Below are 113,793 nucleotides of genomic sequence, written 5' to 3'. Positions count from 1 at the left end.
AAGACGCCGCACAGAAATATCGTATTCCGGTCATCGAACAGATGGTGGAAGTCTTCGCGCTATTGGAACGCACCCCGGAAGGCGCGACGATCCGTGATGTCGTCAAGGCCGTGAAGCTGTCGCGCACGACGGTCTACCGTATGTTGAACACGCTGAGCGCCCATGACTTCGTCCATCGCTCGCCTGCCGGCAGCTATACACTCGGCCGGCGGCTGCTGACGCTTGCCGCCCATGTCGCGCCGAATGTCGCGAGCTACGATCTCCTGGCGATTGCACAGCCGCATCTCAACAGGATTTCGGAGTTGACTGGCGAAGGTAGTAAGCTCACGGCACCCTCAGGCGACAGTGTTCTCGTCGTTGCGGCTGCGCAAGGGCATGGCCAATACGCACTGACCGCAGTGGCGGGCCAGCGGCTCCCTTTTCATGCTGGTGCTGCTGGCAAGGTCCTTCTCGCCTTCGCCGCACAGGAGGATGTCAATCGCCGGCTGACAAAACTCGAGCGTTTCACCAGTCATACGATTTCCGATCCGGACCGCATGCTGGAAGAACTGGAGCACATCCGCACCACTGGCTGGGCGCGGGATATAGGCGAGCAGATGTCCGGTGTTCATGCCATTGCTGCCCCTATACGCGACCATGAAAATACGGTCATCGCGGCGGTCAGCGTTCCATTCGTCGCTGGTGTCGATGAGAAAAGGATCGAGGAAATCAAGCGCGCGGTGCTGTCGACGGCGGAGGCGATCACCAGAGAGATCGCGCAGGCAAAACCTTCAGCCCTGTGAGCCGAAATCATTGTCTCGGCACAATTCCAAAAGGAACAATAAGGTCTATCGGTTTTGAAAGAACGTGAACTTGCGGCCCTCTTCGTCGATCAGCGGATATGTCGCAATAACCGAACAATGTATCACGGAACTGACGCGATCGTTCCAAGGAGCAGTTAAGTTTTGTTTGCGCTCAGATTCGATCTGCACGAATGCAGGCTGTGGCCACGCGCTTGCAAGGAAACTTCTAATACCTCTGCGCATCACATGTAATCTTGCTCACAAGAGTGACTGCGTTCGGTCGAAGGCCTTCAGCGCTATAAGCCGAGTCTGACCGTTCACGCTGTACCACCTATACTGACCGGATCAGCAACGCAAGCGTGGGTGTCGGTTCCGCTGGTGTGGCTAACGCCGAGTAGTTTTCAAGCTCTTGATGGGAGCAGAACCTTTGACCCCGTCATTCTTCGTCCGCAGCAGCTGAAGAGATCAGAACAAATATCGCAATCCGCATTCGCCCAATCGACACCAAGACATGCGGTGACCGCTAAACCGAGCTTACGACGCCATAACGAAATAGACTACGGGCCGTATCGATGATGGTTTCCTCCTCGGGGCGAGGACGCCATCCCAGCACTCGCATAGCCTTATCGCTGGTGCTCTTGGGAACGGGGGCGCTCGCTACCTTTTCCATCTCCGGTGTTTGCACCATTGGAGTGAGCTCGCCCAACTTCTCCCTGAGGGTCTTCCCGATATCGAAGAGCGTGACGACGTCGCCGCTCACACCGATGAACCGCTGTCCCCTAGCCGCCTCCGCCGTCATCGCGAGGATGTGGAGGTCCGCCAGGTCACGGACGTCGACCATGCCGAAGCTCAAGCCAGGCAGGGGCGGAGCGCCTTCGAGTAACCGTTTGAAGGCGATCGAAGCAGAAATGTCCGGCCCTAGAACACGCCCTAAAATGTCCACCGGGTTGACGTCCGAAATTTCCAGAGAGCCGCCTTCCCTGTCGATGAAGTCCCAGGCGGCTCGCTCGGCAAGGACCTTGGATTTGATATAGGGCTGCACATCTGGTCCGTCCAGTCGTCCTCGTCAAAGACCCTGTCGTAGCTGGCATGGCCGTAGCCGATGGCTGCAAATGAAGAGGTCAACACGACACGCTTCACGCCGGCGTCTCTGGCGGCGCGCAAAACGCGCAACGTACCGTCACGCGCCGGAACGATCAGTTCATCCTCGTTATCGGGAACTTGCTGTGGAAACGGCGAAGCCACATGTAGCACATAGTCGCATCCGGTAATCGCAGCGGCCCAGCCACGATCATCGGTTAGATCGGTCTGGCTGAAAGAAAGCTCCTGGTCGGATTCGACACCGCCATCGCGCACCATCGACCGAACTTCGGCTTCGCGGCGGGCGCTCCGTATTGTCGTGCGAACCTGATGACCTTCCTTCAAAAGCTTTGCAACGACGTGGCTTCCTACTCTGGTTGTTTGCTTTACCGCAACATCGAGCTGTTATATGAACTTATCAAGTAGGATGGATTTTCGGACCCAGTATGAAAAATCAGACCATCGAACCGCGTGTCTACGACGAAGACGAATGCGCCGGATGCACGGGCCCGGAACCGATCGATATCCTGCGCTTCCAGCGAGCCATTCGCGCCATTACCGGCAAGTGGAAGATCGAAATCGTCTGCATCCTGGTCGAAGGGCCGCTCCGGTTCGGCGAATTGCGCCGACGGCTACCGGGGGTGACCCAGCATATGCTGACCGAACAGCTGCGAGATCTCGCCAACAACGGCATCGTGATCCGCAACGCCTTCGCGGAGATTCCGCCGCGCGTGGAATATGAGCTATCGCAGGCCGGGATCGACCTGATGCCGATGCTGCGCGAGATGCGCGACTGGATGCTCAAATATGAGCATCAATTGACGGCCCCCTGACCGGCTACCGGGGAAAGGCTGGAAGTCGCAGTGTCGCAGCGGACCCTCAATCGTCGAAGGGCGCGTTCAGGACGAGATCTACCACCGAGGAAGCCTTGTAGCCCCGGACGAACCGCTCCCCGAAATCGCGAGCGAAGTTGTCATAAGTCGCCTCCGGGTTCTTCTCTGCTATACAGCAAAAGCACTTCGTCATCTTCTGCTTCACTCCGAGCCGCGGGAATTCCGCCAGAATGCTTGCCATCTCCTCGGCGGGAAGGACGTCATAGCGCCAACCGATGACATCCAGGCCTATAGCGGCGGTGCAGAGCAGCGACCTCGGGCTCCTTGTAAAGGCCGATCGAAGGTGTCGAGTTGAGAGCGACGCTGTCCCAGATCAATTGCACGCGGCGACCATCGACACCGCTCTCAGTCGCGAAGGTCCGCGCGAGGTCCGCCCCTTCCACGTCGAAGCGGCAAGGGCGGCGAAGCGCTCGTTCAATGTGATGTCGTGCAGAAGCGTCCCGACCGCGACGACTTCGGCATCGTGCTCAATACCTTCGATCTGCCCCAGCCGCGTCGCAAAAAGCCAGGAGCGGACCACGTGGTTGAACAGATAAGGCTCGCATTTGTCTCGCGCGTACCCGATCGCGCTGGTCACGAGCGTCGTGTCGGGGATAGACACCCCTGCAAGCATCCGGCTGGACATTTCGGTTATGATAGCTCCGGTTCTTGGTGAGGCGGCGCCCGCTGGCACGAAAAACAGGGTGGCGCGTCACTTCCGATCCGGGATCGTCAGCACCTTTTCGTCGGTATTGACGACAAACACCGCCAGCAGTTTCGACGGCTCCGTATCGCTGGCATTTGCACTGACGCCGTGATGGTCGCCCGGCGATTCCGTGAAGCTTTCGCCGGCCTTGAAGGTTCGAACCGGCCCGCCGTTGATTTGGCTCTTCACCGCGCCTTCCAGCACAGTCGCGTAGATGATTGCCGATTTCGCGTGTGTATGGGCCGGTGAGTAGCCACCCGGGCCATATTCGACGAGGACGCCACGAATACTCTTACCGGGCACGTCAGGAAGCGCATGCTCATAGACAAGCGTGATCTTTGCGTTCTTTGCTCCCGGTACATCGTCGGCAAAAGCCGGGCCAGCTTGGGCGGCAGCCACGAGCAAGGGGAAAAGATAGTGTTTCATGGATGTCTCCTCGGAGGTTGGAACATCAGGCGGGGTGGTGGGCGCGCAGCCAGTCGTCGAGCGAGATGCCACCGAGTCTAGCCTCGCCAAGAGGCACCAGCGACGTCTCCACGACCGTGCCGCCGAAATATCTGGCCTGCGGATCGCTTACGACGCTTCGGCTGTCCCCGATCGCCTCGAGATAGCGCGCGATGATCCGGTCGAACGGCGCCCGATCGGGACCCGCAACGTCGAAATGCTCGCCTCGCGGAGCGCCGGTTGCAGTTTCCGCCACGATCGCGGCCACGTCATCCGCTGCGATCGGCTGGAACAGACCGCGCGGCAGGCGCACGGTCCCGTTGACAACGCTGGTATCTGCGATGGCGCCGAGGAACTCCATGAATTGAGTGGCGCGCACGATGCTGTAAGGGACGCCCGAGCCTTCGATCAGCTTCTCCTGCGCGACCTTGGCCTGGAAATAGCCATTGTCGGGCATGCGGTCGGTGCCGACGATCGACAGAGCCACGTGGTGGCGCACACCAGCCGAGCGTTCGGCGGCGAGTAGATTGCGGCCGGAGGTCTCGAAGAAGGCAAGCACCGCTTGTGGCTCGAACGAAGGCGAGTTGGCCACATCGATCACCACCTCCGCGCCGGCGAGGGCTTCTGCAAGTCCCTCGCCGGTGAGGGTGTTGACGCCTGTGCTGGGCGAGGCGGCGAACACTCCATGACCCGCTTCGCGCAGGAGAGTGACGGTACGCGACCCGATCAGTCCGCTACCGCCGATAACGACGATCTTCATGCAAATTGTCTCCATTGAAACGCGGGCAAGAAGCCGACGCGCAGGGCGCCTGCTTTGGGATCTTAGGCCTTCACAAAGGCGAGGAGGTCCGGGTTCACCACATCGGCATGGGTGGTGCACATCCCGTGCGGGAATTTCTCGTAGACCTTGAGCGTGCTGTTCTTCAGGAGCTTTGCCGATAGAAGCGCAGAATCCGCGATCGGTACGATCTGATCGTCGTAGCCATGCATGACCAGGGTCGGCACGGTGATGATCTTCAGGTCTTCCGTAAAATCGGTCTCGGAGAAGGCCTTGATGCCGTCATAATGCGCCTTGGCGCCGCCCATCATGCCCTGTCGCCACCAATTGTTGATGACGGCCTGGATCGGCTGCCCGCCGGGGCGGTTGAAGCTGTAGAAGGGTCCGGACGGCAGATCGACGTAGAATTTCGAACGGTTGTCGGCCAGCGCCTTGCGCAGCCCATCGAACACCTCGATCGGCAGACCGCCCGGATTGGCTGCCGTCTTCACCATGATCGGAGGAACCGCGCCGATGATGATCAACTTGGCGACCCTGCCTTGCGGTTGCCCGTGCTGGGCCACGTAATGCGTTGCCTCGCCACCGCCGGTGGAGTGGCCGATATGCACGACATTCCTGAGGTCGAGATGCTCGACGACCGCTGCTGCGTCGGCGGCATAATGGTCCATGTCGTGGCCCTCGCTCACCTGTGCCGAGCGCCCGTGCCCGCGTCGGTCGTGCGCCACCACGCGATAACCGTTCTGCAGGAAGAACAGCATCTGCGTGTCCCAGTCATCGGACGACAGCGGCCAGCCATGGTGGAACATGATGGGCGGGGCGGTCTTCGGACCCCAGTCCTTGTAGAAGATCTCGACGCCATCGCGTGTGGTGACGGTGGCCATGTTTTGGTTCCTTTCAAAGATTGAGTTTTGGGCTGGGGTTGGTTGGGCTGCGGTCGGCGAGCTCGGCAATAGGGCTAATGTCGTCGCTCCGAGCCCAAGGGCAAGTAGCTCGCGACGGCCGGGATCGGCCAGTTCATGTGATTTCGTTTCTGTCATCGATTATCCCCGTATCCGTTCATGGCGGACGATTGTTCTCCGGCTTGCGCCGATGGAAGGGTCATCATTTTGCTTTGGCGGCTAGAACGCCAGTGAATCTACAATCAATTTCCAGGAATGCCCTCAAATCTCGCCACTAAAATCTGTTCTTAATTGAATCATATCTACATAAGTCTCCATTAATCGGCAAAACTGAGAATTTGTATTATATGTATACTCAGTACACCCGGGGCGACGATCCGCATCCTTGAGTATTTTTTACAAAGCAGCAAGTAGGACGGATATTGTGACTTGGTCTGGAGAACCAAACCATTGGCGGGTAGACCAGTGGTCACGCCATGCGATTTCTCGAAAACAGCTCCTCGTACTCACGGCCTCGCCGCTCCTTTTCGCTCACGGCAGAGCCATCCCGGTCATCTGCTCTAAGATCCGCCAGAGGCGCTCGGCAAGCTCGGTATCTGCCGCCCAAGGCTTCACGCCCGGCTGGCCGGGATCATCGGTGCGCAAGGCCGCCATGTCGCAATCCTCCCAATAGACTCCGCCCATGGCGTTCAGCATCGGGCTTGTAGCGCACCAGACGCTGATCGAAGCGCCCTGATGGACGGTCTTCATGCCGCGGGCGGGGTCGATCCGCGGACGCCCATCGCTGTCGATCGCATCGAAGCCGGCGATCTCCTCCGCGCTCAGATAGCGCGCGAGATCGGTCAGAATCTGCCCGGGATGAAGAAAATGGGCGCGGACGCCGTCCCGTTGACCGCGTTCCTGCTACATCCGACAGGCTCGGGGAAGACGCGACGCCAACGGAGCGCACGGCACGAGAGCCAGCGGTCGTTTAGCCTGCTCAAGCTGCGAGCCGCGCATCTACTTGACCCCCTTTACGCTTCGAACCGATTTGAACCGATCGCATCACCGGCGACATAAAAATGGCGTCGTCGCATCGACGGGTGCAAGACGATAGGCTTTGCAATGACTCATCTCTCGGATAATTTGAATCCATGAAAAGACCTTACTTTATGGAAGCGTTGAGGCGGATAAATCTTCTGGAAACCTTGGCTCCATTCGACCCCCATGTCGCGGGTACGCCGCCACTCGGCCTCGATCTGCCCACCAGCGATATAGACGTCCTCTGCTATGCTCCAGATCCACAAGTATTCACCCAAACCGTTTGGGACGCCTATTCCACGTGCGATGGATTTTCTGTCCGGCAGTGGACCGGTAGAGAAAGGCCGATCATCGCCGTGTTTGCAGCCGCTGATTGGACGTTCGAACTGTTTGGTCAAGCTCTGCCGGTGCCCGAGCAGCATGGGTGGAAGCATTTTCAGGTCGAGCATAGGCTCCTTGGTATCGGCGGAAGCCGCTTCCGCGCGGCCGTCATGCAGCTTCGCGACGGCGGCATGAAAACCGAGCCCGCATTTGCAGCTACGCTCAGCCTCGAGACGTGCGATCCTTATGAGGCGCTGTTCGAGATGGCGGGTTGGCCTGACGAGGCTTTGGCCGCTTTGCTGCAGGAGCGTGGATTCTAGACGGCGCGGAAGTCCCTGCACGGTTCCGCAGGCATATAGTCGACGGCCGCCGTGGCGTCCGGGTCGACACCAGCCGAGATAGCGATTTAGGTTTCTTAGGCTCCCGGATCTAGAGATGATTCCGTGTCCTGGATTCGTGGAACTGCAGGAGAGCTCGGGTTGGTGCAGTTGAGGGATACGAACTCCGGAATAGTCACAGGAAACTTTCTGTCAGGGGACAATATCGTTTTGACCTTACACTCGAAGCTGGTGACGAGGCGCCGACCGGCAAGGGTGAGTTGCGAACAACCCCGCGGCTGTCATAGCTCGTCCCCGCTTGACCACACCGGTGCAAGCGGAAGTCGGCTGCCAATATTATTTGCTGCCCTCGACGGAAGCCGTAAAGGCGGCAAGATCCTTGTTAAAACGCGCCGCTTCTTCGAGGAAAGGCGCATGGCCGGAATTTTCGTAGATCTTCGACTCGATCTGGCCATTCAGAGACTTTGCACGTGCGATGCTCGCCTCGGGCCGCACCAAGTCGTCTTTGCCGCCATAGATCAATAGAACAGGCACTTTTGCCTTGGGGAGGCCTTTTTCTGCCTTCACCGTCATCGAGGGGACCGTGCGGGTCATCACCCACGACGCCATCGCGGCGTTTGAAAGCAGGCGTTCAAATGTTGCTCGGTCCGGCTGCGTCTGAAAGCAGAGGGCAAGAAAGGTGCGCACGGTGTCGAGATGTGTTCGCAGATCCTCAGACCTCAGCCCTGCATAGACCTCCGGGTGCGGTGTGATGAGGTCCGGCTTGAGCTCAATAACACCGTCGACATAAACGACACCACCAATCCCGGCGTCGCCATGAGCGGCGAGATAGTTTGAGAGAACTACGCCACCTAGAGACCAGCCGACGAGGACGGGTTTCTTGGCTTTACTTCGCTTCAGCACCGCAGCGAGATCGTCTGCCCAGCGACCGCCATCCTTGTAAGCGTCCGCGCTATCCGGCTTCCCCGAACGGCCATGACCCCTGAGATCGTATGTGATGATCCGAAATTTCTGCAGGTCGGGACTGGACGTTTGCTTATCCCAGTTGATGCGACTGCCGAGCAGACCATGGATGAACACGATTGGCCAACCCTGCGGATTTCCGGTTTCCTCGACAGCGATCACCACGCCATCGGATGATTTGACGGTGTATTCCTTGCCGGCAGCCGCAGCTGCGGACGCCGTCGCCACGAGTAAGACGACGGCGAACATGCTTTTCATCGCCCTCGTAAGAGAATTTCCGGTCATCGATTTTACCTTTGTTTGTTGGATCGTGTAATATTTAGCGATCACTACAAACTAGCGACTTGACCTCCCCGGTCAAGCAATATTTAGTGATCACTATGGATAAGGAAATCAGAAAGCGGCGTGGCGGACCGCGCACATTCAACCGTGAACAGGCGGTCGACATCGCTATGCGGCTGTTCTGGCAGCACGGTTATGAAGGTGTTTCGCTCAATGACTTGACGGCCGCGATCGGCGTCGCGCCGCCGAGTCTCTATGCTGCGTTCGGCAGCAAGGCCCAGCTCTATCGTGAGGCCTTGGATCATTATTCCGCAGTGTCGAGCACGATGAACCTTGATTCGGCGTCAACGCTTGATGAAACGGTGGCAACGATATTGCGTCAAGCCGCCGACGCCGTAACCGATCCCGCCGGAGAAAGAGGATGCATGGTCTCGAGCGGCATGCTGCAGTGTGCCGAAGAACACGCCTCTCTCGCGCGGGTTTTGTCCGACCGCCGAGACGCTATGCGGGAAGCTATTGCTGACGCATTGGGACGCTGGCTCGATCCGGCCCGATCCCGCTCCCTCGCTCGCTTTCTGGTGGCCGTGCTTCAGGGCATGTCCGTCCAGGCTCGAGACGGGGCGACGCGTGCGGAACTCGAAGAGGTCATTAAAGAAGCTTTGCAGGTCTCTCAAGCACGCTAGGCCATGTTGACAAAGTGGGGCACGATACATGGAAACGGCTGGTCCGTTGCCGCGCGGATTTTTGCTGCAAGGGTGATGAAGCGTGAATGCTCTCCGGCAGAATGAGCAAGCAGCTAATGGTTGCTTGAACTCTGAGCATCCCGCTCTTGAAGGGGTACGGATCGGCGATTCTTTGATTGCAGAGTGCTTTCTCCAAAACTCGCTTATTTAAGGCCGCTTACCTTAGTCTGGCACTTATTTAAGTGAGGTGGCGCTTGCTTAAAGAGCGATCAAAAATCATACTCTGGCCATGTCATTGTGATGGAATGCATCACTTCACAGTCCGCCGGCCACGATGCCGCCAGAAGCAAACACGATCAAATTGGGGGTGGCGTTCGTCATAAAGTAAGATCATGGACAAAAAGCAAAACAATGCCTATCTTATCGCTAGGTAATACCTGGTAATACGAGGCTGCCATGGCTACTTCTCTCAAGATTGATGACGAGCTAAAGAACCGAGTTCAGAACCTCGCCAGCCAAAGACGGCGCTCGGCACACTGGATCATCCTCGAAGCCATTCAGCAGTATGTCGAACGTGAGGAAGCGCGCGAAAACTTCAAACAGGAGGCTTTGGCATCCTGGGCGGCCTATCAGGAGACCGGCCGACATCTTACCGGACAGGAGGTACGCACTTGGCTGGACACCTGGGGCACCGATGCGGAAGAGACGGTACCTGAGTGCCACGAGTGATCGTTACCGAAGGTGCGGCACAGGGTTTGGAGCGCTGCAGGCGATTTCTGGCGGCTAAGGCGCCGACTGCCGCAAGTCGGGCGGGCCGGGCTATCGAACGCCAGTTCCTGTTACTGGAATCAACGCCTCTTATTGGCCGCCCGCTTCCGGACGACGCGCAATTGCGTGAACTGGTGATTCCCTTTGGGGACTCCGGCTACGTCGCGCTTTACCGACATGAGCCTGATGGCGATATCGTGTTTGTCCTCGCTTTCCGACATCAGAAAGAGGCTGGCTACTGACACCACTACCCGTATAGCTCTGCGTGTCGAAATAGATTTCAGAACACGGCACTACCAGGCATCTTCTCCGAGCGTGACGGTCCTTTTGTCACCGCCCAGGATTTGAAGACACCATCGAGTTCCGGTGCGCCGTAATCTGACGATCCAGAACTATCCCTCCGGACATATGATCTATCTCGACAGTGCTTCACGAACGGCCATGAAAGCCGATCTCGCTGCCATGTATGACCGTGCCGCACGCGCCGTGCGCGTCTGCGCGCCAGGGCAGAGCTGTCGCATTTAGTGCCCAATATCATCCGGCCCTATTTCAAGCTACCTGGCATGGGCACCGGCGCCTTCCGTCCGGCCGCGGCAGGCGCGGAGCCCTGGGAAGTGTCGGATCTGTGCCGGGCCTATTCCTGGCCGAGCGACCTCGCCGGCGGCGGCGTGATTGCGATCATCGAGTTCAGCGGCGGTTGGGTCCAGAAGGATATCGACACTTATTTCCGCTCGACGGGCCTGCCGGTGCCGAACATCGTCGACGTGCCGATCGGACCCGGCCACAATGATCCGAACAAGCACTCGGGTGACCCTGCCGCCGATCCCGACCGCGAGGTTGCACTCGACATCGAAGTCGCAGCCGCCGCATATTCCGTCGCCACCGGCGAAGCCGCAAGCATCCGGATCTACTGGGCGGACGCCAACGACTGGGGCTCGATGGCGACCGCCATCACCGCGGCTGCGGCCGACGGCTGTGACGTCTGCTCGATCTCCTGGGGTTCAGACGAGGCCAACTGGAAGGCGGCGGCCGCGGCAGCGGGCATCGACTATCCCGACAGACTTAGCACGTCGGCGGAGGCAGCCGCGAAGACCGGCATAATCATCTTCGCGGCTTCGGGCGACAATGATTCGTCTGACGGCGGGGCGGACTCGGCCAATGTCGATCTCCCATCCTCCTGTCCGTTCGTGGTTGGCTGCGGCGGTACCATGAAGCCTCACGCCAATGCGGAAGAGACCGTATGGAACGACGACCCCGGTAATCCAAATGGCTCGGGGACAGGCGGCGGCTTTTCCAAGCTGTTCCAGCCAATGCCGACATGGCAGGCGGGGGCGCCGCACGGACCGGGGCGCATGATACCTAACGTCTCGGCTAATGCCGCGCCATCTACGGGATACAATATCTTCGTCCACGGCCCACAAGAAGTAATCGGCGGCACCAGCGCCGTGGCACCGCTTTATGCCGGGCTGTTTGCCGCCTTCGGCCGCAAGCTCGGCTTCGTGACGCCGCAGCTTTGGCTCAACCACACATGCTTCAACGACATCACTCAAGGCGACAACGGTTATTTTCGCGCTCGCATCGGCCCTGACCCGTGCAGCGGCATCGGAACCCCCATTGCGGGCAAACTAGCCACGCTGTTCAAAGCGCCGAACAAACTGCCAGCGCGCGCACCGCGCGGCCAACGCCGAGATCCTGCGAGGAGTGAATTGCGCTCTTGATGGGATCTGAACCGACTACACCTTGTTCAAAATTCTAATGACTGACAATTCTGACCTCGGCACATAACTTCGGATTATGGTGCTTCGTCACGGCCGGCGCGATCACTAATGCCGGACGACCATCGCGGGCACTCTCATTCCACATAACCTAGGTTTCGCGACAGTGATGTTCGTAGGATCGAAAGCCATCTAAAAACGGTGTATCCGCAAACCAAAAAGCTTTTCAGAGACGACGACCACGACCACCGTCATAGCGATAGACAACGTCGATACTGCCGCCGCCTCCGGGGTAAAGTTTGTTCTGAGATAATCGTAGATCTGGATCGGAAGCGTGGCCGTTCCGACATTCTTCAACATGAACGATATAGTGAAGAGGTCAAACGAGATGATGAACGCGAACAGGCAGCCGCCGATGACGCCGGGCTTGATCAACGGCAGCATGATGCGTCTGAAGCGCGTGAATGGCCCGGCACCGAGGCTGCGGGCGGCAAGGCTCCACGACGGTTCATAGGCTTCCATCGCCGCAGACACGTTGATGAAGACGAAGGGTAGCGTCATGAGCACATGCCCGATCAGCATGCCGGCCATTGTCGTCGTGCCGATGCCGATCGCGTAGACAAAGAACAGAAGCGAGATCGCCGTCAGAACCTCCGGCAAGAGCAGTGGCAACAGCATCGCAAGCCGGACACTCTCCTTCCATCGCCCGGCATGCTGCACGTAGAACATTGCAGCCATCGTGCCGATGACACCTGAAATCAGGGTCGACACGGCCGCGATCCAAAGCGAGGTTCGGATGGCACGCCAGAAGACATCGTTGTGGAAGAAGACGACATACCACCGAAATGAGAGACCCTGCGGCGGAAAGGTCAGAAATGCCCCCGCGTTGAAGGAGGCACCGACGACCACGAGAATGGGCAGCAGTAGAAAGCCGTAGATGATGAGGCAATAGCCATTCAACATATGTTTGGACATCAACTCATCTTCCATTTCATGCGGGTAAGCCGCGCGAAGATCACGACGATCACCGCTCCGGCAAGGGAAAGCGTCAGCGCCATGGCGGAGCCGAACGGCCACTGGAACGTGTCGATCAGCGCGTCGACGACGCTGACTGCCATTGTCTTCACCCTCAGGCCACCGATCAGGGCGGGAGTCACATAGGCACTCATTGAAAGCACGAACACCAGAATGCAGCCCGCCTGGATACCCGGCACGGCCAGCGGCAGGATTACGCGCCTGAAGACCGTCAGCTTTCCGGCGCCAAGAGACCGTGCGGCCGACTTCAACGACGGGTCGATCCCCTGCAGCGCGCTCATCAACGGCAGGATCATGAAGGGCAGGAAGACGTGGACGAGCGCAATGACGATGCCGAGTGCGTTGTACATCAGCCCGATCGGACGCTCGATCAGGCCCAAATTCATCAGCGTCTTGTTGATGATGCCGTTATTCCCAAGAAGGATCGTCCACCCGTAACTGCGGATAACAATGCCGACGAGAAGCGGCGACAGCACGAGCCCATAGGCAAGGCCGCGAAACCGCATCTTCTCGCGCGACAGCTGCCAGGCAACCGGAAAACCGAGAATGAGGCAAGCAAGGGTCGTGACCAGACCGATCAAGAGCGTGTTCGCCACCTGCCGCATGTAGAACGCATCGGTCGCCAGCCTCAGGTAATTGCCGATCGTGAATCCAGGCGCATAGGGCGAGCCGTTGGCCGGGTTGCGCAGGCTCATCACCACAATATTGAGATAAGGCAGAACAAGAAACAGCCCGAGGAGCAATGCCGAGGGCGCGATCAGGAGAAGCGGATAGGAGGATCTGGTACGGCGTATCATGCGATCGTTCCCGGCACCCAGAAACGCTCACTGTCAACCTTCACCGTCACGCGATCACCCGGCTGGAAGCGGCTTCGCGGGAAGGTCTGGACGCTCAACGTTTCGCCGCCTTCGAGCACCAGCCGATAGTCGATCAGACTGCCAGAATAATAGCTCTGCGAAACCGTTGCGATGATGCCCGAGCCATCGCCCCCCGCGGCCGCAAGTTCGATGGCCTCCGGCCGCAGCAATACGGGGATGAAACCGTCGTTTAACGGCAGGGTACCCTTGACATTCGCCGTTCCAAGTGCGGTTTCGACGACCGACGTACCGTCATCGGTCCTGCCCTTCAGGCGGCCGGGCAATGTATTCACCTGTCCGACGAACTGCGCGACTTCCAGGCTTGCCGGTCGATCATAAACATCAGACGGGGCGCCATACTGCGCAATCTGCCCGCCGAACATCACGACGATCCTGTCCGACATCGTCATTGCTTCGGCCTGATCATGGGTTACATAGACGGTGGTGATGCCCACGCGCTGCTGCAGGTCGCGTATGAAGACCCGCATCTCGTCGCGAAGCTTGGCATCGAGATTGGCAAGCGGCTCATCAAGCAACAGGATACGCGGTTCGATGACCAGCGCGCGGGCAAGCGCCACGCGCTGCTGCTGTCCGCCGGACAATTGGCGCGGATAGCGGTCGGCATATCCGGATAGCTGCACCATATCCAGAACCCTGGCCGTGCGGATCGCGATTTCTGGCCGCGAAATCCTGCGCATTTCCAGCCCGAAGGCGAGGTTTTGCGCCACGGTCATATGCGGGAAGAGCGCATAGTTCTGGAACACCATGCCGATATCGCGCTTTTCAGCCGGCACATGGGAGACATCCTGTCCATCGAAGCGAATGGCGCCGGATGTGACATCCTCGAAACCGGCAATCATCTTCAGCGTCGTCGTCTTGCCGCATCCCGAAGGCCCGAGCAGCGAGATGAATTCCCCCTGCCCTATCTTGACGGAAATGCCGTTGACGGCGCGCGAGGCTCCGTAATGCTTGGTCAGCCCTTCGATGCTCACCTCGGTCATGATCGATCTTCCAGATTGTCTGTGCGGCGTACCGCAAATCTCGCTGCGTCAGGGAAGAATGCTGGACCGCCCCAACAAGGCGATCCTTTGTGGCCTGATGAAGAAGACAAAGATCATTTCATGATCTTGGCCCAGGTCTCGGCAAAGCCTGCCTGCTTCTCGTTCATGAAGTCCCAGTCCCAGGTGAGAATCTTGTCCATCACTTCACCGGAAATCGGCACGTCCTTTTTCAGATCGTCAGGGACGACAACCTTCGCATTGGTTGGCGAGACGAAGAACTGCTTCATCAGCGGCAGCTGGCCGTCAGGTGACAGAAGGAAGTTGGCGTACTGGTAGGCCAGATCCTTCTCGGGGCCGTTTGCGAGAATGTTGAGGGTCTGATCGAACATCAAAAGCCCCTCTTCCGGCACGATGACGTCAATTGGAAGACCCTGGCCGCGCAGACGCGCCACTTCGCCGAAATCAAAGGGAGCGACGACGAATTCTCCGGACGCGATGCCGGTGGAAAGGTTGAAATCGGCCTGGATGACCGGGCCAAGCTTTTCCAGCGCCTTGAAGCCGGCATCTGCATCATATTGATCCTTGCCGAAGATCTTGGAAGCCAGCATCAGTTCCATCTTGCCGGCCGTATTGGCAAAATTGTAGAGTCCGATGCGCCCCTTGAACTCCGGGTTGTCCCAGAGATCCTTCCAGGCTTTCGGTGGCGTCTGGACCATGTCCGTGCGATAGGCGAGGCCGATCGGCGATACCATGGCCACGGCACCCCAGCCGTCGGTCTTCTTGGCAAGCGGATAGAGGTCGGCATAGTTTGGCAACTTCGCCAGATCGAGCTTTTCGAAGAAGCCTTCCTTGCGCAGGCTCGATGCGAATGCCTCATTGGTCATCAGGATCGAATATGGCGGCTTCTGCGGCCCTGCCGCCCGCAGGTTGGCGCTCCAGACACGCCCGTTGCCCGCATCCAGCGTCACCTGCGCGCCGCTTTTTTGAGTGAAGGCCGGTGCCAGCGTCTGGCGCCAAAACTGCTCCCATGCGCCGCCGAGCGTCGGCACGACAAGTGTCTTGGATTGCGCCCATGCCGGCAGGCCAACCATGGCCGCCGCTGTCACTCCACCCATTCCGGCAAGAACCTGCCGCCTGTTCATGTTCATCATCGACGTTCCCTCAAACTGGTTCTGACTTGGTCATGCATTGCGGGGCAGGCGGCATTCCGCTTCTTGCCATCAGATCTTGCTGAAGGCCTGGCTGGTCTTCAGTGAAATGTAGTCGCCGTAGGTAATCGGCTCGTATTTGGCGGCGCCCTTTGCTGCAAAAGGCGGGAGGCATTCAATCACGGTGTCCCTGGACGGATTGAGGAAGAACGGGATGGACTGGCGACGCGTCGTTCCCTTGAAAGCACTGGGCGGATTGGCGACCCTATGCGGCGTGGACAGCCATTCATCGTTGGACCAGCGCATGAAGGCATCGCCGATATTGATGACATAGGCGCCTTCGACATTCGGTGCATCCAGCCAGTCACCCTCCCGGTTTTTCACCTGCAGTCCGCCCGGAGAGGCTTCCGAACGCAGGATGGTCATGAAGCCGTAATCGGTGTGAACGCCGGCACGGAGTTGCCCTGGAAGCGGGCTCTCCTTCTGCTCAGGATAATTGATCACCCGTAGCGCCGAGAGGTGGTTTTCAAACGCCGGCTCGAAATAATCCGGGGCGAGGCCTATCGCCTCGCAGAATGCCCGACGCAAATGGCCCGCAAGCTTTTCCATCTCTGTGAAATAGTCGGCGAAGGCCTGTTCCAGCCCTTCCGGCCTTGTTGGCCATAGATCGCCAGGCAGGCGCGGGCCAAAGTTCAGACTTTCCTTGTAATCGCCCGGCGTCTTGATGCCGAGCGTCGCCGCAAGCGCCTCGTCGGCGATCGGCGAGAAGGCAACTCCACCCTCTATCGATGTTCCCCTTCCCCGCCCGATCTTCCACTCCGGCGGCTCATCGAAGAAATCGCGAGCGAGGTTATAAAGACGGGTTGTCACGTCAGCCCTGACGCCGTGCCCCGTAACGAGAAAGAAGCCGGTTCGACGGCAGGCATCCTCGATGGCAGCGACGACCTTCCGGCCGGCTTCCGCGCCTGCGATGAATGGTGCAATATCGATGACGGGGATTGCGTCCTGCACCTCATCCGGCGCTATGATCGTCTGCATCCTGGAGCCTCCTTCCTTGATCGGCGGTGGCGGTAGCACTGGATGGGTGCCGCCGGGCGATATCGTAAAACGGGGTCAGTCGAGCCCCTTGAACGGGGCATCGCGGAACTCGAGATATTCCTTCAGCGACATCTTCTGCAGATTGCGCATCCACTCCTGCCCATCGCGACTAACATGCAGGGCGGCGATAGCGTGGACGTTGAAATCGAAGGATGTCATCAGGCCAGCGGCCATCTGCTGGTTGTTGATGGAGGACTTGGCGAACTTGATGGCGGGCACAGGCATACGAGCCAGCTTGCGGGCCAGGTTCTCGGTCTTTTCCCTCAATTGATCGGCGGGCACGATCTTGTTGATGAGGTGCATGCGCAAGGCCTCCTCGGCATCGACCAAATCGCCTGTATACATCAGCCAACGCACGTCACGGGTGGCCAGCAGCCAGGGCATGAACAGTGCCGGCGGGCCGGAATTGTGCCGCACCTCCGGCTCGCCGAACTTCGCATTATCGCTGGCGATGGCCAGATCGCAGGCCATCATCAGCTCAAGCGCACCCGCAAGCGCATAACCGTTCACGGACGCGATGACCGGGATCGGTGCCTTCCAGATGTTGAGGAGCGCCTGGGCGTTCTCCAACATGTCCGCATGCCAGTCCTCGATATCGACATCGTAATCGGCGCCTTGAAGATCATAGCCGGACGAGAATGCGCGACCCGCCCCCGTGATGATGAGCGCGTTGACCTCCTTGTCGGCGACAGCCATGGCGACGGCGCGGTCGATTTCGCGCACCGTCGTCTTGTTCATCGCATTGAGCTTTTCAGGACGATTGATGGTGATCGTCGCGAATTTATCGTGGCCGTCCTTCTCGTAAAGGATCGTCTCGAAGGTATCGGAAGTGCTCATATGCTTTTCCTCTTAGCCGTGTCCTGATCCGGCATCCCTGTTCGTTTCTCGTCATTGGCCGACGTTGCAAGCAAGGCCGCCATTTTCTTTTCAAAACGCCCGATCGACGCCATCTTAACGGGGCCGAATCCCTTGATCTCTTCCGGCAGCCGGGCAAGTGCGACGGCATGGCCGTGCGTTTCGACGGAAAGCTGTCTCGTGAGATCCTCGATCATCGCCTGATAGTCAGTGATCAGTCGCCGCTCCATCCGGCGCTCTTCGGTATAGCCGAAGGGATCCAGCGCCGTGCCGCGGAGGAAGCGCAGCTTTTCCAGAAGCGCAAAGGCCGGGCCGATCATTTTCCGCGGGATGGCGATCTTCGCCGGATTTCCGGTGCGTTTGTCGATCCGCCGTGACAGGATTGGTGGCGCCAAATGATGCTTGATGCTGAAGTCGCCTTCGAACTGCGCTTCGATCGCAGCCTTGAAGCTCCGGTCTCGGTGCAGGCGCGCCACCTCGTATTCGTCCTTGTAGGCCATCAGCCTGAAAGCGTTTTGGGCAACGGCGGTTGCAAACTCCTCGCCGGCCCTCAGCCCGTTTTCAACCTGCCGCGCAGCATCGACCAGTGCCCGGTACCGGCGTGCATAGGCGGCGCTCTGATACGCGGCAAGAAAAGCCTCACGGCGCTCGATGATCGAGTCGAGTGCCTCGGCGGGCCTGACCTCGATTAGATCAGCTCCCGCAGCGCCGGCGACGATATCGGGGGAGACCATCGAGCGACGACCCCAGCCGAAGGCGGCACGGTTCATCGCAACGCCGGTCCCATTGAGTGCAATCGCTTGATCGATGGAGGCAAGGCTGATCGGCACCAGACCGCGCTGCCATGCATGACCAAGCAGGAACATGTTGGCTGCAATCGCATCGCCCATCAGCGCCGCGCCAAGCTTGGTCGCCGAGACGAGGTGAACGGCATCTTCGCCGGCTGCGCGACGCAACGTTTTGAGCGTCGCTTCCTGCTGGAAATCGATCGCTGTGTTCTGAACGAAAGACGCCGTCGGCGCGAAATGATTGTCGAGGACGGCGTGCGTGCGGCCAGCGCCAAAGGTCGATAGCGCATTGCGACCGGCCGACACTACGATGTCGAAGCCGAGCACCAGATCGCTTTCGCCTACGCCGATACGGACCGACGACAAAGCACCAGCCATCCGCGCCACGCGAAGATGCGAAATGACGGCCCCGTTCTTCTGCGCGAGCCCCGTCTGATCCAGCGTCTGCACAAAAAGGCCATCGAGATGCGCCGCCATTGAGAGGACAGCGCTGACGGTAATCACCCCCGTCCCACCGATACCGGCCAACAGCATGTTATATGGCTGCGCTCCGATCTCCGTCAGAGCAGGTAACGGCATGTCATCGAATGTCGCTTGCTGGGCTTTAGCAGCCAGCTTTCTGATCTTTCCGCCCTCCACCGTGACGAAGCTCGGACAGAAGCCCTTGATGCAGGAAAGGTCGGTATTGCAACTCGACTGGTTGATCTTGCGCTTACGGCCAAACTCCGTTTCCTGCGGCTCGATCGAGATGCAGTTGGAAACGGCCGAGCAATCGCCGCATCCTTCGCAGACCAGTTCGTTGATGAAGGCTCGCTTGTCCGAGACCGCCAGCGCCCCGCGCTTGCGACGCCGGCGCTTCTCTGCCGCACAGACCTGATCGTAGACCAGCACCGTCACCCCCTCGATCTCGCGCAGTTCACGCTGCACCTGATCGAGTTCGTCGCGATGATTGACCGTGACATTGCGTGGCAAGCGGCCGCGCCAGAGCTCCGGCCGCTCGGCGACGACAGCCACTCTAGCAGCCCCTTCGGCCAGCATCTGGCCGACGATACCGGGAACAGAGACCTCACCATCGTGCTTTTGACCGCCGGTCATGGCGACGGCATCGTTATAGAGGATCTTGTAAGTGGCGTTGACCTTCGCGGCGATCGCAGCCCGGATCGCAAGCAGGCCCGAATGAAAATAGGTGCCGTCGCCCATGTTGACGAAGATATGCTTTTCATCGGTGAATTGAGAAAGCCCAATCCATGCACCGCCCTCACCCCCCATCTGGGTAAAGGTCGAGGTGTTCCGGTCTTCAAGCCCGATGACCATCATGTGGCATCCGATACCCGTCGAGGCACGGCTTCCCTCGGGCAGTCTGGTCGAGACGCTGTGCGGGCAGCCGGAGCAGAAATACGGATCGCGCCTGAGTGCCGGACTTTCCGTCACGCTGGCTGCAACAATTGCCTCCATCTCCCGCGACCGGTTATCGAGATCGTCGGCCTGCGGCTCGAGCACGGAAAGGATGGCGCGCCCGACGGCCACCGTATCGATCTCACCGACGGCTGGCAGGAGCGGCCTGCCCGCCGGCCCGAGCTTGCCAAACACTCTCGGCCTCTCATCGGACGGCATGTTGAAGAGCAGAGCTTTGATCTGGTCTTCCATGATCGGACGCTTTTCTTCGATGACCAGCAGCGTCTCGACGTCGGCGGCAAACCGTGCGACCCCCTCCGGCTCGATTGGCCAGACAAGGCCAACCTTGTAGAGCCGGATGCCGAGCTCGCCTGCGCGCCGCTCGTCTATGCCGAGGCGCGAAAGCGCGCCCATCAGATCGAGCCAGGATTTACCGGTCGAGACGATGCCGAGACGCGCCTTGGTGCGCTGCCCCTGCCAGATGGTGCGGTCAAGCCTGTTGTGACGCGCAAATCTATGGACGGCAGAAAGCTTGTCTTCCAGCCGGCGCTCCATCGCATGCGGCCCGTCAGGCCAGCGAAGCGACAGATTGCCTTGCGCATCCGGATAGACGATCGCCGGATGAGCCGGATCGAGATCGACGGTTGCCGTGCATTCGACAATCTCCGTCTGGCACTTGAAGCCGATCCATGCACCCGAATAGCGGCTAAGCGCAAATCCCAGCAAACCGTAGTCGATATATTCGGCGACGCCGGCGGGCGACAGCAAGGGCACCATGGCCGATATCAAGTTGTGCTCGCTCTGATGTGGCAAGGTCGATGAGACGGCCCCATGATCGTCGCCAACGAGCAGCAGCACGCCACCATTCGGATTGGTGCCCACGGCATTGGCGTGCCGGATCACATCCATGGTGCGATCGACGCCCGGCCCCTTGCCATACCACATCGAAAAGACACCGTCGTAGCGGACGCCGGAGAACATCGCCGTCTGCTGCGTTCCCCATACAGCCGTCGCCGCCATGTCCTCATTGAGGCCGGGCTGAAAGCGGATATGGTTCTGGTCTAGATAGGTCTTGGCGCGCGCCATCTCGCGGTCGAAGCTTGCGAGCGGCGAACCGCGATAGCCGGAGACGTATCCGGCAGTGTTGAGGCCCTTTGCCAGATCGCGCTGTCGCTGGATCATCGGAAGACGCACCAGCGCCTGTGTGCCGGACACCAGGATTTTTCCATGATTGACCGTATACCGGTCATCAAGGCTCGGGCCTTTTTCACTGGGCAATGCGCGGGCCGTCTCGGACAGGTTCTGCATCTACGCGCGCTCCGGCACGCCCGGCAACGGCATATCGAAAACCCGGCCGGGATTGAGAATATTGTTGGGATCGAAGGCGGCCTTCAGGCGGCGCATTGCATTCATCTCGGTAGCACTTCGGCCGAGAGGCAGCCACTTCTTCTTCTCAAGGCCAATTCCGTGCTCGGCGGAAATCGCGCCATCGGCCCGGATCACGGCAGGAAGCGTTATGTCGGCGATCCGCTCATGATGGTGAGTGCGGACAAGAAAATGCAAATTGCCGTCGCCGAGATGGCCGAAAATATAGATCTCGGCATTTGGATCGGCCGCCGCGATCTCACGGCTGGCAGCATCAAGGAAGGCCTGCATGCGGGACAAGGGCAGGCTGACATCGAAGCCGGAGACGTGGTCCATCGAGAAAATGAATTCACTGGCAGCCTCGCGAAGTTTCCAGATTGCGTGATATTCGCGCAGCGACCCCGAAACAGCCACGTCCGTCACGACGCCGCTTTCGTAGCACGCCATAAGCGCTTCGGAAAAACGCGCGTGATCACCGGCCTCGTCCTGCCCCTGCATTTCCACAAGAACGTACATCCCCGCACCTGCTGCAACAGGTGGCTGAGCACCGGTCAGCGACAGAACCCCGTTATAAACATTCGGAAAAATCACCTCGAAGGCCGACAGCGACGGGCCGAGCGTAGAGCGTAAATGTTTTAGAAGGGCAATAGCGGCACTTAACGACGGCAATCCGCAAAAGGCATTTGCTTGCGACCGCGGCTCAGGATGCAGCCGCAAACAGGCCCGCGTGACCACGCCAAGCACACCTTCGCTTCCAACGAAGAGCTGATTGAGATCGAAGCCCGAATTGTCCTTGGGTAATCCCTTCAAGCTGGTCAGCACGGAGCCATCCGCCAGCACAACCTCAAGCCCCAGAACCTGCGACCGATACATGCCATAGCGCAGGACACGAATACCGCCCGCATTGGTGGCAACATTCCCGCCAACCGTGGACGTGCCGCGCGCGCCGATATCAACACCGAAAAGCAGCCCACAGCCTGCCGCAGCCTCCTGTACCGACTGAAGCGTAACGCCGGCCTGTGCGATGATGGTGGCGGCATTCTCATCCACCGGCGACAGGTTCACCATTCGCTCAAGCGAAAGCGACACTTCGTCGACTTGAGGCCTCGCCCCGCCGGCAAGGCCCGTCCTGCCGCCTTGCACCACGACGGGCTGCCCCAGACGATTGCATTCTTCAAGGATAGCGGACACTTCCGCCGTATCCGCGGGCCGGAAAACGATTATCGGGCGCTCGCCGGCCTCGTCCGTTGCGTCACCACGATAGCCATCGCCGACGTCGTCGCCAGCGAGAATGGCCTTACTATCGATCCTTCCGTCGAGCCGGCGCAGCAATTCTGCATGCCGGCCAACAGGCGCACGGGCACCTTGGGCGCTCTCCGCCCGACCAGTCGATCCGCCCAATTTCGTTCCCCTTGGTTATCTGGATCGAGGGCAGGTTATCGTCTATCCGATATTTGTCAAACCTATATTCAATTTTCAGTGGCGTTTTCGAAGCGGCCGTGGCATCTATGAAATCGAGGTAAGGGTGACAATCAATGACGCTGAAATTTGATGAGGTCGTGAGGGCTGGCATCGCCAAGCAGGTCGCGGAGAACATAAAATCCGCGATCATGGATGGCCGCCTGAAAATCGACGAGCGGCTTCCCACGGAAGAGGATCTCGCGAGAAGCTTCGGCATATCGCGGCCGACCGTGCGTGAAGCGCTAAAACGTCTGGCAGCGCAAAATCTCATCCATTCAAGGCGCGGCCCGCTCGGCGGAAACTTCGTCAAACGGCCGGATCCGGAAGGGCTTTCCAAGGCGATCACCGCAGCAGCAACCCTGCTAGTCGGCATCGGCGCCTTCGATATCCACGAGATTATTACGGCCCGCCTTGAGACGGAGACGATCTGTTGCAGGCTCGCCTGCGAAAATCACGGCGCTGCCGATCTGGAACGAATGGCGGCGGAGATCGAGATCCAACGCGATGAGACGATCAGTGACGAGGACTTCTGCGCATCCGACGTGCGCTTTCATCGCGCGCTGGTGGATTCCACCTGCAATGGCCCGCTGAAGCTGATGATGTATACGGTGATCGAGTCCTTCATCCCCATAACCAACATGATCGTGTTCCGGGTTCGCGAGCGCCGCAAGGTCGCTGGCTTTCACCGGCAGATCATGGAGGCGGTCGCCAAGCGCGACACGGAGACGGCGACAAGGGCATTGGCGGACCTGCTGGCCTACATTCGCAACAGCTACGCAGCCGCGATGGACGCACGCGACAGGATGAAGGCGGCGCCTCAGACCTGAGAAGGCGAACGGCCGATTTCAAGTGTGAAAAGGGGGACGCATGTCCGATACATTCCAGGCAATGGTCATCGACATGGCCGATGGCAAGCCGCAGACCGGGTTCCGCCAGCTTTCACTCTCCGATCTGCCGGATCATGATGTTCTCGTCGAGGTTCATTATTCGACCGTCAATTACAAGGACGGCCTGGCCCTGACCGGCAAAGGGCGGATCGCCCGGCGTACTCCCATGGTCGGAGGCATCGACCTTGCCGGAATCGTAGTTGAATCCCGATCTGACAAATGGGCGCGTGGCGACAAGGTCATCGTCAACGGATGGGGGCTGTCTGAAACCGAATGGGGCGGATATTCGCGATTTCAGCGCCTGAAAGCGGAATGGCTGATCGCACTTCCCGAAACCTTCAGCCTTTCGCAGGCAATGGCAATTGGAACGGCCGGCTACACGGCGGCGCTTTGTGTCAATGCGCTTGAGGATTGGGGCACGATCCTCAACGACGATCGCGAAATTCTCGTGACCGGTGCGGCGGGCGGTGTCGGCTCGGTGGCGATCAGCCTGCTTGCGGACAAGGGTTACAAAGTAACCGCATCGACCGGTCGCCCTGAAACGCGGGACTATCTCGGATCGCTCGGCGCGAGCGCTTTCGTTGACCGGGCATCGCTTTCAGAAAAGGGCGGTCCTCTACAAAAGGAGCGCTGGGCCGGCGTGGTTGATTCTGTGGGCTCGACGACGCTGGCAAACACACTTTCACAGACCGTATACGGTGGGGCGGTTGCTGCCTGTGGCCTTGCAGCCGGCGCAGACCTGCCGGCAACGGTACTCCCGCATATCCTGCGCGGCGTGGCACTGCTTGGCATTGATTCCGTTATGGCACCAATGTCCAAACGGATCCGCGCATGGCAGACCCTCGCCGAACACCTGAAAGCAGAAAGGATCGAGACATTGGCAAGGATCGAGCCCTTCTCCGAGCTTCCGAGCCTCGCTCAGGATATCGTCGAGGGCAAAATTAGGGGGCGTGTCGTGGTGGAAATCGCAGAATAAAGCTGCCCCAGCGGGCAAGCTATTTGAATATTCGAGAGAGCCGCACCCGAGAGAAAGTGTCCTCACCATCACTCAGAACCAAGCGAAGATACTACATGAGTTTGTCGGCCATTTGGGGCCGGGATGCCTTTGACACCTTCAGGGACGACCTGCCCAGCTTCCGCGGCAAGTCGCGAGATGCCGGAAGACGTTACGGACCACCCAACCTTGGACGAGGAACTTTGCTGGGACGAGCCAAAGCCGCCATCGACCGACGAGGTCCATGGCTCGCTGTTGATGGAGATCGGCAATCGGCCTGGCATCCGTAATCTTCAGATTGCCGTTTACTGGAATGATGAACATCGGCACTTCGGTACGTTTGAGCTTGCGGTCGACGACGAGACCGATGAAACCTGCGGCCTGTCCAGGTCGAGGATCTTGCCGGCAAGCAGATTGATTGCGGGCCGGCCTGGTCCCAATCCGGCGCCAATTTCGATGAGACAATTCGCATCTTCATCAACGCCTTTCCGCTGCAGCAATTGGAAGCACTGAACGAAGACTGGATCAATGAAATGCTCGCGGCAAAAGTCGCGTGATTGCATTGCTCCAACGCAGCGTACCTGCATCGACGCGTTTCAATGAGCGAAGACTAATCTGCTGTTGTTTGTAATGCAGCTTTCGAGAGCTCGCCTTCAGAGGCGGCGAGCTCCAAAAGCCAGCAGACTATAAGGATAGCGCGCCGGCCGGTCGCATAGGCTGCGTTTTCGGCGCTATCTTCGACGGCGCCAGGACCACAGGCATTCCCGCTTCGAGACAGGCGGTCAGGAACGCCTCTCTTGCTATGACAGCAGGCACAACCCGATTGAGCGCGCCGCGGCAGATCTTCACCGCACGTTCGTGGCGCTCGCCATGCCGCAGCGGCCATTCATTTTCCAGAAAGTCCAGAGCGTCATAGACGCCTGTAAAGGTGCGCTCCAGCCCGCATTGGAGCCTGATCGTCACCGGACGGGTCCACGGAATATCGTTGAGTGGCATCTTCTTCCTCCTTTCCATGCCAAGGACCTCTCCCAGGATCATATTGTAAGAGAGGATTGTCACTTCAAGAGTTTGCCTCAGGCCACGAGGCCCTTGGTCAACTCCAGCGCCTGACGCTCGAACAGCCGGCGGTAAATGCCGTTATTGAGGCGAATGAGCGCCTGATGGTCACCCTCTTCCACGATCTTTCCCTTGTCGAAGACCAAAAGTCGATCCAAAGCTCGTACCGTCGAAAGTCGGTGCGCGATCACCAGCGTCGTGCGACCTTCCATAAGGCGTTCCATTGCCTGCTGGATCTGCACCTCGCTCTCGCTGTCGAGGCTCGAGGTCGCCTCGTCCAGGATCAGCACCGGCGCATCAGCCAGAAATGCCCTGGCGATGGCGACACGTTGACGCTCGCCGCCCGACAATTTGACGCCGCGCTCGCCCACCAATGTCTCATAGCCCTTTGGCAGGTCCATGATAAACCTATGGGCACTGGCCTGCTTCGCTGCATTCTCGATCTCGCGCCGTGACGCGTTCGGTCGGCCGTAGGCGATATTTTCGGCAAGCGTGCGATGAAACAGGATCGGCTCCTGTTGCACGATGGCAATCTGGCTGCGCAGGCTGGACTGAGTGACATGGGCGATATCCTGGCCGTCAATGCGGATCGACCCTGCCTTAACGTCATGGAGGCGCTGGATGAGCTTGACAAAGGTCGTCTTGCCCGAGCCGGAATGGCCGACCAATCCGACACGCTCGCCCGGTTTGATCGTCACCGAGAAATCCTCATAGAGCGGTGCAGGATGCGCCCCGTACTGGAAGGTGACGCGATCGAACAGGACTTCGCCCCTATCGATCTTGATCGCCTTCGCGTTTGGCTTATCCTCAATGCCCAGCGGCGTTTTGTCGAGCAGGACAAGTTCTTCCATATCGTTGACGGCGCGCTGCAGGTTTCGAATGTCCTGTCCGACCGAGCGCAGGTAACCCTGCAGGAGGAAAAACATCGCTAGCACGAATGTGATGTCCCCCGGCGTCGCCAGTCCCTGCCGCCACATGACAAGGCCAGTGCCAAGAATGCCGGCCTGCATGGAGACCATCATGAAACCCTGGATCGTGCCGTTCAGTGTCCCGCGCTTCCATGTCCGCCGCGTTCGACTGTCCCATTTGAGCAGCACCTGGCGCAAGCGTTCCTCTTCGCGGTTTTCGGCGCCAAAAGCCTTCACGACCGAGTTGCAGCTGATGGCATCCGCCAGTGCGCCGCCCAGCGTGGTATCCCATGCGTTAGCAAGCTTCGCCGCTGGCGACACGTATCCGGTCGAAAGCAAGATGGTCACGCCGATATAGATCAGCGATCCCGCAGCCACGATCAGCCCCATGACCGGCCAATAACTACCGAGCACGACGCTGGCGCCCACGAGCATGACGATCGAGGGTAGTAAGGCTATCAGCAACAGGTCATTGAGCGAGTCGAGCGCCCACATGCCACGAGTGATCTTGCGCACCGTCGAACCGGCGAAACTATTGGCGTGCCAATCGGTCGAGAAGCGCTGCACCTTGTGGAAGCCGTTATTGACCACATCGGCCATGATGCGCAGCGTCAGACGGATGATCCCGTCGAAGATAAACCAGCGCAGCGTAACGCTGGTCAAGCCAAGGGTGACAACGACAACGAAGGCGCGGATGGCATCGGCCGCCGCACTGCCGCTGGCAATCGCATCGACGATCTGGCCTGAAAACACCGGCACCAGAACTTCGGCTAGCGTACTGACAATTACCAGCAGGATGATGGTGCCCACCAAAGCGGGACGATGGGTCCACTGACGAAAAACAAAGCCGAGCACATTGCGATAAGCATCGGCGCGGAAGTCGAGCTTCTTGCGAGTCATCTTAACCAGTCCGACCGCACACTTCGGCGGTCGGCCCCAAAAATCGAGAGTTAACGGACATTGCCGGAACGGAAACGAGCCGACCTCGGCAAATCAATCGAACTGTGAAGGAAACAAAAACCGCTTCATGCGTGCCCACTGCGGGCCACAAATGGGAATGATCTAATTTCGGTTCATTCCGGACGGAAGCGTTTCGATGGATGCTGGTGTCATGCAACGCCTCCTCTGTTTAATGTGCAGCGATGGAGAGTTTGTATCGGACTAATTCGACTTTGCCAAGCCGGTTTTTCTACTTTGTGGGGAAACATGCGCGAATGCCACACCATTTCGGACAGGGACCGATGCGCGAACTCGTCGCCGCGGCCGGCCGGCACCCTGAAGATCTCATCATGATCACTTGCCGGTCAGCCATGGTGGCGGGCCCGATCGGCACGAGATCGCCGAGACGATCATGTGTGAGCACGAAACCGCCGGGATGCTGGCCGAGATGGCGTGGAGCGCCCATCAGCTGCTGGGCCAGCTTCAAGGTCAAGGCAAGCCTGCGATCCTCTGGATTGAGATTGAGCTCGCGTAAGCTACACTCGGTCACTAGTTCCTTCGGCCACGACCACATGCCCGCCGATAGCGTCTCGATCACGTGCTCCGACCAGCCGAGCGCCTTGCCAACATCTCGAATTGCGCCCTTGGCGCGTGACGGTCGCTCACAGGGCGGCCTTGTCATGCCGTAGGTCCTGTAGATCCATTGGATCACCTCCTCGCACCGCTCGTGCTCGAAATCGACATCGATGTCGGGTGGCTCGTCGCGCTCCTGGGAAACGAAGCGTTCGAAGAGCAGATTGTTGACCTCAGGATCGATGGAGGTGATGCCGAGGATATAGCAGACGGCGGAATTGGCCGCCGATCCCCACCCCTGGCATAGGATGCTCTGGCCGCGGGCATAGCGGACGATTGAGAACATCGTCAGGAAATAAGGGGCGTATTTCGTGGCGCGATGATGTATGAAGTTAATCTTTACAGTTTACCTTCATATATAGTAGAGATGCTGCCATGATCGAGAACGCCGACAAATCACCCCTCGCCTCCACAGTTGCCGAAGAGCTCAGAGGCTTCGCAAGCAAGCTGAAGCGCAAGCTGCGCGAGCAGGGCCACGCCGGCGACCTGACGCCAAGTCAGGCGTCGGCGCTCGTCCGACTGGAAAAAGAAGGCCCGATGACCACCTCGGCGCTGGCGCGCGCCGAAGGCATGCGCCCGCAATCGATGGGCACGCTCCTATCGGCGCTGGATGCGATGGGCCTCGTCTCGGGAAGGCCCGACCCTTCTGACGGCCGGCAAACCATTCTCTCGCTGACGGAGCGATGCCGCCGCCTGATCCAGGAAGGCCGCGCCGCCCGCCAGGACTGGCTCAGCCGCACCATCGAAGCCAGGCTTTCGCCGGGAGAGCAAAGCCAAGTGCTGGCCGCCATCGGCCTGCTGCAGCGACTAGTCGAGCAGGATTAGACCGTCCTTTCCTTCCTCACACCTTAGGATATCCCATGGCCCTGACCGCATTGGATCAACAGACCGCCCTAATTGTGGTCGACCTCCAGAAAGGGATCATGAGCGCGGCCTTCATCGAGCCGATCGCTCCCGTCATCGAACGCGCCGTCGCGCTCATCCGCGCGTTCCGGCAGCACGATCTGCCCGTCGTCTTCGTTAAGGTTGCCGGCACCGCGCCCGGGCGCGCGGAGCAGCCCAGACGCCACATCGGACCGCTGCCGGACGGCTTTACGGACTTCATTCCTGATCTCGACCAGCAGCCCGGCGATATCGTCGTGACGAAATACAGCTGGGGCGCCTTCGCGACGACCGACCTCGATGCCCGTCTCAAATCCCTCGGCGTAACTCAGGTGGTGGTCATCGGCGTCGCAACCGGAACCGGCGTCGAGGCGACCGCGCGGCAGGCCTTCGAGGCCGGGTACAATGTCGCGCTCGCGATCGACGCCATGACCGATACCCGGCCCGAGGCCCATGCCTACAGCATCAAGAACGTCTTTCCCCGGCTCGGCGAAACCGCCACGACGGAAGAGATCATGACCGAACTCGCAAAGCGGAACGCTTAAGGATGACCTTCCTCCACACTCTCTCGCTGCTTGCCGGCGGTGCATTTCTGATGAATGCAATTCCGCACCTCGTCAGCGGCGTTCTCGGCCGGCCCTTTCAATCGCCCTTCGCCAGGCCACCCGGTGAAGGCCTGTCATCGTCGACCGTCAATGTCCTATGGGGCTTCGCCAATCTGGTACTGGCCTATCTGCTTCTCATCCGTTTCGGCAGCGTGAATTGGGATGGCGCCACGGATGTCTTATCTGCAGGCCTTGGGGCCTTCGCCATCGCCCTGTTTTGCGCGCGTCACTTCGGCCGGTTCCATGGCGGGAACGCGCCGGAACGGCAATGATGCTGCGGACCTTCCGGTCGCTCCGACACTACAATTTCCAGCTCTGGGCGGCGGGGGCGCTCGTGTCGAATATCGGCACCTGGGTCCAGCGAACCGCACAGGACTGGCTCGTCTTCGCCGAACTGACGCGACATAACGGCTCGGCTGTCGGTATCGTCATGGCTCTGCAGTTTGCACCGCAGTTTCTGCTGCTTCCCTGGTCGGGTCTTGCCGCCGACAGTCTGAACCAGCGTAAGCTCCTGATGGCGACGCAGGCGACGATGGGCGCGCTCGCGCTGGCGCTCGGTATTCTCACCGTCACGGGCCTCGCGCAGCTCTGGCACGTCTATGTGTTCGCCTTCCTGTTTGGCAGCGTGGCCGCGCTCGACGCGCCGGTCCGCCAAACCTTCGTCGCGGAGCTGGTCGGCGACGACGATCTGCCGAATGCGGTGGCGCTGAACTCCATGTCGTTCAATCTCGCGCGGATGATCGGTCCGGCCGTGTCGGGTGTCGCGATCGCCACTATCGGGACCGGATGGGGCTTTCTCGTCAATGGCGTATCCTTCCTCGCCGTCCTGATTTCTCTGACGCTGCTGCGGCGGTCGGAGCTGCGGCCGAACAGACGGGCGCGACGTGGCAAGGGCCGCTTTGTCGAGGGCCTGCGCTATGTCCGGGGCCGCCCCGATCTCGTGACGATCCTGTTCATGCTGTTCTTCATCGGCACCTTCGGCCTGAATTTTCCGATCTTCGTCTCGACAATGGGCGTGCGCATCTTCCATGCCGATGCCACCGGCTACGGGCTGTTGTCGTCTGTTATGGCGGTCGGGACGATTACGGGGGCATTCCTGAATGCCGGCCGCGACCGCATCGAATTCCGCAATCTGATCGTAAGCGCCACGGTATTTGGCCTCGGCTGCGCGTTGGCGGCGCTTGCGCCCTGCTACTGGCTCTTCGCGGCGGCGCTTGTCGTCATCGGCGTCGCCGCGCTCTCCTTCACCAACGCCACCAACAGCCTGATGCAGCTTTCGACTGAGGCTACGATGCGCGGGCGGGTGATGGCGCTGCGCGTCGGCATCGCACTCGGTGGCACGCCGATCGGAGCGCCCATCGTCGGCTGGGTGGCCGATCATGAAAGCCCGCGCTGGGCGATGGCCATTGCGGCGGCATCAGGGATCATCGCGGCGACGATCGGCATCTTTGCCAAACAAGGAGCAGGTCGGAACTAGGAGCTGAGAGTACCTGCGGCAAGGTTTGGTCGCTCTATCGCCATGTTTTTTGCGCTAAGGACCTGCAGAGTTCGTCGCTTCCGCACCACCGAGCGTCAGGATGGCTTCACGCTCAACAGCCTGAATGAGCCGCGCGTGTGCCGAGGCCTGCGGCCAGAGCAGTCCAAGCACCCGTTCGGGAGCCGGATCAGGGAGGCGGTGTCTTACGATCGACAAGCCTCCCGGCCAAGGCAGCACCCGATCCGGGACGAGCGAAACACCAATCCCGCGGTCAACGAGTACAGCGATTGCATCCAGCGCGTCGAGTTCGATGCGATCGTTGGGCCGGACTCGTTGCTGTTGCAAATAACGCAAAGCCGCAGATGATGAAGAACTGCTAGGATAGCTCCTTCGATAGGCATCGCGCTCCGGTCCAATGTCTCAAGCTCTTGAAGGGATCTGAACCACAACGCCCTACTTGGTTCCAGATGCCGAAGTATTTGATTTCATTTTGGCGCATGAGCTTGAGCTCGGCTTACACTTTGCCCGCCATGTTGCCTTGCAGGCGGTGCATTGAGCCTTGGTGCAGATAGAATAGGATGCCGGCACCTTTCACGTTGACGAGATCCTATGTCTGAACTCGATTGGTTGAGCCAACTGCTTCAAATCATCACGGTCACCGGCCAGCTCGAGGTGCGCTGCGCCTATGGCGCTCCCTGGCGCATTATGTGGAACCGGGCTGCGCCGAACGAAATTCCCTACCACGTCGTCGTCAGGGGCCGAGCGATCTTTGAGGATCCGGAGGCAAGAACCCGGCGGGAGTTGACGAGCGGCGATATCGTGCTGTTACCGCACGGTGCGGCGCATGTGCTGCACGATGGCAGCGGGCAGACGCCCGCTCCTACGCAGCAGCGGCAGAGTACTGCCGGGTGGATGCTGAGCGAGAACGACAGCGACGGCGAACAACTAGATCTGTTGTGTGGCCGATTTTTCATTTCGCCTCCTCACGATCGATTGGTCCGCAACTACCTGCCCCTCGATCTGGTGGCACGGACCATGGATGCCCCCGGAGAAGAGGGTGTCGCGTCCGCAACTGGCCAACTCTCTAATCTGGTGGGGTTGATGCGAATGGAAGCGGCCGGCGATCGACCGGGAGGACGCGCCGTTCTCAATGCACTGTCTTCGGCTCTTTTTACGTTGGTGTTGCGTGCAGCCAGCCAATCAGCAACAGCTCCTGAGGGTCTGCTGGCACTGACCGGCCACCCGCGCTTGGCGCCGGCAATCAGCGCCATACTCGCTGATCCCGCCAAGCCCTGGAAACTACCTGATCTGGCAGAGCTGTGTGGCATGTCTCGCGCAACGTTCATGCGACACTTCCGGGACAGGCTCGGTTGCTCCGCCCTCGACCTGTTGACCGATTTGCGCATGAGTTTGGCTGCCAACGAGCTCAAGAAGCCAGCGATCAGTACCGAGACAATCGCCGAAACGGTCGGCTATCAATCTGTTTCGGCATTCCGGCGCGTATTCGCCGAGAAAATGGGAATGACGCCAGGGGAATGGCGCAGGCTCGCGCAGACCGGCGGGAAAAGTGCGAGTTAGCGCTGGCCTGAGGTTTGATCCTTTTAAGCATCATATTGAGGCAATTCAATCTCGATAATATCACATGCGGTCGTAAAATCGGCTCCGTAATCACTTGATGAGGGAGCCACCCAATGAACTACATCAACAACATAGCCTCCGAAGCGCTACCGACGAATGCGGTCATCGAAGCCATCCTCAGCCGCAGCGCCGCTAAATATTACGACTCCACCGCCACACTGAGCGACGATCAGATCCGAGATCTGGTGCGCATCGGCACGTCGGCGCCGACCTCGTTTCACCTTCAGAACTGGCGGTTTATCGCGGTCCGCACACCTGACGCCAAGGCTCGGCTCCATCCGATCGCCTGGAAGCAGCCCGCGATCCTCGATGCCGCGGTTACCTTCGTTATCGTCGGCCAATTGGCCGATGCCAGCGCCGTGCCTGCCCGTCTGGCGCCGGTCGTGGAAGCCGGCATCATGCCGGCCCACCTGGTGCCGGAATGGGAAGCGCCCGCCCGCGGCCTCTATGACAACCAACCCCAACGGCAGCGGGACGAAGCGGTGCGCTCCGCGACCTTCGGTACGGCTGCGATCATTTACGCGGCGCGCTCGCTCGGCCTCGGTTCCACGCCGATGATCGGCTTCGACGCGGAAGCGGTGCATCGCGAATTTGGCCTCGGCGAAGATGAAATCCCGGTCATGCTCTTGACCGTCGGACCCGAGCGGTCCGGCAACTGGCCGCAGAAGCCACGCCTGCCCGTAGCCGACGTCCTGTCCTTCGCATAACCCGCAACTCAATCAACATTTATGGAGACGACCATGACCAGAACGACCGTTCTGACGCCGGAACAGGTGCCGGCTGCATCCAAAGAGACCCTCGATGCTTTCAAAAGAAACATCGGGTTCACCCCAAACATGATGGCGGCCTTTGCTCAAAGCCCGATCGCCTTCAACGCATGGGCTGCCCTACTCGGGTCGCTCAGCAAGGCGCTTGACGTGAGGACTCGAGACAGCATCGGCCTTGCCGTCTCCGAAGTGAATGGCTGCAATTACTGCCTGGCGGTTCACAGCTTCACTGCCGAACATATGGCCAAGCTGCCAGCCGAAGAGATCATTCTCGCTCGCAAGGGCCATGCGACCGACCCGAAGCGGGATGCGGCGGTGCAATTCGCGCGAAAGGTTATCGAGACCCGCGGGAAAGTCAGTGACGCGGATCTGAAGGCTGTTCGCGATGCCGAATTCACCGAAGCGAACATCATCGAGATCGTTGCTCTGGTCGCAATGTACACCCTGACGAACCTGTTCAACAACGTCTTCGATCCGGACAAGGACTTTCCTGCCGTTGCCCCGGCCGGCGCGATCTGAGTGCCATCTCTCCTAGTCTCATGAATCTGTAGGATCAATCCCATGAACATTCTCCACATCGACAACAGTCCGCGCCAACAATCCCATAGCCGTCAGCTTTCGGCGGCGATCGTTAAAAGGCTTCTTGAGGTTGCACCTGGCGCGGACATCATCCGGCGTGACCTCGGCACTGATCCCCTACCTCAGACCGTGGCCCTTTATGCCGCTGCACTGGCGTCACCGGCCACTTTGGCGGCCCCACCGGCCGGGCCGCTCGATCTTTCCGAACAGCTTGTGCGGGAAGTCGAAGCGGCGGATGTGGTCGTCATAGGAACGCCGATGCACAATCTGACCATTCCCTCGGTCCTGAAGGCCTGGGTCGACCAGATCTTGCGTGTAGGCCGCACAATGAAATCGACGTTGGCCGGGAAGGTCGGAATGCTTCGGGACCGTCCGGTCCTTATCGGCGTGGCTTCCGGCGGCTTCTTCACCGGCGAGCGCGCCAACCAACCGGATTTTCTGACCCCCTACCTGTCGATTGCGCTTAGCTCGATCGGGCTGAAGAGCCAGCAGTTTTTCCCGCTTCAAGGAACGGCCTTCCTTAACTGGGAGCAGGCGGCAGAGACGAGAGACAAGACGCTTGCAGCTCTCGACGTCACCGCCGTGAAGCGCCTGACCGAAATCCAGGATCAACCCGCAATGGTCGCGAGCGTCGGCTGGAACCATGCCGACCTCGCCTTGCCCGGGCACGCATCGCCAAGCGCACACTGAGGGACCGAAAGCTTCCAACGTTTGTTCATCAACCATCCGACGCCGCCGGCCAATCAACATGAGGCTTCAGATGATCTTATCTACGTCTACGCTTCCCAAGATCGGTGACAGGATCACCGGCAATTCGACACCGCCCGATGACCGCGCCATCCGCGAATGGCTGGGCTCAGAGGCATACGGTCAATGGAGCGAACTGCGGACCTGGATCGATGCATCCTATCCCGGAGTATTCGCACCCGACTGGCTTTACGGCGGAAAGAAGCGCGGTTGGTCCTTGCGCTTCAAGAAGACTAGGGCGCTTACTACTTTGGTGCCGGAATATCAGCGGTTCTCTGCCATCGTCGTGATGGGCGGAGCCGAACGCGAGAAGTTCGAGGAGCGGCGTTATTTCTGGCGCCCGCGATTGGTCAGAGCCTACGATGACGCGAAGACCTACTCAGACGGGAAATGGCTAACGCTTCCAGTCTTGTCCAAAGATGAGCTGCAGGATGTGACAGAGCTTTTGGCGATGAAGCGTCCGCCGCTCCCACGCTGACTAGCCCGTCATCTGCAATCCTTCCTCTCACGAGCCGACACCGGACCCAAAGACATCTACCCACGGCACCCAAGGAAGATCGAAGTGGTCTTCCGCGCTGTATCACCTCAAATCATCAAAGCATCGAAGGAGACAAATCGATGAAAGCCATCATAGCAACCGACGAAGCCGCCGGCGCGGCCGGCATGTCATTGGCGGAGCACCCGCAGCCGCAGGCGGCGATAAACGACGTCATCGTCGAGGTTCACGCGTCGGGCTTCGTGCCGACCGAACTGAGCTGGCCCTCCACCTGGACCGATCGCATCGGCCAAAAACGAACGCCATCGATCCCGGGCCATGAGTTCGCCGGTGTGGTTACCGCTCTCGGTTATGGTACGACCGGCCTTTCTTTGGGACAGCGCGTGTTCGGCCTGACGGACTGGTACCGCGACGGCACCCTGGCGGAATATGTCGCCGTAGAGGCTCGCAACCTCGTACCACTTCCCGGCGACGTGGAGTTCACAGTGGCTGCCAGCCTGCCGATCTCCGGCCTGACCGCCTGGCAAGGACTGTTGCAACATGGCCGCCTCCAAGCAGGCGAGAGCGTCATTGTTCATGGCGCCGCCGGTGCGGTGGGTTCGATCGCGACGCAGCTTGCGCGCGAGTTCGGAGCCTACGTCATTGCCACCGGACGTGCCGCCGACCGGCAGAAGTCGCTGGAGTTTGGCGCGAACGAGTTCGTCGATCTGACAAATGATACGCTCGAGGAAATCGGGAGCGTCGATCTCGTGCTTGACATGATCGGCGGCGAGATCCAGAAGCGCTCCGCAGGTCTGGTACGACCCGGAGGTACGCTCGTTTCCGTAGTTGGCCCGGTTGAAGCGCGACCCGTCGATGGCCGGGCAATTGACTTCGTCGTGGAATCCGATCGCGCTCAACTTAATGAGGTTGTTCAGCGGGTACGTGACGAACGCCTTCGGACGAACATCGGCTACATCTCGACCTTGGATAATGCGGTCGCTGCATTCAATCCCACCAGACGGCGGACAGGGAAAACGATCATTCGCACTCGCGAATGAGAGGCGCTAGCCATCAATATCGTCATTATTTTTCCTAAGCGAACCCAAGCTGAACCATGATGGCCGGAGCAACAACTCCGGCCCTATTCTGCGGACGTATGACGGCTGCTTCTCAATGGATAAAGCCGCCGCCAGTTTCGCGATCGCACAACACGCACCGCAATTGCCAAGCACGTCACCACACAGACGACGGCATTTGAGCACCTCCCAGAAGATTCCCGTTTGGACCACATTTCTCAACATGTGTGAGCGCCCAGCCCTCGCCCCGAGATAAGTATTCCGCCCATTCGGATGGAACCAATTGGCGCCTATCGCGATTTTCTGCCTATGGCCACCGCGCGCTGTTACCTTGCGATCTGGATTATTTTGACATCATGGTATCCGGCTGTCGCCGCCACCATAACCGCACAAGATGTGAATGCCGCTTCCATTTCGTCCGCGCACATCGAAGCACCAAGCCCCAAACCGACCAATCCTGATGCGGCAATCGTAAAACTTCAAATTCTGCTAGATCGAACTGGCGCTTCACCGGGCGCGATCGACGGTTTTGGCGGGGACAACCTCAACAAGGCAATTGCGGGATTTAACGCATTGCAGGGACTTCCAGCTGGCAATAAGCCCGATACGGCCGTGCTCGGGCGGCTCGAAGAGCAAGGCCCGGTCGTTCAGAGTTATTCCATAACCGCAGACGACGGGAAGGACCTGGTACCGAAGATTCCCAAGGACTATGCCTTGCAGGCAAAGATGGATCATCTCGGTTATACCAGCATCGCCGAGAAACTAGCCGAACGTTTCCATATGAGTATTGCCCTCCTCAAGGCGCTCAATCCGACCGCCTCCTTCACTCCCGGTGAAACGATCTCGGTCGCAGCAACCGGCGCGGCAAAGAGCGGTGTAGTGAAACGAATCGAGGTCCGTAGGCAATCGGGACAGGTATTCGCATTTGCAGAAGATGGGTCGTTATTGGCAGTCTACCCTGCTACGATCGGCAGCGAGGAGACACCTTCTCCCTCCGGCAAGCACAAGGTCAAAGGTGTTGCGCGATTGCCGACATACATCTACAACCCGACGATCAACTTTCAGCAGGGTCACAATAAGAAGATATTAAAGCTGCCGAGCGGGCCGAATAATCCCGTCGGCACCGTCTGGATTGATTTGACGGAACCAACTTATGGGATTCACGGAACGCCGGATCCGGAACTTATCGGCAAGGTCGACTCTCACGGTTGCGTCCGCCTGACCAACTGGGATGTGGAAGAGCTCGCAGGGATGGTTAAGCCGGGCGTAGTGGTTGAATTTGTCGACTGAACATTAGGTTGCGGAGGTAAGGAGCAAAGTGGCCGTCCCCCCGCCTGGCTGAAATGCCACTTGTCAAAGATCGATTTAGGTTCGACAAAATCCAGTCTGTTGATGTGAGGGAATCGAACCGCTCCTTTCGTGTCGCATCCCATATTATCAATGGCTTAAGCATCCAATCCGGCATAGTCTAATTTATGGAACTGTCGAGCAAGCAGGTCTGTGGAAGGAATTGGAGCCCCCGTGCGTTTATTTATCTAATTCTGAAAGCGTTGACGCGATGGTTGAGCCCAAGCCTTGATACCGAAACGCCAGGCTCAAGATAGGCTGTGATACGCCGCTTCTTAGACGCGGGGTCATAACCGCACGGAGCGGTAATATGTACGCGGTTCCAACGACATGGGCCATATCGAACGCATCAAGATCATGAAGCTGCTGTGGGACGCCACCGGCACCGAGTTCGGCGGACGCCATGCCCTTTACGAGCTCAACTATGCCGGCGCCCCGGAGGAAGTCCGCCTGCAGGTGCTGAAGGGTGCCGAACGCGGCGGGCGGCTGAAGGAGATGGAAGCGCTCGTCGATCAGTGCATGAGCGATTACGACGAGAATGGCTGGACCGGAGATACGTGGCTGCCGCCTTTGGGTGACACCTCCCCCATCCGCAACGCCGCCGAGTGAGGATGTCGCCATGGAGGAGCAACTCTCGAAAACAGAATTTCGCAACGCCATGGCCAGGGTTTGCGCACCGGTGAATGTCATCACCACCAATGGCCCCGCCGGCCGCGGCGGCTTTACGGCAACCGCCATGTGCAGCGTCACCGACGAACCGCCGACGCTGCTGGTCTGCATGAACAGCCGCTCGGCGCAAACCAGCCTCTTCCTCGATAATCGCCGCTTCTGCGTCAATGTCCTGACGCAGGAGCATAAGGAACTGGCCGGCTATTTCGCCGGCCAACGCGCCGACATGGAGGAGCGCTATGCCGCCGCGGAATGGATCAACTTCCGCTCCGGCAGCCAGGCGCTTTCCGTTGCCATCGTCTCCTTCGATTGCCGGCTGACGGAAGCGCGCCTCGTCGGCACGCACCATATCTTTATCGGTGAAGTGATGGATATCCGCAGCCGCAAGGATGGGCATGCGCTGCTCTATTTCGACCGCAACTATGTGCATGTGCCGACTCAAACGGGGAGCTTCGGCGGCTAAGGCCGCATGGATGGCTGGTAATAACGAGAAACGAAAACAGGGTGCCGCTAGATAACGCGGCACCCTGTTTGCATGAGTAAGCAATCCGTCAGAGCTGAATCCAGGCCGTCTTCAGATCGACATACTTGTCGAGCGCATGCAGCGATTTGTCGTGGCCATTGCCGGATTGCTTGACGCCACCAAGTGGTACGCTGTTATCGGCGCCGCCGTAGGTGTTGACATGCACTACGCCGGCGCGGATGCCCCGGACCATTCGATGAGCCCGGGACAGGTTCGATGTCCAGACGGCCGAGGCAAGGCCATATTCCGTAGCATTGGCGATCCGCAGAGCCTCTGCTTCACCTTCAAAGGGAATGATCGACAGGATCGGCCCGAAGACCTCTTCCCGCGCCAGGGTCATCGACGGCGTCACGTCGAATACGGTCGGCCGCATGTAATAACCGCCCGTCTCCTCGAGAATGCGCGAGCCGCCGGTGCGTAAAGACGCGCCCTCCGACAGCGCCTGCGAGACGTAGCCAAGATCCTTCTTCAGCTGAATCTCGCTGGAAATAGCCCCCGCTTGCGTCGCCAGCTGCAGGGGATCGCCGACTTTCATGCTTTCGGCGATGCGAGCCACCTTCTCGGAGAAGGCTTCATGAATCGAGTTTTCCACAAGCAGCCGGGAGCCCGCGACACAGACCTGGCCGGAATTGCGGAATATGCCGTAGGCCGAGACCTTGGCCGCCTGATCGAGATCGGGTGCATCGGCGAAGACGATGTTCGGCGACTTGCCGCCAAGCTCCAGATAGACGCGCTTCAGGTTCGAGCGCGCCGAATATTCCAAGAGCCGCCGCCCGACAGGGCCGGAACCGGTGAAGGCGAGTACATCGACCTCCATGTGTAGCCCCAGCGCCTCGCCGCAGACCCCACCGCGGCCAGTGACGACATTGAACACGCCTTCAGGCAGTCCCGCTTCGGCGCAAATTTCAGCGAGCCTGAGCAGCGTCAGCGATGCGCCCTCGGCGGGCTTCAGCACCACGGAATTCCCTGTGGCAAGTGCAGGCGCGATCTTCCAGGCGCCGATCATCATCGGAAAATTCCACGGTACGATAGCGGCAACGACGCCGATGGCTTCGCGGTGGACGAGGCCGAGAATATTCTCCGCCGTCGGCGCAATCTCGCCATAGACCTTGTCGATTGCTTCGGCATAGTAACGGAACGTGCCTGCGGCGCTGCCGGGCTCGGCCTTCAGCGCCATCGAGATTTCAGTGCCGTTGTCGCGCACGCTGAGGACGGCGAGCTCGAGCGCGTTCTTCTCAATCAGTTCGGCAATCTTCAGCAGCACTTTCTTGCGTTCGGCCGGTGCCGCCTTCGACCAGCTGCCCTTTTCGAACGCCTGCCGCGCGGCCTTGATCGCGAGATCGACATCCTCCGTTCCGGCATCGGCAATCGTGGTCAGCTTTGTTCCATCGATCGGCGAAATGACGTCCATCGCAGCGCCGCTGATCGGCTGCCGCCAGGCACCTGCTATGAACAATGCCTGTGGCGAAACGGATAATGTCCGGAGCTGGTCGATCTTGTCCTGCATCTCATTCTCTCACAAAGAGGGTGGCGGGGTCCTCCCGCCACCGCTATTGGAACTCAGGCTTCCTGGCCGGCGCCGAGACGGGCATAGCCTGCTGCATCGGACGACTTCAGGCGAGCAGCCGCGATGAAACCAATGATCCCTGCGATCAGCACGAGCGCCGGCAACAACACGGCCAGCACGCCATTGGCGCCGGCAATCGCGCCGAAATTCGCCGAGATGTAATAGACGAGCGCCAAAAGGATCAGACCCGTCAAGATGGGCAGCACCTTGATCGCAAGCACATTGCGCTCAAGCCCCGGATTGCGGCTGAAGAACACCACGATCGAGAAGGCTGTAAACGCCATCAGCAGGATGATCGCCAGCGTCGCGACATTGGTGAGCCAGGAGAAGAGCGCCAGCACCGGATCCTGACCCGTCACCACAAAGAGTGCGACGACGAGCACGGCAATAACGGTCTGGATGATCGAGCCGACATGCGGGCTTTGGAAGACCGGATGCGTGACGCCGACCGATTTCGGCAGCAAACCTTCACGGCCGGCAACATACATGTAGCGGGCGACGCCATTGTGAAAGGCGAGGATGCCGGCAAACAGACTGGTGATGAAGAGCACGCTCATGACAACGGTGATCCAGTGGCCGACATAGCTCTCTGCAAGGCCGAAGAGGAAGGTCGTGGGATCGGCGAGACCCTGCAATGCCGGAACGAGCTTATCGACGCCGGCGCCGATGACCATCAGCCAGGAGGTCAGCATATAAAAGAGGCCAATGATGACAACGGAAATATAGGTTGCGCGCGGCACGGTCTTTTCCGGCTCGCGAGCCTCTTCGCTGTAAATGGTCGTCGCTTCGAAGCCGATGAATGCAGCGAAGCAGAACAGGAGGCCAATCGCCGGCGTCCCGCTCCAGAAGGCTGCCGGCGTGAACGGTGCGGCCGTCAAACCAGCATCGCCACCCTTGGTGAAGATCGCAGCATCGATGACGAGCACGACGAGATATTCGAGAATAACGAGTACCGTCAGTACTTTCGCCGACAGATCCACACGTCGATAGCCAAAGACGGCAACGAAGGCGATGCCGATGAAGCTCCAGACCCACCAGGGAAGATCGAGACCGAGCTGCTCGGCAAAGAAGCCTTTGGTCGCCGCACCGAAAAGCCCGAGAACCCCGACCTGCATGGCATTATAGGCGAGAATCGCGATCAGTGCCGCGGCACCGCCCATCAAACCGCCAAGGCCCTGGGCCGTATAGGCATAGAAGGCACCGGCATTGCGAATGTGACGCGCCATGGCGACATAGCCGACCGCAAACAGCAGCAAAATACCCGTCACCAGCAGAAAGGTCAGCGGAATGCCTGGCCCGTTGCCGAGCATCATCGAAAGCGGCACGCCGCCGGCCACCGCGGTCAGCGGTGCTGCGGCCGACACCACGAGGAAGGTCACGGCACTGACGCCGAGGCTATTCTTGCGCAGCTGGTTGTCAGCCGTGCCTTGCGAATTTTGCGTGTTCATCTGCGTTCGTTCCCCTTGTTTAAGAACATCCGATCATCGCCGCGATTGCACGCGTGCGACCTCCACCAAAAACCGGACTGACGATCGGTGCCTATGTTTTGTTGATCTTACCGCCGTCAGCGCTTACGGTTCATTATATGAACCACAGCTTCAAATATAGACTTGCAAACATTGCCGGCCTCTGTCAAGTTATTTCGCATGTTAAGTATCGTGGGTCGCCGCTATCGTGCCGCGGCGCAGGGTCAGCAGGCTGATTTGACGGGAAGCCACGGCTGGACGCGTAGAATCAGACCCTGACCAACCCAAGAGGAGGAATAATGAGCACGATCGGAAAGGCGCTGGCATTGCTGGATACCCTGTCACGGCTGGACAAGGAGGCAGGTCTGACCGATATCGCCCGCCTCTGCGCACTGGACAAGGCGACGGCACGACGCTTTCTCGTGGAGCTGGAAAAACACGGCTTCGTCGAGCAGGATCCAGAGACGCGCCGCTACCGCATCGGCTCGACACCGGTTCGCCTCGCTCGTATCCGGGAAGCACGCTTCCCCTTCCTGCGGGTCGCCATCCCATTCATCAGGACGCTTGCCGAATCGTCGACTGAGACCGTGCATCTGTCCGAATTTTCGGGAGGGCAGCTTTCCACTATTCACGTCGAAGACTCGCCGCGCGCCCACCGCATCATCGTCGATGTCGGCAGCGTCCTTCCCTTTCATGCGACGGCATCGGGCCTCGCCTTTCTGGCCTTCTGCCCACGGATAGAAATCGACGAAGCGCTTAAAAAGCCGCTGGAAAGGTTTACGGATCACACCGTCACCGATCCCCAATCGCTGCATAAAATGCTCGATGAAACCGCAGCACGGGGCTTTTCCGTTATTGACCAAGGCCTGGAGGCCGGTGTCATCAGCGCGGCCGCACCGGTGTGTACGCCGAGCGGCCGGCCGATCGGCTGCGTGGCAATCGCCGCCCCGCTCTCTCGCACCACGAAGGCTACCATCCAGGAATTCGGCACGCAGGCCGTCGCCACGGCCAACGCGATCTCAGAAAAATACTACGGGTCGGAAAGACCCATGGGAACCATTGCGAAACTTAGGAGGACGGATTGATGAGCCCGGAGGCTCCCTCACCACGGATATTCGTCATCGGAACCGGTGACACCAAATACGACGAACTGCAATTCATGGCGTCCGTCATCAGGCAAGCCGGCGGCCAGCCGGTCATGATGGATGTGAGCATTCTCGGCGATCCACCTTACAGCCCCGATTATTCCAAGCATGACATTGCGAAGGCTGCCGCAACGACAATCGAAGCCATTACCGAAAGCGGCGACGAAAACAGCGCCATGGCGGCTATGGCGAAGGGTGCGTCGGCCCTGACCCTCCGCCTCTACGACGATGGACAGGTAGACGGCATCATCGTGCTCGGCGGCTCCATGGGCACGGATCTCGCGCTCGATGTTGCCGCCGTCCTGCCGCTCGGCGTGCCGAAATTTGTGGTTTCGACCATTGCCTACTCCCACCTCATACCGCCCGAACGCATCGCGCCCGATCTGATGATGATCCTGTGGGCCGGCGGTCTCTATGGTCTCAACAGCATCTGCCAGTCGGTTCTCTCTCAGGCCTGCGGCGCGGTGGTCGGCGCTGCAAAGCATGGCACCAAGCCCGATCGCGAACGTCCTCTCGTCGGCATGACCTCCCTTGGCTCCTCCTGCCTGAAATATATGAAATATCTGCGACCCGAGCTGGAAAAGCGCGGCTACGACGTCGCCGTGTTTCATTCCACCGGCATGGGCGGCCGGGCCTATGAAGCTATCGCTGCGAAGGGGGACTTTGCCGCTGTCTTCGACTTCTGCATCCAGGAAGTCAGCAATCATCATTATAGCAGTGTCGTCACCTCTGGGCCCGACCGTCTCGAAAACGCCGGTCGCGCCGGCATTCCGCAGATCGTCGCACCTGGCGCGATCGACATGGTCGATCTTCAGGCATGGCAAGCCCTGCCAGAGATCTTTGTGGATCGCCCGTATCACGCCCATAACCGACTGATCGGGTCGGTAACGACATCGCCGGAAGGGCGGCGTGCAGTTGCTCGCGTGATCGGAGAAAAACTGCGGCGCGCCGAAGCGAAGGTCGCCTTCCTCCTGCCGACTGAAGGCTTGCAGGAATGGGACAAGCCGGATGAACCCTTGCATGATCCAGAGGGCCTCGACGCCTTCTTCGACGAAATGCGCCGCGCCGTTCCGCCCAGCGTTACGCTGCAGGAGGTCGATGCGCATATCAACGCGCCAGCCTTCTCGGCCGCTGCGCTTGCCATCTTCGATCGATGGGTTGCCGAAGGCGTCATCCCGGAGGGACGGCCGTGAGCCAAGACCGCGCGCTTATCCTCGACTTCGGTGGTGTCGTTACCCGCACCCTGTTCGAAACCCATGACATCACGGAGCGCACGCTCGGCCTTCCCAAGGGATCGCTAACCTGGCTCGGCCCGTTCGACACGACGACGGACCCGCTTTGGGTCGAAATGCAGAACCGTGAGATCACCGAACGCGACTATTGGCTGAAGCGCACGAAGGAAGTCGGCAAGCTGGTTGGCGAAAACTGGACGGACATGCAGACCTTCGTGCGCCGGGCGCGCGGCGCCGAGCCGGAGCTGGTTCTGCGGCCAGAAGCCCGCGACGCCATCCTGCGCACCAAGGAGGCCGGCCTCAAGCTGGCAATCCTGTCGAACGAACTCGACCTTTTCTACGGCGTCGAATTCCGTCAGCGCTTTCCGCTGATCGAGCTTTTCGACGTCATCGTCGATGCCACGTACACGAAGATCCTGAAACCCGATCCCCGCGCCTACGAGCTCGTCCTTGCCGAGCTCAACCTCCCGCGCGAGGCCTGCGTTTTCGTAGACGATCAGAAGAAGAACATCGAGGGCGCCGAAGCCGTGAGCTTGCCTCACGTGCATTTCGACGTGACCCGCCCTGCCGAAAGCTATGCCCACGCACTTGGGATGCTGGGGCTCTGAAACAAGAGGAATTTGAGATGCGTGAGACCAATTTCATCATAGAAAACAACGCCCGTCACCTGTGGCATCCGATGGCCCATCCCGCTGAAATGCAGGCCAATCCCCCGCGCATCATCAATTCAGGCGAAGGCGTCGAAATCGTCGATATCCAGGGCAAGAAAGTGCTCGACGCCGTCGGCGGCCTCTGGAACGTCAATCTCGGCTACTCCTGCGAGCCGGTGAAGAAGGCGATCCGCGACCAGCTCGATGAGCTTCCCTATTATTCGACCTTCCGCGGCACGACCAACTCGCCTTTGATCGAACTCTCCTATGAGCTTGCCGAATGGTTCAAGCCGGATGGCCTCAGCCGCTCCTTCTTTACCTCCGGCGGCTCGGATTCAGTCGAGACCTGCCTACGGCTGGCGCGCCAGTATCACAAGGTCAATGGTCAGCCCGAGCGCACCAAGTTCGTCGCGTTGAAGAAGGGCTATCATGGCACGCATTTCGGCGGTGCCTCGGTCAACGGCAACCAAAATTTCCGTCGCAACTACGAGCCGCTGCTTCCAGGCGTTTTCCACATGCCGGCACCCTTCACCTACCGCAATCCCTTCAACACCACCGATGGTGCGGAGATCGCGGCTGCAATCGGCAGGCTTTTCGAGGATGAAATCGCCTTCCAAGGTGCCGACACCATCGCGGCCCTGATCGTCGAACCCGTGCTCGGTGCCGGCGGCGTGATCGTCCCGCACGAGACCTTCCTGCCGCTGATGCGCGAGATCTGCGACCGCCACGGCATCCTGCTGATCGCCGACGAGGTCATCACCGCTTTCGGCCGTACCGGCGCCTGGACCGGATCGCGCCTGTGGGGCGTGCAGCCGGACATGATGTCGACGGCCAAAGCGATCACCAACGGCTATTTCCCTTTCGGTGCGGTGATGATCTCCGACGAGGTGGCGCAGGTCTTCGAAAGCAACAAGGGTCCACTCGGAAGTATCGGCCACGGCTACACCTATTCCGGTCATCCCGTTGGCGCCGCAGCAGCCCTTGCCACCTTGAAGGAAACCAAGCGGCTCAATGTCACCGATAATGCTGCATCCCGCGGCGAAGAGCTGCTCGCCGGCCTGAGGAAGCTGCAGGACAAGCATGAGTTGATCGGGGATGTGCGCGGCAAGGGCCTGATGTGCGCCCTCGAGCTCGTCAGCGACCGCGCCACGAAGAGCGGGGCCGCAAAGAATGTCGTGCAAAAGGTGCAGGACGCCACCTATGAGGCCGGCGTTCTGGTTCGCACCTCGGGCACTAACGTCATCATATCACCGCCACTGATCGTGACCGCGGAGAATGTCCGGACCATGCTGGCCGCTCTCGACGCGGGCCTTACTGCTGCGAGGGGTTGATCATGTCTGACAACACAGCTCTCATCGCTCGCCGTGAACGGCTTTTGGGCCGGAACATGTCCCTCTTCTATGACGATCCAGTGCATCTCGTGCGCGGAGAAGGCGTCTGGGTTTGGGACGCCGACGGCCGCAAGTATCTCGACTGCTACAACAATGTGCCGCATGTCGGCCATTGCCATCCACGCGTGGTCGAGGCAATTGCTCGGCAGGCGGCGACGCTGAATACGCATACGCGCTATCTCCATGAAGGCATTCTCGATTATGTCGAGCGGCTGACGGCGACTTTCGACAAAAGCCTGAATGCCGCAATCCTGACCTGCACGGGGAGCGAGGCGAACGACGTGGCGCTGCGCATGGCGCAGGCTGTGACCGGCAAGACCGGCGTGATCGCCACAAACCACACCTATCACGGCAACACGGCCGCGGTGTCGCAGCTATCGACCCGCATGCCGCCGGTCGGCGGTTACGGCGGCCATGTCAGACATGTACCGGCGCCGGACAGCTATCGTCCACTAGGCGGTCAAGGCGGAGATGCCTTCGCCACGGCCTTCGCAGCAGAAGTCGAAAAAGCGATCGCTTCGCTCGAGGATGGCCCGCATGGCTTCTCAGCCATCATCGTCGACCCCTTTTTTTCCAACGAAGGCTTTCCGGATCTTCCGCCGGGCTTTCTCGACAAAACGGTTACTGCTGTCCGCAAGGGCGGCGGCCTCGTCATCACCGACGAAGTGCAGCCTGGCTTCGGTCGGACTGGCACGCACATGTGGGGCCACCAGCACGCTGGCATCGTTCCCGATATCGTCACGCTCGGCAAACCGATGGCGAATGGTCATCCTGTCGGCGGGATCGTCGCAAATGTCGATACGATCAATGCCTTTCGGAAGGCATTCCGCTACTTCAACACTTTTGGCGGCAATCCTGTCTCCTGTGCCGCGGCCATGGCCGTGCTCGATGTCATCAAGGACGAAAGCCTGGTCGAGAATGCCCGCAATGTCGGCGAATATACCCGCGACGCGTTCAAGCGGCTGGCCGATAAGCACTCGATCATAGGCGACGTGCGCGGCAGCGGCCTCTTCATGGGTACGGAATTCGTGCTCGACAGGCAGACGAAGGGTCCGGCTGCCGCTGCGGCGACCCGGATCATCAACGCCATGCGCGAACGCGGCGTGCTGATGGGTAAGATCGGCATTCACCAATGCGCCACGAAGATCCGCCCGCCTATGCCGTTTACCCGGAGCAATGCCGACTACATGTTGTCGATCTTCGACGACGTCCTATCCGGCCTGTGAGGCAATATGGCTGATCAGTTGCCTGAGACCATCCGCGATGCCCTGCAGAGACGTGCGCTGGAGGCCCTCGACCATTGGCCTGTGCAGGCCCATGAACCTCTCCTGATGAAATATCGAGAGAACGCCGTTTTCCGCATTGTGCTGGAAGATGGCCAGTTTGCCGCACTCCGACTGCACCGGCCGGGTTATCACGACGAGACGAGCCTGCGCTCGGAACTGCAATTCATGGCCACCCTCAAGCTCGGCGGTCTCGACGTGCCGAACCCGGTTCCCACACGCAACGGACAGAGCCTCGTTCTCCTGTCGGATAACGAGCATTTTCCCGAACAGCATGCCGATGTGGTGAGCTGGATCGATGGTCTTCCGCTTGGCCAAAGTGGCACGCCACTATCGCATACAGCCGACATGCAGGCGGAAATTTTCTTCCGTATCGGTCGAAACATGGCCGTCATGCATGAGCTTGCCGATGCCTGGGAACCGCCAGAATGCTTTCGCCGGCCGGCTTGGGGCGTCGAAGGCCTGGTCGGGGAAAAGCCGATCTGGGGGCGCTTCTGGGATTGCCGCGGTCTTTCGTCCAGCAGCGCCAAAGCACTCTCGGCATTGCGCGATGAACTACGTCATGCGCTTGCGACGATATCTCCAGGCGGCCTGGACTACGGATTGATCCATGCCGATCTCGTGCGGGAAAACATCTTTCTGACGGGTACTGATTCCAATATTGCCTTCATCGATTTCGACGATGCGGGGCATGGCTTCCGCCTCTTCGATCTCGCGACGACCCTCCTCAAGAATCGCAATGAACCCACTTATCCCTCAATCGAGAAAGCGCTGCTTGCAGGTTATCGCAGCCGACGCGCACTTTCTGACGCAGCTCTGGCGAGCCTGCCACTCTTCATGGTGCTCCGAAGCCTCATCTACATCGGATGGTTGGCCGCGCGCCCGGAAACTCCAGACGCCGCCGAGCGTCTGACGCGTTACGCCGACGAGAGTCTGGAGATGGCAAGAAAGCTCAACGCTGCCGCTTGACATCTTTCGCGGTATTATTAACATGTTAATTAACAAAGGGTTCGGGAGAACTTGATGCCGCATCTCGCCATAGAATATTCGGCCAATCTGGAAGGCCGCGCCGATATTGGCGCGCTCTGCGAGCGGTTGTTGAAACCATTCTTGACGCAGGGCTTTTCGAGGTCGGCGTCGTGCGGGCGCGCGCCTTTCGCGCCGAGCATTACGCCATCGCCGACAGGCTACCCGAGAACGCCTTTATTGATTTGAACTTCCGTATCGGCAAGGGCCGCACGGAGGAAGAAAAGAAGCGCACCGGCGAGGCGATCTTTGCCGCTGCCATCGACGTTCTCGGCCCTCTCTTCGAGACGCCGCACTTCGCCCTTTCGCTGGAGATCTGCGAGATCGATGCGGAACTCAGTCGGCTGTCGCTCTGGCGCACTTCGCCATTGACGCGGGTCGTGAACGCTATGTCTTCAAGCTGGGCCGCATCCGTGAAGGGGATCAGCCACGGGCCGATCGAGCCGGTATTGTCGAAGTTCTTGCCCTGGGTGACGTTGAACTTCGCATGCTATCCAGGTTTAGTTGAGATACCCGTTTGGGTTGGCGTTACCGGCATTCCTGTTCGTTGGCGCCAATCATGCTGCCTCCTCCTTCAATCAGGAGTTCTCCCCTGTGGCGAGCACTCCTTCTTGGAGCGGCAGCGGCTGGTGTAAGTGGAGGATGTAGTTCTGCCGCGTGTGGGATCCCAACCTCGCATCCCCATGTCTTCCCGCATGCACTGGCGAAGCGGTGTGGTAGGGTATCGCTGGAGAAGCTGGCCACTGAACCTTTCTCTCGTCGAAGGGTGGTCAGGCAACACCAGCAGCCTGCCTAGAACTTCAGATAATCACACCAACCTCGCCGCGATGGCCTCCCGCGAACAGAACTCGTGCCTGAAGGCGCAAAGCGGACGTCTCGCGCTTGACGGGGACGTCACTGTTTAAAGACGACAACCTCCGCCAACAAATCGGGTACGTTGATGTGATGGGATACGAACTGGCGACCTGCACGCTTCTCACGCGTAAGTACACCTGATGTCGTGCGACAGCACTATGGTCGCTTTCTTCCGCAGGACAAGGCAGCATGGGCCGCCAAGATTTTGAAGCAGCTCTGCTAAGCGGCACGGATAGCTGAGTCAGACAAAGCTTAGGCTCAGCGCAACCTGATGCGAATGAGCGTTGTCATAGAGCCCGCCTTTTCGAGGAGGCCAACCTTTATCGCTTGAGAGTGCCAACCATTCGATTGATAGCGTCCCAATACTCCTTGTGCATGGTTTCGGCCGCTTCCGAGATCGCCAGCTTCCAAGCAGGGCCGCGATCCCATGCCTCCTCCAGAGCGTCAGCCAGGGAAGGCCCATGGCCCGTGACCGGCAGGGCTTCGAATAGTATTCCTGCCTGTCTAAGGTCTTTATCCCGTTTGGCCTGGCCGCCGGCGTCGCTTTGGCGGCGACCGGCAATGATAAGCTTGTGCACCGCGTACCTGCAAGGATCAGGGATGACAACTGAGACACCGGCACCATGTAGCAGGATCGAACGAACGGGATCACGGATCAAGAAATCCATGAATCTTAGCGGTTCGGCTGACGCGCCACCGAGAGCGGGCATGTTGGCGGGTTTGTCGGAGTATTCTTCGGCTCCCCTGTTTGTCGTCATGAACTCCAACCTGTAACCGGTTTGATTACGAAAGGCATGAGATCGAGAGCTGCCGCTGATATGTGGCACTGCGCGGAACGTCGGATCAAGCCCTTTTAGGAGATCGAGGATCGGCGGCAGCGAATCCGCCACTTCGGCGGAAATCGCGAAATCCTGGGCTAGGTCTGCATCACCTGTTAGGATCGCCGCCGAAGGCAGACGGATGCCAAGATATGCCGAGTAGCATTGAAAAGCGACCGTGCCGATGAGAACGCCGCGCAACCGGAAGAGACCGGCCTTGGCAAGCGTCTGTACGATATCCCCGGTAAAGCGATCAGCGGCAATCAAACCGGCCTCGCGCGTTAGCGTGGAAACGAACTTGCGGCGAGCCTTAAAGTCTGACTTCTCACCCTTGAAGGTTTCGACCCGTTCCGAAATCAAGGGATCGTCGGCAGGACCGACGTACCGGCGCTTCTGCCCACCCTCACCATCGGGTTGGTCGAAATACCAATAACGCCGACCATCGACTGCCACCGGCACGAATCTACCCGATGGGGGGAAGTCTTCCGCCCAATCATCATCAAATGCCCGTTGTTGGAGCTCCGCGACCATGGTGCGGAACATGAGATCAATCTGCTTAATCACGGCGGCCTCTATATCGTTTTCACAAATCTAGTATAGATACAACCTGTAAACAAGCTTGGCTGCTGCCACGCATCAACTCCTCCAATACCGGTCACCACCTACTCTGATTCTCGTTATACTATTTTCTCGAATATAGTACGTGGATGAATGCGGCGACCTTGGGTTTGCGAAAGGCCGATGGTAACTGGACGACCTGGATCGCGATCGTTCTTGACGGGAAAGGAGTGAGAAGTTGGACCAGCCTTCCCTCGCTGAGGTCGCCAGTTAGAAAGACGTCGGGGCATATGAAGATACCTTTTCCCGCGCGCGTGGGCACAAGGCATGCACGAGGGCTATTGGAAATGAAAAGTCCAGTCACCGGGACGTGAATCTGCTTTCCGATGATCATTTGGCCCATAAGGCGGACAATGGCGCTGCGGCCAACCTGTCGCCGAAGGGAACGAAATCGGTGCTATCGTACAGCACTACACCGTAGGCGAACCGGTCCTTGCACGCTGCGGCCAGGGTCCGCAGTCCGGCGAAGTCACTGGACTTCACCGTCGCTGAGGTCTTAACCTCGATCCCCACGATCATGCCATCGTCGCGTTCTAGGACGATGTCCACCTCATGCATCTGTTGATCGCGAAAATGGTATGGCGTCAGGCGTAAGTCGGACGCATCCGAGAGCTTCAGAATTTCGGCAAACACGAAGCTTTTCAGAAGCGCGCCAAGTACGCTGCGGTCCGCCTTTGTCCGATCGAATGTCAATTCGCGCACCGCTGCGAGAAGGCCGGAATCGAGAAAATGTAGCTTCGGCGTCTTGGCGATCCGCTTAAACGCGTTTGTGTACCAAGGCTGCAATGTCGAGACGAGGTAGACCTGCTCCAACAGCGCCACATAGCGCTGCCCCGTCTTGTGGCTGACATGGATGCTGGAGCCGAACTGCGAATAGTTGACCAACTGCCCCGAATGCTCCCCCAGCAGTCGAACAAATTTCGGCAGCTCGGTCAGCTTCTCGATCTCGGCGATGTCTCTAAGATCGCGGGTCAGAACAGATGTCAGATAGGACCGAGCCCAATCCTGCCGTCGCCGTTCGCTCTCGCGGCTAATCGCCTCGGGAAAACCTCCTAACAGCACGAGTTGGATGAGGTCGTCGCCGACAATCGCCTCTCGGTTTCCCTGAAGCTTCCCCTCAAATAGTCGTTCGAGGAACGTCGGCGTCTGACTTTTTATTTCAGCGCGAGCCAGTGGCAGCATTCGAATAGTTTCCATCCGTCCCGCTAGGCTGTGGGCAACTCGCGGCAAGGTGAGCACATTGGCCGAGCCAGTCAGGAGGAAGCGCCCGGGACGATAGTCCTCGTCTACCGTCTTTTTGATCGCAAGCAGCAGATCGGGCGCGCGCTGGACCTCATCGATTATGGCGCGATCGAGGCTGCGAATGAAGCCGGTCGGATCGGACTGCGCGGCATCGAGCGTCGTCTGATCGTCGAGAGTAATATAGGTCCGACCGGCCTCCCCATCTTCCAGACAAGTGTGGTCTTGCCTGCCCGGCGCGGTCCTACGATCAGGACTACCGGGGTATCTGAAAGGGCTTCCTCCACCCGGTGTGCGACAAGACGTTCGTACATACTTTGTCCGAATCTCTGACAGTTGGAAATTTGCATCATGACAATTGGAAGTCAACGTCATGCGGATTGGAAATGAGTCAACCGTGATCCGGGAATGACGTACGTCGAAAGCCTTCCCCTGGCGCGTCAAAATTTCGACTGTGCTGACCGCCGTTCAGGGAGCCCCCATGATCGCTACCCTGCCTACAAGGATCGTCAAGCGATACGCAGGGCATTTATCGAAGTCCCTTTGGTCGTCTCCCGCAAGCGACAGCGATCCGGCCAATCGTTGGAAGTGATCTCAGATGGCGCAGCTTGCTTCTTCTTACTGCTAAGTTAGCCGATAGCCCTGAAATGCCTCTGCCTTCAGTCCTTCCTACTTTTGCTCTTGAAGGGATGCGAACCGTCGATCTGCTTCAACCAAAAGCCAAGCGCCTGATAAGATTGTCCGTGCACCCGTTGCTGCACCTGAGCTATATCTTCTCGGTTGTCCCTGGAAGTTCAGCCCTGCCACGGATCAACGATGATTACACCAGTGCCATCGAAATCTTTGATATTCCGCGTGACGACAGTCAGGCCATGGACTAGCGCTGTTGAAGCGATCAAGGCATCGGCCTCGTTGCGGCGGTCGGGAATATGAAGGTGAGCACAGCGCGTGGCGACGGCATCGTCTATGGGCAGAATGCGATCCACAAATTCCGGGCGAACGCGGCTATCCATCCATTCTCGCAATCGAGCACCTTGTGACGCATCGCGGCGCTGAACGCTCAAGATCCCGCGTTCGATCTCCAGTATCGTGATAGCGGAGATAAAGAGTTCACTGGCATCCTGCGAGGCAACCCATTGCGTGACATTTGCATCTGCTTTGCCATCCCCAACCTTGCGCAGCTCGGAGACGACGTTCGTATCGAGCAAGTACTTCAAGACAGATCGACCTCGCGTGTCGCGATTTTGGCTCTAGGCGTATCCACCTCGATAGCCGAAAGGCCGGGCATAGCGAGCGCATCAACGAGGTTCCTGCGTTTCCCTGACAAACGCTCGAATTCACTATAGGTCATTAGGACGTGCGATGGCTTGCCGCGATCTGTGATTATCACAGGACCGTTCTGAGCGGCTTTTTTAGCCTTGCTGACGTCATGATTGACCTCTCTGCTGGACAAACTCGTGATGCTCATAGGCAACCTCCATGTAGGTAAGTACCTACATATAGAGCGTCACTGATTTTTGAGCAATAGTTCCGCCGGCTGAAATCTTGAAGAGATCTGGCCCATAAGAGTAAGTTCCCGATATGGCACGGATCGGCCGCGCTACGTGTGTCGCAAGAATGCGCTCGTTCCGGGCGGTGATGGCACCTCGAGCTGCGAGGATTCAGGAGGCCTGATGCCCCTGCCGCGAGGCCGGGATATCCGCCCCATAGTGTCATTTTCGACACTGAGACGACCGGTCTCGATGCGAGGAAGGACGAGATCATCGAAATCGGCCTCATCGGCTTCACCTGCAATGAGCCCGGCGAAATCGGCGATGTCATCCACGTCTATGGCGGCCTGCAACAGCAAACGGAATAAGTTTCCGAAACATAGACCCCAGAACGCCAGGTATCAGAGGTGTTCATGCCGGTTCACAAATAGCCGCCATCTGCTAAATCACTCAAGAGCCCCCGCGCCTCTGGGCGCCAGCCCAGGCGAGATTGAGTGAACGAGCTGGATGCGGGGCAGTCCATGCACACAAAGGGTGCCGACCATCCAAATTGCTCGGGAGCTGATGACGCCTGTATTGCTCGCACCGGAACGTCCTGCATTTTGCCGATCACCTGAGCTATCGCTTGGAAAGGTATATTCCTCTCCGCAACCGCGTGGAACCGCTCGCCAGGCCCTCCGCTCGGCTGCCAAGCGATAAAGCCGGGCGGCGTCGAGACGATGAACTGCCGGCCATCGGTTCTCTCCGTCTTCGACATAGGCCGAAAAACCAGTTTGCTTGGCTATGCTGATCAGCTTTGGGAGGAACATTTCGTCGCCGGAGCCGTGCACAGTTGGGGGAGGACGGATCACGCTAGAGCGGATTCCGCGGCTCGCAGCCTGGATCGCGACATCCTCGGAAGGCGCACGGAACTGCCTATACTGTAGGATGATGGCAAATCATGCAATCTGCATTGTTGCTAATATACAACATTTGATTGAATAATGATCCAAAAAGAATCAATCTTTGGGATTCCCGGGCATGTGAAATTGCCTTTCAGGTTGCTTTATATAGTACTTCGATCGAGTAGAGGGGCGTCGGCCACAATGCAGACGAGCAAGCACAAGAGCAACTTCCTGCTTTTCGTGGTGGGGTTTGCTCGGTCTTTGGGTTGGGCAAATGAAAAGCGTCGAACAGCTGGCGACCAGGACTGCGGGAAGAAAATCCCGCCCTGGGAACAATAGTTCCTTATCGGAAAATGCTCTCGTAAAAATACAGGTCCACCGCGCCATGCGGGACGCGAGACAGCTCTCCAAAATAACCACGCGATCGAAAGATTTCGCGCGCGCTTGTGCGCTGCTGCTTAGGATAATGCTGCTCGCTGCCTTATTCTGCACCGGTCTATCGCTGGCAAGTCCAGGCACGGCCCACGCGGCATGCACTACCCTCAACTTCCCCGATTCCCACACGACGCCATCGACAAGCCCAATGGCTTCCGGCGGGACACTTAATGTCAACATCGGGGCGCTGTGCGATCCAGTTGGTCTCAATCCTATTGGCGATCCAAACGTAGTACTTCCACAGCATGGTACGATAACGAACTACAACGCAGCTGCCGGCTCGTTCACTTACACGAACAGCGGCGACGGAGCGACCCAAGACACCTTCACCTTGGCCGATGCGAGCGCCCATCCCTTCACAGTAAATATTGCGATCGCGCCGGCGGGATTGACACCACCTATTGCCGGCTCGGTCAGCGCCACGGTAAGTCATGGCAGCACGTCCAATGCCATTACGCTGAACCTATCGGGAGGAGCAGCTTCCTCGGTGGCCGTCGGGACGCAGGCGTCTCACGGAACTGCGACGGCAAGCGGCACCTCGATCACCTATACGCCGACAGCGAGCTATTCCGGTCCGGATAGCTTCACCTATACTGCGACCAATGCGGCCGGCACCTCATCGCCCGCGACGGTGACTATAACGGTCAGCCCGCCGACGATTACGCTCGGGCCAGCCACGCTCACCTCAGGCGCTGTCGGAACCACGTATAACCAGACCGTTAGCGCCGCCGGTGGCACCAGCTCTTACACTTATGCGGTCACATCAGGCGCTCTTCCCAACGGCCTCAGCTTGACGACGACAGGCGCGATCTCAGGCACACCGACAGCCGCAGGCAGTTTCACTTTCACAATTACCGCGACCGATAGTTCTACCGGGACTGGGCCGTTCACAGGCTCGATATCTTATACTTTGGGTATTTCCGCGCCGACGATTTCCGTCAACCCAGCCTCCTTGTCGGCGGGCACAGTCGGAACCGCCTATAGCCAAACTATCACGGCCTCGGGCGGAACCAGTTCCTATAGTTTCAGTGTAACATCCGGTGCTCTCCCAGCCGGCTTGACGCTCTCTTCCTCGGGTACGCTTTCCGGCACGCCGACAGCGGGTGGTACGTTCAACTTCACGGTCACCGCGCGGGATAGTTCCACCGGCACGGGCGCACCATTTTCCGGTTCAAAGGCCTATAGCCTGACCATTGGGGCGCCGACGATTACGGTCGCGCCGGCGACGTTGACGGCTGCGACCGTCGGTGCCAGTTACAACCAGACCATCTCCGCATCCGGCGGCACCAGTTCCTATAGCTTTGCCGTTACGGCAGGTTCGCTTCCACACGGCCTGAATTTGTCATCGGGCGGTGTAATCACCGGCATGCCGACGGAGGGAGGCAGCTTCAGTTTCACTATCACGGCAACGGACAGTTCCACGGGTACAGGCCCCTTTACCGGCTCAAGATCCTATAGCCTGACGGTTTCAGCGCCAACGATTACGGTCGCGCCGGCCACGCTCCCATCCGCCACCGTTGCTGCCAGCTATAGTCAAACCATTACAGCGTCGGGAGGTACCAGTTCCTATAGTTTTGCGGTCACAGCAGGCGCGCTTCCCGACGGCGTGACGCTCTCATCGGGAGGCGCACTCACAGGCACGCCGACGGCAGGCGGCACGTTCAATTTCACGGTTACCGCGACCGATAGCTCGACCGGGACAGGGCCGTTCGCCGGCTCGAGGGCCTATAGCTTGAGCGTCTCCGCACCGACGATCACAATCAGCCCTTCCGCTCTGCCTGCCGCAACGGCCGGAACAGCCTATAGTCAGACGCTCGCGGCTTCTGGCGGCACGGGTTCCTATACCTTCAGCCTCGCGAGCGGGAACCTTCCGCAGGGCGTGGCACTTTCCTCAGCCGGCCTTCTTTCTGGTATACCGACCAACGCGGGGAACTTCAGCTTCACGATCGTTGCCAGGGACAGCTCTACCGGCACGGGTCCCTTTACAGGCGCACAAGCCTACACATTGACGGTCGCCGCCCCAACGATCACGATCAGCCCCTCAACCTTGCCCGGGGGCACGGCCGGAACCGCCTACAACCAGACATTGACAGCCTCGGGCGGAACCGGCTCCTATACCTTTAGCCTCACAAGCGGGAGCCTTCCGCCAGGCGTAGCGCTTTCGTCGGCCGGTGCGCTCGTCGGTACGCCGACAACAGCCGGGCCTTTCAACTTCACCATCACCGCAACGGACGCCAACCACTTTACCGGCTCTCAGGCCTATACGGTTACGATCGGCGCCCCAACGATCACGATCACCCCCGCAACCCTGCCGAGGGGTACGGCCGGAACCGCCTATAGCCAGACACTGACCTCCTCGGGCGGAACTGCTCCCTACACTTACAGCCTTGCGAGCGGGAACCTCCCAGCGGGCGTGGCGCTTTCCTCGGCAGGCACTCTCATTGGGACGCCGACGACCGCTGGGCCTTTTAATTTCACAATCACCGCAACGGACGCCAACCACTTCACCGGCTCGCAGGCCTATACCGTTACGATCGGCGCCCCAACGATCACGATCACACCGGCAACCCTGCCGCCGGCCAGGATCGGGGCTGCCTATAGTCAGACCTTCAGTGCCTCCGGCGGCATCGGCTCTTACAGCTACACGCTCACGGCAGGCGCCTTGCCAGCCGGCCTCACCCTGTCGTCGGGCGGCATACTTTCGGGCACACCGACCGCCGGAGGCACCTTCAATATCACGATCACGGCGACGGACAGCGCCGCTTTTACCGGCTCCAGGGCCTACAGTTTGGTTATCGGCGCTGCGACGATTGCAATCGCACCGGCGGCGCTGCCGGTTGCGACCGTTGCCGCTGCCTATAACCAGACCATCACCGCGTCGGGCGGCACCAGTCCTTATAGTTATGCAGTGACGTCAGGTGCCCTGCCCGCCGGCCTGACGCTTTCGTCGGCTGGTGTTCTTTCCGGCATTCCGACGGCATCGGGCACTTTCAATGTGACGATCACCGCAACCGATAGTTCGACCGGAGCCGGTCCCTTCACAGGCTCTAGGGCATACAGTCTGGCGGTCAACGTCCAGCCACCGATCGCCGGCAACGTCGCGGCAACCGTTGCCGCCAATTCATCGGCTAATCCGATCACGCTCGCCATCACGGGCGGCGCGGCGATCTCGGTCGCGGTGGCAACGGGGGCCAGCCACGGAACCGCGGCCGCCTCGGGGACATCCATCACCTACACGCCGAACCCGGGCTATAGCGGATCGGACAGCTTCACCTACACCGCAACCAATGCCTCAGGCACTTCGGCACCGGCAACCGTCAGCATGACGATCACGGCGCCAAACCTGACATTCTCGCCGCCGAGCGGTGCCCTGCCGGCGGGCGTCGTCACCACGGCTTACAGCGAGACCATCACTGCTTCGGGGGGAACCGGCCCCTATAGTTATAGTGCTGCCGGCACGCTGCCGGCCGGGCTGGCGCTCAACCATGCGACGGGAGCCATTACCGGCACGCCGACGACGCCGGGCAATTACAGCTTCTCCATCACCGCCACCGATGCCAACGGCGCCGTGACCTCCGCGGCCTATACGATCGCCATTTCGCCGCCACCAACAACATTCGTATTCAGTCCGGCAGGCGGCCCCCTCCCCGATGCGATGGCGGGCGAAGCCTACAGCCAGCAGATCACCACGACCGGCGGTGCGGGCACAAAGATCTATAGTATCGTCTCCGGCAACCTGCCGAACGGCCTGGTACTCAACATCTCCACTGGCCAGCTCAACGGTCCGATCTCGGGAGGCACGGAAGGGGCCTACAATTTCACCATCCAGGTTCGCGATGGCAACGGTGCGACCGGGAGCGCCTCCTATAGCCTCAGAGTGAAGACCCGATCGGTTACCGTTCTGGACATGGTCGTCAACGTACCTGCAGGCTCGGCTCCGCCCGACGTCTACCTCAATCGCGGCGCGACCGGCGGTCCCTTCACCGCCGCGATCCTCGCTTTCGTGGAGCCTGCCAATGCCGGCACGGCGACGATCATCCAGGGTCAGCTGGCGCAGGCAGGCCCGGTCACCACTCCGGTTGGCTGGTACCTGCATTATGTGCTGAACCCCGCCTATTCCGGTCAGGTCCGGGTCGGCTACAAGCTCGTCAGCGCGCTTGGAACCTCCAATACGGCTACAGTCACCTATAATGTCAGTTATGACGCCGGGAAGGTTGCCGAGGATATCAGCAACCTCGTGCATGACTTCGTGCAATCCCGGCAGAACATGATCGCCAACACGATCGAGGTACCGGGGCTCCTGCAGCGCCGGCAGATGGAGAAGGCGACTGACCCGATCAGCGGTCGCATGATGCCATCGGAAGAGGGCATGACGCTCAGCTTCTCCACCAGCCTCACGCAGATGCGGGCGGCTGGCGGCGATCCGGATGCGGCGTCAGCCCGGTTCAACGTCTGGATCGGCGGTGCCTTCCTGACCCATGACGACAAGGGCAGCAAGGACACTCACGACTCGAAGTGGGGCAGTTTCGCCATGGTTAACATGGGCGTGGACTATCTGATCTCCGAACATGCGCTAATTGGTCTCTCCTTCCATTATGACCGCATGACCGACCCGACCGATGAGGACGCGGAATTGACGGGCAATGGCTGGCTTGCCGGACCCTATGCTTCGATCGAGCTCGGCAAGGGCGTATTCTGGAACGGCAGCCTGCGCTATGGCGGCTCGAACAACACCATCGATACCCAGTTCTGGGACGGCAATTTCAAGACCACGCGGTGGATGGCGGATACGTCGATCGAGGGCCAATGGTACCTCGACGAGAACACGACACTGTCGCCGAAGCTCAGGGCGATCTACTTCTCGGAAAAGGTCGACGACTATACGGTCAAGAATGGAGCCGGCGATGCGATCACCATCGAAGGCTTCAACGAAGACCAATTCCGCGTCAGCCTTGGCGCCGAGATCGCAAGGTCCTTCACGCTCGAAAGCGGCGCCAAACTGATACCGAAGCTTGGTTTGACGGGCGGCTTCTCCGGTCTCGACGGCGCCGGCGCCTTCGGTGCGGTCACCGCTGGCGTCTCCATACAGACAACGAACTTCTGGATGCTCGACACTAGCCTGCTCTTCAATATCGAGGGCGATGGCCAGAAATCCGTCGGCGCCAAGGTCGCAGCAAGCAAGAAATTTTAAGAGGGCTCCTCAGGGCTTCGCGAGGGTCGGCCAATCCTGAGGCCGCCTATGGAGGGCCCCTCCATGTTCGGTTTCCAATTATCCGGCTCGCCGGATCATGCCCCAGCTCTCGATAAGAGAGAGCGCGCAATCTTCCTTGCGTCCCCCTTACGTCTGGTTCGGGGGAAATCGAAATATGCACTCGAAGAAAGCGTCCGCTCGACGGGATGAGCGTCATGCCGGAGCAACATTTGGTCGACCGTGATCGGTGTAACTTGTGCTCACGGAACGAACAGTAGGCCGATCTCCATGGCAGGGGGCTGTCCGTGAACGGCTAGTCCGATGTTTTGAACACTCGCATCCTTGTATTTTTAATTTATACAACCGAACAACATGCTGATAATTGACGTCTTTTCTGATTTTTTGATAACCGATCACAACCTTTGATTTTTTAAAAAAATAATAGAAATTCCCTGAATTTTTATACCTATGAGGGTCAAGTTTGTTCTTGCATCTATCGTATTGATTGAGAGATGATGGCAAATAATATAATTAGAATATTCAGGGGTATGAGATGTCAGACGTGTTTCTTGGCCAGATTATGCTCACAGGATTCCCCTTTGCGCCTAGAGGTTTTGCGCTTTGCAATGGCCAGATTCTTCCCATCGCGCAGAACCAAGCCTTGTTCTCACTACTGGCCACCTACTACGGTGGAGATGGAATTCGAACCTTTGCCTTGCCCAACATGCAAAGCCGTACGCCTGTCGGATTTGGACCTTCCGTGGATCCCGCCTGGCAGCCCGCTCCATACAATATCGGCGAAACCGGCGGTGCGGAAAATGTGACCGTGCTGCAGCAGCAATTGCCTCAGCACATTCACCTCGCGACCGGGACGACCAGCAACGGCACCGTGCGCAGCCCTAGTAATGCGCTTTACGGCACCAACAGCGCCAATATCTACGGCCCTTCCAGTGGCGATACGGTTGTGCTGTCGAGCCAGACCGTGACTCCCGCCGGCAACACCCAGCCTCACGCCAATATGCAACCCTACGACGTGATCAATTATTGCATTGCGCTGCAGGGAATTTTTCCATCTCGCAGCTGATCATCTCTTGTCAACCTTTTGCTCGGAGGATCAACGATGAGCGCCCCCTTTGTCGGAGAAATCCGGCTTTTTGGCTTTTCCCGCGTGCCCCACGGATGGCTGCCGTGCGACAATTCACTGCAGTCCATCTCCATATATCAGGAACTGTACACGTTGATCGGTACGATCTACGGTGGTGATGGCATCACAACATTCGCGACGCCCAATCTATGCGGGCGCGTGCCCATGCATCAGGGTGCGGGGCCGGGTTTGTCGACCTATGTGATCGGCCAATCCGCTGGCAGTGAGAACGTCACACTCCTACCCTTGCAAATGCCGTCGCACACACATCCATACCTTGCCACCACTGGCGCCGCGACTAGCATGGCTGTTGGACCGACGGTCGAACTTGGCGCGGTGAGCGGCGATACGATGTATGCGACGGATATAAGTGGAGCCACTCCGATCACCACATCACCGGCGGCAACGCAGATGACGGGATCGACGACCCCGCATGACAATACGATGCCGACGCTGACCGTGCAGTATTGCATCGCATGGGCCGGCATCTTTCCCTCACACGGTTGAATCGCGCCTTTTCCATCGAGGACATTGCTATGACACAATCTTTCATCGGTGAGATCCAGCTGTTTGGTTTCGACTTCGCTCCGCGCAACTGGGCATTCTGCAACGGCGCGACGATCCCGATCCAACAGAACACCGCGCTTTTTTCCTTGCTTGGCGTCCAGTATGGCGGCAACGGCACCACCACATTCCAATTGCCTAACTTCGCCAATCGCGCAGGTTGCAATCAAGGACAGGGACCAGGCCTGACGCCACGTACCGAGGGCGAGACCTTCGGCAGCAACGGAGTAACGTTAACCCAGGCGCAGATGCCGGCACACGCGCATTCCTTGACCCTCTTTAATCAAGGCGACACGTCCAAGCGAGCCGCGACACCGAGCGCCGGAAACGCCCTGAGCCTGCCGAATTCGAGCAGTCCGTTTCTGGCCAATGCCCAGCCGAACGCGCAGTTCGCGCAGAATGTTATCGGCATTGCGGGCGAGGGCCAGCCGCACGAAAACCGTCAGCCCTATCTCGCGGTCAACTTCAGCATCGCGCTCAACGGCATATTTCCATCCTTCGGATGATGTCTGGCGCAGCGGTCGGCCAGCTACCGGAGTTTCCTGCGCGCACTGACGATCATCCGTTCCGCGTTCCTGCCTGTATGCTGCGTCCCGCGCGGCTAGACGATATTCCATTTCTACGCCAGCTTTACCGTTCGTTTCGTGAGAATGAACTGGCCCAGGTTCCGTGGTCGCCGGAGGACAAGCAAGAATTTTTAGATCAGCAGTTCAATCTCCAACATCGCTATTATATCGCCACCTTCCCGCAGACAGACTTCCTGATCATAGAAAAGGACGGCATTTCCATCGGCCGCCTTTACATTAATGTCAGTACGAATATCTGGCACATCATCGATATCGGATTTCTACCGGAATGGCGTGGTTTGGGCCTGGGCACCGCGACGCTAAAAGCCATTCAAGATGCGACAGCAGCGAGCAAAAGCTTGGGGATTACCTTGCATGTCGATCGAAACAACAGACGTGCATACGAGCTTTATCAGGTCTTGGGATTTAAGGCAGTTGACACCACCGATACCCACATAGGCATGGAGTGGAGCAGACATCAGCTTCCGTCAGATCCGCGGGATTCATCATCCGGCATCAATTGAAGATCGCCTGGTAGATGATCCCATCTTGATCCCTGGCGACCGGCACCAGGAAAATGTCGAGAATTCCAAGCGTGGCGTTGTTCAGCCTATAAATCTGCTGCGGAAAAACAACTTTTGATCCGCTGCGAAACAGCAGTGCGAAGGGGGCGCGCGTCATTCCGGCAAAACCTCGTTCAGGCAAGGGCCGCGCCTCGGTCAATGTAAAGACAAGGCCCCCTCCTCCCATATCGATTTCGAACCCCTCCCCGACACAGCGGGCGAAATGATCCAGTGTGACAATCCCCATCCCAACCTCAACTGCTTTCCAGCACCTTTTGATTGCGGAAACTTATGATGGTATCCTTGATTGAAGTCTATCAAGAGATTCAGAAGAAACAAGCATAGCTTAGGTGAGCCCTTTTCTCTTATCCGAAAGATTGCGAAGCAAGAGCAAATACGATCGGGCAACTGCGTCCGAGCCTCCATAGGAGGCGCTCTCGGAAGAAACATCCGCTTGAGCACCCACTCCGCCGTGCCATTCGTCTGCAGGCGCAGCGGTAATCAGCATGCCGAATTTGGCGAACTCTCCCCATGCGGGAACCACATCTCGATCCGAAAACCCCGGCCTTTATCCGGCTCTGATGAGTTCGTTCTGGCTCAGCCCCCCGAAACCGCATCACGTCTTGAGACTTCTCAAGCAAACGCCAGGCCTGGAGTTCATCTATATCTTCCATTACAACCATTACGTGTGTGAAGCTTCGCTCAACAAGATTTCGGTCGGCCTCCAATCTCCCTTGTTGGTTTTCACGCGGAACTGAGCCGGTTAGGCGCATAAGGGGGTGCGGATAAAAAGTTGGACTGCTTCATAAGTTCAGGCCGAGGCTCTGACGATACTCGACCGGGCTGAGAGATCCCAGCGATATCTTGATACACTTCTCATTGTACCAGCGGATGTAGGCGTCCACTTCGGTAACGAACTGTTCGATTGTGATGGCCTTCCCGTCGCGTGGATAGAAGAGTTCGGTTTTCAACCAGCCGAAGACGCTTCGCACGCGGCGTTGTCTTGCGAGCATCCCTTTCGGGACATCGAGCGAACCAAGTTTCGCTTCGCTGATACGGGTTAGCCAGCCGGGCCAGCGATAATGGGCTCCCCGATCAGAATGGATGATTGGCCGTTCCTCGCCATCGACCACGGTCCCAATGGCTGCATCCAGCATGGTGTTGACCAGCCCCGCGTCTGGCTGCGTTCCAATCGACCAACTGATGACCATGCCATCGAAGCAGTCGATGATGGGCGAAAGGTACACCTTGCCCGCAGGTATCTGGAACTCGGTGATGTCTGTCAACCATTTCACGTTCGGCGCGTTTGCATGGAAGTCGCGATTGATCAGGTTCTCGGGTGCTGGACTGATCTCTCCCAGATAGGATCCAAACCGCCGACGACGCGGTCTGGCCAAAGCAACAACGCTCCGAAGCTCATCACCGATGCCAAGAAAATACAGTCCGCTCGGGGTATAATCCTGAAATTTCGCGATACGCCCGCAAATGCGCCTCCGCTTCCACACTAGCCGCGGTCGCCAACCAAAGCGCAGGCGCTTATCTCCCCTGCGGTCTAAAGGTGACGAGCAGTGATTTGAGCTCGACTTCGCGCACGCGCCGTGCCGCTTCCTCAGGACTGACCCACGCCAGCCGCCTTTGTCCTTTCTCCTTGTATTCCGTCTGGCTCTCTTTCACCTCTAGCTGGAACAGATCGACGACGCAGGGCACGACTTTGCCATCGTCCAGCTCCTTCAGATACGTATACCGGCCAATCGGCGCTTTGCGGACCTCGCCACGCACCCCCGCCTCCTCCCAAGCTTCGATCGCTGCCGCCTCGTGAGGCTCCCTGCCTTTCATCGGCCAACCCTTCGGCACAATCCAACGTCCACTATCCCGCGACGTGACCACCAGTATATCGATCTCGTCACCACCATCCTTATAGCGGAAGCAGAGTGCGCCATATTGATTGCGGAAGGCGCCCGCGAACAGCTTTTCCGGCGTACGCGCGAGTTGTTGCAGCAGGGGCTTTGATTTCGGAGAAGCGGCCTTTGCGCGATTTTTCTTTGACGTCATGCCATTGAGCTCGTCAGGTTAGGCATCGTTTCTGAGACAGTTTGGCGTCTGGCCTTGGGGTACGGCTCTGGAGAAGCTCTCCACGCTTCGCAAGCACCGGATATACAGCAGCGACTACGACGCGATAGATCGAAATGGAGCGAGCTTGTCTCTACCGCCTCGACGCCACCTTGCCGCTGACGCAAGAAACGCGCTTCGGTACCTTCGCGCTCCGCTCCGCAAAACACAACCTTCTCACCTGCAAGCATCCGAGCCGCACGTTCACCCTGCGTCATGACGAGTGCCGCGGCCGGCCGCTGATTGGACCGCAAAGGATCGAATAGCGGAGCGAGCTCAACCTGCCCCCTTCGAAACGTTCAACCCGCTGCGCGGCCACTGCGCAAGATGTGGCGGAAGACTCCGGTTAAGGATACTTCCGGCATTTTCGATGTTCATCGAGAATAGCAGGACCTCATTTAAGCGCCGCTTGTCGACTTCCCCAAGCTCATCGGCATCGATCGACAGGAGCCTACCCTCCCCTAACCGAGCCTCGCCATGTAAGCTCGGCGTGCAATCTTACGGAATGGCCCTCCAGCCTGTCCGATGATGGGCTCTTGCTCAGCCATGTCACAGCTTCCCGCGCGATTGCCGCCACGGGTTGCGTAAAGGTCGTCAGATCGTAAGACGACCATGAGGCCTGCTCAATATCGTCAAAGCCAATGACGCACAGCTGATCCGGGATCGAGATCGAAAACTGGTGCCGCGCGGCGTCCATGAAACCACAAGCCAGCAGATCAGTTGCGCAAAATACCGCGTCAGGCCGTTCGCTTCGGGTTAGCAGCCGCTGCGCGACGACCTTGCCAGCCTCGTATCCGGTCCAGCCATATCGCTCAACGATCACATCAAGCCCTTGGGCTTTTGCGGCGGCGACGAAACCGGCCTCACGCGCACTCAAACTTGGCGTGCCGGCTTCTGAGTTCGCGAACGCTAGCCTGGTGCAGCCGGCACGAACGAACGCGGTCACAACACGCCCTGCCGCCTCGCGATCGTCGAGATTGATCCGCAAGGGCCCCGGTTGGTCGTCGTCTCTGTTGATCAGAACGAGCCGCTGCCCGCTTCTCAGGCAGAGCTGTGTGATCGACTTGTCGGGCAGGCCTGAGAGAATGATCGATGCATCCGCCCTATATCGGATCGCCTGCTGAAGCGCGCGATCGACGCTGCCATCGGAGCGATCGGTGTTGATGAGCATGGCGACTTTGCCGACGATCTGCAGCTGCTGTGTCAGTTCGCGCAGCAATGCAGACCGATAAGGTGTCGCCACCTCCGAGACAATCAGACAGACAATGCCGCTTTCATTGCGCATCAGCCCGCGGGCGAGATGATTGACCTGATATCCAAGCTCCTCTGCCGCACGTAGAATCTTTTGCCGGGTAGCGTCAGAAACGCTCGCCCCTGGCGTGAATGCGCGAGAAACTGCCGAGCGCGAAACACCCGCCCGTTGCGCAACTTCCTCAGCACTGACAAAATCTCGTTGCGACACGCCGCCTCCCCTACTTCATCAAAACTCCATCACAGTTTGCAATCGCGTGCAATAGTCGACTCAACAAATTTTGTGAAACTTTTATGACAGTAGCAATTGACAGCACGAGCTAACCAATGCAGCATTTGCACGCGCTTGCAAAAGCGCTTGGCGTGGAGGCGCCGCATAGCAGGAGGACATCATGCGATTGGTCAACATGGCCGCGGCAGCCCTCGCCGCGGGAATATCTTTTATTGCCTGGTCGGCGCATGCCGCGGGCGATCTGAACGTAATCTGCTCGGCGGATCCGGAAGTCTGCGACGTGATGAAGGGGCTCTTCGAGAAGCAGAGCGACATCAAGGTCAATATGGTTCGGCTTTCGGCCGGCGAAACCTACGCCAAGATCCGCGCCGAGGCACGCAATCCGAAGACGGACATCTGGTGGGCAGGAACCGGCGACCCACATTTGCAGGCAGCAAGCGAGGGCTTGACGCTGGAATATAAATCACCGCTTTTCGACCAGCTCCAGGATTGGGCGAAGAAGCAGGCCGAAAGCGCCAATTTCCGCACGGTCGGCGTTTATGCGGGAGCGCTTGGCTGGGGCTATAACACGGATATCTTGAAGAAGAAGGGCTTAAAGGAGCCCAAATGCTGGGCCGACCTTCTTGACCCCTCCTACAAGGGCGAGATCCAGATCGCCAATCCGAACTCATCGGGGACATCCTATAATACGCTGGCGACACTCGTGCAGATCATGGGCGAGGACAAGGCTTTCGATTATCTCTCAAAACTGAATGCGAATATCTCGCAATATACCAAGTCGGGCTCAGCTCCCGTGAAAGCGGCAGCACGCGGGGAATCGACGATCGGCATCGTTTTCATGCATGACGCGGTTGCGCAGACCGTCGAAGGCTTTCCCATCAAGGCTGTCGCACCGTGCGAGGGCACGGGCTACGAGATCGGCTCCATGTCGATCATCAAGGGCGCCAGAAATCTCGACAACGCCAAGAAGTGGTACGATTGGGCACTCAGCGCCGAGGCACAATCGCACATGAAGGATGCCAAGTCCTACCAGCTTCCCTCCAACAAATCGGCTGCCGTTCCGAAGGAAGCGCCGAAGTTCGAGGAGATCAAGCTGATCGACTATGACTTCAAGAAATACGGCGACCCCGCGATCCGCAAGGCTCTGCTTGCCCGATGGGACAAGGAAATCGGCGCCAAGGCCAACTGATGGATTTTTCGATTGCGCTCGCAGGCCGGTTCCTCGTGCATCCGGCCTGCTTCATCTCCGAATCTTGCTGAACGGGATGCGAATCTGACCATGACAAATAGCAAACGCCGGCTGGATGTCGCGCTCATCTTCGGCATGGCTGCCCTGATACTACTCCCATGGTATCGCATTGAGGGCGGCTTCTTCGGCCTTGGTTGGTTGGGCAGCTTTCCAGGCGACCCCTCCACAGCGCCTGGCATCCTGCAAATCGTCAGTCACGGCCGATGGTGGCTCGCGATCGCCGCCGGGCTCCTTATGCTCGGTGGCATCGCGCGCTTCATATCTAGTCCGATGTCGCGCGGTGCGCTCATGGTCCTTGCCGGTGCGTTGGGCTTTGCCTTTTTGTCGCTGCAGGGACTCGCGATCACGTCGTCGGGCTGGAGCTGGTCGATCAGCGAAACCATATTCGGTGCGCTGGCGGACGGCCAGCCTGCGATGGGCACCGGCGCTATTACCCTTGGCATCGTCTTCGTCCTGCTCTTTTCCTTCGGCCTTGCCGAACGCGGCGCAATGAAGGGCGATGCCTTCATCGTCAGCGCCATTACCATGCTGATTGTCCTTGTCGCGATCTTCGTCTTCTATCCCGTCGGCAGTATGTTCGTCGGAGCCTTCCAGTCGTTTGACGGATCCTTCGATCCCAGCGGCTTCATGACAAACATCCAGGATTCCTCGATCTGGAGCCTTAGCTGCGTGATAGGCGGCGACCGTTGCGGTGTCGCCTGGCGCACACTTTGGCTCGCCATCCTGACGGCAGGCGGATCGACACTGCTTGGGCTCTGCTTTGCCCTTGTCGCCACCCGCACCCGCTTCCCCTTCAAGAAGGGACTGAGGCTTTTAACGATCCTGCCGATCATCACGCCGCCCTTCGTCGTCGGTCTAGCACTGACGCTACTCTTCGGCCGCGCCGGCGTCGTCACACAGGCCGCAGCTTCGATCTTCGGTACGGAACCCAGCCGTTGGCTCTATGGCCTGACGGGTATATGGATCGCGCAGGTTCTCTCCTTCACGCCGATCTCCTTCCTTGTTCTGATCGGCGTGGTCGAAGGGGTCAGCCCGTCGATGGAGGAAGCATCACAGACGCTGTGTGCCGATCGCTGGCGCACCTTCTGGCGGATCTCCCTGCCGCTGATGAAACCCGGCCTGGCAAATGCCTTTCTGATCGGCTTCATCGAGAGCATGGCGGATTTCGGCAATCCCATGATCCTCGGCGGCAGCCATGGCGTTCTGTCGACGGAAATTTTCTTCAGCGTGGTCGGCGCGCAAAACGATCCATCGCGCGCGGCAGTCCTCGCCATGATCCTGCTCGTCTTCACGCTCAGCGCTTTCCTCGCGCAGCGTCTTTGGCTGCAAGGAAAGAGCTTCGCGACCGTGACTGGCAAGGGCGATTCCGGCGTTCATGGCGCGCTGCCGCGCGCTGTTTCGATTGCGGTCCACGCCCTCGTCATCCCGTGGACGATCTTTACCGTCGTCGTCTACGTCATGATTCTCTTCGGCGGCTTTGTCCGCACCTGGGGTCTCGACAACACGCTGACGGCGGAACATTACGTCAAGGCCTTCTCGATCGGCCTGCGCGACGATGGCCGTCTTGCCTGGACCGGCGTCGCATGGAACTCCTTTTGGACGACGATGGAGATCGCCCTGATCTCCGCGCCCTTGACGGCTGCGGTCGGCCTGCTGACGGCTTATCTGATCGTGCGTCAGAAATTCGTCGGTCGCGGCCTGTTCGAATTCGCGCTGATGATGAGCTTTGCCATCCCCGGCACGGTCATCGGCATTAGCTACATCATGGCCTTTAACCTGCCGCCCCTGGAGATGACCGGAACGGCGCTGATTCTCGTAGCCTGCTTCGTGTTTCGTAACATGCCGGTCGGTGTGCGCGGTGGCGTTGCCGCCATGAGCCAGCTCGACAAAAGCCTCGATGAGGCATCGCTGACATTGCGAGCCGACAGCCTGCGCACCATTCGGAAGGTGATCCTGCCGCTGCTGCGGCCGGCAATTACCGCAGCACTTGTCTATTCCTTTGTGCGGGCCATCACCTCGATAAGCGCTGTCATCTTTCTCGTCAGCGCCCAATATAACATGTCCACCGCCTATATCGTCGGCCTAGTCGAGAATGGTGAATATGGCGTCGCGATCGCTTATTCCTCGGCACTGATCGTTGTGATGATCACCGTCATCGCAGGCTTCCAGCTGCTCGTCGGAGAAAGGCGGCTGCGGCGCGTAAACCGCGTCGCGATGACGCCGTCACCGGCTGCACCAGCATCCCTTGTTCAGGAGAAAACAGCATGAATCCGAAGGCCCCCGGTTCCGTCGTCTTCGAGAATGTCCGAAAAACCTTCGGCGCCTTTACCGCCATTCCCGATCTCTCGCTCACCATCGAGCCCGGTACGCTCGTGACATTGCTCGGCCCTTCCGGCTGCGGCAAGACGACGACGCTTCGCATGCTGGCGGGCCTTGAACAACCCTCGTCTGGCCGCATCCTGATCGGCGGCAAGGATGTCACCATGCTGCCGGCCAACGAACGTGACGTGTCGATGGTTTTCCAGAGCTATGCTCTGTTTCCGCACATGACGGCCCTCGACAATGTCGCCTACGGACTGGAATCCTCAGGTATGAAGCGCAAGGCGGCGCGCGAGAAAGCGGAAGACGCTCTCGGTCTTGTCGGCCTTGCCGGTATGGGCGCGCGCCTGCCGGCCGAGCTCTCCGGTGGCCAGCAGCAGCGCGTCGCCGTGGCCCGTGCGCTCGTCGTCGAGCCGCAGGTGCTGCTTCTCGATGAGCCGCTTTCCAATCTTGATGCCCGGCTACGCCGGCGCGTGCGGACGGATATTCGCGAATTGCAGCAACGGCTTGGCTTTACCGCCGTCTATGTGACCCATGACCAGGACGAGGCGCTTGCCGTTTCGGATCGCATCATCGTCATGAAGGATGGCAGTATTGCGCAGCAAGGTGCGCCGCGCGAACTCTACGATGCCCCGGCCTCCGCCTTCATCGCCGATTTCATGGGCGAGGCCAATGTCATGCGGTGCGATGTCATCGAGACCGACGGCGAGATCGCCACGATCGCGATCGAAGGACTTCGTCATAAGGTCATCCATCGTTCGATCAAACAGGGCCCTGCCCAACTGGCCGTTCGACCGAACGCCATCATGCTGACGCCAACGACCGGCAGCGGCCTCTTCAATGGCCAGATCACCCACTCCGCCTATCTCGGCGACCACGTTGAATATGAGGTAAAGACGGGCCACGGCTCGCTCTTTGTCGTCGACACAACCGTCGATACCGCCCTTCCTCCCCATACCGATGTCACCATCGCCTTCAAGGATCGTGGCATTGCCGTCATCGGCGGCTAAGTGCCGTCACACATCAGACGATTAAGGACTTACCCATGACATCCGCTCCTCTTGCCGATCTTGAAGCACGTCTCGCCCTTGCCGAGGCTATCGCTCGCGACGCCGGCAAGCTCGCCTTCGATTATTTTCAGCGGCGCGAGACCCTGATCATTGAAACCAAGCGCGACCTGCAGGATCTCGTCTCGATCGCCGATCGCGAAGTTGAAAATCTCATCCGCGGCCGCATCCGTGAAGCCCACCCGCAGGATAGTATCCTCGGCGAGGAATACGGTCTGGAAACGGGTACCTCCGGCTATACCTGGGTCGTCGATCCGATCGATGGGACAAGCCCCTTCATCCACGGAATGCCAAACTGGTGCGTCTCGATCGCAGTTCTACATGACGGCATTCCCGTAGTCGGCGTCATCTCGGCACCATGTCACAACGAGCTTTATGTAGCCGGAAAGGGCAAAGGTGCCACCCTGAACGGCAAGAGCCTCAAGCTGGATTCCTCACGCAACATCCGCAATGCCGTAACAGGGATCGGCGCCAACAACCATGTCTCGCCGGCCTTTGTCGCGAAGATGGTCGAGCGGGTTCTCGAAGCTGGGGGTAATTTCATCCGCAACGGCTCGGGCGCTCTCATGCTCGCCTATGTCGCCGCCGGCCGCCTGGTCGGCTATTACGAACCATATATGCACGCCTGGGATTGCTTGGCCGGCTATTGCCTCGTGAAGGAAGCCGGCGGCTGGTACCATCCCTTCCCGACGGAAGGTGAAGGTCTGACCAAGGGATCTGTAGTTCTGGGTGCCGCTCCGGGCGCGATCGATGATCTCAAAAAGATAGCTGGCTTATGAGTTTTCCCGGTAGACAAGAGCTGTGTAGACATTAGTTTGAATGAACGCGCTTGCAAGTTATTCGCCTAATACCGCGTATGTACTGGCAAGGTCTGCAGGCCGATCGAGGAGGGTCGGTCAATCCGTTCCACGGAAGGAATGACAATGGGAGGAATAATGTCCAATCGCTTCACCTGGAGCTGCCTTATTGCGGCTGCAATTTCATTTGCCGGATCATCGCACGCGTTTGCAGCGACGGAGCTGCAATGGTGGCACGCCATGTCAGGCGCCAATAACGAGGTGGTCGAACAGCTGGCCAAGGAGTTCAACGACAGCCAGAAGGACTATAAGATCGTGCCCGTGTTCAAGGGAACATACCCGGAGGCGCTGAATGCCGGCATTGCTGCATTTCGTGCCAAGCAGGCGCCAGCCATCCTGCAAGTCTTCGATGCCGGCAGCGGCGTGATGATGGGTGCGGAGGGCGCGATCATGCCCGCGGCCGATGTTCTGAAAAAGGGTGGCTATACATTCGATAAATCGCTCTATCTGCCCGGCATCGTTTCCTACTATTCCAAACCGGATGGCACGATGCTTTCCTTCCCCTATAATTCGTCTTCGCCGATCCTCTATTACAACAAGAATACCTTCAAGAAGGCTGGGCTCGACCCCGAGAACCCGCCGAAAACCTGGCCTGACGTTTTCGACGCCGCCAAGAAGATCAAGTCGAGTGCGGCATCAGCCTGCGGCTTCACCTCGACCTGGCTCACCTGGATTCAGACCGAGAATTTCGCCGCCTGGAACAATGTCAGCTATGGCTCCAATGAAAATGGTCTCGCAGGTACCGACGTCAAGCTGGCTTTCAATGCACCGCTCTTCGTCCAACACTTCCAGTCGATCGCCGATCTCGCCAAGGACGGCACTTTTCGCTATGGCGGCCGCACGTCGGAGGCCAAGCAGCTCTTCACCTCCGGAGAATGCGGCATTCTGACGGAATCGTCGGGAGGCCTCGGCGACATCATCAAGAGCGGCATGAATTACGGCATCGGCCAATTACCTTACTATGAAGGCGAAGGCCGTCCACAGAACACTATTCCAGGCGGCGCCAGCCTCTGGGTGTTTGCCGGCAAAAGCGACACCGAATACAAGGGCATTGCCGAATTCTTCCACTTCCTGTCGCAGACCAAGATCCAGGCACGCCTGCATCAGGTTTCCGGCTATCTGCCCGTGACGATGGCCGCCTACGAGGAAACCAGGAAATCCGGCTTCTATGACAAGAATCCTGGCCGTGAAACGCCGATCCTGCAGATGCTCGGCAAGCCGCCGACCGCCAACTCCAAGGGCGTTCGCCTGGTCAACCTGCCGCAGGTGCGCGACATCATGAACGAGGAGTTCGAGGCGATGCTGGCCGGCAAGGAAGATGCCAAGACGGCACTCGACAAGGCCGTCGAACGCGGCAACGCCGCCATCCAGCAAGCCATCGGCAATTGATTGCACTGACGGTTGCCCGCGGCCACGAAGGCTGAGGGCAGCTCCCCATAACAGGAGATCGCCGTGCAGCGCGTCGTCTTTCCTAACAAGATCCTTCCCTATTTCCTAGTCGCACCGCAGATCATTCTGACGGTCGTCTTCTTTTTCTGGCCGGCAAGCCAGGCGCTTTATCAATCGACGCAGCGCGAAGACCCTTTCGGACTGAAGAGCGGTTTCGTAGGGCTTGCGAATTTTCGCGCCATCTTATCCGACGAGACCTACCTGCATTCCCTCCAGGTGACGGTAATCTTCAGTATCGCGACGGCGCTGCTGTCGATGATCGTCGCGCTCGCGCTTGCGACCGCCGCCGACAAGGTGGTGCGCGGCCAGGCACTCTATCGAACGTTACTGATTTGGCCCTACGCCGTCGCACCCGCCGTCGCCGGCATGCTCTGGCTCTTCATGTTCAATCCTGCAATGGGTACCTTGGCCTATATCCTGCGCCGCAACGGACTTGCCTGGGACCCCCTGCTGAACGGCAATCAGGCCATGGTGCTGGTCATCATCGCCGCCGCCTGGAAGCAGATCAGCTACAATTTCCTGTTCTTCGTTGCCGGACTGCAGGCAATCCCAAAATCCTTGCTTGAAGCCGCATCCATCGACGGCGCCCGCGGCAACCGGCGCTTCTGGACGATCGTCTTTCCCCTGCTTGCGCCGACGACCTTCTTTCTCCTGGTGGTCAACACGGTCTACGCCTTCTTCGACACCTTCGGCATCATCCATGCCGTCACCGGCGGCGGGCCGGCGAAGGCGACGGAGACCCTCGTCTACAAGGTCTACAATGACGGCTTCGTCAATCTCAACCTCGGCTCTTCCGCGGCTCAGTCCGTCATCCTCATGGCGATTGTCATAGCGCTGACGGCATTCCAATTCCGCTTCGTCGAGAAGCGTGTGCATTATGCATGAGGCTTACCGATGATCGAAAAGCGTCCCGTCGCCAATCTCATCGGCCATCTGATGCTGGTCATCGGCATTATCATCGTCGCCTTCCCGATCTATTACACCTTCGTTGCCTCGACGATGACGTCGGCCGAGATTTTGCGGCCGCCGATCTTCCTGCTGCCCGGCGGCCATTTCGTCGAGAACTATGGCGAGGCGCTGAGCGGCGGTGTCGAGCGCGTGGTCGGCGTCAGCCTTGAACGGATGCTTTGGAACACGTTTGTTGTCGCTGTCATCATCGCCGCCGGCAAGATCGCGATCTCCTTTCTCTCGGCCTTCGCCATTGTCTTCTTCCGCTTTCCGCTGCGGATGGTGTTCTTCTGGATGATCTTCGTCACGTTGATGCTGCCGGTGGAGGTGCGCATCCTGCCGACCTACAAGGTCATCGTGGATCTCGGCATGATCGACACCTATGCCGGCCTAACCCTGCCGCTGATGGCATCAGCAACCGCGACGTTCCTGTTCCGGCAGTTCTTCTTGACCATCCCTGGCGAATTGTTGGAAGCCGCCCGCATCGACAATGCCGGCCCGTTCCGCTTCATGCGCGATATCCTACTGCCATTGTCGAAGACCAATATCGGCGCCCTGTTCGTGATCCTCTTCATCTATGGGTGGACTCAATATCTCTGGCCGCTGCTCGTCACCAACGACGCGAAGATGTCGACGATCATCATCGGTCTCCGGAAGATGGTGGATTTCGCCGACGCGGCAACACCGTGGAATTTTGTGATGGTAACGGCGATCCTGGCGATCATTCCGCCCATCCTCGTCGTCGTGCTGATGCAGCGCTGGTTCGTCAAAGGTCTTGTGGAGACGGAAAAATAATGGCTGGAATTACCTTGGAAGATGTCCGCAAGACCTATGGCGGTGGCGTCGATGCAATCAAGGGCGTCTCGCTCGATATTTCGGATGGCGAACTTGTCGTCCTTGTCGGACCTTCCGGCTGCGGCAAGTCAACTCTGTTACGAATGATTGCCGGTCTGGAAAGCATCACGTCGGGCACGGTGTCGATCAATGGTCGCGTGGTTAATCAGCTGGAGCCGTCCGACCGCGACATTGCCATGGTCTTCCAGAATTATGCGCTCTATCCGCATATGACGGTGCGCCAGAACCTCTCCTACGGTTTGAAAAACCGCAGCATGCCCAAGGACGAAATCGAACGGCGCATCGCGGCGACGGCACGTTCGCTCGAGATAGAGCAATTCCTCGAGCGCAAGCCGCGCCAGCTGTCAGGCGGCCAACGGCAGCGCGTTGCGATGGGTCGCGCTATCGTTCGCGAGCCGGCAGCGTTCTTGTTCGATGAGCCGCTTTCAAATCTCGATGCCAAACTGCGTGTTCAAATGCGCGTCGAGATCCGGCGACTGCAACGGTCTCTAGCAACCACGAGCGTCTATGTCACGCACGACCAGATGGAAGCCATGACGCTGGCCGATAGGCTGGTGGTGCTGAATGGCGGACGGATCGAACAGGTCGGCGCACCCATTGAGCTCTATGAACGCCCCGCTACGACCTTCGTTGCGACCTTCATAGGCTCGCCTTCCATGAATCTTCTGAAAGCTACTGAAAACAGTAAAATTGCGCTTTCGCCGGGTGGCGGCCTTGGTGGCGCTGACACGACGATTGGTATACGACCTGAGGATCTTCACCTGGCCGAGGGCACGATCGAACCGGCTTTCAGCGCAAGAGTGCGTATCCAGGCGGTGGAGCTCGTCGGCGCGGAAAGCTATGTCTACGGTACCCTCGCGGATGGGCAAACCATCGTCTTTCGAGTTTCGGGGCGGTCCCGGATCGCGGTGGACACCGAATGCCTGGTTACCGCTCGCGCTGGAAGCCTGCATTTCTTCGACGGCCGAGGGAACCGATTAAGCCCGGCATAAGTGGTTCAAATATTCTGATGTTTTGCGCATGCTTCGGCTTCACATGTCAGCCTCCGTCGTTTGTGACAACGCACGTTCGGAGCGCCGGGAGTAAACTGGTTTCGTAAATTGATACCCCGGAAAGATCGTCTTTTGATCTACTCGGCCGACACCCCGCACGATCCTCAGCGCGTAGAAGCCCTACAGGAGCTTCTGCGTGGCAAGACTCCGGACAGCATTGCAAACTATCGTTGAACTTGAGAACGGGGCCTTAGTGCATCTGGACGCAGCCAGCTGGGCTCATTCGAGACATTCATTCAGCAATTTGCCACTCTTCAAGAGCAACATAATCCTCGATGGCCTGGGCTGCCATATAAGAGCGAGAGCGATCAAGCTTTTGCGCGATCTGGTCGAGTTTACTAGCCGCCCCGTCTGAAACACGCACGGTGAATGCGGTCATAACACCCAACCTTTCTTAGTTCAGCAAGATTATCTGTGAACCGTCAAAGTTCAAAGCGCTCGAGAGGGCTTACACAAGAAACGCAAATGGCTTTGATTAGCTCTTGAACGGATCGGAACCGACGACCCAGTTATCGCAGGAGACATCCGGTCGGAGTTCCTTAATTTCGGACATTGCCTTTGCATGAATGCAATGACCACTTTGGGGCCGATAGCTGAACTTAACTTCGGCTGCAGGGCGCTCAAGAGGGAAAAGCGGATAATGGCCCATGCCATTAGGGGCGTTGAATGAAATGCAATATCTCCAATATTCAGGCGCCGCGTCAGCTTAGAAGCTCTGCTTGGTTAACTTTTTCGTTTACGCCTCTCAGCTCCAGCAAGGTGGGGTTCCGACGTAATCTTTCAGCGCTTGCGTGAACGCTTTTACTTTCGGAGGCGGTGATTGGAGGGCACGGAGAAGATAGATTCCGCTAGCCACTTCATTCCACCTTTCGCCCGATAGTGGTATGCGTACAAGATCACCCGCCTTCACCGAAGGTCCCGATACCCAGCTCGGCAGGAACGCCACACCCATCCCAGCCAAGGCAGCCCCGTTGAGCGCTTCAAATCGTCGGACCGGAATACAACGTTCTCACACACCTCCGCTGTCGATGCGCCAAGAATGCTAGACCATCCAAGAAGATCATTGCCATGGAGCTTGTCGAGAAGACGATGATTGCGAAGCGCGTCTTCGCTTTGCGGCACGCCGTACTCATCAAGATAGGCAGGGCTTGCCACGAGGATGCGGTCGTGGGCTGCCAACTTGGTTGCGATCAGCGTACTGTCCGACAGCTCCCCCATTCTCACCACCAGATCAAGACGCTCCGCGACCGGATCGGCCAGCCGTTCGGTCAAATCCAGCTCAACATGCAATCTCGGATATTGCTGTGCGAGCGATGCCAGAACCGGGATCACATATCGTTTTCCGAAAGTCGGGAAGCAGGCGATCCGCACTGTGCCACTGACCTCACTGTCGAACGCAGCCACCTCGGCATGCGTATCGGCCAGTTCATCGAGCAGGCGCTGGGCACGCTCAAAGAGGTGCCGACCGGCATCCGTCATCGAAAATGCGCGTGTTGAACGGACAAGCAACGCTACTCCCAGGTCCTGCTCAAGCGCATCGATCTGTCGAACGACAGCCGAGGGAGTGACAGCCCGGCGCCGAGACGTAGCCGAAAAGCTGCCGGCGCGGACGACGTCGACGTAAACAGCCAAATGTTCGGCAAAGCGTGGATCCCTCATCTTTGCCTACGACGCAAAACCGTTCCGACCATTCAGTTCGTTATCATCCAAGGCCATTCGGAGCACATTCCTTTTCGTCAACGGGCGGTTTTGCCCACCAAACAGAAAGAACACTCCAATGGTCAAGGTCCTCGATACAATTCTCTCCCAATCCGCTTATTGCGCAGAGATCGACGTTCCGTTCGAAAAGATCGACATTGTCGATTGGCTGTTCAACCTGCCTGAAGCGGAATATCTTCGCTGCTGCCCACCCGACCACATTGCAGCAGGCGTCACCTGGACTGACGATGGTCGACGGATGTCGATCAATGTCGAACAGATCGGCTCAGGCCTCGTCGTACAGCACTATGTGGCCGAAGTCGCCGAGCCGACCTATTGCCGCATGAACTCAATCTCGGATGTCTTCACTGCCTATGGGAGAACCCAGGTCAATGTCGTCTGGGAACTTCTTGCTGAGAAGATCGACGATAGCAGGACGCGCTACACCAACAGGGTCACAGCCCATCCGACGGATGCGTTCATGAGCTTTATCAAGGACCATGGAGTCACCTACGAAGAAGCTGCGGCGGCCCGCCAGGCCGCAGGCGGCGACCACAACAGACGCGAAACCCCGCTGTTTGCCGCCGGCATCGCCCGGCGCGCGCTTTCGAAGTAAGGGAGCGCCGTGCGATGAAAGCGATCGTCTTCGATGACTTCGGAAGCGCTGATGTGCTGCGGCTTGCCGATGTCCCCATGCCCGAAGTGCGCCCCGACGATCTTCTGGTGAAGGTGATGGCGGCCGGCGTCAACCGCGCTGACCTTCTACAACGTGAAGGCGTCTATGGCTCCCAGCGTTATGGCGATAGCGATATTCTCGGGCTTGAGGTCGCAGGAGAAGTGATATCTATTGGAAATGCAGTCACCCGTTTTGCAGTTGGCGACCGCGTCATGGGATCGTCGGTGGTGGCGCATATGCTCAATATGCCCGCCTCGACAGCGGCATGGCGGTGGTCATTCCGTCCGGCATGTCGTTCACGGAGGCAGCTGCCGTCATGGAGAGCTTCGTGACGGCTTGGGAAGCGCTGTCAAATCTCGGAAGGATCGCAGCGGGAGAGACAGTGCTGGTTCATGCTGCTGCAGGGGATCGGCCGCTGTCCAGCTTGCAAAGGCTGCTGGAGCCACTGTGCTGGCCACTGCGTCTGAAAGCAACATGGAAAACGTACTGGCAATCGGCGCCGATACAGTTTTCGATTACAAGCAGGTTGACTTCGAGGCAGAGATCATTGACGTCACAGCCTCGCGCGGTGTGGACCTCATCATCGACTTTGTCGGCGGGTCCTATCTGGCCCGCAATATCAGAAGTCTTGCGCCTGGTGGCCGGCTTGTCCAGGTCGGCCTGTTGGGGCGCGATGACAATGCCATCATCCCCCTCGGGACTGTTCTTCACAACCACCTGCAACTGATGGGGACAGTCATGAAATCCAGATCGCGGTCAGAGAAGAGAGCGATGATCTGCCGATTCAGGGACTGGAGTGACAGGCCTATGCCAGGTCTCGAGCGTCATTCTCACAAGGTTTAAACAATCAAAGAGAGAATTTCCATCAGCCCATCCGGCGACAACAGTGGATCACGAAGCGCTCCAATTCACGAGGCGACCCGAAAGGTTTCGCCCCGATCCACGATTCGATTCCAAACCTATTCAGATCCCGTGCCGCCGTGTCCTCGGATATAAACTTGGCTAGGCACCGCCGCTTTGCTGCATACCGACTTTCACGTGTCATAGAGCGGAAGCCCCAAGCCGGCGTCCGTAGGCGGCAATCTGCCTACCGGCCGGCAAGCGCTCCTGCTCATAACGACCAAGCGCTTCCGCCAGATCATCCGATTTCGACAGGGCGTTGCGCAACGCGAGAGCGTCACCCGCTGCTTTCGAAACACCCATGGCCGTATGTGGACGCACGACAAAGGCTGCGTCGCCGATCAGTGCAACGCATCGTGATACCATGCGCTGGGATTCATAGTCGAATATCCCTTGGATCGCGGGATGAGGCTCCGCTTCTACAGCAAGTGCAAATTGAGGAGGCAAGAGCGCCGCTGCATCATGCCTCAACCCCTGTAAGCGCTCATCTGACAGCTCCCCGCGTGGCAGCGAGTGCGTGAAGACCTGGCCTTCTGCGCCAGTAAAGATCGATCTGAGATTCTCAGGCGAAACTGGTCGGTACCATACCCAGTTGTAGCGCCGCTTTGCTTTTTCGAGTTCACCCTGTTGGCCAGGGACAAGATAGCCAAGGATGTGAATGCCGGGTGCAACGTAAAAGGCGAAGCGATCAACAAGGACCGAAGCTTCGACCGGCAGCGCGATTTCCCGAACCAGACCGCGCCAGGCGACGTAACCTGCATACTCGTTCCCGCTCTGTCCATTGAGCAATCCGCGAACGACGGAACCAAGGCCATCGGCTCCAACTACTAGGTCGACATCCTCGGTGTTACCATCTGCGAAAATCAATCTTACATTGTCACTCGTTTCGACCAAGTGGTCGACAGGACGACCGGTGACATAACTGTCAGGCGCCAAATGTGAGAGCACCGTAGAATAGAGAACATCCCAGGAAATCTGGGTCTGCGGCGTCGCCAGGAGTTCGGCCACGCCTCCATCCTTGTTGAAATAGATCCTCTCCTTGGCGACAACGCCGATGCGGGCAACGTGCTCGCATCCGATCATGCGAAGGATCTGGAAAAGCTCGCGTTGGCCAACTAGCCCCGCCCCTCGCCCGGCCAAGCCGGACGAGGAGCGCTCGTAGATTTTAACCTCATGGCCGTCCTGCTGCAGAAGAATGCCGGCGAATAGGCCACCGAGTGACCCGCCCACAATGCGAATTCGTAAGGTTTTCATGGCTGCCTCCCTATTCGGCCACGGTGGTAGCTGAGCGAGTGCGGTGTTCGGTCAATTGAATAATCACAGCAACAAGTGCCAATGCCGCGCCAAGAACACTGACGCCATTCCATTGCGCGTAGCCCCAGGCGGCAGTCGCCAGGGCTGCTCCGGCCGCACCGCCCAAAAACATGGCGGACATGAAGATGGTGTTGAGCCGGCTGCGCGCCTCTGGATCGAGCGCGTAGACAAGGTGCTGGTTGGATACCAACGCACTCTGGACACCGAAATCAAGAACGATCACGCCAACGACGAGTGCTGCCAGCGAGGACCACACGCCGAAAATGATCCATGCGATCAATGTCAGCAATGATCCAAGCAGGATCGCAAAATGAGGTCCGCGTCCGTCAGCGATCCTGCCCGCAAGGGGTGCTGCGAAAATGCCGACGGCACCCACGATGCCGAACAGGCCCGCAACATCCGCACCAAGCTGGAAGCGCGGCGTTTCGAGATAGAGGGCGAGTATCGTCCAGAACGCGGTGAACGAGCCGAAAAGCGCGGCTTGCATAAGGGCTGCGGACCGCAAAGCACCTTCCCGTCTCCAAAGATGAGCGAGCGACCCGATAGCTGTATGGTACCGCATGCGCGAAGCGGGCTTATGGCTCGGCAGGGTGAAAAACATCAAAAGGGCCGCAACGATGGCAAGGGGTACGCCAATCCAGAACATTTCGCGCCAACCGGCGTGCGCTCCGACAAAGCCGGACAATGTACGGCTGAATAGAATGCCGGAAAGTACGCCAGCCATGACGGTACCGATCGTTGCACCGCGCTTTTTCGGTGCGGCAAGCGAGGCGGCAAAGGGCACGATTTGTTGGGCGACTGTCGCCGTAGCTCCGACGACAAGCGAGGCCGCGACGAGCATACCGGCGGATGGCGCGAGAGCCGCAAGCGCGAGGGCTGCGGCGAGCACAAGGAACTGGCCGATAATCAATTTGCGGCGTTGCACAATGTCTCCGAGCGGTAGAAGAAAAAGCAGCCCCAATGCGTAGCCGAGCTGAGTTGCCGTCGGAATAAAGCCGGCGATCGACTGGTGCGGGAAATCATTTTCGATGATCCCGAGCATTGGCTGGTTGTAATAGATGTTTGCAACGGCAATACCGCTTGCGGTCGCCATCGCAAATAAGGCCAGCTTGGCAATGCCGTGGCTAGCCTGAGCGTGATGTGCATTTCGCATGTCCATGATCCTTCATTCTTACAAATCTATGGCTATAGCTATCTTTTTATCGAGAATCGTTTTAGTAGCCTCGATTGATCGTCTAGAATAACAGTTTGCGATATAATGGATACGAACGACGTCCTGATCTTCACCACTGCTGTCTCTGCCGGTAGTCTCGCTGCCGCGGCCAGGCGCCTTGGGCTTACACCCATGATCGCAAGTCGAAGACTGGCCTCGCTTGAAGCATCGCTCGGCGTGCGGCTTCTGCACCGAACCACACGCTCACTTTCCCTGACACCGGAGGGCGAGAGCTTTCTTCCATTTGCGCAAGCCCTCGTCGATAACGAAAATGCAGCGTTGGCACTGTTGCATTCGGGTGTCACGGGTGCGGCGGGATTGCTGCGTGTCTCCGTGCCCATATCGTTCGGTATCAAGTTCGTCATGCCGATGGTGCCAAAGCTGCTCGATGACAACCCCGAACTGCGGGTATCGGTCGACATGACGGACAGCCTGCCCGATCTCGTCGCGACCGGGACAGATCTTGCCATTCGCATTGCCCGATTACGCGACAGCAGTCTCATTGCGCAAAAATTGGCCGATAATCCACGCCTCGTCGTAGCAAGCCCCGATTACCTCGCGCGGCGGGGCAAACCGGCGAGCCTCAGCGAGCTTGCCAACCACGATTGCCTGGCCCTCGGCAATGCGACGCACTGGACTTTTCAGACCGCGGACGGGGAAAAGCACGCCAAGCTCGGCGGCCGCTTCTCTTCCAACAGCATCGCCGGATGCTATACGGCATGTCTTGCCGGCGGCGGACTTGCCCTGCTTTCGAACTGGTATGCAAGCGACGACATCAAGGCTGGACGTCTGGTATGGGTTGATTTTCAAGGGGCACGGCCCGATACCATCCATATCTGGGCCGTCTATCCAACCTCGAGACTTGTATTGCCGAAAGTTCGCGTCTTCATATCTGCGTTGCGGGCAGCACTGGCTGCCGCCGGTCTCCGCAATTCCAATTCTATTGGGTAATGATTGCGGCCCTCACCTTCTCGGGCGTCAATGGCATGTCACGGAAGCGAATTCCGGTCGCATCGGCCAAGGCGTTGGCGAGTGCTGCCGACGCGGGTCCTTGCCCGCATTCCGCAACGCCAAGGAATGGCTGACCAGGCTGATTCTCGACGATCACGTCGATCTTTTCGGGTATATCGAGAAAACGCAGGATCGGATAAGTACTCCAATCGAAACTCGTGCGGATGGTTTCATCGTTGGTGACAGCCTCGCGGGTGCACCAGCTCAGTGACTGTATGATGGCTCCCTCTACTTGATTCTGAACGCCGTTCGGGCTGACGATCTCGCCACAGTCGGTCGCTGCTTGCGCGCGATGAACGGTAATGCGGCCGGTGTTCTGATCGACGCTAACCTCCAGGCAAATGGCACAGTAGGCGCCGAGATTCTTGTAACGGGCAAAAGCCATTCCGAAACCGTGAAATGGGCCTCGTTTCTGTCTGCCCCGCCAGCCGAAGGCCTCGGTGGCGGTCTGCATGACCCGACGCGCCCGCTGATCTGCCATGTGCTTCATCCGCAGATCCAACGGATCGATACCACCGACGAGCGCCAGTTCATCAAACATGCTCTCTATCGAGAAGACGTTCAGATGCGCTCCCAGCGAGCGCAATGCCGAAACTCTGATCGGCATGTCCTTGATGAAATGATAGACCACCTTCATATTCGGCAGGTCATAGAGCGGATTGGAGTTTCGGCTACCATCGCCCTCCGGCATTGGTATCGGCCTGCCTTCAGGTGGCTGAAACCTTGCAGTCACCTCGTTTCCGATCAGCACGCCACCGGCACCGACCGGCCTGTTGTTGTGTGGATTGCTCCAGACATCGTATTTCCAGGCAATGATGTTGTTGTCGGCGTCAAGACCCGCCTCGACCTCCGTTGCCATGCCAGGCCCGAGCGGCTCCCATCCGAATTCCTGTTCCCGCATCCACTGCAATCGCACCGGCTTGCCCGGAACCTTCATAGCGATGAACGCCGCTTCGGCGGCGACATCGTCGGCGCCGTTCTGACCATAGCAGCCCGCTCCCTCGGCGTGGATGGCGCGGATTTTCTCGATTGGATAGTCGAGCAACTCGGCTGCCACTCGGCGAACGTCATAGGTCCCCTGGCTATGTGTCCAGATCGTCAGAAGATCGCCCTGCAGCCAAGCCAGCGCGCAGGAAGGCCCGATGGAGCCATGCGAAATCCATCGACGCGTATAGCGCGCTGACCTGGTCTTGATAGCACTTCCAGGCCGGCCCGCGACATCAAGAATGGAAATTTCTCTGGCGGGAAGCGACTTCAGCACATCCTCCACCTTGCCGGTTGGAAATGTCGCACCGCTCAGCTCATAGGCCGATGCTTGTAGCCTCCGCATAAGCTTGACCGCATCCCATTCCCTTTCGGCGACAACGGCGGCAAAGTCACCGTTCTGTACGAACTTGAAGAGCCGTGGCATCGTTTCGATCTCGGCTGCCGACGGCAGCTTGAGCCTCGTGCGCTCGCTTGGGCCGCGGACGACACGCGCATGCAGCATGCCCGGCAAGCGAATATCGTGAATGAAGGCCTGTCCGCCGGAAATCTTCGCGGGAATGTCCACCCGCGCAAGGCTGGTGCCCATCGTTCGGAATTCCTTCTTTTGTCGCAGAGGGGCATTTGCGATCGCCTCGACATGCAGCGAAAGCTCGCCGGCGATCTCACCGTAGCCCAGCCTCCGACCATCCGGCGCGAGAACATGGCCGTCGCCGGTGGTGGTCAGCTGCTCGGCAACATTCTCAAACCGCTGAGCTGCATGACCAATCAGCAGCATTCGGACGTTGGCGGCTGCGTTTCTGATCGCGGTTCCGCTATCCTGCATCGAATGGCTTCCCGCCGTCAAACCTTCGTCGGGCGTCCTTGCAGTATCGACAGTGACGAGCGTCACAGCGTCGGGCCCGAGATCGAGTTCTTCAGCCGCAACCTGCAGAAGGGCGGTGCGAATTCCCTGACCAAGCTCTGCCTTACCCGTAAAGACCGTTGCATGTCCGGAGCTATCAAGCTGGATCCAGGAATCGAGATAGGGCCATGACTTCAGGCTGCCAGGCAAGTTCGGGGCGACAATGGCAGGGCCTGCTCCCCCTTCGCCGCCGCCTGCCAGTTGAGCAAACGCCGGTCGGGTCAATGCGAAGGCAACGGCAATCCCGCTTGTAGTCAGAAAGGAACGCCGCGTTATACCGGAGGCGGGCAAGCTGTTCATTGCATCCCCCCTTGCTTTGACGTGTGTAAATTCTGGCTCGCGCGCCGGACTGCGCGCAGTATCCTCGCATGCGTCCCGCAGCGACAAAGATTGGGCTGCATATGAATGCGAATTTGCTCGTCAGTCGGCGCCGGGTCTTTGTCGAGTAAGGCCTGAGCACGCATGATCATGCCGGCGATGCAGTATCCACATTGCGCCGCCTGTTCATCCTGAAACGCTTTCTGCACGACATTGGGCGCCTCGATGCTTCCCAGGCCCTCGATCGTGCGCACCTGCCGGCCACCGAGCGCGCCGACGGGCATCAGGCAAGAGAAGATTGCCTTGCCGTCGATATGCACCGTGCAGGCACCGCACTGGCCGAGGCCGCAACCGTATTTCGCCCCGTTCAATCCCAACTCGTCGCGCAGGACGTAAAGCAGCGGCGTGTCAGGATCGGACACAATCAAATGGTTCTGGCCGTTGACGTTGATCGAGATCGTCATTCTGCGTTCTCCTTGCGAATACCAGCGACTTTCGCCTCCAAGTCCTTCCAGCCCTGTCTGTTCGTGAACCGGGTCCTGGCATAAGCGAGAAGGTCGGAGACCTGGCGATCCGTCAGGATCGTAGAGAAGGAAGGCATGTAAGCACCCCTATTTCCCACCGGCTCGACCCCTTGCAGAACGGCTTGAATGGCGTTCCTTGGATCGTCGTCCTGCAGATCGCTTGCCGTCGATAGCGCCGGCCTGCCTCGCGTCCCCATCGGTGCGCCGGGCGCATGGCATCCCGCGCAGGCACCGTTGAAGAGCAATTCCGCATCGGGATGGGCTGACGCAGCTTGAGCCGCATTGTCAGTCGTCATTGTTGGCATAACTTCGGCCCGGGTCGCTTCCGCCGGATGCATTCGCGAATTGATGTAAACGGCAATCGCCTGCACATCACCATCATTGAGCTTCGACAGGCCCTCGGCAACTGGACCCATCGGCCCCGCGGCGGCGCTGTGCCCTTGATCGAGCCCTGTCTTCATATAGTTGAACAGAGACGCCACATTCCATCGAGCCGCCGTTGGATTACTGGCATCAAGCGGCGGAGCGTTCCAACCTTCCGCGATACCGCCGGCGAAGCTTCGGTCACGTTCTTCGCCGCCGGCGAGATTCCTTGGCGTATGACATCCACCACAGTGACCAAGACCATCGACGAGATATTTTCCGCGGTTCCACTGCGCGCTTTCGCCCGTCTGCTGTTCGAACGGCGTCCGATCCAGGAAGAGCAGCTTCCAGCCCGCGAGCAAGGGGCGAAAACCGAGGCCGGGCAGAAGCTTGTTGTCAGGGGCGGTTTGCGAGACGGGCTGACGTGTCATCAGGAATGCATAGACCGCCTGAAGGTCTTCATCGCTGACATGTGTGAAATGCTCGTAAGGCAAGGCCGGATAAAGATGGGTGCCGTCGCGTGCGACCCCCTGCTTCATTGCTCGAATGAAGGCCTGCAACGACCAGCTCCCGATACCGGTGGCTTCGTCCGGGGTAATGTTATTGGAATAGAGCGTCCCAAAGGGTGTCGGCAGTGCCCGCGAGCCCGCAAAAGGTCGACCATTGGGCGCCGTGTGACAGACGATGCAGTCTCCGACGGCTACAAGCTGCTCGCCCCTCCTCACAATCGATGCATCAAACGCCGTTGCAGCTGGACGGTCGATCTTGGCAATCGTTGGTTCATATACAAGCCAAGCGGCAACGGCCAGACAGATAATCAAGACGGCAGCCGCGCCGCCCCACAAAGGCTGCTTCAATAACTTCATGGCCGACACTTCGTTTTCATTGTCATGTTCATGCCGCCATGGGAGCGCAGGGTCTTGTCTGTTTTGACTGCATTTGGATGCTTACGTCGCTTTCGTCGGATGTTCCAGCGATTGTCCAGCAATGAGAGCTAAGAGCTACCTCGCAGGTCAATTTTCTCGGCTTTTTCGATCGGCGCGCAGGAAATGGAATATCTGACGAGATCGCGCGGCTTTAAGCATGTGAAGACGCCATCGGCAGTATGTCTGTTTGCGCCTACCATCGTTGAACGTCTGGCTTTATGGCCGAATTGATAATGATAACCGCTCATTTCCACCCTATGGGTTCCCAGTGTATGGACGTCCAGCGCGGTATTATGGATATGTGAGGGCACTCTGTCGCGCTAATTGGCGCGCTTTGACTTCCATGGCTTTCTGTGACCAGAATGATGCAAATACCTCATGTCAGGTCCACCCGAAGTCAAAACGGAACATGATGTCGTCACCATACAATCACGATCGGGGCTCAGGAAAAAAGATGGACACGTTCGGCTGCCAGTTGGCGCAGCTCGATCGAGACCGGCAGATTTCCGGCGGGGGTATCGACTTCTATCATAAATCGTCGGACCGCCCCAGATTCGCTCAGGTTGCAACACCTGCAAGCGACCGCGGATATGTAGTCGGAATTTCACTTGCTGACGGCCACCGGCGCCGCATTTTCGGTGCGCACTCTTCCTCCATTCATGATTTTCAGGAGAATTCGATCTATCTCCGCAACTTCGCCGACCCTTACAAGGCGGACATGAGCGGCAGTTTCGATTTTGCGCTGATGGAGATTTCAAGCCGAGGTCTGAGCGACTTGGCCGATGGCGCCGATATGAAGGCGCTGTCGGAACTTAACTGCAAGACCGCCGAGCCCGACGTCATTTTAGGCGGGATGGTCCGGGCGCTGTTTTCAATCCCCGATGTCGATAAGAACCCATTGCTCCGCGATCAATTGAGCATAGCAATCGGCGTCCATCTCGTTCACAAATACGGGAATGGCCGATCCCGCTTCTGCTCCAAGCGGGAAAGACTGTCGCGAGCGGAGGAGGATCGTGCCAAGGAGTTTCTGCGCAATCATCTGAAGGGCGACGTCTCGATCGATGCGCTTGCCGCTACCTGCAATTTGTCTCGCGTTGCCTTTATCCGCGCCTTCCGGCAGAGCACCGGCCAGACACCACATGAATGGCTACTCGATCGGCGGATCGAGCAGGCGTGCGCACTGCTTTCCGCGTCGCGAATGTCGCTGGGCGACATTTCCAAAGCATGTGGCTTTGCGGGCTTGTCTCAGTTCACGCGCACCTTCACGCATCTCATTGGACAACCGCCAGGTACATGGCGCAGGGCAAGACTCTCCTGACAGCAATGTCCAGCCGCGGTTGACAAAGATGGATCAGCCGCTCGCCATTGAGCCCGGCGCGCTGACATTGGGTGAGGCCGGAGGAGGATCGTCACCGACATCCGCGGGTTTGAGCGGCCTCCCATAAGGAAGCTCGCTTTCGAGATCCACCTTTTCTGGCAGGCTCGCAATTCCGTCTCGCGTATCGGTATCGATATGCTTGATGGGCGCCGTCATGGTTCCGCTGATCCTCTGTTCGATTTGTCGGCGAACAACCATCCGCCATTTGCGGCGCGCGTCAATTCCTCCGGCGTTTCAACCCGCGCGACGAAGGCAAGAGGCCAAGCAGTCCGAAGCGACAGAACACCAGGCCGGTGAGACCGTGAAGCGCCGATCATATGCATCGCCTTCGTCCGCGTATATCGAGGAGTATAATACTGCGAAGATAGTGTACGACCCGCGGCAGGCCGAAGCACGCTGCAGGCCGTCCAGCCATTTGATGGAACTTGTCGTGTTATCCCCTGATGAAGGCTAGCAGATCCTGGTTTATGACGTCGGCGTGCGTCGTCAGCATGCCATGCGGATAGCCCTTGTAGACCTTTAGAGTGCCGTTCTTCAGAAGCTTCACGGAAAGTTCCGCTGAATCGGCGATTGGTACCACCTGATCGTCGTCTCCATGCATGACGAGCGTTGGCACGGTTATCGCTTTCAGGTCGTCCGTCTGATCTGTTTCGGAGAAGGCCTTGATGCCATCATAGTGCGCCTTGGCACTTCCCATCATCCCTTGACGCCACCAATTCTGGACAACGCCGGGATAGACCTTCGCGTCCGGCCGATTGAAGCCATAGAATGGGCCGGTAGGAAAGTCGAGGAAAAGCTGCGCTCTGTTGTCGGCAAGTGCTTTGCGGATGCCATCGAATACTTCGATCGGCAGACCGCCGGGATTGGCATCCGTCTTCAGCATCAGCGGCGGTACGGCGCTGACGAGAACGGCCTTTGCGACGCGTCCCTGCGGCTGACCGAATTTTGCGACATACCGCGCGACCTCGCCGCCACCGGTCGAGTGACCGATATGAACGGCATTCTTGAGATTAAGATGCTCGGCTACGGCCGAGGCGTCAGCAGCGTAATGATTCATATCGTGACCGTCACTGACCTGGGTCGAACGACCATGGCCACGGCGATCATGGGCAATGACGCGATAGCCGTGTTGGACGAAAAACAGCATCTGGGCGTCCCAGTCGTCCGAAGACAGCGGCCAGCCGTGATGGAACACGATCGGCTGGGCCTCTTTGGGACCCCAATCCTTGTAGTAGATCTGGACGCCGTCCTTGGTCTCGATAAAATTATGGGTCATAGGGGGTAATTCCTCTTCCTTTGTTGAGGCGGTTTCAGGAAAGGCAAGTGATGGCATGGCCATTGCTGCCAACGGCGTCGCGCCGGCGAGCAATGCCTGCCTTCTAGAGAGCATCATCACCAATGGGTCGTCAGACATTCGCGATCCTCTTCAATCGAGCGATCAGTTCTAGCCTGCCCCCACCCACTTGCTCTTGTCCAATGGGCGCACCGTTTGGATAAAGCGGCGCTCTCGTGCAGCCATTCTTCGCAATTCATGAGACGGCGGGGGAGGCGTTACCAAGCAAAGCCGAGTTGCGCCCCGACATAGTTTCCATTGCGGCCGCCAGCATTTTTGATGGCGTTACCGGCTTCAAAGTGAACGGCTTCAATCGCACCGGAGAGGTTTGGTGTGAAGGCGTAGTCGAGCCTGACCTGCGCATATGCTCCTGACCACGCGCCTCCCCGCCCCGCCGTTCCTGGAAGCGGTTGATTCGGCTGAACATAGATTGCGTCCTGCGTAGTCTGGCGCCATTGCAGGCCGAGTGCGCCGGTCAGAGTCATCTTGTCAGTCGGCTTGACGGTAAGCGAGGGCTTAAGATGGATGATGTTGGCGTAACCGGTATAGCCCGCAAGCGCAAAGTAGTAGCCGTTCGGGAAGAGCGGATTGAAGGTGCCGACGACGTGATCGCCAGCGCGGTGATCACCCGAGGCGATATCGAACTGCAGCCCGATGCGTGGCGTCCAGGCAACGTCATCAAGCGTATAGCCGGCGCGAGCTCCAAATGCCCATGCACGAATGTCCTTGTCGCCGACGCTGCCAAACTGACCCATCCCTTCGATATCCCAATCAATTTCATCATGCTTGCCAGCAAAGCGACTGTCGAAGATATGTCGATCCTCTTCCCCGGAAGCGTCCAGATAATGGGCGTTTTGCCGCTGATAGAGTGAATAGTAGGCACTCAGCTCGTTGCCGCCAAGGACGAGCCGTTCGACGCGCAGGGTGCTGAAGCGGAAATCTCCGCTGGAGGTATCGTCAAACGGCTCGGCGTCGCGATATTGTACGGGCTGACTGACAAAGCCTATGAAGCGCCATGACGCGGTCTCCCAGTCGGCCCAGATCGCATCGAAAGACTGGCGCACATTCGGTCCGTCACGCGAGGAAACGAAGCGCTGGAGGTCGAAGGCAAAGTCCTGGCGGCCAATACGCGCCTTGAAGGTACCCGCGTCGAAGTCGTGGCTGTAACCAAGGAAAGCAAGCCTCAGATCGAGCTGATCGGCATCCGCCGAGCCGATATTCTTCTTGCCGAAGGCACGATCGTCCTCGAACTGCGTGAAGACCTGCCAGTCCTTGAAGAGATTGAGGTCGATGTGGAGCTGGGCACGCTGGATGAGATAATTGTCGCGCCTGACGCCGCCAATGCCGAAGCCTGGTGCGCTGTTGCTTTCGAAGCGCTCCCGTACCGTCGCTCCAAAAGAGACGTAGGTGTCCGGACCGGACCCCGATAGCGGGATATATTTGAGGCGATCCAGCGGCTGGGGCCTCAGCGCGGGATCGGCCAATACCGACCAATCCTCCTGCCAACGATTAGAACTGATCGCCGGCCGCTTCGATTGCACCGGCTTGTCGCCGGCCACTGCTGCGAGCGGCGTCAGATAAAGGATGACGATTGTCGCGAGACAGGAAAGCCAGTGGTAATCGATGCCGACACGTTTGGCCGACCGGCGAAATCCTGTCGCGAAAGTCCGTATCATGATCACGGCGCCGTCGTATGGATTTCGGCGACATAACCGCCGGGGAATTCGACCATTGCCGCCTTGCGCTTGTCGGACGTGTAGGGGTCGACGAGAACCGTTGCTCCGCTCGCCTTCGCCTTGTCAAGCGTCGCGGCAAGATCCGATACCTCATAGCCGGTGGTCTCATGGCCATAAGGATACGGCAGATGACCGTCAGTCGCGAGAAGCGTCATCTTTCCGAAGACGGATTCAATCCGAAGCCGACGGAATGTGTCGTTGGGGCGCCCGATCTCGATACCGGAAGCCTTCTTGTCGTCTGACACGACCCGACCCTGGGAAAAGGCCAAGAAGGCTTTGACGAACTTGTCGACGGCGTCGGGGGATACATAGATGCGGTTCTCGGGGATCTTGTCGAAGGCCGTATAACTTGGCTTGGCCGTATGCCAGTAGAGTTGCATGTTAACGCCGCCCGGCCATTGAATGACTGCATCGCGACCGATTGGATCGGGAAAGACATCGACGACGACCGATGCGCCGACCGCACGCGCGGTCGCAACAGCCTTGTCCAGATCGGTTACCAGATAGCCGGTCCGCTCGGCCCCAAAGGGATAGGGGATCGGCGTCTGGAAACCAAAAAGCGACACGGTTCCGACCGGCGTCTGAAGAAGTTGCGATGTCGTGCTACTTGGCGTCGGCGTCACGGTAGCGACGACCTGTTTCGTGCTGCTGCCACCGAACGTGGCGAGAAAGCTTGCGACGAAACTGTCGACCTTGTCGGGATCGACGTAGACGTGGGTCGTGTCGTATTGCGCACCCACGCCAAGCTGTGGATGGGCGGTGCGAGCGAGCGCAGAGCCTGCCGGCGTGAAGGCAAGGGAAGCCAGTAGGCCGATCGTGTAAGCGTAGCGCGTAAGCATTCTTAAACCTCCGTGATATTTGCAATGTCCCGGTTAAGATCGAGCCAGGCTACCAGGAGAAAGCCGCCGACGAGGCCGAGATGTTCGAAAAACGAATTGGCCGCCATGAAACGCTCCATGCCAGGAGGCAACTCCCAGAACCGGAGCGCGAGGAAGGTCGCGAGAAAGGTGAAGGCCCCAAGTGCAAGCGCCGCCAGCCAACGAAAAAAGCCGATCAAGATCATGGCCGAGGCGGCCAGTTCAAGAACGATCACGATCACCGCAAAGACGGGCGCTGGCGCAACGCCAAAATGACCCATTTCGCCGACCGCGCCGTTGAAATCGGTAAGCTTGTTGAGTCCACCTTGGAGATAGGCGGCGCAGAGTCCGAGATAGGCGAGGAAGCGCATCGCGGACGATCCGAACACCGGGCGTGCGACGGAAGAAAGCTTCGACCGGAGAGTTTGCATGGTCGCCACCCTCACACGGCCCAGCATGAGCAACCAAGGGCTCCAAAGAAGCCCCTGAGATCGGAGATCGGCAGCTTCGAGGTCCAGGCGCCCGCATGATCATGGCCGTGCATGGCGCAATCATTGGCGCAACCACAGGATGCAATCGCGGTTCGACGCAGCGAGTTTCGCCCGGCACGTTCAGGCTCGTCCCAGGCAGCATAGCCCCCGAAGGTGCGCACCGGAGACCAGTCGGGCATAGCGGGCGGGACAGGGTTTTCATCCAGCGTCTTGAAGACGCCGGCGCCATAAACGGTCCTGCCGCCCACCATCGTCAGATCGGACGTGAGGAAAGAGATCTCATCCTCGGCACAGGCAAAGAAGTCCTTGCTCGGCACGATGAGGTCTGCGAACTGGCCTTTCTCGATACGGCCTTTCTTACCTTCCTCGTTGGAAAACCAGGCAACCTTCTCCGTCCACATCCTGAGCGCCGTCTCGCGATCGAGGCAGTTTGCGCGCGGATAGAGTTGCATGCCACCAACGGTCTTACCGGTCACCATCCAGGAAAGCGAGACCCAGGGGTTGTAAGAAGCGACGCGGGTGGCGTCGGTCCCGGCGGAGACATGCACGCCCTTGTCCAGCATCCGGGCAATCGGCGGCGTGGCTTCCGCGGCGCCATGACCATAGCGCTCAACGAAATACTCGCCCTGATAGGCCATGCGATGCTGGGTGGCGATGCCGCCGCCAAGGGCGGCAATACGATCGATCGACTGATCGGAGATTGTCTCGGCATGATCGAAGAACCAGTTCAGACCCGCAAGCGGAATATCCTGATTGACCCGCTCGAACACATCGAGAGCGCGTGAAATCGTCTCGTCGTAGGTGGCATGCAGCCGCCAGGGCCAGCGATTTTCGGCAAGGACCCGCACCACCTCCTCCAGCTCTCCTTCCATCTCTGGCGGCATGTCAGGACGTGGCTGGCGAAAATCCTCGAAATCGGCGGCGGAAAAGACCAGCATCTCGCCTGCGCCATTATGACGAAAATAGTCGTCGCCCTGCTTGTACTTTACCGACGCCGTCCAGTTGAGGAAATCCTCCTTCTCCTGCTTCGGCTTCTGGGTGAAGAGATTGTAGGCCAGGCGCACCGTCATCTGCCCCTCATTGGCGAGCTTTTGGATGACGGCATAATCGTCGGGATAATTCTGGAAGCCGCCGCCGGCATCGATAACGCCTGTCACGCCAAGGCGGTTGAGCTCGCGCATGAAGTGGCGCGTCGAATTCAGCTGATAGTCGAATGGCAGCTTCGGCCCTTTCGCCAGCGTCGAATAGAGAATGCCCGCATTGGGTTTGGCAAGCAGCAGGCCTGTCGGATTGCCTGCAGCATCGCGGATGATTTCGCCGCCCGGCGGATTGGGCGTATCTCTCGTATAGCCAACAGCACGCAATGCGGCAGCGTTCAACAGGGCACGGTCGTAGAGATGCAGAAGGAAGACTGGCGTCTGCGGCGCGACCGCGTTGATCTCGTCGATTGTAGGCAGACGCTTTTCGACGAATTGATGCTCGGTAAAGCCGCCGACGACGCGGACCCATTGCGGTGGCGGCGTTATATCAACCTGGCGCTTCAGCATGTCCATGGCATCCGCCAGCGAGCGTATGCCGTCCCAACGCAGCTCCATGTTGAAGTTCAAGCCGCCACGAACCACGTGAGTGTGATTGTCGATCAGGCCCGGCAGCACACGTTTGCCGTTAAGGTCTATGACTTTAGTATCGGGACCGGCTAACGTCATGATCTCGGTATCGTGGCCGACAGCCAGGAACCTGCCGTCCTTGATGGCCACAGCCGTTGCCGATGGGTTGGCGCGGTCGAGCGTGGTGATCAAACCGTGATGCAAGACGAGGTCAGCAATAGCATTTTCCATTGTCGTCGTTCTCGATTGAAAAAAGATTCAGGCTTTATCGGAAGCGGCATCGGTGGGCTTTCCACCCTTCGGCAGGTGGCCGAAGACATGCGGCTTGATCTGCTGCATCCACGAGACGGCGGCCGGTTCCTTGTTGATGAGTGTCTTGGCGAAGGGAATGATCTGCTCGCCGACGAGGATGCCGAGGAGGCCGACAAGAGCAATGACGGGCGGTGCGGGCGAACGCACGTTCAGCAGGCTGTAGACGACACCGACGAGCAAACCGGCTGCGAGGGAATAGAAGTAGATTTTCATGGGAATTGTCCTTTTCAATTCGTCTGCGCTCTACGCGGCGCTTGCCTCGGCAACCGCCTCCAGGATGGCGGAGGCAACGGCCTCAGGTTGCGAGAGCAACGACATGTGGCCGGCTTTGAGTTCGATCGTGCGAGCATTCAGCTTCTTCGCCAGTTCGCGCTGCAGCTCCACGCTAACCGCCCGGTCCTCGGTGGAAATCACGTACCAGTTCCTACGGTCCATCCACGCAACTCTACTCACCTTGTCGGAGAACGTGTCCGCACCGAGCGGCGGCTGGGTAGCGGCGAGAAGGCGCGCATCCTGTTCGGGAAGATCCTGCGCGACAGCATTGACCCAGCCATTCACGCTCATCCTATAGCGGCCGCTGCGATCGGAGCTTACATTCGCGAGAGCCGGTGGCGCGGGGTAGGCTGCAACCTGATCTCCAGTCGACTGGCCTACATCCGGTGCGAAAGCTGCCACGAAGACCAGAGCTTTGACCTTCGGATCGTCACCCGCCTCCGTAATGACGGTTCCTCCCCAGCTATGGCCCGCGAGAACGACAGGTCCGTCGATCTCGTTCAGCGCGTGGCGGGTCGCCTCGACATCATCCAACAGAGACGATGTCGGATTCTGAACGGCGACAACGGGGACACCACGTTTCTGCAAGAGCGGAATGACGGATCTCCAACTCGATGCATCTGCCCATGCCCCATGCACGAGGACGACGGTCGGCTTTTTCGACGGTGAAGCGGTCATGATCAGCCTCCGTGTATACGAGGGAAAAAGCGATCGGAACGCGGCGCAAAGGCTGGGTGCGCCGCGCGAGAAATCAAGGAGCGGGCCGAGGCATGGCCCGACTGCGAACGGCTGAGCGTGCCTCAATGGCCTTCGGACGCGCCGAACATGGTCTTTGCGTAAATGATGCCGAGGCCGTAGGCGCCACCGAACTTCTTCGCGATACCGGTGGTCATATCGTAGGTCTCGGTGCGTGACCAATCGCGCTGAAGTTCAAGCAGATACTGGAGCGAGGTCATCGGCTGCGCGCCGGCCTGGACCATGCGATCCATCGCGCGATTATGAGCTTCTTCGGACACGTCACCGCAGGCGTCGGCCAATACGAAGACTTCAAAGCCCTGCTCGAGGGCTGACAGTGCGGGGCCGACGATGCAGACGCCGGTCCACAGGCCGGAAAGCACGATACGCTGCTTGCCGATGCGGTTCACCTCCGCGATGACCGCGGCGTCTTCCCAGGTGTTCATCGACGTGCGGTCGAACAGCTTCTGACCCGGGAAGGCGTCGGTAATTTCCGAGAACATCGGACCGGAAAAGCTCTTTTCGGCAACCGTGGTCAGAATGGTGGAAACGCCAAAACCCTTGGCCCCATTGGCGACGAGCGCGGCGTTGGTACGCAGGTTGACCGCATCGATGTTCTTGGTCGCAAAAGACATCTGCGACTGAAAATCGATCATGATAAGCGTGTGGTCTTTGGGTGTGAGAAGTTTCGAACCCGGCGTCGGCGTCGCTTTAACAGTCATTTTTTCCCTCAACATGTGCCTAATGGCAAAGACGCGCATAGAATGAAGGAGAAGCCGACCGTGTTCTTGTCGGTAAGGCGTGTGGTTTGGATGATTTGATTGTTCCCGTACCTGGCAGGATGCCTATACCCACCAATCCGGCGAACTTTCAGGGTGGCACCTCAAGCGACGCTCGACGCGGTCAGAAAGCGGCACTCACGCCGACCGTGTCACGTTGCGCGAATACCTATATTTTGAAGGGATTATGACCGACCACCGACCCAGTTATGACGACGCCAGTTCCCCGGCGGCTCGCCGACAACCTCGGAAAAGATTCTCGTCATGTGGCTCTGATCCGCAAAACCGCAGGTAACCGCAATTTCCGCGATAGGCGCGGTTGACATCAACAGATCCTTGGCCTTCGCCACCCTGTACTCGATGAGCCAGCGGTAGGGTGTCTTGCCAAAGGTCTCCTTGAACGCCTTGATGAAGTAACTGCGTGACAGACCGCATGTTTCCGCAAGCTCGGTAATGGAAACCTGGCCGCCAACATGCGTCGCCAAGAACTCCGTCGCTCGCTTTTCCTGCCATGGCGCAAGGGTACCCTTCCTGCGGACAGGGAACTGAACGCCGCCATAGGTTTGCGCCAAATGCGTCAGAACCGCGAGGCTGACTTGCTCCAGAAACAACTGACTTGCCTGCCGCGGGTTCTCCAGAGACGGCAGAAGCGCCTGGGCGAGGCCGAGAATGACGTCGTCCTTGGTGCCCGGTGGACACGTCAGACAAGAAAACTCCGGCCTTCCCATCTCGACCGCGAAGCTTCGAATGTGCGAGAAGGGTATCTGGAAACGGACGTTGTCAAACGGCGAGAGATGATGGCATCGCCATTCCTCTCGCAAATCGGTAATCGCGAGGGTGCCTTTGGGGTGCCCGCCCTCGAAGATCAGCGTGCCTCCCCTCCAAAGCTTGTGATGACGGAAGTCCATCAACTGCGTAATGACGTGAAAGGCCTCTTCACGATCGTTGGGCGGACTGGGCGGGAGATCATCGTCGTCATAATGCATGCGCGTGATGCTTATTGCCGAGGCTGCGATCGTGGACCGACGCGCAGCATGTGCAGGTTCAGGCGAATTCTGAGCCGGTCGCCAATCCAAATCATCCCCCAACTGCACCAACATTATCGACACCGCACCTATATCGCACGTTGTCGGTAAATTACACCGGCTTTTTTTCTAAAAGCACTCAATGCATCCAGGCACCACGCCACGCTGCCGGTGTCATGCCGGTTTCTCGCGAGAAAACCTTTGTGAAATAGCTCTGGTCGGCAAATCCACAATGTGCCGCTATTGCCTTTACCGGCAACAAATGCTGCGACAGCATATCTTTAGCGCGATCGATGCGCATGCGCGTCAGCCATTGATGCGGTGTGAAGCCCGTGGCTTTCTTGAATTCCTGAGAAAAGTGGTGCGCCGACAATCCGGTTGTGGAGGCGATCGTCGCGACGGAAAGCTCGTCGGCCAGATTATCGAGCATGAATTCCTTTGCTGCTTTCTCCTGACAGACCGACAGCGAGCTCTCCGAAACACCGTTACGAAGTGTCTCATCGCGATAGTCATGCAGGAGATGTGCGCACACGGCCGTTGCCATATGTTGAAGGAGAGCGGGCGCGGACAAACTGTCTGTCTCGAAGAGCGGCATCAATGCAATGCCGAGATTTCCGAGGACGACATCGGGCTCGCCTCGTCTGCACCTCAGTCGGTGCAGCTTGGTGGTGCACGACATTTCGGCGACTTCGTTAAAAAGCGCCTTCGGCAAAACGAACGCCAATGCGTGCAAGCTGCTCTGCAACTCGATGGACGCGCCCTTCTGTAGGTCGACCAGGCAGACCGAACCGCGCCCGTAGCGGCGCGCCTGTGTCTGTGAACCATCCGGTCTGATGTCACAATGCCTCGCATCTTTCAGATAAAGCATCAGGAAATAGGCTTCACATGCGGGCAGGTCGACCCGCAGCGCATTTTGCGCCGCAAGCTCCTTTCTGATTCTCGTCACAGAGAACGCCGCCGACTTTATCGGAACGGTCGTCAGGCATGGCGCTTCGGGAGATTCGAAACACAAGCCAACCCATCCGATCTCCTGGCAGCACATCGTCAAGTACTCCTCCCCAGCCTGCCTCTTGCCGCAATTCCGCTCGTCATTTAGACCAAGGCGCACCTGAACCATAGTCGACCCGCTGCGGCCAGGCAACGCCGATGACCGTTGCCATGCAACTGAGATAGGTAGCGCTATCCCGCAAGATCGTCGTCTGCTGTCGTCATCGCGAAACCGCGTCGCCCACCAAACTCGGCGGCGCGCATAACACTTATCGGTAAATTCAAGTCGATGGTGGATATCGGCACACGCGTTGCTTGTCCAATTGTTGCAGTCTTTGCACTTGCCATGATCGATTCGATCTCATCTCAGATCGCTACCACGGTGGCTCTGTACACGTTTCATGGATGACATTTTCGTCGATACGACGACACGCCGCGCCGTACGATGCAAATCTACCCTCTATTGTCGTGGGAGACGTTCAGCCAGAAATGAGCGTCTGGTGGGGAACAGAGACCCATGCCGCCGATCAGATAAATTTTCCCGTGAAATCGCGCATTGACTTGTCTATTGTTCCGCACGGCAGATCTTAGTCACATCCGATATGACCCCGGCTAATCGGAGGCGACTCTGAGAACATGAGGACGCCTGTTCACCGCTAAGTTGAAGATCTTCAATTTGGGAAAGATGCTGCTGACGAGGGCCGCCAAGACCGGGCTTGCGTGTTGCACATATCCGATGCGTATTTTCAGAGGCTTTTGCAAGCCAGGGGTCCTGACTCTTTCAATGGACAAGGCGTATATGAACAAGCCCGTCGATCGGCGGGTCGGCTGTGGCGATATTCATGCGCATCTGCATGAGCAACGCAACGGGTCCAACAAGCAGGGGTTGTCCGGTGCCGGTAGACGAGCCGATCACGATTTCATTGCGCGGAATTCCCTCTCCGAAATTGACAGGTCGGTCGCTTAGGGCATGACGATAGACCACAAGGGTCAGATAAGGACGGCAAGACTATCCGGGAACATGCCGTTGTGTGTGGCAAACTGACGGCGGAGCCTAGGCCGGATCCGATAGTTCTAAATAGGGTGGATCATATCCCGGGCGTATGCCAGACCAATGCCGTAACCGCCGGCGTGAGCCTCAACGATCGCTCTGGCATCATTGTAGGTCTCTTTTCTTGTCCAGTCGCGTTGGAGTTCAAGGAGTACCTGCAGCCAGGATGTCAGTGTCGCGCCTGCCGCTTCCATCCTGCGAAGCGCCAGAGAGTGGCTCTCCAAAGTAATCCCACCACAGGTGTCTGCCACTACCGACACCGCATAGCCTTCCGCTAGAGCGGAAAGAACAGCGAAGGAAACACATGCCTCCGTCAGCAAGCCGGAGACGAGCAACGTGCGCCGGCCGGTTTTCTCGATTGCCGCCTTAACAGCATCGTCCTCCCACGCATTCATATTGCGCCTCTCGATCGAGACAGCGTCCGGAAGCACGGTCTTGACCGCTGGCATCAGCGGGCCGCTGTAGACCTTCGAGGCGGAGGTCGAAACGACCAATGGAAGCCTAAAGGCGTTCGTGACTTTTGCCAGGGCGACAACGTTGCTGAGAAGAAGTTGCCGATCCGTCGATCCGACACCAAAGGCGAGGCCTGCCTGCTGATCGATCATGAGCACGGTCGGCTGTGCCGGTGTCAGGAGTGGAAGTTCTGTCATCGAAGTTCTCGGGGTTCGACTGATTGCTCTCGATGTCGTTCGTTACCCTCTTTTCCGGGGCTCGGCTTGAACGGAATGGGCGAGTTTTTGCAAACAATCTCGACTCCACTGCCACGGAGCAATCGAGATGGCGCAAGGGCTCGACCGCATAGGACGAATTCCCGATGCACTCGCCGTATCTCCATTCCCCTCGGCGGTCGAATTCGTAAAGCGTTCATCCGCCATGCGAATAGCGAAGACAATTCGTCCCACGCTGCGGATCCACTGACACATCGAGGTACGGTGTGCCCCGCTTCTTCGCGCAACAATCAAGGGAGTGGCTTTCCATCATTGCCAAAACGTTCGATCGTGCTTGAACCGTCCGCCGCGACGGTGGCATCCACCCGGCGCTTGCCAGTGCTGTCGATGAGAACGACACCCGAGCCTCCGGCGTTGTTCAGGAACAGATAGGAAGACGCGCCGCCGGGGCGATCGAATTTTACATGCGCGCCCTTATCATCGATTTCCAGAGCGGCGGTCGGCAAGGCGGGATCCGGATTGGAGAGGGTAAGGCTTGGCCGGTCCGCAGCATCGAGCGTTACGGATGCCCCGGCCCTGCCGTCCTTGCGCAGGATCTGGATCGTTGGTCCTGGCGGTGGCAAGTCAGTCATTGTTCTTCCCTCTTATCGGACGGAGGTTCATTTTCACCTGTTGCAGGCACGTATGCTGCGACGATCTGAAAGCTGTCTCGGAAAGACTCCCTGGTCATGTCAATGCGCGAAGCGCCGACATCGAAGACCACGCGACATAGTACCGGCGCGTTTGCGAGTCCGCATTCGGCAATCCGCAGCTGCGCCTCGATCGTATCGATAACAGCTTTCACCATACCGCGCGTAATGTCGACCGTGCGCTCGGGGTTCAGACCGGAGTCCAGCAGACTGGGCGCGAAGGCCATACTACGATCGCCGCGTTGAACCGCTGTGCGCACGGCCACCGACACGGCATGCGCTGTTATGTCGGCCGTCCATGCAGACGGAGTGCCGAGACCGACAATCAACAGCGACTTTGCTTGAACTCCTGTCGGAGGGGTGCTGACGAGAAGCGTCTCCATGAATTTCGCTTTGAAGCTACCGCTGCGGCGCAGCGCCGTCAGGCGTCCGCCAAGAGCCTGGTCAAGATGCAGCAGTCCGCCCTTGATGCCCGTGCTGTCCAGTTCATGAGTGAACATACAAGCGGCGGACAAATCGACCTGCGCATGGCCTGTGTCCCAAGGTGCGACTTCCAGCGAGACGCCACGCCAATTTCCAAATGATTCTAATTCTACTGACGAAGACATCCTGGTTCCCGTTGTGTCCCAAGCCATGAAGCCGAATGTGCCGCGCTGGCGCCCACCGGTATCGAATTTCTCAAACCCAGCGTTGGTCTCATTGATTCTCGGGAGCTCGGCAGAGCGCGACCTTTAAACGCCAAGAGATGCATCCGAGCCGTCTATCTGTTCGTTCCGGTATGTGGCTGCAGCAGACGTGCGCGAGCAAGCACCGTTGAGACCAACACCACCGCGATCAGCTCGAGCGGGCGTACGGCAATCGCGCTGCCAACAAGAACTGCGCCGCCCGCGATGACAAGGAGCCATCGACACGCACCCTTGGCGATAAGGCGATCGCGAACCAGCCAAAGCGAGACTAGATAAATCGCGATCGGAACGGCAACGAAAAGGGTCGCAACGTGAGGAGAAATTTCAGAATCCCTGCCGATGCCGGTTTCGAAAATCACAAAGCCGGCAGCTGTTGCCGCCCCGGCAGCAAAAAGCGGATAATGACCATAGGACCAGAGCAGAACGGTTCCAAGGCTGCGATCGAGCAATTGTCGGTTTCTGTCGAAGTATAGCCGCCACATGGAAAATGCGATCACCGAGCAAAGCACTGCCAACCAGAAATGTGAAGGATCAGGCGCCGATGCTCCTGAGATGATGGAGACAACGCTGGCAAAACATTCACCCAAGACGATGATGTTGAACGAGTTGTAGCGATCGACAATGTGCCCGTGATGCCAGTTCGTCTGGGATCTGCTTTGCACAAGCACCGGAAGCAGCAATTCACCAACGGCTCCCAGCCCAAAGAATGGAAGGTATAAAGGCTCTTGAGGTGACAGGATGACAATCAGGACATTCCAATAGATCTGGAGCGCACCTATTCCTGCTGCATAGTACAAGGCCGTCGAGCGCTGATCCCGATCACCATTCGCCGCACCGAACCAAAGCACCATCATTGCAAGGCGCATGATGCTGAAGCCAATCATCGCAAGCCAGATCGGTTGATCGACAAATACGCCTTGGATTCCAGCGGCGAGTGTGAGCGATCCAAACATGATGATCATCGACAACGCGCGAAACGCCGTAGACTGATCGGTATAGGCGGAGGCAAACCATGTATAGTTCATCCAGGCCAACCATGCCATGAAGAAGCTGCACAGGAAACTAACCGTTCCAAGCAGGAAATTTCCGCTCTCGGCTTGCTGCGCATAACCGTGCGCGGCAGCCGATACCGCCACTACCGTGGCGAGATCAAACATCAATTCCAGCGAGCTCGAGCCTCGGCGTGCCTCATTCCGATCGCGCTGCTCCAGCCGAAATACGGGCGAGCCACAACCCGTTGGGCGCCATTTGCGGCAATACCATCTCCTCTCTCGACAGCGATGTGCTCTCTCTTCGTCCAGCACGCCAGATTACCCGGTTTTTCGCGAGTTCGACGAATAAAACAGCGCGACGACTAGTAACATACCAGCGGGTATCAACATACCAGCAACCCCCACGGTCGCTTGTGCAAAGGCGCCTCCGGCACATCCAAGAACGAAACCGACGACGAGAAGAATTGACGTCAGCGACTGCCCCCACTCTTCCGGTCTTTCCTTGTAACCGATGAGGCGGCGTGCGGCCGCAACGGCCAGCCCCGCAACATTTCCAGTCATAAGCGAAAACGGCGGCCCCAAGCCACTATCGAGGCGCTCGATCGCAGTTAACATGCCCATCGCGACGACAGCAAGGAGGGCACAAGCCGAGGTCGGGCCAAGGTTGAAAATGGCAAGAAAGGCTGCAGTGGCGAAAGCAAAGGCAGCGATGAGCATGGTCCAGACCGTCGCCTTTTGCAGGGGCCGGAGCCAGACGACCAAAATCGCGGCGAGCGCAGCTCCCAGCATGAAGAGTGGAAACGTCATGATCTGAAGACCACGCAGCCACCCTTTTTCATGTCCGGCCAGCCCCAATCCAATCAATATGACGTTGCCGGTTACCAATCCGACGAAAAGGCCTCCGAGGTGGATAAAAAATAAGGCGTCCGCGAATCCCGAAACGAAGGCGAGTGTCAGCGAATTGCCTTTGCCGCGAAGTATGTTCTGCATTACCGGCTGTTGTACCTTTCGTGGATTGGTTTACCTCACCAGCAACGAGATAATTGAACTTGTTCATCCGCATCAGCGCTTAGACAGCTGCGCCACGCACGAGAGCGTTCGGGACGGCGGGAGTATTTCAAACAAACCCGTACTCGCCAACCTCGCGATCGCAAGGGCAACAAGGATAGGCACAACAGTCTCATCACCATAGTTTCCGGATAGCTCCACGCATCCTTGAATCGACCAAACCCGATTTGAGCCGGGAATTATTGAAGAAAACAACGCTTCTTTGAACAAGTTCACTGTGATCGCCTCGGATCTGGTTTCGTACCTTCCCCGCGGCAGCTATTCTGCGTGGCACCAGTCATCGTGGAGTTGCCCCCAAAAGACCGGACATGCTCAGGTTTGAGATTGCGAGCTGATGAACTCGCGCGGTGATTGATATCCTAAAGCACTGTGCGGGTGAAGATTGTTGTAGTGCTCGAACCAGAGCGGCAGTTGCGCGATGACGGTTTCGGCATCCGGGGTGGGGTTCACCGCGACGTAGTCGCGCTTGAAGGTTTTGACGAAGGCCTCGGCCATGCCGTTCGATTGCGGGCTGCGCACGGGCGTCGTGCACGGCTCCATGCCGATGTCGCGGAGCAAGGATGCGGTATCCCTGGCGACGAAGCACGAACCGTTGTCGGTGAGCCATTCGATGGGCTCGGACAACATGTTGATGCGACCGAAGCGGTTCTCGACGGCGGTGATCACGAGGTCCTGCACGTCCTGGCTCTTGATGCCCTCCGTGGTGGCGACATGGGCGATTGCCTCACGGTCGCAGCAGTCGAGGGCGAAGGCGACACGGACCTTCTCCTTGTTGTCGCAGCCGATCTCGAAGCCGTCCGAGCACCATCGGATGTTGGAGCGTTCGACAGCGACCTGACCATCGTGGCGGCGATCATCGACCGCTCCGGTGTGGCGCACCAGAAGCAGGTTGTGCAGCTTCATGACCCGATAGACGCGCTTGGCGTTGGGCCACGAACGCCCCTGTTCGCGGGCATTCCGGCGCAGGATGGCATGGACCCGCCGATAGCCGTAGGTGGGCATGTCGGCGATGACGGCCCTGATTTCTTCCACCAGCTCCCGATCCGGGAGTGGCGGCCGTCCTCTGGCTCTGGAAGGGGAACCCGTGGCACGCGCAGCGATATTCGAGCGGGCGACACCCAAGGTTTCGCAGATGGTCTTCATTCCAAAATCCCTCTCGGCAGAGAGATCGAGCGCAACATCCGTTTTTTTGGGCCACCGGCGATTTCGAGGGCTTCCTTGAGGATTTCGCTCTCCATCGTCTTCTTGCCCAGCAGGCGTTGCAACTCCTTAACCTGGGCCTGAAGCGCCCGGTATTCGGATGCCGGAACGACCTCCTCTTCGGCGGCCGTCGCCGTCAGTGCTCCCTGGGATGCCAGCTTGCGCCAGGCGAACAACTGGTTCGGCTGGATGCCGTGCCGACGCGCGACGATGCTCACCGTTGCGTCCGCCTCGTAGGTCTCTTGAATGATCGCCAGCTTCTCTGCCGTGCTCCAGCGCCGCCGACGTTCCGGCCCGGAGAGAACTTCCATCTTAAAATTGCTACCAGTCATATTACCAACATTACTCCTACCCACTTAGCTAAGTGGGGGAGCATGTCCGGGCCTTTCGGGGGCTAATTCAGTGGCACCAGTCATCGTGATAGGAGCAAAGGCTTCGCTCTATCCTACAACCTCCGACTGGGCTGATTTTGCATGGATCGCCAGACTTACAGAAGGATAGCTTTCCTCTCGACAGCTTTGGATTGGAGCTAACTCAAGCCGGAGCCTGAAGACAACGTCTGTTGATGTTCGACTGGTCCACAGGTGTCTCCTGTTTCTGAGTGTCAGAACTGCCAGTTGGCGGGGACCCAGGCATAGCCGCCATCGGTCTTCAGCATCCGGCCAAGGCCGGGGAATGGATAGTGGAAGCCGAGCACGGGCATCTGTTCAGCAGCCGCCCTGTTGAAGATGCGACGGCGGGAGGAAAGAGCCGTCTCCTTGTCGCGGTCGGGTCCGGGCAGCCAGGGATTGTCGACATTGACGATAGGGTGATAGGCAAGGTCTGCCGTCAGCAGCAATTGGTCGTTGCCGGAATGGACGAGGAAGGTCGCCATGCCGGGCGTGTGGCCGGATGCGACGATCGTCGTTAGGCCCCGGACGATCTCTGCACCTGCTTCATAGAGCTCGACATCGTTCATAAACGGCGCAAGGCTGTTCTTGATGTTCGCCGCAAAGCGCAGACGGAACTCCTCCGGGACCGGCATGTAGGATAGGTCCGGATCGGTGCGGACGAAGAAGTCCCAGTCGGCCTTCGGAACAAACACGGTGGCGCGAGGAAAGGCTTTGCCGCCGTCTGAGGTTCTCAAGTTGCCGACATGGTCCGGATGGGTATGGGAGATGACGATCGCGTCGATGTCCGCAGCCCCAAGACCGATTGCCGCGAGGTTATCGAAGATCCGGCCGCCATTCGGGCCCATTGTCTTGCCGGCGCCGGCCTCAATCAGGATCCGCCGGCCGCCGGTTTCGATGAGAAGCGTGTTCAGATTGAGCGTCATGTGGTCGGTCGGCAGGAATGCTTGGCGCAGCACCTCCTGAAGCTGTGCTTCCGGGGCGTTGCTGGCATAGACGCGTGGCGGACCGCCAATCACGCCGTCGCTCAAGACAGTGGCGCTGATCTCTCCAACGCGGAAGCGATAATGCCCGGCATTACCGGCCGCCGGGGACGCAGCCTGAGCGTTGGCACTCCCGGAACTGCCTAGGTTCGGCAGGAGCATGCTGGATGCGCCGGCGACAGCGGACAGCATGATTGCGCGCCTGTTGAGGGTGAAGGCATTCATCTGTGTTTCCTTCTTCTAGGCGCACTGCTTCGACCCTTCCTCGATCGGAGAATGGCGGGCGACGAAGGTTTCCGCAGGGCAGAGCTTAAGTTTCGGCGATCATGACACGGTGCGATTGATCTGATAACCTGCGGTAAGTTGATCAGCCTGATTAGAAAAACTTCGCAATGGACCCAATCCGACTGGACAGCTTCGATGTATTCGTTGCCATCGTGCGCTGTGGCGGGTTCCGCGCAGCAGCACTCGAGCGAGGGGTCTCGTCGTCAGCCTTAAGCCAAACGATGAATGGCCTAGAAGAGGTTCTGGGAATCCGGCTTCTCAATCGAACCACGAGAAGCGTGTTTCCAACGGAGGCGGGACAGCGTCTCCTTGAACGTCTGGCGCCTGCGCTTGGCGATATCAGGCTCGCTATCGCAGAGATCGACGAGTTGCGGGATAGTCCATCTGGAACTCTCAAAATCAACGCGCCGGCGCCGGCCGTCGATCATTTTCTTTGCCCCCTCGCGTTCGACTTCATGGATGTTTACCCAGAAGTGAAAATCGAGATCATCAGCGATGCGGCCGTCATCGATATCGTGGAACAAGGTTTCGATGCCGGCGTCCGGTTCGGCAAGCAGCTGGCGCAGGACATGATTGCGCTCCCGCTTGGACCCGCGCTTCGTTATGCAATCGTCGCATCGCCCGACTACATAAAAAGGTGCGGAGAGCCGCGGACGCCGCAGGAACTCGTTGATCACGACTGTATCAAACGTCGTTTCCCTGGTGGCAACCTCGTAAACTGGCGGTTTACCGAGGGAAGCGAGGAAATCGAAGTCACTCCCACCGGCCGCTTGACGGTCAGCTCTGCACACAATGAACTGCAAGCCGCGCTGGCGGGCAGAGGTATTGCCCATGTCTTCGACGACTATGCGAAGCCGCATATCCAAACCGGCCGCCTGGTGGAGCTTCTCTCCGACTGGAGCCCCAGCTTGCCGCACTGGTTTTTATATTACCCCAACCGCCGACTTCCGAGCGCCGCCATGCGTGCGTTTCTCGATTATATGAGAAGCTATAGCTGGCAGGCGAATGACTAACGGACGCCTCGAGTCGAGCCTTACAGCAGTTTGCCTCGGCGCCTCATTTCACGCGCTGCCATTCGATTCTGATTTCAGTGCCTTCCGGCCTGCGGAATTGCTCGGTCATGCGGTCGCCATCGACGACAAGCGTGAGATCATCACGCGTTCGCACGCTGCCGACCCAGTTCGGAAATGTTGCGCCTTCGACGCGGTTGCCGCTGAATTCGCCCTTCTCATCGACCGTGTAGGTGCCGAAGAACCCGATACTGCGTGACATGGCCATGCGATTTTCATCGTCCGTCCCCTCGCCGCGAGCGTCGGAAGCAAACCGCGGGACGTCGGCGTCGGTCAGAACTTCGACGAAGTGCATGTCGGACGTGAAGACGAGAAGACCGTTGGGCTTTTCTCCATAGGCAGCGATATTTTTGCCGCCGGGATTGATGGTTGCCGATACCATGCGCCAAGTGCCTACAACCTGGTTTTCAGCGGCTGCCTGCGCGAAAGCAGAAGACGAAACGAAGGCAAGAGCCGCCAGAGCTGATCGAATGGACATGCTATCTCCTTTCCTGTTCTTGGATCCGTGTTTCTGGACCGCTGGGTTCACAGCTCCTGCCTGTCGGTGGAAACTGCCACGTCTCGCTGCGCCTCAAGGGCGGAAAGGCGTGCGGAAAGCGCTTGTGAAATAGACGAATAGGCCGTGCTACCCAGCGTCAGCCGCAGTGGCGGCTTCTCGCTCTCGGCGGCTGATAAGATTGCGGCCACCGTTCGCGCCGCATCCCCCTTGATCTGAAAGCTGCCGTCAGTGATCGCCCGGCGAACGGAGCCGGCGGGGGTATCATCGTAAATATCCATGGGGTCTGCGTGGACGAGATTGGCTCCGAAATTCGTGTTGGTCGGTCCCGGTTCGGCGATGATGACGTCGATTCCGAACGGAGCCACTTCCTGCGCCACGGATTCGAGGAACCCCTCGATGCCCCACTTGGTCGCGTGATAGAGGCTGAAGCCTGGATAGGCGATCTGCCCGCCTTCGGACGAGACTTGAATGATCCGTCCACCGCCTTGCCGGCGAAGATGAGACAGTGCGGCACGGACCAGATGGATGGACCCTGTGAGGTTTGTGGCGATCTGCCGATCGATCTCTTCATTCGTGAGCTCTTCCGCCGCACCGAACAGGCCGTAGCCCGCGTTGCTGACGATCACGTCTATGCGGCCATGCCGCTTAAAGGCTCCTTCGACGGCCGAGGCAATGCTTCCCGGCTCGACCAGATCAAACTGGACGGTATCCAGGCCCTCGCGATATTTCTGCTGAAGTCGCGTCAGCGTTCCTGGGCGGCGGAGCGTGGCGATTACCTTGTGCCCCTGGGCGAGTAACTGCTGCGTCATCTCGAGACCGAGTCCGGAGGAACCGCCAGTGATGAACCATGTCTTTGTCATGTAATTTTCCTCATTGTTCATCCGCGAATGTAGATCTCGAGGATTGGTGCTATAAGATCTTCAATTTGAGATAACGTGGTGAGGATAATTCACGAATGATGCGCCCGAGCTTGAACGACCTCGCCGCCTTTGCAGCGGTAGCCAATCATCAGAGCTTCCGCAGAGCGGCCGATGTCATGGGTGTTTCGCGCTCCGCCCTCAGCCACACGATCATCGGATTAGAAGAAAAACTGGACGTCCGCCTCTTCAATCGGACGACACGGAGCGTATCGCTGACGCAGGCCGGCGCGCGGCTGCTCGCACGACTCGACCCGGTTCTGCAGGATCTCGATCAAGCACTCGATACGCTCTCGGAGGAGCGCGGCACCCCAAGCGGCTCGCTGCGGATCAATGCAAACAAGAGCGGCGCCCGTATCTTGCTCACCGACGTCGTTCCTCGCTTTCTCGATCTCTATCCCGATGTTGAGCTTGATCTGGTATCGGAAGGCCGGTTCGTCGATATCGTGGAAAAGGGCTTCGATGCCGGTATCCGCCTGTTGGAAGCTGTTCCGAAAGACATGGTCGCGGTAAAGTTCGGCGGCGACGTGCGTTTCATCGCCGTGGCAGCGCCGTCCTACCTCGAGGGTAGAGCACCACCGCATTCGCCCGGCGACCTTGACGCCCATTGCTGCATCCGCCAACGTCTGCCGAGCGGAAAGCGTTATCGCTGGGAGTTCTCAAAACGCGGCGCCGAAGTGGCGATCGACGTGCCGGGCAATCTCACCCTCGATGATAGTGATCTTCTTGTGCAGGCGGCGGTGGACGGACGCGGTATCGCCTATGTGCCCGACTATTTTGCTCTGCCGTTTCTGGCGTCCCGCCAGTTACGAACTGTACTTGATGAATGGTGCCCGCCAACACCGGGCTTGGCGCTTTATTACCCGCGCAGCCGGCACATGCCGTCACCACTGCGCGCCTTCATCGATCTTCTGCGAGAGGTAGACAAGCAACGATGATGTGCGGCGATGAATGGCGTCTGCCCTGTCAGATGAATTCGGCTCGCTCGGCTCGTAGCTCTGCACCGTTCCCCTTCGCGGCGGCCCGCCCGATAAATCAGGGCGCCGCTGGCTTGCGACGCAAGATCATGCCCCCATGGTGCAGTATGTTGGGATCAACGAAATCACCGTCGGCAGTGAAGCCCGTGTCGTCCCAGTACTCGATATGCGTCCCGTCGACTTCATAGCGGCCCTCATAGCTCGCTCACGCTCACCGCGCGGCTCGACATAGCGCCCGCTCGGCAGAAGTTCCTGGCGAACACGATTGTCGTCGGTGACCCACATGCCGGCGTACGGATGATTCGGCTGCAAATTGGTCTCCTGTGCTTCTGCTGGCTGAAACGAAAGGCTGGCCGCTGTGATGAGTGCTGCAAATGGCTGGCGCATTGTCGACTCCGTTAAGTGGTACTATTTTCGGTTTGCAGGGGACCGCGCGGGCGCGCGGTGTCGGTCATTGCGAACGCGGGGCGTTGTTGTCGACGACCTGCTGATAGGCAACGAGGTCGAGGAAGGCTTCGCATTGACGACGAGGCCATTCTTCATCTTGAGTATCCCGACGAACTGATTGCGATAGGGTGCGCCCGACGTCGTGGTCGTTGTTCCGTCGAAGCGGATGATGACCGCGTCGCCATCAACGAAGATGTTGTGCACCTCCGGCGCGATCGGGGTCGCGAGCCGGCTGGTCAGGGGACGCGATGTCTGTTCGATGAAATCCTTCTGGTTGCGATAGGTGCCCGCGACCGGCCCGGAACCATGGATCGTCCAGACGACATCGGGAGCGAGAAGCTCCGCGAAGACATAGGTGCCTGCACGCCACTTTTCGAAGGCGGCTTGGACGATCGCCTCGTCTGCAATGTGATCCACTCTCGTTTATAGCTCGGCAAACGCCGAAGAAAGAAAGAGCACCGCCATTACCGCCTTTCGAGACGTCCCGCTTGACCAGTGCCGCATCTCCCGTGACCATGTCAGAATAGAAAAGTGTTAAAGCACGAGATCGTTAACTCGCTTTGCTATATCACTCGTCCATTATCCTGCATCAATCCGCCAGGTGGCCGCTGAGGTGGAATACAAAAAATGAAGCCAACATTCCAGAATATCGCGCGCCTTGCGGGTGTCGGAACGGCAACGGTCGAGCGGGTGCTGAACGGGCGCGGAGGAGTGCGTCCCGCCCTTGTAGAGAAGGTCACCGCCGCTGCACGTGCACTCGACTATCCGAAGCGGCTGCCGGATCTCCATCGCGGCATCGTGCGTATCGATGTCCTTCTCATGCGACCCGAGACGACGTTCTACTCCCGGCTCGCGCAGGCCTTCGGGCGAGGCGCCGCTTTGCTCGATTCAACGATCGCGGTGCATCGCACCTTCCTGGATGAGCAAGATCCACTCTTGATCGCGGAGTGGATCGCAAAGCCTAAGGGAAAGCGAGCCGGCGTTATCGTCGCTGCACCGGACCAACCGGAGGTCCGCGCTGCGCTTCGTTCGGTAGAGGCTGAAGGCGTTCCGATCATCCAGATCGTCACGCGGGCAGAAAACGTCGCGGCTAACTATGTCGGGATCGACAACTACGCCGCTGGGCGAAGCGCTGGCCTATTTATCTCAAGAATGCAGCCGCACGACGGTACGGTCGTCGCGCTCTGTCACAGCCAGATATATCAGGTTCACCGCGATCGCATTCGCGGTTTCTCCGACTATTTCGCGGAGCGCCCGCGCGACGGAATGAAATTTGTCGCTATACTTTTTGGGCAGGACGAGGCTGTCCGCAGCGCGGAAATGCTGGTAGAGGCGCTCAAGGCGTGGCCGGACCTAGTGGGCTTCTACAATGCGGGCGGCGCCAATTCCTCGCTCGCATCGGTCCTGCGCAAGCACCCACGCGGCCGGGACATCTTCTTCGTCGGCCATGAACTTACCGAGCGAAGTGCAACCGCCTTACGCGAAGGTGTCATGTCCGTCGTCCTGGACCAGGCGCCAGAGGCTCAGGCGCGCCGCGCGCTTGATCTGATGCTCGCCCGCCTCGGCCTTGTCAGCGAGCCCGTCGCCAACGATCCGATCCGGTTCGTTACAATCACTCGGGAAAATCTCTGATACCGCTTGATCTGATTTGATCAGAAAACTAGCGGCGGATGTTCGACCTCCATCCTATGATCGCCCCGTAAATCGAGGGGAGATCTGATGACAAGACGCACCACGGTCCATGATCTGCAGAGCCAAAAAGGCTCGCGCAAGTGGCTTCAGCTGCATGTTGACAACGCTGAGGAAGCCACGGCAGCGGTGGAGTGCGGGATCACCATCCTGTCCTGCGAACCGGACCACAATCTCGAAACCATTCGCTCGGCCGTGCCGTTCGCCTTCCTGTCGGTGGGCATGCCTCACGGTGCCGTTTCATCGCAGGAAGAAGCAATCCGTCTCGGTTTTCAGATGTTGAAGCGTGGCGCCGACTCCGTCTATTGTTCGCATTCTCCCTATTTCATCGAGGCGATGGCGCGGGAAGGCATACCGGTTACCGGTCATGTCGGGCTCGTGCCAAACCGCGCCACATGGACAAATTTCCGAGCGATCGGCAGGACACCGGAGGAAGCGCTGCGTGTGCTACGCGCCGTGAAAGATCTCGAGAATGCAGGCGCCGCAGCGATCGAGGTCGAAGTGGTGCCAGTGCGCCTCGCCGACTATATCACCCGCAACACGCCGATGATCACCATGGGGATGGGCTGCGGTTCGGCCTGCGACACGCAATATCTCTTCGCGTCGGACGTGCTTGGCACGCATGCGGACCACTATCCCCGTCATGCCAAACGATACGCCGATTTCGTCGCCCTCACGGCTGAGTTGCAGAGGAAACGCGTTGAAGCTTTCCGCGCGTTTGCTGCCGATGTCGCCAGCGGCGCCTACCCCGAAACGAAGCATCAGGTGGACATGGATGACGCCGCCTTCGAACGCTTCTCCACTCTCGCCCAATCAATCTGACGGAGACCCCGATGGATGACCTAAGCTTTGGCAAACGTAACAAACGGGGCGATTGGGCTCCCGACGGACGGATTGAGACCGCCCCCGTCTTCACCCTTCCTCCGAAGCCGGTGGCCTTCCTGAAATGGCTGCCACACTATTTCTTACCGTGGAACGTGCTCTTCGCCGCCTCCGCTGTTGCCTATTGGCATTTCATCGTGCCGGAAGCGGAGGTCCTGAAAGCCTTCCACATTGCGTGGATCCTGCGGCTCTTCCTTGTCAACTGCGTTGCCGTTTTCCTGTTTTACGGTGCCTTTGAACTGCGCCTGTATATCCTTCGCACCCAGGAAAACCGCTTCAAATACAATGGCAAGTTCCCCAGCGACACCAAGAACCCGGCCTTCCTCTTCGACAGCCAGAATGCCGACGGTATCATCCGGACCTTCGGCACCGCTCTTCCAATCTGGACGGCATTGGAGGTCGGTATCCTCTATGCCTTCGCCAATGGGCTCGTGCCTTGGATGTCCTTCGCCGCGAAGCCCTGGTACCTGTTCGCAATCGCGCTTGTCATGCCGATTTTCCATGAAGCGCATTTCTTCGTGATCCATCGGCTGATTCATTGGGGTCCGCTTTATCGCTGGATCCATTCCGTCCACCACAACTC

Annotated in this window: 104 protein-coding genes and 11 pseudogenes (2 of these 115 cut by a window edge); 54 read left to right on the top strand and 61 right to left on the bottom strand. The window is 58.7% G+C overall.

Going from position 1 to position 113,793, the window contains the following annotated elements:
- On the top strand, positions 1–782 hold the 3' portion of the coding sequence (locus tag I8E17_RS30550) for an IclR family transcriptional regulator (protein ID WP_113367592.1). 16 nt of this gene lie to the left of the window's left edge; the window shows 782 of its 798 coding nt (coding positions 17–798); its start codon lies off the left edge, out of view; its stop codon occupies positions 780–782.
- 523 nt (positions 783–1,305) lie between these two features.
- On the opposite strand, the gene I8E17_RS35410 is transcribed toward I8E17_RS30550, so the two are convergent.
- A complete protein-coding gene (locus I8E17_RS35410) occupies positions 1,306–1,824 on the bottom strand; it encodes a hypothetical protein (RefSeq protein ID WP_307777825.1) in 519 nt (172 codons plus the stop codon).
- The gene (locus I8E17_RS35405; protein ID WP_307777821.1) at positions 1,713–2,207 is read right to left on the bottom strand and encodes an NAD-dependent epimerase/dehydratase family protein; all 495 of its coding nucleotides are present in this window, start codon (positions 2,205–2,207) and stop codon (positions 1,713–1,715) included. The genes I8E17_RS35410 and I8E17_RS35405 overlap by 112 nt, the downstream gene beginning before the upstream one ends.
- Before the next feature lie 101 nt (positions 2,208–2,308).
- Here I8E17_RS35405 and I8E17_RS30540 point away from each other — a divergent pair, with 101 nt between their 5' ends.
- Positions 2,309–2,695, top strand: coding sequence for a helix-turn-helix domain-containing protein (locus tag I8E17_RS30540; protein WP_064709443.1), 387 nt, complete (start codon positions 2,309–2,311; stop codon positions 2,693–2,695).
- Positions 2,696–2,741: 46 nt separating this feature from the next.
- Here the strand turns inward: I8E17_RS30540 and I8E17_RS35400 are convergent, their stop codons facing one another.
- The 6 genes from I8E17_RS35400 to I8E17_RS30515 form a co-directional block, all read right to left on the bottom strand.
- Positions 2,742–2,936 (bottom strand): hypothetical protein, encoded by a 195-nt coding sequence (locus I8E17_RS35400; RefSeq protein WP_245300471.1) that lies wholly within the window; start codon positions 2,934–2,936, stop codon positions 2,742–2,744.
- 132 nt (positions 2,937–3,068) lie between these two features.
- On the bottom strand, positions 3,069–3,356 hold the full coding sequence (locus I8E17_RS35395; protein ID WP_245300472.1) for a hypothetical protein: 288 nt from the start codon (positions 3,354–3,356) through the stop codon (positions 3,069–3,071).
- A 90-nt stretch (positions 3,357–3,446) separates the two neighbouring features.
- Complete coding sequence (locus I8E17_RS30530; protein ID WP_069614876.1) at positions 3,447–3,866, bottom strand: cupin domain-containing protein; 420 nt, start codon at positions 3,864–3,866, stop codon at positions 3,447–3,449.
- A 25-nt stretch (positions 3,867–3,891) separates the two neighbouring features.
- Positions 3,892–4,644, bottom strand: coding sequence for an SDR family oxidoreductase (locus tag I8E17_RS30525; RefSeq protein ID WP_069614877.1), 753 nt, complete (start codon positions 4,642–4,644; stop codon positions 3,892–3,894).
- 62 nt (positions 4,645–4,706) lie between these two features.
- A complete protein-coding gene (locus I8E17_RS30520) occupies positions 4,707–5,543 on the bottom strand; it encodes an alpha/beta hydrolase (protein ID WP_113367593.1) in 837 nt (278 codons plus the stop codon).
- A gap of 549 nt (positions 5,544–6,092) precedes the next feature.
- Positions 6,093–6,311 (bottom strand): hypothetical protein, encoded by a 219-nt coding sequence (locus I8E17_RS30515; protein WP_069614879.1) that lies wholly within the window; start codon positions 6,309–6,311, stop codon positions 6,093–6,095.
- Between the two features lie 383 nt (positions 6,312–6,694).
- On the opposite strand from I8E17_RS30515, the gene I8E17_RS30510 reads away from it, so the two are divergent.
- Positions 6,695–7,222: a DUF4269 domain-containing protein gene (locus I8E17_RS30510; RefSeq protein ID WP_069614881.1), complete on the top strand. Its 528-nt coding sequence runs from the start codon at positions 6,695–6,697 to the stop codon at positions 7,220–7,222.
- Between the two features lie 354 nt (positions 7,223–7,576).
- Here the strand turns inward: I8E17_RS30510 and I8E17_RS30505 are convergent, their stop codons facing one another.
- A complete protein-coding gene (locus I8E17_RS30505) occupies positions 7,577–8,452 on the bottom strand; it encodes an alpha/beta hydrolase (protein ID WP_229002237.1) in 876 nt (291 codons plus the stop codon).
- Positions 8,453–8,583: 131 nt separating this feature from the next.
- On the opposite strand from I8E17_RS30505, the gene I8E17_RS30500 reads away from it, so the two are divergent.
- The 5 genes and pseudogenes from I8E17_RS30500 (at position 8,584) to I8E17_RS30480 (ending at position 11,654) form a co-directional block, all read left to right on the top strand.
- Complete coding sequence (locus I8E17_RS30500) at positions 8,584–9,168, top strand: TetR/AcrR family transcriptional regulator (protein ID WP_069614882.1); 585 nt, start codon at positions 8,584–8,586, stop codon at positions 9,166–9,168.
- A 456-nt stretch (positions 9,169–9,624) separates the two neighbouring features.
- Positions 9,625–9,897: a CopG family ribbon-helix-helix protein gene (locus I8E17_RS30495; RefSeq protein WP_113367594.1), complete on the top strand. Its 273-nt coding sequence runs from the start codon at positions 9,625–9,627 to the stop codon at positions 9,895–9,897.
- Entirely contained in the window at positions 9,885–10,178 is a 294-nt protein-coding gene (locus tag I8E17_RS30490) for a type II toxin-antitoxin system RelE/ParE family toxin (RefSeq protein WP_069614884.1), read from the top strand. The genes I8E17_RS30495 and I8E17_RS30490 overlap by 13 nt, the downstream gene beginning before the upstream one ends.
- A gap of 124 nt (positions 10,179–10,302) precedes the next feature.
- A pseudogene (locus I8E17_RS30485) lies at positions 10,303–10,461 on the top strand (hypothetical protein); the annotation flags it as partial.
- Positions 10,461–11,654, top strand: coding sequence for a S53 family peptidase (locus I8E17_RS30480; RefSeq protein WP_069614885.1), 1,194 nt, complete (start codon positions 10,461–10,463; stop codon positions 11,652–11,654). The pseudogene I8E17_RS30485 and the gene I8E17_RS30480, both read left to right, overlap by 1 nt.
- A gap of 189 nt (positions 11,655–11,843) precedes the next feature.
- On the opposite strand, the gene I8E17_RS30475 is transcribed toward I8E17_RS30480, so the two are convergent.
- The 8 genes from I8E17_RS30475 to I8E17_RS30440 form a co-directional block, all read right to left on the bottom strand.
- Positions 11,844–12,626 (bottom strand): ABC transporter permease, encoded by a 783-nt coding sequence (locus I8E17_RS30475; RefSeq protein ID WP_069614886.1) that lies wholly within the window; start codon positions 12,624–12,626, stop codon positions 11,844–11,846.
- The gene (locus I8E17_RS30470; protein WP_113367595.1) at positions 12,626–13,483 is read right to left on the bottom strand and encodes an ABC transporter permease; all 858 of its coding nucleotides are present in this window, start codon (positions 13,481–13,483) and stop codon (positions 12,626–12,628) included. Before I8E17_RS30470 ends, I8E17_RS30475 begins: the two co-directional genes overlap by 1 nt.
- A complete protein-coding gene (locus I8E17_RS30465; RefSeq protein ID WP_069614888.1) occupies positions 13,480–14,544 on the bottom strand; it encodes an ABC transporter ATP-binding protein in 1,065 nt (354 codons plus the stop codon). The genes I8E17_RS30470 and I8E17_RS30465 overlap by 4 nt, the downstream gene beginning before the upstream one ends.
- A gap of 113 nt (positions 14,545–14,657) precedes the next feature.
- Positions 14,658–15,695: an extracellular solute-binding protein gene (locus I8E17_RS30460; protein WP_069614889.1), complete on the bottom strand. Its 1,038-nt coding sequence runs from the start codon at positions 15,693–15,695 to the stop codon at positions 14,658–14,660.
- Between the two features lie 69 nt (positions 15,696–15,764).
- Positions 15,765–16,730, bottom strand: a complete 966-nt coding sequence (locus tag I8E17_RS30455; RefSeq protein WP_069614890.1) for a 2OG-Fe(II) oxygenase family protein — start codon at positions 16,728–16,730, stop codon at positions 15,765–15,767.
- Positions 16,731–16,805: 75 nt separating this feature from the next.
- Positions 16,806–17,627 carry an enoyl-CoA hydratase/isomerase family protein gene (locus I8E17_RS30450; RefSeq protein ID WP_069614891.1) on the bottom strand — a complete coding sequence of 274 codons (822 nt, stop codon included), beginning with the start codon at positions 17,625–17,627 and terminating at the stop codon, positions 16,806–16,808.
- Positions 17,624–21,136, bottom strand: a complete 3,513-nt coding sequence (locus I8E17_RS30445) for an indolepyruvate ferredoxin oxidoreductase family protein (protein ID WP_069614892.1) — start codon at positions 21,134–21,136, stop codon at positions 17,624–17,626. Before I8E17_RS30445 ends, I8E17_RS30450 begins: the two co-directional genes overlap by 4 nt.
- Entirely contained in the window at positions 21,137–22,594 is a 1,458-nt protein-coding gene (locus tag I8E17_RS30440) for an FAD-binding oxidoreductase (protein ID WP_113367596.1), read from the bottom strand. It lies immediately after the preceding gene.
- A 134-nt stretch (positions 22,595–22,728) separates the two neighbouring features.
- On the opposite strand from I8E17_RS30440, the gene I8E17_RS30435 reads away from it, so the two are divergent.
- Positions 22,729–23,481 (top strand): FadR/GntR family transcriptional regulator, encoded by a 753-nt coding sequence (locus tag I8E17_RS30435; RefSeq protein ID WP_069614894.1) that lies wholly within the window; start codon positions 22,729–22,731, stop codon positions 23,479–23,481.
- A gap of 40 nt (positions 23,482–23,521) precedes the next feature.
- The gene (locus tag I8E17_RS30430; RefSeq protein ID WP_069614895.1) at positions 23,522–24,517 is read left to right on the top strand and encodes an MDR family oxidoreductase; all 996 of its coding nucleotides are present in this window, start codon (positions 23,522–23,524) and stop codon (positions 24,515–24,517) included.
- Positions 24,518–25,219: 702 nt separating this feature from the next.
- Here I8E17_RS30430 and I8E17_RS30425 read toward each other — a convergent pair.
- The 3 genes and pseudogenes from I8E17_RS30425 to dnaE2 form a co-directional block, all read right to left on the bottom strand.
- Positions 25,220–25,531: a DUF982 domain-containing protein gene (locus I8E17_RS30425; protein WP_113367602.1), complete on the bottom strand. Its 312-nt coding sequence runs from the start codon at positions 25,529–25,531 to the stop codon at positions 25,220–25,222.
- 77 nt (positions 25,532–25,608) lie between these two features.
- A complete protein-coding gene (locus tag I8E17_RS30420; protein WP_069614897.1) occupies positions 25,609–27,399 on the bottom strand; it encodes an ABC transporter ATP-binding protein in 1,791 nt (596 codons plus the stop codon).
- 391 nt (positions 27,400–27,790) lie between these two features.
- Positions 27,791–28,381 (bottom strand): annotated as a pseudogene (dnaE2, locus tag I8E17_RS30415) (error-prone DNA polymerase); the annotation flags it as partial.
- A 65-nt stretch (positions 28,382–28,446) separates the two neighbouring features.
- Here dnaE2 and I8E17_RS30410 point away from each other — a divergent pair.
- Genes I8E17_RS30410 through I8E17_RS30395 form a run of 4 tightly spaced genes read left to right on the top strand, consistent with a single transcriptional unit; the run spans position 28,447 to position 31,035 of the window.
- Positions 28,447–28,896, top strand: a complete 450-nt coding sequence (locus tag I8E17_RS30410; RefSeq protein WP_113367598.1) for a MarR family transcriptional regulator — start codon at positions 28,447–28,449, stop codon at positions 28,894–28,896.
- A gap of 35 nt (positions 28,897–28,931) precedes the next feature.
- Positions 28,932–29,498 carry an isochorismatase family cysteine hydrolase gene (locus I8E17_RS30405; RefSeq protein WP_069614900.1) on the top strand — a complete coding sequence of 189 codons (567 nt, stop codon included), beginning with the start codon at positions 28,932–28,934 and terminating at the stop codon, positions 29,496–29,498.
- A gap of 2 nt (positions 29,499–29,500) precedes the next feature.
- Complete coding sequence (locus tag I8E17_RS30400) at positions 29,501–29,830, top strand: hypothetical protein (protein WP_113367599.1); 330 nt, start codon at positions 29,501–29,503, stop codon at positions 29,828–29,830.
- Positions 29,830–31,035, top strand: coding sequence for an MFS transporter (locus I8E17_RS30395; protein ID WP_113367603.1), 1,206 nt, complete (start codon positions 29,830–29,832; stop codon positions 31,033–31,035). The genes I8E17_RS30400 and I8E17_RS30395 overlap by 1 nt, the downstream gene beginning before the upstream one ends.
- 54 nt (positions 31,036–31,089) lie before the next feature.
- Here the strand turns inward: I8E17_RS30395 and I8E17_RS30390 are convergent, their stop codons facing one another.
- Positions 31,090–31,380, bottom strand: a complete 291-nt coding sequence (locus I8E17_RS30390) for a LysR substrate-binding domain-containing protein (RefSeq protein ID WP_210184539.1) — start codon at positions 31,378–31,380, stop codon at positions 31,090–31,092.
- Between the two features lie 264 nt (positions 31,381–31,644).
- On the opposite strand from I8E17_RS30390, the gene I8E17_RS30385 reads away from it, so the two are divergent.
- The 9 genes and pseudogenes from I8E17_RS30385 to I8E17_RS30345 all read left to right on the top strand — a co-directional run bounded on the left by I8E17_RS30385 (position 31,645) and on the right by I8E17_RS30345 (position 38,799).
- On the top strand, positions 31,645–32,613 hold the full coding sequence (locus tag I8E17_RS30385; RefSeq protein WP_113367600.1) for an AraC family transcriptional regulator: 969 nt from the start codon (positions 31,645–31,647) through the stop codon (positions 32,611–32,613).
- A gap of 113 nt (positions 32,614–32,726) precedes the next feature.
- The gene (locus I8E17_RS30380; RefSeq protein ID WP_069614904.1) at positions 32,727–33,380 is read left to right on the top strand and encodes a nitroreductase family protein; all 654 of its coding nucleotides are present in this window, start codon (positions 32,727–32,729) and stop codon (positions 33,378–33,380) included.
- A gap of 33 nt (positions 33,381–33,413) precedes the next feature.
- The gene (locus I8E17_RS30375) at positions 33,414–33,959 is read left to right on the top strand and encodes a carboxymuconolactone decarboxylase family protein (protein ID WP_069614905.1); all 546 of its coding nucleotides are present in this window, start codon (positions 33,414–33,416) and stop codon (positions 33,957–33,959) included.
- Positions 33,960–34,001: 42 nt separating this feature from the next.
- Positions 34,002–34,709, top strand: a complete 708-nt coding sequence (locus I8E17_RS30370) for an NAD(P)H-dependent oxidoreductase (protein WP_069614906.1) — start codon at positions 34,002–34,004, stop codon at positions 34,707–34,709.
- A gap of 70 nt (positions 34,710–34,779) precedes the next feature.
- Positions 34,780–35,244, top strand: a complete 465-nt coding sequence (locus I8E17_RS30365) for a DUF3788 domain-containing protein (RefSeq protein ID WP_113367601.1) — start codon at positions 34,780–34,782, stop codon at positions 35,242–35,244.
- 140 nt (positions 35,245–35,384) lie between these two features.
- Positions 35,385–36,302 (top strand): NADP-dependent oxidoreductase, encoded by a 918-nt coding sequence (locus I8E17_RS30360; protein WP_069614908.1) that lies wholly within the window; start codon positions 35,385–35,387, stop codon positions 36,300–36,302.
- 327 nt (positions 36,303–36,629) lie between these two features.
- Positions 36,630–37,610 carry a L,D-transpeptidase gene (locus I8E17_RS30355; RefSeq protein ID WP_069614913.1) on the top strand — a complete coding sequence of 327 codons (981 nt, stop codon included), beginning with the start codon at positions 36,630–36,632 and terminating at the stop codon, positions 37,608–37,610.
- Positions 37,611–37,976: 366 nt separating this feature from the next.
- Positions 37,977–38,276: pseudogene (locus I8E17_RS30350) on the top strand (4-hydroxyphenylacetate 3-hydroxylase C-terminal domain-containing protein); the annotation flags it as partial.
- Between the two features lie 10 nt (positions 38,277–38,286).
- Positions 38,287–38,799 carry a flavin reductase gene (locus tag I8E17_RS30345; protein ID WP_219511705.1) on the top strand — a complete coding sequence of 171 codons (513 nt, stop codon included), beginning with the start codon at positions 38,287–38,289 and terminating at the stop codon, positions 38,797–38,799.
- Positions 38,800–38,887: 88 nt separating this feature from the next.
- On the opposite strand, the gene I8E17_RS30340 is transcribed toward I8E17_RS30345, so the two are convergent.
- Positions 38,888–40,366, bottom strand: a complete 1,479-nt coding sequence (locus I8E17_RS30340) for an aldehyde dehydrogenase (protein WP_113367543.1) — start codon at positions 40,364–40,366, stop codon at positions 38,888–38,890.
- 53 nt (positions 40,367–40,419) lie between these two features.
- On the bottom strand, positions 40,420–41,874 hold the full coding sequence (locus I8E17_RS30335) for an APC family permease (protein ID WP_113367542.1): 1,455 nt from the start codon (positions 41,872–41,874) through the stop codon (positions 40,420–40,422).
- Between the two features lie 317 nt (positions 41,875–42,191).
- On the opposite strand from I8E17_RS30335, the gene I8E17_RS30330 reads away from it, so the two are divergent.
- The 7 genes and pseudogenes from I8E17_RS30330 to I8E17_RS30300 form a co-directional block, all read left to right on the top strand.
- The gene (locus tag I8E17_RS30330) at positions 42,192–42,977 is read left to right on the top strand and encodes an IclR family transcriptional regulator (RefSeq protein WP_069615848.1); all 786 of its coding nucleotides are present in this window, start codon (positions 42,192–42,194) and stop codon (positions 42,975–42,977) included.
- Positions 42,977–44,230 (top strand): Tm-1-like ATP-binding domain-containing protein, encoded by a 1,254-nt coding sequence (locus I8E17_RS30325; protein ID WP_113367541.1) that lies wholly within the window; start codon positions 42,977–42,979, stop codon positions 44,228–44,230. The genes I8E17_RS30330 and I8E17_RS30325 overlap by 1 nt, the downstream gene beginning before the upstream one ends.
- On the top strand, positions 44,227–44,877 hold the full coding sequence (locus I8E17_RS30320; RefSeq protein ID WP_069615738.1) for an HAD-IA family hydrolase: 651 nt from the start codon (positions 44,227–44,229) through the stop codon (positions 44,875–44,877). The genes I8E17_RS30325 and I8E17_RS30320 overlap by 4 nt, the downstream gene beginning before the upstream one ends.
- A 17-nt stretch (positions 44,878–44,894) precedes the next feature.
- Positions 44,895–46,250, top strand: a complete 1,356-nt coding sequence (locus tag I8E17_RS30315) for an aspartate aminotransferase family protein (RefSeq protein WP_069615737.1) — start codon at positions 44,895–44,897, stop codon at positions 46,248–46,250.
- A gap of 2 nt (positions 46,251–46,252) precedes the next feature.
- Positions 46,253–47,536 (top strand): aspartate aminotransferase family protein, encoded by a 1,284-nt coding sequence (locus tag I8E17_RS30310; RefSeq protein WP_113367540.1) that lies wholly within the window; start codon positions 46,253–46,255, stop codon positions 47,534–47,536.
- A gap of 6 nt (positions 47,537–47,542) precedes the next feature.
- Positions 47,543–48,562: a homoserine kinase gene (locus I8E17_RS30305; RefSeq protein ID WP_113367539.1), complete on the top strand. Its 1,020-nt coding sequence runs from the start codon at positions 47,543–47,545 to the stop codon at positions 48,560–48,562.
- Between the two features lie 54 nt (positions 48,563–48,616).
- Positions 48,617–48,960, top strand: a pseudogene (locus I8E17_RS30300) (5-carboxymethyl-2-hydroxymuconate Delta-isomerase); the annotation flags it as partial.
- A 5-nt stretch (positions 48,961–48,965) separates the two neighbouring features.
- On the opposite strand, the pseudogene I8E17_RS30295 reads toward I8E17_RS30300, so the two are convergent.
- The 5 genes and pseudogenes from I8E17_RS30295 to I8E17_RS30275 form a co-directional block, all read right to left on the bottom strand.
- Positions 48,966–49,109: pseudogene (locus I8E17_RS30295) on the bottom strand (fumarylacetoacetate hydrolase family protein); the annotation flags it as partial.
- Between the two features lie 685 nt (positions 49,110–49,794).
- Entirely contained in the window at positions 49,795–50,853 is a 1,059-nt protein-coding gene (locus I8E17_RS30290; RefSeq protein ID WP_229002266.1) for a GSU2403 family nucleotidyltransferase fold protein, read from the bottom strand.
- Between the two features lie 387 nt (positions 50,854–51,240).
- A pseudogene (locus tag I8E17_RS30285) lies at positions 51,241–52,463 on the bottom strand (ATP-binding protein).
- A gap of 480 nt (positions 52,464–52,943) precedes the next feature.
- Positions 52,944–53,366 carry a type II toxin-antitoxin system VapC family toxin gene (locus I8E17_RS30280; protein ID WP_113367538.1) on the bottom strand — a complete coding sequence of 141 codons (423 nt, stop codon included), beginning with the start codon at positions 53,364–53,366 and terminating at the stop codon, positions 52,944–52,946.
- The gene (locus I8E17_RS30275) at positions 53,363–53,617 is read right to left on the bottom strand and encodes a type II toxin-antitoxin system Phd/YefM family antitoxin (protein WP_069615449.1); all 255 of its coding nucleotides are present in this window, start codon (positions 53,615–53,617) and stop codon (positions 53,363–53,365) included. Before I8E17_RS30275 ends, I8E17_RS30280 begins: the two co-directional genes overlap by 4 nt.
- Positions 53,618–53,800: 183 nt before the next feature.
- Here I8E17_RS30275 and I8E17_RS30270 point away from each other — a divergent pair.
- The 6 genes and pseudogenes from I8E17_RS30270 to I8E17_RS30245 form a co-directional block, all read left to right on the top strand.
- Positions 53,801–54,001: pseudogene (locus tag I8E17_RS30270) on the top strand (exonuclease domain-containing protein); the annotation flags it as partial.
- Positions 54,002–55,106: 1,105 nt separating this feature from the next.
- A complete protein-coding gene (locus I8E17_RS30265) occupies positions 55,107–60,149 on the top strand; it encodes a putative Ig domain-containing protein (RefSeq protein WP_162750990.1) in 5,043 nt (1,680 codons plus the stop codon).
- A gap of 553 nt (positions 60,150–60,702) precedes the next feature.
- Complete coding sequence (locus tag I8E17_RS30260; protein WP_069611887.1) at positions 60,703–61,233, top strand: tail fiber protein; 531 nt, start codon at positions 60,703–60,705, stop codon at positions 61,231–61,233.
- 36 nt (positions 61,234–61,269) lie between these two features.
- The gene (locus I8E17_RS30255) at positions 61,270–61,800 is read left to right on the top strand and encodes a tail fiber protein (RefSeq protein ID WP_069611888.1); all 531 of its coding nucleotides are present in this window, start codon (positions 61,270–61,272) and stop codon (positions 61,798–61,800) included.
- Between the two features lie 29 nt (positions 61,801–61,829).
- Positions 61,830–62,363, top strand: coding sequence for a tail fiber protein (locus I8E17_RS30250; protein WP_113367548.1), 534 nt, complete (start codon positions 61,830–61,832; stop codon positions 62,361–62,363).
- A complete protein-coding gene (locus tag I8E17_RS30245) occupies positions 62,360–62,947 on the top strand; it encodes an N-acetyltransferase (protein ID WP_113367535.1) in 588 nt (195 codons plus the stop codon). The genes I8E17_RS30250 and I8E17_RS30245 overlap by 4 nt, the downstream gene beginning before the upstream one ends.
- Here I8E17_RS30245 and I8E17_RS30240 read toward each other — a convergent pair.
- The 4 genes from I8E17_RS30240 to I8E17_RS30225 all read right to left on the bottom strand — a co-directional run bounded on the left by I8E17_RS30240 (position 62,940) and on the right by I8E17_RS30225 (position 66,557).
- The gene (locus tag I8E17_RS30240) at positions 62,940–63,233 is read right to left on the bottom strand and encodes a hypothetical protein (RefSeq protein WP_113367534.1); all 294 of its coding nucleotides are present in this window, start codon (positions 63,231–63,233) and stop codon (positions 62,940–62,942) included. The genes I8E17_RS30245 and I8E17_RS30240 overlap by 8 nt on opposite strands.
- Before the next feature lie 556 nt (positions 63,234–63,789).
- Positions 63,790–64,383, bottom strand: a complete 594-nt coding sequence (locus I8E17_RS30235; protein ID WP_229002236.1) for an IS3 family transposase — start codon at positions 64,381–64,383, stop codon at positions 63,790–63,792.
- Positions 64,384–64,522: 139 nt separating this feature from the next.
- Positions 64,523–65,038, bottom strand: a complete 516-nt coding sequence (locus tag I8E17_RS30230) for an NUDIX hydrolase (RefSeq protein WP_113367533.1) — start codon at positions 65,036–65,038, stop codon at positions 64,523–64,525.
- Positions 65,039–65,546: 508 nt separating this feature from the next.
- On the bottom strand, positions 65,547–66,557 hold the full coding sequence (locus I8E17_RS30225) for a substrate-binding domain-containing protein (protein WP_113367531.1): 1,011 nt from the start codon (positions 66,555–66,557) through the stop codon (positions 65,547–65,549).
- A 181-nt stretch (positions 66,558–66,738) separates the two neighbouring features.
- Here I8E17_RS30225 and I8E17_RS30220 point away from each other — a divergent pair, with 181 nt between their 5' ends.
- The 8 genes from I8E17_RS30220 to I8E17_RS30185 all read left to right on the top strand — a co-directional run bounded on the left by I8E17_RS30220 (position 66,739) and on the right by I8E17_RS30185 (position 76,314).
- On the top strand, positions 66,739–67,767 hold the full coding sequence (locus I8E17_RS30220; protein ID WP_113367530.1) for an ABC transporter substrate-binding protein: 1,029 nt from the start codon (positions 66,739–66,741) through the stop codon (positions 67,765–67,767).
- A 90-nt stretch (positions 67,768–67,857) separates the two neighbouring features.
- Positions 67,858–70,095: an iron ABC transporter permease gene (locus I8E17_RS30215; protein ID WP_113367547.1), complete on the top strand. Its 2,238-nt coding sequence runs from the start codon at positions 67,858–67,860 to the stop codon at positions 70,093–70,095.
- Positions 70,092–71,156: an ABC transporter ATP-binding protein gene (locus I8E17_RS30210; RefSeq protein WP_113367529.1), complete on the top strand. Its 1,065-nt coding sequence runs from the start codon at positions 70,092–70,094 to the stop codon at positions 71,154–71,156. The genes I8E17_RS30215 and I8E17_RS30210 overlap by 4 nt, the downstream gene beginning before the upstream one ends.
- A gap of 35 nt (positions 71,157–71,191) precedes the next feature.
- Positions 71,192–71,992 carry an inositol monophosphatase gene (locus I8E17_RS30205; RefSeq protein WP_069615841.1) on the top strand — a complete coding sequence of 267 codons (801 nt, stop codon included), beginning with the start codon at positions 71,192–71,194 and terminating at the stop codon, positions 71,990–71,992.
- Between the two features lie 156 nt (positions 71,993–72,148).
- On the top strand, positions 72,149–73,459 hold the full coding sequence (gene ugpB, locus I8E17_RS30200; protein ID WP_069615840.1) for a sn-glycerol-3-phosphate ABC transporter substrate-binding protein UgpB: 1,311 nt from the start codon (positions 72,149–72,151) through the stop codon (positions 73,457–73,459).
- Between the two features lie 63 nt (positions 73,460–73,522).
- Positions 73,523–74,404, top strand: coding sequence for a sn-glycerol-3-phosphate ABC transporter permease UgpA (gene ugpA / locus I8E17_RS30195; protein WP_069615839.1), 882 nt, complete (start codon positions 73,523–73,525; stop codon positions 74,402–74,404).
- A gap of 9 nt (positions 74,405–74,413) precedes the next feature.
- Positions 74,414–75,262 carry a sn-glycerol-3-phosphate ABC transporter permease UgpE gene (gene ugpE / locus I8E17_RS30190; protein WP_113367528.1) on the top strand — a complete coding sequence of 283 codons (849 nt, stop codon included), beginning with the start codon at positions 74,414–74,416 and terminating at the stop codon, positions 75,260–75,262.
- The gene (locus I8E17_RS30185; protein WP_113367527.1) at positions 75,262–76,314 is read left to right on the top strand and encodes a sn-glycerol-3-phosphate import ATP-binding protein UgpC; all 1,053 of its coding nucleotides are present in this window, start codon (positions 75,262–75,264) and stop codon (positions 76,312–76,314) included. Before ugpE ends, I8E17_RS30185 begins: the two co-directional genes overlap by 1 nt.
- A 295-nt stretch (positions 76,315–76,609) precedes the next feature.
- Here the strand turns inward: I8E17_RS30185 and I8E17_RS30180 are convergent.
- Positions 76,610–76,753: pseudogene (locus I8E17_RS30180) on the bottom strand (ribbon-helix-helix protein, CopG family); the annotation flags it as partial.
- 366 nt (positions 76,754–77,119) lie between these two features.
- A pseudogene (locus tag I8E17_RS30175) lies at positions 77,120–78,033 on the bottom strand (LysR family transcriptional regulator).
- Between the two features lie 118 nt (positions 78,034–78,151).
- Here I8E17_RS30175 and I8E17_RS30170 point away from each other — a divergent pair.
- From I8E17_RS30170 to I8E17_RS30160, 3 genes are all read left to right on the top strand, one after another.
- Entirely contained in the window at positions 78,152–78,688 is a 537-nt protein-coding gene (locus I8E17_RS30170) for a hypothetical protein (protein WP_069615730.1), read from the top strand.
- 14 nt (positions 78,689–78,702) lie between these two features.
- On the top strand, positions 78,703–79,080 hold the full coding sequence (locus tag I8E17_RS30165; RefSeq protein ID WP_069615729.1) for an alcohol dehydrogenase catalytic domain-containing protein: 378 nt from the start codon (positions 78,703–78,705) through the stop codon (positions 79,078–79,080).
- A 115-nt stretch (positions 79,081–79,195) separates the two neighbouring features.
- Positions 79,196–79,591, top strand: a complete 396-nt coding sequence (locus tag I8E17_RS30160) for a zinc-binding dehydrogenase (protein WP_229002235.1) — start codon at positions 79,196–79,198, stop codon at positions 79,589–79,591.
- Between the two features lie 198 nt (positions 79,592–79,789).
- Here the strand turns inward: I8E17_RS30160 and I8E17_RS30155 are convergent, their stop codons facing one another.
- Positions 79,790–80,902: an FAD binding domain-containing protein gene (locus I8E17_RS30155; RefSeq protein WP_069615728.1), complete on the bottom strand. Its 1,113-nt coding sequence runs from the start codon at positions 80,900–80,902 to the stop codon at positions 79,790–79,792.
- Between the two features lie 10 nt (positions 80,903–80,912).
- On the bottom strand, positions 80,913–82,115 hold the full coding sequence (locus I8E17_RS30150) for an MFS transporter (RefSeq protein ID WP_229002234.1): 1,203 nt from the start codon (positions 82,113–82,115) through the stop codon (positions 80,913–80,915).
- A 105-nt stretch (positions 82,116–82,220) separates the two neighbouring features.
- Between I8E17_RS30150 and I8E17_RS30145 the strand changes: the two genes are divergently transcribed.
- Entirely contained in the window at positions 82,221–83,126 is a 906-nt protein-coding gene (locus I8E17_RS30145) for a LysR family transcriptional regulator (protein ID WP_069615726.1), read from the top strand.
- Here the strand turns inward: I8E17_RS30145 and I8E17_RS30140 are convergent.
- Genes I8E17_RS30140 through I8E17_RS30130 form a run of 3 tightly spaced genes read right to left on the bottom strand, consistent with a single transcriptional unit; the run spans position 83,116 to position 87,145 of the window.
- Positions 83,116–85,374, bottom strand: a complete 2,259-nt coding sequence (locus I8E17_RS30140) for a molybdopterin cofactor-binding domain-containing protein (protein WP_069615725.1) — start codon at positions 85,372–85,374, stop codon at positions 83,116–83,118. The genes I8E17_RS30145 and I8E17_RS30140 overlap by 11 nt on opposite strands.
- Positions 85,371–85,856 carry a (2Fe-2S)-binding protein gene (locus tag I8E17_RS30135; RefSeq protein ID WP_113367526.1) on the bottom strand — a complete coding sequence of 162 codons (486 nt, stop codon included), beginning with the start codon at positions 85,854–85,856 and terminating at the stop codon, positions 85,371–85,373. Before I8E17_RS30135 ends, I8E17_RS30140 begins: the two co-directional genes overlap by 4 nt.
- On the bottom strand, positions 85,853–87,145 hold the full coding sequence (locus I8E17_RS30130; protein WP_113367546.1) for a cytochrome c: 1,293 nt from the start codon (positions 87,143–87,145) through the stop codon (positions 85,853–85,855). Before I8E17_RS30130 ends, I8E17_RS30135 begins: the two co-directional genes overlap by 4 nt.
- 262 nt (positions 87,146–87,407) lie before the next feature.
- Here I8E17_RS30130 and I8E17_RS30125 point away from each other — a divergent pair, with 262 nt between their 5' ends.
- A complete protein-coding gene (locus tag I8E17_RS30125) occupies positions 87,408–88,523 on the top strand; it encodes an AraC family transcriptional regulator (RefSeq protein WP_162750988.1) in 1,116 nt (371 codons plus the stop codon).
- Between the two features lie 33 nt (positions 88,524–88,556).
- Here the strand turns inward: I8E17_RS30125 and I8E17_RS30120 are convergent, their stop codons facing one another.
- From I8E17_RS30120 to I8E17_RS30035, 18 genes are all read right to left on the bottom strand, one after another.
- The gene (locus I8E17_RS30120) at positions 88,557–88,739 is read right to left on the bottom strand and encodes a hypothetical protein (RefSeq protein ID WP_162750987.1); all 183 of its coding nucleotides are present in this window, start codon (positions 88,737–88,739) and stop codon (positions 88,557–88,559) included.
- A 277-nt stretch (positions 88,740–89,016) separates the two neighbouring features.
- A complete protein-coding gene (locus I8E17_RS30115; protein ID WP_113367523.1) occupies positions 89,017–89,997 on the bottom strand; it encodes an alpha/beta hydrolase in 981 nt (326 codons plus the stop codon).
- 137 nt (positions 89,998–90,134) lie between these two features.
- A complete protein-coding gene (locus I8E17_RS30110) occupies positions 90,135–91,592 on the bottom strand; it encodes an alginate export family protein (protein ID WP_113367522.1) in 1,458 nt (485 codons plus the stop codon).
- A gap of 2 nt (positions 91,593–91,594) precedes the next feature.
- Positions 91,595–92,491, bottom strand: a complete 897-nt coding sequence (locus tag I8E17_RS30105; RefSeq protein WP_229002233.1) for a glyoxalase — start codon at positions 92,489–92,491, stop codon at positions 91,595–91,597.
- A 2-nt stretch (positions 92,492–92,493) separates the two neighbouring features.
- The gene (locus tag I8E17_RS30100; RefSeq protein WP_069612884.1) at positions 92,494–92,940 is read right to left on the bottom strand and encodes a DoxX family protein; all 447 of its coding nucleotides are present in this window, start codon (positions 92,938–92,940) and stop codon (positions 92,494–92,496) included.
- A gap of 11 nt (positions 92,941–92,951) precedes the next feature.
- Entirely contained in the window at positions 92,952–94,838 is a 1,887-nt protein-coding gene (locus I8E17_RS30095; protein WP_113367521.1) for an amidohydrolase, read from the bottom strand.
- A gap of 27 nt (positions 94,839–94,865) precedes the next feature.
- Entirely contained in the window at positions 94,866–95,132 is a 267-nt protein-coding gene (locus tag I8E17_RS30090) for a XapX domain-containing protein (protein ID WP_069612874.1), read from the bottom strand.
- 30 nt (positions 95,133–95,162) lie between these two features.
- The gene (locus I8E17_RS30085) at positions 95,163–95,870 is read right to left on the bottom strand and encodes an alpha/beta hydrolase (RefSeq protein ID WP_113367520.1); all 708 of its coding nucleotides are present in this window, start codon (positions 95,868–95,870) and stop codon (positions 95,163–95,165) included.
- A 122-nt stretch (positions 95,871–95,992) separates the two neighbouring features.
- Positions 95,993–96,649 carry a hydrolase gene (locus tag I8E17_RS30080; protein WP_069612876.1) on the bottom strand — a complete coding sequence of 219 codons (657 nt, stop codon included), beginning with the start codon at positions 96,647–96,649 and terminating at the stop codon, positions 95,993–95,995.
- A 242-nt stretch (positions 96,650–96,891) separates the two neighbouring features.
- A complete protein-coding gene (locus I8E17_RS30075) occupies positions 96,892–97,692 on the bottom strand; it encodes an AraC family transcriptional regulator (RefSeq protein WP_083258178.1) in 801 nt (266 codons plus the stop codon).
- 178 nt (positions 97,693–97,870) lie between these two features.
- Entirely contained in the window at positions 97,871–98,848 is a 978-nt protein-coding gene (locus I8E17_RS30070) for an AraC family transcriptional regulator (protein WP_229002232.1), read from the bottom strand.
- 944 nt (positions 98,849–99,792) lie between these two features.
- Positions 99,793–100,419 (bottom strand): isochorismatase family protein, encoded by a 627-nt coding sequence (locus I8E17_RS30065; RefSeq protein WP_069612879.1) that lies wholly within the window; start codon positions 100,417–100,419, stop codon positions 99,793–99,795.
- A 308-nt stretch (positions 100,420–100,727) separates the two neighbouring features.
- Positions 100,728–101,069: a hypothetical protein gene (locus I8E17_RS30060; protein WP_113367517.1), complete on the bottom strand. Its 342-nt coding sequence runs from the start codon at positions 101,067–101,069 to the stop codon at positions 100,728–100,730.
- Positions 101,066–101,734: a M17 family peptidase N-terminal domain-containing protein gene (locus I8E17_RS30055; RefSeq protein WP_083258179.1), complete on the bottom strand. Its 669-nt coding sequence runs from the start codon at positions 101,732–101,734 to the stop codon at positions 101,066–101,068. The genes I8E17_RS30060 and I8E17_RS30055 overlap by 4 nt, the downstream gene beginning before the upstream one ends.
- A 152-nt stretch (positions 101,735–101,886) precedes the next feature.
- Positions 101,887–102,969 carry a low temperature requirement protein A gene (locus I8E17_RS30050; protein WP_113367516.1) on the bottom strand — a complete coding sequence of 361 codons (1,083 nt, stop codon included), beginning with the start codon at positions 102,967–102,969 and terminating at the stop codon, positions 101,887–101,889.
- Positions 102,970–103,122: 153 nt separating this feature from the next.
- Complete coding sequence (locus tag I8E17_RS30045) at positions 103,123–103,794, bottom strand: YoaK family protein (protein WP_113367515.1); 672 nt, start codon at positions 103,792–103,794, stop codon at positions 103,123–103,125.
- 390 nt (positions 103,795–104,184) lie between these two features.
- Positions 104,185–105,404, bottom strand: a protein-coding gene (locus I8E17_RS30040) for an IS3 family transposase (RefSeq protein ID WP_219510925.1) whose coding sequence is annotated in 2 segments (ribosomal slippage) — positions 104,185–105,068 and positions 105,068–105,404 — 1,221 coding nt in all. Because the reading frame shifts where the segments join, the coding sequence is not laid out codon by codon here.
- A gap of 272 nt (positions 105,405–105,676) precedes the next feature.
- On the bottom strand, positions 105,677–106,669 hold the full coding sequence (locus I8E17_RS30035) for an MBL fold metallo-hydrolase (protein WP_113367514.1): 993 nt from the start codon (positions 106,667–106,669) through the stop codon (positions 105,677–105,679).
- A 167-nt stretch (positions 106,670–106,836) separates the two neighbouring features.
- On the opposite strand from I8E17_RS30035, the gene I8E17_RS30030 reads away from it, so the two are divergent.
- Positions 106,837–107,742: a LysR family transcriptional regulator gene (locus I8E17_RS30030; RefSeq protein ID WP_113367513.1), complete on the top strand. Its 906-nt coding sequence runs from the start codon at positions 106,837–106,839 to the stop codon at positions 107,740–107,742.
- Between the two features lie 43 nt (positions 107,743–107,785).
- Here I8E17_RS30030 and I8E17_RS30025 read toward each other — a convergent pair whose 3' ends face one another.
- Together I8E17_RS30025 and I8E17_RS30020 are read right to left on the bottom strand one after the other, a co-directional pair.
- A complete protein-coding gene (locus I8E17_RS30025) occupies positions 107,786–108,277 on the bottom strand; it encodes a lipocalin-like domain-containing protein (RefSeq protein ID WP_113367512.1) in 492 nt (163 codons plus the stop codon).
- A 47-nt stretch (positions 108,278–108,324) separates the two neighbouring features.
- Entirely contained in the window at positions 108,325–109,158 is an 834-nt protein-coding gene (locus I8E17_RS30020) for an SDR family oxidoreductase (protein ID WP_113367544.1), read from the bottom strand.
- Positions 109,159–109,253: 95 nt separating this feature from the next.
- Here I8E17_RS30020 and I8E17_RS30015 point away from each other — a divergent pair, with 95 nt between their 5' ends.
- Complete coding sequence (locus I8E17_RS30015; RefSeq protein ID WP_113367511.1) at positions 109,254–110,153, top strand: LysR family transcriptional regulator; 900 nt, start codon at positions 109,254–109,256, stop codon at positions 110,151–110,153.
- Between the two features lie 97 nt (positions 110,154–110,250).
- Here the strand turns inward: I8E17_RS30015 and I8E17_RS30010 are convergent.
- A pseudogene (locus tag I8E17_RS30010) lies at positions 110,251–110,579 on the bottom strand (Atu4866 domain-containing protein).
- 64 nt (positions 110,580–110,643) lie between these two features.
- Positions 110,644–111,143: pseudogene (locus tag I8E17_RS30005) on the bottom strand (nuclear transport factor 2 family protein).
- Between the two features lie 123 nt (positions 111,144–111,266).
- Here I8E17_RS30005 and I8E17_RS30000 point away from each other — a divergent pair.
- From I8E17_RS30000 to I8E17_RS29990, 3 genes are all read left to right on the top strand, one after another.
- Positions 111,267–112,271 carry a LacI family DNA-binding transcriptional regulator gene (locus I8E17_RS30000; RefSeq protein WP_069615330.1) on the top strand — a complete coding sequence of 335 codons (1,005 nt, stop codon included), beginning with the start codon at positions 111,267–111,269 and terminating at the stop codon, positions 112,269–112,271.
- An 87-nt stretch (positions 112,272–112,358) separates the two neighbouring features.
- The gene (locus tag I8E17_RS29995) at positions 112,359–113,150 is read left to right on the top strand and encodes a 3-methyl-2-oxobutanoate hydroxymethyltransferase (RefSeq protein WP_069615331.1); all 792 of its coding nucleotides are present in this window, start codon (positions 112,359–112,361) and stop codon (positions 113,148–113,150) included.
- An 11-nt stretch (positions 113,151–113,161) separates the two neighbouring features.
- Positions 113,162–113,793, top strand: the 5' portion of a protein-coding gene (locus I8E17_RS29990; protein WP_113367510.1) for a sterol desaturase family protein. The gene runs 382 nt beyond the window's last position; the window shows 632 of its 1,014 coding nt (coding positions 1–632); its start codon is at positions 113,162–113,164; the stop codon falls past the right edge of the window.

The sequence above is a fragment of the Rhizobium sp. AB2/73 genome (assembly GCF_020871915.1).
Lineage (GTDB): Bacteria > Pseudomonadota > Alphaproteobacteria > Rhizobiales > Rhizobiaceae > Rhizobium > Rhizobium dioscoreae.
The sequence above is the reverse complement of the archived record's forward strand: the minus strand, read 5'-3'. Positions and strand labels throughout refer to the sequence as shown.

What these genes read in the sequence shown, in the direction of transcription:
- I8E17_RS30420 (WP_069614897.1), bottom strand. Translation starts at nt 27,399, where the DNA reads ATGACTCGCAAGAAGCTCGACTTCCGCGCCGATGCTTATCGCAATGTG.
- I8E17_RS30470 (WP_113367595.1), bottom strand. Translation starts at nt 13,483, where the DNA reads ATGATACGCCGTACCAGATCCTCCTATCCGCTTCTCCTGATCGCGCCC.
- I8E17_RS30400 (WP_113367599.1), top strand. Translation starts at nt 29,501, where the DNA reads ATGACCTTCCTCCACACTCTCTCGCTGCTTGCCGGCGGTGCATTTCTG.
- I8E17_RS30060 (WP_113367517.1), bottom strand. Translation starts at nt 101,069, where the DNA reads ATGACTGACTTGCCACCGCCAGGACCAACGATCCAGATCCTGCGCAAG.
- I8E17_RS30185 (WP_113367527.1), top strand. Translation starts at nt 75,262, where the DNA reads ATGGCTGGAATTACCTTGGAAGATGTCCGCAAGACCTATGGCGGTGGC.
- I8E17_RS30430 (WP_069614895.1), top strand. Translation starts at nt 23,522, where the DNA reads ATGTCCGATACATTCCAGGCAATGGTCATCGACATGGCCGATGGCAAG.
- I8E17_RS30020 (WP_113367544.1), bottom strand. Translation starts at nt 109,158, where the DNA reads ATGACAAAGACATGGTTCATCACTGGCGGTTCCTCCGGACTCGGTCTC.
- I8E17_RS30205 (WP_069615841.1), top strand. Translation starts at nt 71,192, where the DNA reads ATGACATCCGCTCCTCTTGCCGATCTTGAAGCACGTCTCGCCCTTGCC.
- I8E17_RS30315 (WP_069615737.1), top strand. Translation starts at nt 44,895, where the DNA reads ATGCGTGAGACCAATTTCATCATAGAAAACAACGCCCGTCACCTGTGG.
- I8E17_RS30525 (WP_069614877.1), bottom strand. Translation starts at nt 4,644, where the DNA reads ATGAAGATCGTCGTTATCGGCGGTAGCGGACTGATCGGGTCGCGTACC.
- I8E17_RS30250 (WP_113367548.1), top strand. Translation starts at nt 61,830, where the DNA reads ATGACACAATCTTTCATCGGTGAGATCCAGCTGTTTGGTTTCGACTTC.
- I8E17_RS30080 (WP_069612876.1), bottom strand. Translation starts at nt 96,649, where the DNA reads ATGACTGTTAAAGCGACGCCGACGCCGGGTTCGAAACTTCTCACACCC.
- I8E17_RS30330 (WP_069615848.1), top strand. Translation starts at nt 42,192, where the DNA reads ATGAGCACGATCGGAAAGGCGCTGGCATTGCTGGATACCCTGTCACGG.
- I8E17_RS30085 (WP_113367520.1), bottom strand. Translation starts at nt 95,870, where the DNA reads ATGACCGCTTCACCGTCGAAAAAGCCGACCGTCGTCCTCGTGCATGGG.
- I8E17_RS30170 (WP_069615730.1), top strand. Translation starts at nt 78,152, where the DNA reads ATGGTCAAGGTCCTCGATACAATTCTCTCCCAATCCGCTTATTGCGCA.
- I8E17_RS30375 (WP_069614905.1), top strand. Translation starts at nt 33,414, where the DNA reads ATGACCAGAACGACCGTTCTGACGCCGGAACAGGTGCCGGCTGCATCC.
- I8E17_RS30505 (WP_229002237.1), bottom strand. Translation starts at nt 8,452, where the DNA reads ATGTTCGCCGTCGTCTTACTCGTGGCGACGGCGTCCGCAGCTGCGGCT.
- I8E17_RS30260 (WP_069611887.1), top strand. Translation starts at nt 60,703, where the DNA reads ATGTCAGACGTGTTTCTTGGCCAGATTATGCTCACAGGATTCCCCTTT.
- I8E17_RS30145 (WP_069615726.1), top strand. Translation starts at nt 82,221, where the DNA reads ATGGATACGAACGACGTCCTGATCTTCACCACTGCTGTCTCTGCCGGT.
- I8E17_RS30030 (WP_113367513.1), top strand. Translation starts at nt 106,837, where the DNA reads ATGGACCCAATCCGACTGGACAGCTTCGATGTATTCGTTGCCATCGTG.
- I8E17_RS30475 (WP_069614886.1), bottom strand. Translation starts at nt 12,626, where the DNA reads ATGTCCAAACATATGTTGAATGGCTATTGCCTCATCATCTACGGCTTT.
- I8E17_RS30130 (WP_113367546.1), bottom strand. Translation starts at nt 87,145, where the DNA reads ATGAAGTTATTGAAGCAGCCTTTGTGGGGCGGCGCGGCTGCCGTCTTG.
- I8E17_RS30515 (WP_069614879.1), bottom strand. Translation starts at nt 6,311, where the DNA reads ATGAAGACCGTCCATCAGGGCGCTTCGATCAGCGTCTGGTGCGCTACA.
- ugpE (WP_113367528.1), top strand. Translation starts at nt 74,414, where the DNA reads ATGATCGAAAAGCGTCCCGTCGCCAATCTCATCGGCCATCTGATGCTG.
- I8E17_RS30045 (WP_113367515.1), bottom strand. Translation starts at nt 103,794, where the DNA reads ATGCAGAACATACTTCGCGGCAAAGGCAATTCGCTGACACTCGCCTTC.
- I8E17_RS30345 (WP_219511705.1), top strand. Translation starts at nt 38,287, where the DNA reads ATGGAGGAGCAACTCTCGAAAACAGAATTTCGCAACGCCATGGCCAGG.
- I8E17_RS30120 (WP_162750987.1), bottom strand. Translation starts at nt 88,739, where the DNA reads ATGACGGCGCCCATCAAGCATATCGATACCGATACGCGAGACGGAATT.
- I8E17_RS29995 (WP_069615331.1), top strand. Translation starts at nt 112,359, where the DNA reads ATGACAAGACGCACCACGGTCCATGATCTGCAGAGCCAAAAAGGCTCG.
- I8E17_RS30455 (WP_069614890.1), bottom strand. Translation starts at nt 16,730, where the DNA reads ATGCAGACGATCATAGCGCCGGATGAGGTGCAGGACGCAATCCCCGTC.
- I8E17_RS30025 (WP_113367512.1), bottom strand. Translation starts at nt 108,277, where the DNA reads ATGTCCATTCGATCAGCTCTGGCGGCTCTTGCCTTCGTTTCGTCTTCT.
- I8E17_RS30305 (WP_113367539.1), top strand. Translation starts at nt 47,543, where the DNA reads ATGGCTGATCAGTTGCCTGAGACCATCCGCGATGCCCTGCAGAGACGT.
- I8E17_RS30255 (WP_069611888.1), top strand. Translation starts at nt 61,270, where the DNA reads ATGAGCGCCCCCTTTGTCGGAGAAATCCGGCTTTTTGGCTTTTCCCGC.
- I8E17_RS30530 (WP_069614876.1), bottom strand. Translation starts at nt 3,866, where the DNA reads ATGAAACACTATCTTTTCCCCTTGCTCGTGGCTGCCGCCCAAGCTGGC.
- I8E17_RS30100 (WP_069612884.1), bottom strand. Translation starts at nt 92,940, where the DNA reads ATGCAAACTCTCCGGTCGAAGCTTTCTTCCGTCGCACGCCCGGTGTTC.
- I8E17_RS30155 (WP_069615728.1), bottom strand. Translation starts at nt 80,902, where the DNA reads ATGAAAACCTTACGAATTCGCATTGTGGGCGGGTCACTCGGTGGCCTA.
- I8E17_RS30220 (WP_113367530.1), top strand. Translation starts at nt 66,739, where the DNA reads ATGCGATTGGTCAACATGGCCGCGGCAGCCCTCGCCGCGGGAATATCT.
- I8E17_RS30050 (WP_113367516.1), bottom strand. Translation starts at nt 102,969, where the DNA reads ATGTTTGATCTCGCCACGGTAGTGGCGGTATCGGCTGCCGCGCACGGT.
- I8E17_RS30360 (WP_069614908.1), top strand. Translation starts at nt 35,385, where the DNA reads ATGAAAGCCATCATAGCAACCGACGAAGCCGCCGGCGCGGCCGGCATG.
- I8E17_RS30445 (WP_069614892.1), bottom strand. Translation starts at nt 21,136, where the DNA reads ATGCAGAACCTGTCCGAGACGGCCCGCGCATTGCCCAGTGAAAAAGGC.
- I8E17_RS30090 (WP_069612874.1), bottom strand. Translation starts at nt 95,132, where the DNA reads ATGAAAATCTACTTCTATTCCCTCGCAGCCGGTTTGCTCGTCGGTGTC.
- I8E17_RS30425 (WP_113367602.1), bottom strand. Translation starts at nt 25,531, where the DNA reads ATGCCACTCAACGATATTCCGTGGACCCGTCCGGTGACGATCAGGCTC.
- I8E17_RS30365 (WP_113367601.1), top strand. Translation starts at nt 34,780, where the DNA reads ATGATCTTATCTACGTCTACGCTTCCCAAGATCGGTGACAGGATCACC.
- I8E17_RS35400 (WP_245300471.1), bottom strand. Translation starts at nt 2,936, where the DNA reads ATGGCAAGCATTCTGGCGGAATTCCCGCGGCTCGGAGTGAAGCAGAAG.
- I8E17_RS30495 (WP_113367594.1), top strand. Translation starts at nt 9,625, where the DNA reads ATGGCTACTTCTCTCAAGATTGATGACGAGCTAAAGAACCGAGTTCAG.
- I8E17_RS30310 (WP_113367540.1), top strand. Translation starts at nt 46,253, where the DNA reads ATGTCTGACAACACAGCTCTCATCGCTCGCCGTGAACGGCTTTTGGGC.
- I8E17_RS30140 (WP_069615725.1), bottom strand. Translation starts at nt 85,374, where the DNA reads ATGAACAGCTTGCCCGCCTCCGGTATAACGCGGCGTTCCTTTCTGACT.
- I8E17_RS30240 (WP_113367534.1), bottom strand. Translation starts at nt 63,233, where the DNA reads ATGGGGATTGTCACACTGGATCATTTCGCCCGCTGTGTCGGGGAGGGG.
- I8E17_RS30325 (WP_113367541.1), top strand. Translation starts at nt 42,977, where the DNA reads ATGAGCCCGGAGGCTCCCTCACCACGGATATTCGTCATCGGAACCGGT.
- I8E17_RS30245 (WP_113367535.1), top strand. Translation starts at nt 62,360, where the DNA reads ATGATGTCTGGCGCAGCGGTCGGCCAGCTACCGGAGTTTCCTGCGCGC.
- I8E17_RS30405 (WP_069614900.1), top strand. Translation starts at nt 28,932, where the DNA reads ATGGCCCTGACCGCATTGGATCAACAGACCGCCCTAATTGTGGTCGAC.
- I8E17_RS30435 (WP_069614894.1), top strand. Translation starts at nt 22,729, where the DNA reads ATGACGCTGAAATTTGATGAGGTCGTGAGGGCTGGCATCGCCAAGCAG.
- I8E17_RS30510 (WP_069614881.1), top strand. Translation starts at nt 6,695, where the DNA reads ATGAAAAGACCTTACTTTATGGAAGCGTTGAGGCGGATAAATCTTCTG.
- I8E17_RS30215 (WP_113367547.1), top strand. Translation starts at nt 67,858, where the DNA reads ATGACAAATAGCAAACGCCGGCTGGATGTCGCGCTCATCTTCGGCATG.
- I8E17_RS30095 (WP_113367521.1), bottom strand. Translation starts at nt 94,838, where the DNA reads ATGGAAAATGCTATTGCTGACCTCGTCTTGCATCACGGTTTGATCACC.
- I8E17_RS30340 (WP_113367543.1), bottom strand. Translation starts at nt 40,366, where the DNA reads ATGCAGGACAAGATCGACCAGCTCCGGACATTATCCGTTTCGCCACAG.
- I8E17_RS30265 (WP_162750990.1), top strand. Translation starts at nt 55,107, where the DNA reads ATGGCTTCCGGCGGGACACTTAATGTCAACATCGGGGCGCTGTGCGAT.
- I8E17_RS30355 (WP_069614913.1), top strand. Translation starts at nt 36,630, where the DNA reads ATGGCCACCGCGCGCTGTTACCTTGCGATCTGGATTATTTTGACATCA.
- I8E17_RS30105 (WP_229002233.1), bottom strand. Translation starts at nt 92,491, where the DNA reads ATGCTTACGCGCTACGCTTACACGATCGGCCTACTGGCTTCCCTTGCC.
- I8E17_RS30500 (WP_069614882.1), top strand. Translation starts at nt 8,584, where the DNA reads ATGGATAAGGAAATCAGAAAGCGGCGTGGCGGACCGCGCACATTCAAC.
- I8E17_RS30165 (WP_069615729.1), top strand. Translation starts at nt 78,703, where the DNA reads ATGAAAGCGATCGTCTTCGATGACTTCGGAAGCGCTGATGTGCTGCGG.
- I8E17_RS30370 (WP_069614906.1), top strand. Translation starts at nt 34,002, where the DNA reads ATGAACATTCTCCACATCGACAACAGTCCGCGCCAACAATCCCATAGC.
- I8E17_RS30065 (WP_069612879.1), bottom strand. Translation starts at nt 100,419, where the DNA reads ATGACAGAACTTCCACTCCTGACACCGGCACAGCCGACCGTGCTCATG.
- I8E17_RS30335 (WP_113367542.1), bottom strand. Translation starts at nt 41,874, where the DNA reads ATGAACACGCAAAATTCGCAAGGCACGGCTGACAACCAGCTGCGCAAG.
- I8E17_RS30000 (WP_069615330.1), top strand. Translation starts at nt 111,267, where the DNA reads ATGAAGCCAACATTCCAGAATATCGCGCGCCTTGCGGGTGTCGGAACG.
- I8E17_RS30135 (WP_113367526.1), bottom strand. Translation starts at nt 85,856, where the DNA reads ATGACGATCTCGATCAACGTCAACGGCCAGAACCATTTGATTGTGTCC.
- I8E17_RS30385 (WP_113367600.1), top strand. Translation starts at nt 31,645, where the DNA reads ATGTCTGAACTCGATTGGTTGAGCCAACTGCTTCAAATCATCACGGTC.
- I8E17_RS30210 (WP_113367529.1), top strand. Translation starts at nt 70,092, where the DNA reads ATGAATCCGAAGGCCCCCGGTTCCGTCGTCTTCGAGAATGTCCGAAAA.
- I8E17_RS30460 (WP_069614889.1), bottom strand. Translation starts at nt 15,695, where the DNA reads ATGATGAACATGAACAGGCGGCAGGTTCTTGCCGGAATGGGTGGAGTG.
- I8E17_RS30035 (WP_113367514.1), bottom strand. Translation starts at nt 106,669, where the DNA reads ATGAATGCCTTCACCCTCAACAGGCGCGCAATCATGCTGTCCGCTGTC.
- I8E17_RS30540 (WP_064709443.1), top strand. Translation starts at nt 2,309, where the DNA reads ATGAAAAATCAGACCATCGAACCGCGTGTCTACGACGAAGACGAATGC.
- I8E17_RS30150 (WP_229002234.1), bottom strand. Translation starts at nt 82,115, where the DNA reads ATGCGAAATGCACATCACGCTCAGGCTAGCCACGGCATTGCCAAGCTG.
- I8E17_RS30110 (WP_113367522.1), bottom strand. Translation starts at nt 91,592, where the DNA reads ATGATACGGACTTTCGCGACAGGATTTCGCCGGTCGGCCAAACGTGTC.
- I8E17_RS30015 (WP_113367511.1), top strand. Translation starts at nt 109,254, where the DNA reads ATGATGCGCCCGAGCTTGAACGACCTCGCCGCCTTTGCAGCGGTAGCC.
- I8E17_RS30395 (WP_113367603.1), top strand. Translation starts at nt 29,830, where the DNA reads ATGCTGCGGACCTTCCGGTCGCTCCGACACTACAATTTCCAGCTCTGG.
- I8E17_RS30230 (WP_113367533.1), bottom strand. Translation starts at nt 65,038, where the DNA reads ATGACGTCAAAGAAAAATCGCGCAAAGGCCGCTTCTCCGAAATCAAAG.
- I8E17_RS30410 (WP_113367598.1), top strand. Translation starts at nt 28,447, where the DNA reads ATGATCGAGAACGCCGACAAATCACCCCTCGCCTCCACAGTTGCCGAA.
- I8E17_RS30115 (WP_113367523.1), bottom strand. Translation starts at nt 89,997, where the DNA reads ATGTCTGACGACCCATTGGTGATGATGCTCTCTAGAAGGCAGGCATTG.
- I8E17_RS30070 (WP_229002232.1), bottom strand. Translation starts at nt 98,848, where the DNA reads ATGGTTCAGGTGCGCCTTGGTCTAAATGACGAGCGGAATTGCGGCAAG.
- I8E17_RS30275 (WP_069615449.1), bottom strand. Translation starts at nt 53,617, where the DNA reads ATGAGCATCACGAGTTTGTCCAGCAGAGAGGTCAATCATGACGTCAGC.
- I8E17_RS30520 (WP_113367593.1), bottom strand. Translation starts at nt 5,543, where the DNA reads ATGGCCACCGTCACCACACGCGATGGCGTCGAGATCTTCTACAAGGAC.
- I8E17_RS30450 (WP_069614891.1), bottom strand. Translation starts at nt 17,627, where the DNA reads ATGAGCACTTCCGATACCTTCGAGACGATCCTTTACGAGAAGGACGGC.
- ugpB (WP_069615840.1), top strand. Translation starts at nt 72,149, where the DNA reads ATGTCCAATCGCTTCACCTGGAGCTGCCTTATTGCGGCTGCAATTTCA.
- I8E17_RS30075 (WP_083258178.1), bottom strand. Translation starts at nt 97,692, where the DNA reads ATGCATTATGACGACGATGATCTCCCGCCCAGTCCGCCCAACGATCGT.
- I8E17_RS30380 (WP_069614904.1), top strand. Translation starts at nt 32,727, where the DNA reads ATGAACTACATCAACAACATAGCCTCCGAAGCGCTACCGACGAATGCG.
- I8E17_RS30055 (WP_083258179.1), bottom strand. Translation starts at nt 101,734, where the DNA reads ATGTCTTCGTCAGTAGAATTAGAATCATTTGGAAATTGGCGTGGCGTC.
- I8E17_RS30465 (WP_069614888.1), bottom strand. Translation starts at nt 14,544, where the DNA reads ATGACCGAGGTGAGCATCGAAGGGCTGACCAAGCATTACGGAGCCTCG.